The sequence below is a fragment of the Sphingobacterium sp. UT-1RO-CII-1 genome (assembly GCF_026711005.1).
In the GTDB taxonomy this organism is placed as follows: domain Bacteria; phylum Bacteroidota; class Bacteroidia; order Sphingobacteriales; family Sphingobacteriaceae; genus Sphingobacterium.
The window spans coordinates 230,685-346,027 of sequence record NZ_JAPPVJ010000001.1 but is presented as its reverse complement, the minus strand read 5'-3'; the positions used below and the strand labels follow the sequence as shown (position 1 = coordinate 346,027).

Annotated in this window: 93 protein-coding genes and 1 other RNA gene (2 of these 94 cut by a window edge); 57 read left to right on the top strand and 37 right to left on the bottom strand. The window is 37.4% G+C overall.

All coding sequences use genetic code 11. From position 1 onward, the window contains the following. The 7 genes from hisC to ORI89_RS01350 form a co-directional block, all read left to right on the top strand. Positions 1-565, top strand: partial view of a histidinol-phosphate transaminase gene (gene hisC / locus ORI89_RS01380; protein WP_268228629.1) — the 3' portion only. It extends 497 nt beyond the left edge of the window; the window shows 565 of its 1,062 coding nt (coding positions 498-1,062); the start codon falls outside the window, past its left edge; its stop codon occupies positions 563-565. 6 nt (positions 566-571) lie between these two features. Next, positions 572-1,711 (top strand): bifunctional histidinol-phosphatase/imidazoleglycerol-phosphate dehydratase HisB, encoded by a 1,140-nt coding sequence (gene hisB, locus ORI89_RS01375; protein WP_268228628.1) that lies wholly within the window; start codon positions 572-574, stop codon positions 1,709-1,711. A 61-nt stretch (positions 1,712-1,772) separates the two neighbouring features. After that, entirely contained in the window at positions 1,773-2,384 is a 612-nt protein-coding gene (hisH, locus tag ORI89_RS01370; RefSeq protein ID WP_268228627.1) for an imidazole glycerol phosphate synthase subunit HisH, read from the top strand. 57 nt (positions 2,385-2,441) lie between these two features. Continuing rightward, positions 2,442-3,194, top strand: coding sequence for a 1-(5-phosphoribosyl)-5-[(5-phosphoribosylamino)methylideneamino]imidazole-4-carboxamide isomerase (locus ORI89_RS01365; RefSeq protein ID WP_268228626.1), 753 nt, complete (start codon positions 2,442-2,444; stop codon positions 3,192-3,194). Position 3,195: 1 nt separating this feature from the next. Next, complete coding sequence (gene hisF / locus ORI89_RS01360) at positions 3,196-3,951, top strand: imidazole glycerol phosphate synthase subunit HisF (protein ID WP_268228625.1); 756 nt, start codon at positions 3,196-3,198, stop codon at positions 3,949-3,951. A 35-nt stretch (positions 3,952-3,986) separates the two neighbouring features. Then, positions 3,987-4,571, top strand: coding sequence for a bifunctional phosphoribosyl-AMP cyclohydrolase/phosphoribosyl-ATP diphosphatase HisIE (hisIE, locus tag ORI89_RS01355; RefSeq protein WP_268228624.1), 585 nt, complete (start codon positions 3,987-3,989; stop codon positions 4,569-4,571). 66 nt (positions 4,572-4,637) lie between these two features. Then, entirely contained in the window at positions 4,638-5,549 is a 912-nt protein-coding gene (locus tag ORI89_RS01350; protein WP_268228623.1) for a WD40 repeat domain-containing protein, read from the top strand. A gap of 2 nt (positions 5,550-5,551) precedes the next feature. Here the strand turns inward: ORI89_RS01350 and ORI89_RS01345 are convergent, their stop codons facing one another. Then, positions 5,552-6,043, bottom strand: a complete 492-nt coding sequence (locus ORI89_RS01345; RefSeq protein ID WP_268228622.1) for a GAF domain-containing protein — start codon at positions 6,041-6,043, stop codon at positions 5,552-5,554. 331 nt (positions 6,044-6,374) lie between these two features. Here ORI89_RS01345 and ORI89_RS01340 point away from each other — a divergent pair, with 331 nt between their 5' ends. After that, complete coding sequence (locus ORI89_RS01340; protein WP_268228621.1) at positions 6,375-7,550, top strand: aldose epimerase family protein; 1,176 nt, start codon at positions 6,375-6,377, stop codon at positions 7,548-7,550. A gap of 16 nt (positions 7,551-7,566) precedes the next feature. After that, positions 7,567-9,414 carry a glycoside hydrolase family 2 protein gene (locus ORI89_RS01335; protein WP_268228620.1) on the top strand — a complete coding sequence of 616 codons (1,848 nt, stop codon included), beginning with the start codon at positions 7,567-7,569 and terminating at the stop codon, positions 9,412-9,414. 99 nt (positions 9,415-9,513) lie between these two features. Here the strand turns inward: ORI89_RS01335 and ORI89_RS01330 are convergent, their stop codons facing one another. Next, entirely contained in the window at positions 9,514-11,292 is a 1,779-nt protein-coding gene (locus tag ORI89_RS01330; RefSeq protein WP_268228619.1) for an aminopeptidase P family protein, read from the bottom strand. A 190-nt stretch (positions 11,293-11,482) separates the two neighbouring features. Between ORI89_RS01330 and dacB the strand changes: the two genes are divergently transcribed. From dacB to ORI89_RS01305, 5 genes are all read left to right on the top strand, one after another. Beyond that, on the top strand, positions 11,483-12,868 hold the full coding sequence (gene dacB, locus ORI89_RS01325; protein ID WP_268228618.1) for a D-alanyl-D-alanine carboxypeptidase/D-alanyl-D-alanine endopeptidase: 1,386 nt from the start codon (positions 11,483-11,485) through the stop codon (positions 12,866-12,868). A 76-nt stretch (positions 12,869-12,944) separates the two neighbouring features. Then, a complete protein-coding gene (locus ORI89_RS01320; RefSeq protein WP_268228617.1) occupies positions 12,945-15,218 on the top strand; it encodes an NADP-dependent malic enzyme in 2,274 nt (757 codons plus the stop codon). Between the two features lie 75 nt (positions 15,219-15,293). Next, positions 15,294-15,878 (top strand): Holliday junction branch migration protein RuvA, encoded by a 585-nt coding sequence (gene ruvA, locus ORI89_RS01315; RefSeq protein WP_268228616.1) that lies wholly within the window; start codon positions 15,294-15,296, stop codon positions 15,876-15,878. Positions 15,879-16,058: 180 nt separating this feature from the next. Continuing rightward, positions 16,059-23,051 (top strand): T9SS outer membrane translocon Sov/SprA, encoded by a 6,993-nt coding sequence (sov, locus tag ORI89_RS01310; protein WP_268228615.1) that lies wholly within the window; start codon positions 16,059-16,061, stop codon positions 23,049-23,051. Between the two features lie 254 nt (positions 23,052-23,305). Next, positions 23,306-24,187 carry a sugar phosphate isomerase/epimerase family protein gene (locus tag ORI89_RS01305; protein ID WP_268228614.1) on the top strand — a complete coding sequence of 294 codons (882 nt, stop codon included), beginning with the start codon at positions 23,306-23,308 and terminating at the stop codon, positions 24,185-24,187. Between the two features lie 84 nt (positions 24,188-24,271). On the opposite strand, the gene ORI89_RS01300 is transcribed toward ORI89_RS01305, so the two are convergent. The 4 genes from ORI89_RS01300 to ORI89_RS01285 form a co-directional block, all read right to left on the bottom strand. Beyond that, positions 24,272-25,711, bottom strand: a complete 1,440-nt coding sequence (locus tag ORI89_RS01300; protein ID WP_268228613.1) for an alpha-L-fucosidase — start codon at positions 25,709-25,711, stop codon at positions 24,272-24,274. 91 nt (positions 25,712-25,802) lie between these two features. Continuing rightward, entirely contained in the window at positions 25,803-27,242 is a 1,440-nt protein-coding gene (locus ORI89_RS01295) for a SusD/RagB family nutrient-binding outer membrane lipoprotein (protein WP_268229118.1), read from the bottom strand. 155 nt (positions 27,243-27,397) lie between these two features. Then, entirely contained in the window at positions 27,398-30,721 is a 3,324-nt protein-coding gene (locus tag ORI89_RS01290) for a SusC/RagA family TonB-linked outer membrane protein (RefSeq protein ID WP_268228612.1), read from the bottom strand. A gap of 24 nt (positions 30,722-30,745) precedes the next feature. After that, on the bottom strand, positions 30,746-31,906 hold the full coding sequence (locus ORI89_RS01285) for an ROK family protein (RefSeq protein ID WP_268228611.1): 1,161 nt from the start codon (positions 31,904-31,906) through the stop codon (positions 30,746-30,748). Between the two features lie 297 nt (positions 31,907-32,203). Between ORI89_RS01285 and ORI89_RS01280 the strand changes: the two genes are divergently transcribed. The 3 genes from ORI89_RS01280 to pnp all read left to right on the top strand — a co-directional run bounded on the left by ORI89_RS01280 (position 32,204) and on the right by pnp (position 36,141). Further along, the gene (locus tag ORI89_RS01280; protein WP_268228610.1) at positions 32,204-33,415 is read left to right on the top strand and encodes an acyltransferase family protein; all 1,212 of its coding nucleotides are present in this window, start codon (positions 32,204-32,206) and stop codon (positions 33,413-33,415) included. A 107-nt stretch (positions 33,416-33,522) separates the two neighbouring features. Further along, on the top strand, positions 33,523-33,801 hold the full coding sequence (gene rpsO, locus ORI89_RS01275) for a 30S ribosomal protein S15 (protein WP_268228609.1): 279 nt from the start codon (positions 33,523-33,525) through the stop codon (positions 33,799-33,801). 165 nt (positions 33,802-33,966) lie between these two features. Next, positions 33,967-36,141 carry a polyribonucleotide nucleotidyltransferase gene (gene pnp / locus ORI89_RS01270; RefSeq protein WP_268228608.1) on the top strand — a complete coding sequence of 725 codons (2,175 nt, stop codon included), beginning with the start codon at positions 33,967-33,969 and terminating at the stop codon, positions 36,139-36,141. 161 nt (positions 36,142-36,302) lie between these two features. Here pnp and ORI89_RS01265 read toward each other — a convergent pair whose 3' ends face one another. Further along, the gene (locus ORI89_RS01265; RefSeq protein WP_268228607.1) at positions 36,303-36,632 is read right to left on the bottom strand and encodes a DUF493 family protein; all 330 of its coding nucleotides are present in this window, start codon (positions 36,630-36,632) and stop codon (positions 36,303-36,305) included. Positions 36,633-36,799: 167 nt separating this feature from the next. After that, positions 36,800-37,177, bottom strand: a complete 378-nt coding sequence (locus tag ORI89_RS01260; RefSeq protein WP_326494297.1) for a methionine-R-sulfoxide reductase — start codon at positions 37,175-37,177, stop codon at positions 36,800-36,802. Between the two features lie 620 nt (positions 37,178-37,797). Between ORI89_RS01260 and ORI89_RS01255 the strand changes: the two genes are divergently transcribed. From ORI89_RS01255 to ORI89_RS01180, 16 genes are all read left to right on the top strand, one after another. Continuing rightward, positions 37,798-39,084 carry a cytochrome c3 family protein gene (locus ORI89_RS01255; protein ID WP_268228606.1) on the top strand — a complete coding sequence of 429 codons (1,287 nt, stop codon included), beginning with the start codon at positions 37,798-37,800 and terminating at the stop codon, positions 39,082-39,084. A gap of 39 nt (positions 39,085-39,123) precedes the next feature. Beyond that, entirely contained in the window at positions 39,124-42,135 is a 3,012-nt protein-coding gene (locus ORI89_RS01250) for a TAT-variant-translocated molybdopterin oxidoreductase (protein WP_268228605.1), read from the top strand. Positions 42,136-42,164: 29 nt separating this feature from the next. After that, positions 42,165-43,646 carry an NrfD/PsrC family molybdoenzyme membrane anchor subunit gene (gene nrfD / locus ORI89_RS01245; protein WP_268228604.1) on the top strand — a complete coding sequence of 494 codons (1,482 nt, stop codon included), beginning with the start codon at positions 42,165-42,167 and terminating at the stop codon, positions 43,644-43,646. Between the two features lie 5 nt (positions 43,647-43,651). After that, on the top strand, positions 43,652-44,188 hold the full coding sequence (locus ORI89_RS01240; RefSeq protein ID WP_268228603.1) for a DUF3341 domain-containing protein: 537 nt from the start codon (positions 43,652-43,654) through the stop codon (positions 44,186-44,188). Next, positions 44,181-44,810, top strand: coding sequence for a c-type cytochrome (locus ORI89_RS01235; RefSeq protein ID WP_268228602.1), 630 nt, complete (start codon positions 44,181-44,183; stop codon positions 44,808-44,810). The genes ORI89_RS01240 and ORI89_RS01235 overlap by 8 nt, the downstream gene beginning before the upstream one ends. 19 nt (positions 44,811-44,829) lie before the next feature. Then, positions 44,830-46,065 (top strand): quinol:cytochrome C oxidoreductase, encoded by a 1,236-nt coding sequence (locus ORI89_RS01230; RefSeq protein WP_268228601.1) that lies wholly within the window; start codon positions 44,830-44,832, stop codon positions 46,063-46,065. A 44-nt stretch (positions 46,066-46,109) separates the two neighbouring features. Continuing rightward, entirely contained in the window at positions 46,110-47,438 is a 1,329-nt protein-coding gene (locus tag ORI89_RS01225) for a cytochrome c oxidase subunit II (RefSeq protein ID WP_268228600.1), read from the top strand. A gap of 26 nt (positions 47,439-47,464) precedes the next feature. Beyond that, complete coding sequence (locus ORI89_RS01220) at positions 47,465-49,342, top strand: cytochrome c oxidase subunit I (protein WP_268228599.1); 1,878 nt, start codon at positions 47,465-47,467, stop codon at positions 49,340-49,342. Positions 49,343-49,380: 38 nt separating this feature from the next. After that, a complete protein-coding gene (locus ORI89_RS01215) occupies positions 49,381-50,424 on the top strand; it encodes a COX15/CtaA family protein (protein ID WP_268228598.1) in 1,044 nt (347 codons plus the stop codon). A 63-nt stretch (positions 50,425-50,487) separates the two neighbouring features. Further along, positions 50,488-51,396, top strand: a complete 909-nt coding sequence (gene cyoE / locus ORI89_RS01210; protein WP_268228597.1) for a heme o synthase — start codon at positions 50,488-50,490, stop codon at positions 51,394-51,396. Next, complete coding sequence (locus ORI89_RS01205; RefSeq protein ID WP_268228596.1) at positions 51,397-51,981, top strand: cytochrome c oxidase subunit 3; 585 nt, start codon at positions 51,397-51,399, stop codon at positions 51,979-51,981. A gap of 9 nt (positions 51,982-51,990) precedes the next feature. Continuing rightward, entirely contained in the window at positions 51,991-52,728 is a 738-nt protein-coding gene (locus ORI89_RS01200; protein WP_268228595.1) for a cytochrome c oxidase subunit 3, read from the top strand. A 32-nt stretch (positions 52,729-52,760) separates the two neighbouring features. Further along, positions 52,761-53,129, top strand: coding sequence for a cytochrome C oxidase subunit IV family protein (locus ORI89_RS01195; protein ID WP_268228594.1), 369 nt, complete (start codon positions 52,761-52,763; stop codon positions 53,127-53,129). A 16-nt stretch (positions 53,130-53,145) separates the two neighbouring features. Next, on the top strand, positions 53,146-53,877 hold the full coding sequence (locus ORI89_RS01190; protein ID WP_268228593.1) for an SCO family protein: 732 nt from the start codon (positions 53,146-53,148) through the stop codon (positions 53,875-53,877). A 4-nt stretch (positions 53,878-53,881) separates the two neighbouring features. Next, positions 53,882-54,415: a DUF420 domain-containing protein gene (locus ORI89_RS01185; RefSeq protein WP_268228592.1), complete on the top strand. Its 534-nt coding sequence runs from the start codon at positions 53,882-53,884 to the stop codon at positions 54,413-54,415. 19 nt (positions 54,416-54,434) lie between these two features. After that, entirely contained in the window at positions 54,435-54,899 is a 465-nt protein-coding gene (locus ORI89_RS01180) for an ABC transporter ATPase (RefSeq protein ID WP_268228591.1), read from the top strand. A gap of 74 nt (positions 54,900-54,973) precedes the next feature. Here the strand turns inward: ORI89_RS01180 and pckA are convergent, their stop codons facing one another. Next, complete coding sequence (gene pckA / locus ORI89_RS01175) at positions 54,974-56,587, bottom strand: phosphoenolpyruvate carboxykinase (ATP) (RefSeq protein ID WP_268228590.1); 1,614 nt, start codon at positions 56,585-56,587, stop codon at positions 54,974-54,976. A gap of 402 nt (positions 56,588-56,989) precedes the next feature. Further along, complete coding sequence (locus tag ORI89_RS01170; RefSeq protein ID WP_268228589.1) at positions 56,990-57,889, bottom strand: S66 peptidase family protein; 900 nt, start codon at positions 57,887-57,889, stop codon at positions 56,990-56,992. A gap of 279 nt (positions 57,890-58,168) precedes the next feature. Between ORI89_RS01170 and metG the strand changes: the two genes are divergently transcribed. Further along, the gene (metG, locus tag ORI89_RS01165; RefSeq protein WP_268228588.1) at positions 58,169-60,238 is read left to right on the top strand and encodes a methionine--tRNA ligase; all 2,070 of its coding nucleotides are present in this window, start codon (positions 58,169-58,171) and stop codon (positions 60,236-60,238) included. A gap of 80 nt (positions 60,239-60,318) precedes the next feature. Here the strand turns inward: metG and brnQ are convergent, their stop codons facing one another. From brnQ to ORI89_RS01145, 4 genes are all read right to left on the bottom strand, one after another. Next, entirely contained in the window at positions 60,319-61,602 is a 1,284-nt protein-coding gene (gene brnQ / locus ORI89_RS01160; protein WP_268228587.1) for a branched-chain amino acid transport system II carrier protein, read from the bottom strand. A gap of 106 nt (positions 61,603-61,708) precedes the next feature. Next, positions 61,709-62,548, bottom strand: a complete 840-nt coding sequence (folP, locus tag ORI89_RS01155) for a dihydropteroate synthase (protein ID WP_268228586.1) — start codon at positions 62,546-62,548, stop codon at positions 61,709-61,711. 126 nt (positions 62,549-62,674) lie between these two features. Then, positions 62,675-63,253 carry an L-threonylcarbamoyladenylate synthase gene (locus ORI89_RS01150; protein WP_268228585.1) on the bottom strand — a complete coding sequence of 193 codons (579 nt, stop codon included), beginning with the start codon at positions 63,251-63,253 and terminating at the stop codon, positions 62,675-62,677. 8 nt (positions 63,254-63,261) lie between these two features. Continuing rightward, complete coding sequence (locus tag ORI89_RS01145) at positions 63,262-64,083, bottom strand: 2,3,4,5-tetrahydropyridine-2,6-dicarboxylate N-succinyltransferase (protein WP_268228584.1); 822 nt, start codon at positions 64,081-64,083, stop codon at positions 63,262-63,264. A 280-nt stretch (positions 64,084-64,363) separates the two neighbouring features. Between ORI89_RS01145 and ORI89_RS01140 the strand changes: the two genes are divergently transcribed. Beyond that, positions 64,364-64,762 carry an RNA-binding S4 domain-containing protein gene (locus ORI89_RS01140; protein ID WP_268228583.1) on the top strand — a complete coding sequence of 133 codons (399 nt, stop codon included), beginning with the start codon at positions 64,364-64,366 and terminating at the stop codon, positions 64,760-64,762. 83 nt (positions 64,763-64,845) lie between these two features. Next, positions 64,846-65,832 carry an isoaspartyl peptidase/L-asparaginase family protein gene (locus tag ORI89_RS01135; protein WP_268228582.1) on the top strand — a complete coding sequence of 329 codons (987 nt, stop codon included), beginning with the start codon at positions 64,846-64,848 and terminating at the stop codon, positions 65,830-65,832. A 413-nt stretch (positions 65,833-66,245) separates the two neighbouring features. Here the strand turns inward: ORI89_RS01135 and mtgA are convergent, their stop codons facing one another. Further along, positions 66,246-66,968, bottom strand: a complete 723-nt coding sequence (gene mtgA, locus ORI89_RS01130) for a monofunctional biosynthetic peptidoglycan transglycosylase (RefSeq protein WP_442800864.1) — start codon at positions 66,966-66,968, stop codon at positions 66,246-66,248. Between the two features lie 177 nt (positions 66,969-67,145). On the opposite strand from mtgA, the gene mutS reads away from it, so the two are divergent. After that, positions 67,146-69,752: a DNA mismatch repair protein MutS gene (gene mutS, locus ORI89_RS01125; RefSeq protein WP_268228580.1), complete on the top strand. Its 2,607-nt coding sequence runs from the start codon at positions 67,146-67,148 to the stop codon at positions 69,750-69,752. A gap of 17 nt (positions 69,753-69,769) precedes the next feature. On the opposite strand, the gene ORI89_RS01120 is transcribed toward mutS, so the two are convergent. After that, positions 69,770-70,810 carry a hypothetical protein gene (locus ORI89_RS01120; RefSeq protein ID WP_268228579.1) on the bottom strand — a complete coding sequence of 347 codons (1,041 nt, stop codon included), beginning with the start codon at positions 70,808-70,810 and terminating at the stop codon, positions 69,770-69,772. Positions 70,811-71,000: 190 nt separating this feature from the next. On the opposite strand from ORI89_RS01120, the gene ORI89_RS01115 reads away from it, so the two are divergent. Further along, a complete protein-coding gene (locus ORI89_RS01115) occupies positions 71,001-71,708 on the top strand; it encodes a tRNA1(Val) (adenine(37)-N6)-methyltransferase (RefSeq protein WP_268228578.1) in 708 nt (235 codons plus the stop codon). A gap of 15 nt (positions 71,709-71,723) precedes the next feature. Beyond that, on the top strand, positions 71,724-72,212 hold the full coding sequence (locus ORI89_RS01110; protein WP_268228577.1) for a metallophosphoesterase family protein: 489 nt from the start codon (positions 71,724-71,726) through the stop codon (positions 72,210-72,212). Between the two features lies 1 nt (position 72,213). Here ORI89_RS01110 and ORI89_RS01105 read toward each other — a convergent pair whose 3' ends face one another. From ORI89_RS01105 to dprA, 5 genes are all read right to left on the bottom strand, one after another. Continuing rightward, positions 72,214-72,549 (bottom strand): MerR family transcriptional regulator, encoded by a 336-nt coding sequence (locus ORI89_RS01105; RefSeq protein ID WP_268228576.1) that lies wholly within the window; start codon positions 72,547-72,549, stop codon positions 72,214-72,216. Between the two features lie 405 nt (positions 72,550-72,954). Next, the gene (locus tag ORI89_RS01100; RefSeq protein WP_268228575.1) at positions 72,955-74,373 is read right to left on the bottom strand and encodes a sialate O-acetylesterase; all 1,419 of its coding nucleotides are present in this window, start codon (positions 74,371-74,373) and stop codon (positions 72,955-72,957) included. A gap of 161 nt (positions 74,374-74,534) precedes the next feature. Further along, positions 74,535-75,377 (bottom strand): acetyl-CoA carboxylase, carboxyltransferase subunit beta, encoded by an 843-nt coding sequence (gene accD / locus ORI89_RS01095; protein ID WP_268228574.1) that lies wholly within the window; start codon positions 75,375-75,377, stop codon positions 74,535-74,537. Between the two features lie 190 nt (positions 75,378-75,567). Further along, positions 75,568-75,665, bottom strand: an RNA gene (gene ffs, locus ORI89_RS01090) — signal recognition particle sRNA small type. 342 nt (positions 75,666-76,007) lie between these two features. Then, complete coding sequence (gene dprA / locus ORI89_RS01085) at positions 76,008-77,105, bottom strand: DNA-processing protein DprA (protein ID WP_268228573.1); 1,098 nt, start codon at positions 77,103-77,105, stop codon at positions 76,008-76,010. Positions 77,106-77,173: 68 nt separating this feature from the next. On the opposite strand from dprA, the gene ORI89_RS01080 reads away from it, so the two are divergent. Together ORI89_RS01080 and ORI89_RS01075 are read left to right on the top strand one after the other, a co-directional pair. Continuing rightward, positions 77,174-77,413 (top strand): hypothetical protein, encoded by a 240-nt coding sequence (locus ORI89_RS01080; protein WP_268228572.1) that lies wholly within the window; start codon positions 77,174-77,176, stop codon positions 77,411-77,413. A gap of 141 nt (positions 77,414-77,554) precedes the next feature. Then, the gene (locus tag ORI89_RS01075) at positions 77,555-78,073 is read left to right on the top strand and encodes a hypothetical protein (RefSeq protein WP_268228571.1); all 519 of its coding nucleotides are present in this window, start codon (positions 77,555-77,557) and stop codon (positions 78,071-78,073) included. A gap of 42 nt (positions 78,074-78,115) precedes the next feature. On the opposite strand, the gene rsmG is transcribed toward ORI89_RS01075, so the two are convergent. Both rsmG and ORI89_RS01065 read right to left on the bottom strand, forming a co-directional pair. Further along, positions 78,116-78,751: a 16S rRNA (guanine(527)-N(7))-methyltransferase RsmG gene (gene rsmG, locus ORI89_RS01070; protein WP_268229116.1), complete on the bottom strand. Its 636-nt coding sequence runs from the start codon at positions 78,749-78,751 to the stop codon at positions 78,116-78,118. A gap of 26 nt (positions 78,752-78,777) precedes the next feature. Further along, positions 78,778-79,920 carry a glycosyltransferase gene (locus ORI89_RS01065; RefSeq protein WP_268228570.1) on the bottom strand — a complete coding sequence of 381 codons (1,143 nt, stop codon included), beginning with the start codon at positions 79,918-79,920 and terminating at the stop codon, positions 78,778-78,780. Between the two features lie 290 nt (positions 79,921-80,210). Between ORI89_RS01065 and tgt the strand changes: the two genes are divergently transcribed. The 5 genes from tgt (at position 80,211) to ORI89_RS01040 (ending at position 86,869) form a co-directional block, all read left to right on the top strand. Continuing rightward, positions 80,211-81,341, top strand: coding sequence for a tRNA guanosine(34) transglycosylase Tgt (tgt, locus tag ORI89_RS01060; protein WP_268228569.1), 1,131 nt, complete (start codon positions 80,211-80,213; stop codon positions 81,339-81,341). Positions 81,342-81,396: 55 nt separating this feature from the next. Beyond that, on the top strand, positions 81,397-82,479 hold the full coding sequence (locus ORI89_RS01055; RefSeq protein ID WP_268229115.1) for an LptF/LptG family permease: 1,083 nt from the start codon (positions 81,397-81,399) through the stop codon (positions 82,477-82,479). A 5-nt stretch (positions 82,480-82,484) separates the two neighbouring features. Next, positions 82,485-83,396, top strand: coding sequence for a DMT family transporter (locus tag ORI89_RS01050; RefSeq protein ID WP_268228568.1), 912 nt, complete (start codon positions 82,485-82,487; stop codon positions 83,394-83,396). 132 nt (positions 83,397-83,528) lie between these two features. Further along, positions 83,529-85,811 carry a DUF7133 domain-containing protein gene (locus ORI89_RS01045; protein WP_268228567.1) on the top strand — a complete coding sequence of 761 codons (2,283 nt, stop codon included), beginning with the start codon at positions 83,529-83,531 and terminating at the stop codon, positions 85,809-85,811. Beyond that, positions 85,808-86,869, top strand: a complete 1,062-nt coding sequence (locus ORI89_RS01040) for a Gfo/Idh/MocA family protein (protein ID WP_268228566.1) — start codon at positions 85,808-85,810, stop codon at positions 86,867-86,869. Before ORI89_RS01045 ends, ORI89_RS01040 begins: the two co-directional genes overlap by 4 nt. Positions 86,870-86,888: 19 nt before the next feature. Here ORI89_RS01040 and ORI89_RS01035 read toward each other — a convergent pair whose 3' ends face one another. The 9 genes from ORI89_RS01035 to ORI89_RS00995 form a co-directional block, all read right to left on the bottom strand. Continuing rightward, positions 86,889-88,682, bottom strand: coding sequence for a carbamoyltransferase family protein (locus ORI89_RS01035; protein ID WP_268228565.1), 1,794 nt, complete (start codon positions 88,680-88,682; stop codon positions 86,889-86,891). 12 nt (positions 88,683-88,694) lie between these two features. After that, positions 88,695-88,844 carry a DUF5989 family protein gene (locus ORI89_RS01030; protein ID WP_268228564.1) on the bottom strand — a complete coding sequence of 50 codons (150 nt, stop codon included), beginning with the start codon at positions 88,842-88,844 and terminating at the stop codon, positions 88,695-88,697. Between the two features lie 5 nt (positions 88,845-88,849). Next, positions 88,850-89,224 (bottom strand): hypothetical protein, encoded by a 375-nt coding sequence (locus ORI89_RS01025; RefSeq protein ID WP_268228563.1) that lies wholly within the window; start codon positions 89,222-89,224, stop codon positions 88,850-88,852. Between the two features lie 17 nt (positions 89,225-89,241). Further along, positions 89,242-91,059 carry a tetratricopeptide repeat protein gene (locus ORI89_RS01020; protein ID WP_268228562.1) on the bottom strand — a complete coding sequence of 606 codons (1,818 nt, stop codon included), beginning with the start codon at positions 91,057-91,059 and terminating at the stop codon, positions 89,242-89,244. A gap of 249 nt (positions 91,060-91,308) precedes the next feature. Continuing rightward, entirely contained in the window at positions 91,309-92,010 is a 702-nt protein-coding gene (locus tag ORI89_RS01015; RefSeq protein ID WP_268228561.1) for a DUF3823 domain-containing protein, read from the bottom strand. A gap of 10 nt (positions 92,011-92,020) precedes the next feature. Continuing rightward, positions 92,021-93,775 (bottom strand): RagB/SusD family nutrient uptake outer membrane protein, encoded by a 1,755-nt coding sequence (locus ORI89_RS01010; RefSeq protein ID WP_268228560.1) that lies wholly within the window; start codon positions 93,773-93,775, stop codon positions 92,021-92,023. 14 nt (positions 93,776-93,789) lie between these two features. Continuing rightward, positions 93,790-97,230, bottom strand: coding sequence for a TonB-dependent receptor (locus ORI89_RS01005; protein WP_268228559.1), 3,441 nt, complete (start codon positions 97,228-97,230; stop codon positions 93,790-93,792). 62 nt (positions 97,231-97,292) lie between these two features. Further along, entirely contained in the window at positions 97,293-98,471 is a 1,179-nt protein-coding gene (locus ORI89_RS01000; RefSeq protein ID WP_268228558.1) for a FecR family protein, read from the bottom strand. 371 nt (positions 98,472-98,842) lie between these two features. Then, positions 98,843-99,415 carry an RNA polymerase sigma factor gene (locus ORI89_RS00995; protein WP_268228557.1) on the bottom strand — a complete coding sequence of 191 codons (573 nt, stop codon included), beginning with the start codon at positions 99,413-99,415 and terminating at the stop codon, positions 98,843-98,845. Positions 99,416-100,235: 820 nt separating this feature from the next. Here ORI89_RS00995 and ORI89_RS00990 point away from each other — a divergent pair. From ORI89_RS00990 to ORI89_RS00980, 3 genes are all read left to right on the top strand, one after another. Continuing rightward, positions 100,236-101,216 (top strand): deoxyhypusine synthase family protein, encoded by a 981-nt coding sequence (locus tag ORI89_RS00990; protein WP_268228556.1) that lies wholly within the window; start codon positions 100,236-100,238, stop codon positions 101,214-101,216. Between the two features lie 125 nt (positions 101,217-101,341). Next, on the top strand, positions 101,342-101,893 hold the full coding sequence (locus tag ORI89_RS00985) for a hypothetical protein (protein WP_268228555.1): 552 nt from the start codon (positions 101,342-101,344) through the stop codon (positions 101,891-101,893). Between the two features lie 14 nt (positions 101,894-101,907). Then, positions 101,908-102,483, top strand: a complete 576-nt coding sequence (locus ORI89_RS00980) for a non-canonical purine NTP diphosphatase (RefSeq protein ID WP_268229114.1) — start codon at positions 101,908-101,910, stop codon at positions 102,481-102,483. A gap of 49 nt (positions 102,484-102,532) precedes the next feature. Here ORI89_RS00980 and ORI89_RS00975 read toward each other — a convergent pair whose 3' ends face one another. Further along, complete coding sequence (locus ORI89_RS00975; protein ID WP_268228554.1) at positions 102,533-104,719, bottom strand: OstA-like protein; 2,187 nt, start codon at positions 104,717-104,719, stop codon at positions 102,533-102,535. Between the two features lie 147 nt (positions 104,720-104,866). Here ORI89_RS00975 and tilS point away from each other — a divergent pair, with 147 nt between their 5' ends. From tilS to ORI89_RS00960, 3 genes are all read left to right on the top strand, one after another. Beyond that, complete coding sequence (gene tilS / locus ORI89_RS00970; RefSeq protein ID WP_268228553.1) at positions 104,867-106,195, top strand: tRNA lysidine(34) synthetase TilS; 1,329 nt, start codon at positions 104,867-104,869, stop codon at positions 106,193-106,195. A gap of 5 nt (positions 106,196-106,200) precedes the next feature. Then, positions 106,201-106,692, top strand: coding sequence for a hypothetical protein (locus ORI89_RS00965; RefSeq protein WP_268228552.1), 492 nt, complete (start codon positions 106,201-106,203; stop codon positions 106,690-106,692). 83 nt (positions 106,693-106,775) lie between these two features. Then, positions 106,776-107,081: a DUF4834 family protein gene (locus tag ORI89_RS00960; protein WP_268228551.1), complete on the top strand. Its 306-nt coding sequence runs from the start codon at positions 106,776-106,778 to the stop codon at positions 107,079-107,081. Between the two features lie 79 nt (positions 107,082-107,160). Here the strand turns inward: ORI89_RS00960 and ORI89_RS00955 are convergent, their stop codons facing one another. Continuing rightward, positions 107,161-107,946 carry a glycerophosphodiester phosphodiesterase gene (locus tag ORI89_RS00955; protein WP_268228550.1) on the bottom strand — a complete coding sequence of 262 codons (786 nt, stop codon included), beginning with the start codon at positions 107,944-107,946 and terminating at the stop codon, positions 107,161-107,163. A 268-nt stretch (positions 107,947-108,214) separates the two neighbouring features. Here ORI89_RS00955 and recF point away from each other — a divergent pair, with 268 nt between their 5' ends. Continuing rightward, positions 108,215-109,318: a DNA replication/repair protein RecF gene (gene recF / locus ORI89_RS00950; protein WP_268228549.1), complete on the top strand. Its 1,104-nt coding sequence runs from the start codon at positions 108,215-108,217 to the stop codon at positions 109,316-109,318. After that, the gene (locus ORI89_RS00945) at positions 109,311-109,625 is read left to right on the top strand and encodes a DUF721 domain-containing protein (protein WP_268228548.1); all 315 of its coding nucleotides are present in this window, start codon (positions 109,311-109,313) and stop codon (positions 109,623-109,625) included. Before recF ends, ORI89_RS00945 begins: the two co-directional genes overlap by 8 nt. Before the next feature lie 425 nt (positions 109,626-110,050). On the opposite strand, the gene ORI89_RS00940 is transcribed toward ORI89_RS00945, so the two are convergent. From ORI89_RS00940 to sucC, 3 genes are all read right to left on the bottom strand, one after another. After that, positions 110,051-110,671 carry an L-threonylcarbamoyladenylate synthase gene (locus ORI89_RS00940; protein ID WP_268228547.1) on the bottom strand — a complete coding sequence of 207 codons (621 nt, stop codon included), beginning with the start codon at positions 110,669-110,671 and terminating at the stop codon, positions 110,051-110,053. Between the two features lie 89 nt (positions 110,672-110,760). Next, entirely contained in the window at positions 110,761-112,206 is a 1,446-nt protein-coding gene (gene asnS, locus ORI89_RS00935) for an asparagine--tRNA ligase (RefSeq protein WP_268228546.1), read from the bottom strand. Between the two features lie 217 nt (positions 112,207-112,423). Further along, complete coding sequence (gene sucC / locus ORI89_RS00930) at positions 112,424-113,617, bottom strand: ADP-forming succinate--CoA ligase subunit beta (RefSeq protein ID WP_268228545.1); 1,194 nt, start codon at positions 113,615-113,617, stop codon at positions 112,424-112,426. A gap of 151 nt (positions 113,618-113,768) precedes the next feature. On the opposite strand from sucC, the gene ORI89_RS00925 reads away from it, so the two are divergent. The 3 genes in view from ORI89_RS00925 to ORI89_RS00915 are tightly spaced (at most 11 nt apart) and all read left to right on the top strand, a layout consistent with a single transcriptional unit that may run on beyond the window. After that, positions 113,769-114,422 (top strand): ABC transporter ATP-binding protein, encoded by a 654-nt coding sequence (locus ORI89_RS00925; protein ID WP_268228544.1) that lies wholly within the window; start codon positions 113,769-113,771, stop codon positions 114,420-114,422. A 2-nt stretch (positions 114,423-114,424) separates the two neighbouring features. Beyond that, complete coding sequence (locus ORI89_RS00920; protein WP_268228543.1) at positions 114,425-114,892, top strand: hypothetical protein; 468 nt, start codon at positions 114,425-114,427, stop codon at positions 114,890-114,892. Between the two features lie 11 nt (positions 114,893-114,903). Then, a protein-coding gene (locus tag ORI89_RS00915; RefSeq protein WP_268228542.1) for an HAD hydrolase-like protein crosses the window boundary here: on the top strand, positions 114,904-115,343 show its 5' portion. The gene runs 103 nt beyond the window's last position; only the first 440 of its 543 coding nucleotides appear in the window; its start codon is at positions 114,904-114,906; the stop codon falls past the right edge of the window.

Here is a 115,343-nt window from a genome sequence, read left to right as displayed (position 1 = left end):
AGATATAGAAACTCTATTGGTAAACTTTAAAGGCCTTGTGGTTGTTGATGAAGCTTATATTAATTATGCCAAGCAACCTTCTTTTACAAAAGAACTTGCCGAATTTCCTAACCTAGTGGTTTTGCAGACCCTGTCAAAAGCTTGGGGTTTAGCTGCTCTAAGGATGGGAATGGCTTTCGCAAGTCAAGATATTATTGCTGTTTTTAATAAAATAAAACCACCCTATAATATTAACCAAGCCACACAAAATATTGTGTTGGAAGCATTGGAAAATGTGGAGCAGGTGAATGAGTGGATTAAATTGATCGTCGCAGAACGGGAGAAGTTATCACAGGCTTTAATGCAAATAGAGCAGGTGTATCATGTGACACCTTCGGATGCGAATTTTATTTTGGTTAAACTCGAAGAGCCTCGATTATTATATAATTTTTTAGTGAGTAAAGGGATTATTGTCCGTGACCGCTCGAAGGTGGAACTCTGTGAAGGCTGTTTACGCCTTACAGTGGGAACACCAGAAGAAAATATAACCCTTCTCGAAACTATTTATTCATATTATAACGCTTAAAAATAAATGCCTAAAGCTATAAAGAAACTGTTGTTTATAGATCGTGACGGAACATTGATATTGGAGCCGGAAGACGAACAGATTGACTCGTTTGAAAAGTTGAAATTTTATCCAGGAGCATTACAGTATTTGCCAAGGATTGCTAAAGAGTTGGATTTTGAACTGGTTTTAGTGTCTAATCAAGATGGGTTAGGTACGGATTCGCATCCGGAAGAAAATTTTTGGCCGGTTCATAATTTGATGTTGGATGTTTTTGCAGGAGAGGGTGTGCATTTTGTAAAGCAACACATTGACCCTACTTTTCCGCATGAAAATGCAGAAACCCGCAAGCCGGGGACAGGTATGCTAACAGAATATTTTGACGCTAGTGTATATGATCTTGCTAATTCCTTTGTAATAGGGGATCGTCCGAATGACGTTAAACTGGCAGAAAATTTGGGTGCAAAAGCGATATGGCTCCGTAGTAATGATGAATTGGGAAAGACAGAAAGCATAGCTATTAATGATGATGTTGTTGCGCTTGAGACTACTGATTGGAAGGCGGTATATGAATTTTTGAAACTAGGCAGCCGAACAGGTGAGTATAAGCGTAAAACAAATGAAACCGATATTTATATCAAGCTTAACTTAGATGGATCGGGTAAGGCAGATATTAGTACAGGATTACCGTTTTTTGACCATATGCTGGATCAGATTGCGAGACACGGCGCCTTGGATTTAACGGTGCATACGAAGGGCGATTTACATATCGACGAACACCACACTATTGAGGATACAGGTATTGCGCTAGGTGAGATATTTGCAAAAGTGTTAGGGGATAAAAGAGGGATAGAACGTTATGCTTTTACTTTGCCTATGGACGACTGTCTGGCGCAGGTAGCTTTGGATTTTGGTGGACGCAATTGGATTGTGTGGGATGCCGAGTTTAAAAGAGAAAAGATAGGTGATATGCCAACAGAAATGTTTTATCACTTTTTTAAATCGTTTTCAGACGGTTCTCGCTCTAATCTGAATATCAAGGCTGAAGGTGAAAATGAACATCATAAGATTGAAGCAATTTTTAAAGCTTTCGCCAAATCGATTAAAAAAGCAGTAAGGCGCGATGCCGATAATATGCAATTGCCGAGCACAAAAGGTTTGTTATAGTGGTGCGGTAAATTCGCAAAGAGACGCAAAAACTCTTTCTTATAAAGAATATACTTAGGGTATGATAGGAATAATAAATTATGGAGCGGGGAATATTTTTTCTTTAACAGCTGCATTAAAACGTGTGGGTGTAGCATATGGCTTAGTGAATGAGCTTTCAGACTTTGAGCTTTACGACCGTTTTATTATTCCGGGGGTAGGGCATGCAGGAACTGCTATTCAACGATTGCACAATTCGGGTTTTGTAGATAAGATAAAACAAACGAAGAAGCCTGTGCTAGGGATTTGTGTAGGCATGCAGTTGCTTAGTATATATTCGGAAGAAGGAGATGTGGATTTATTGGGGCTGATGCCTTTAAAAACGTTACACTTTGAAAAACGGATAAAAGAAAAAGTGCCTCATATGGGGTGGAATACAGTGTGTATAAAAAATAGCCATCCAATTTTTAAAGATGTCCCAGATAAGAGTTATTTTTATTTTGTGCATTCTTACTTTTTAGAACAGAGCGACTTGTATACCGTAGCGAGTTGCCAGTATGGTTTAGAGTTTTCAGCCGCAATAGGGAAGGATAATTTTGTCGCGGTACAGTTTCACCCAGAAAAATCTGGTGTGTTGGGTGAGTCGCTATTACATAATTTTGCCCATTGGCAATACGGTGAAGAGTTGGTGTAGAACTGCTTTTTTAGTAGTTAGACACAGTTAGTTTAATGATTATTAAGTTTTTTTATTATGTATATAATTCCAGCAATAGATGTTTTAGATAAGAAGGTTGTCCGTTTGAGAGAAGGCAACTACGATGATGTGACGACTTACGATATAAGTTTGGAGGAGCAGATCGAAAAATATCATGCTAATGGTACGGAAATCGTTCATATTATTGATCTAAATGGTGCAAAAGGTGACTTTGTAAACCAAGAGTATCTTTTTGAAATCATCCGTAAGACAGAAATGAAGGTTCAGTATGGTGGCGGGGTGCGTAGTATTGATAAAGTAAAAGAATTGGTTGATGCAGGAGTTGAACGTGTAATTGTAGGTACGCAGGCGATTACTAACCCTGACTTTTTGGAGGAGCTTAGCTCGTTAAATGAGGGGCGAGTTAAATATGCCGATCATATTGTGATAGCGATTGATGTGCTGGATGAAGTGATTAAGTATTCAGGGTGGTTGGAAAGCTCCCCGATTAAATTGATTGAATATATTGACAAATGTTTGGCTTTAGGTTTTTTCCGCTTCTTATGTACAGATATCAGTAAAGATGGTAAGTTGGGAGGAGCAGGCGTAGAGTTATACAAAAAATTGTTAGATCATTCGCCAATCATTAAACTGATAGGCTCGGGCGGAATAAGCTCTATGGCAGATATTGAAGAGCTTCATAAGTTGGGAAGAATGGAATCTTGCGTAGTGGGGAAAGCTATCTATGAAAATAGAATAAGTATAGAAGAGATAAAAGACTGGAATTTAAAATCCCTGATTAAATTCTAAGATGCTGGCAAAACGTATTATTCCTTGCCTAGATGTAAAAGATGGCAGAACGGTAAAAGGTGTGAATTTTGTAGATTTACGCGATGCAGGAGATCCAGTTGAGCTTGCTTGGCAATATTCAAGACAGGGGGCTGATGAATTGGTTTTTTTGGATATTGCAGCAACACAGGAAAACAGGAAAACAACACTAGATCTAGTGAAAGCTGTAGCCCAGCAAATTAATATTCCTTTTACAATAGGAGGTGGTATTAATGCGGTAAAAGATGCCGAATTGTTGCTGAATGCGGGCGCTGATAAAGTATCTATCAATTCGGCTGCGGTGCGCAACCCGGAGTTGATAGATGAGCTAGCGAAAGCGTTTGGAAAACAATTTGTTGTAGTCGCAGTGGACACAAGAGCTAGCGATGGACAGAATTTCGTGTATTTAAGCGGTGGTAATATTAAAACAACGATAGAAACAGAAAATTGGGTGTTAGAAGCGCAAGAGCGCGGAGCGGGAGAAATATTGTTGACGTCGATGGATTACGATGGTACGAAAGCAGGGTTTGACAATGTGCTTTTGAAGAAGATTAACGATAGTTTACAGATCCCATTGATTGCATCAGGCGGAGCAGGAAAACAGCAGGATTTTGTTGATGTGTTTCAACAAGCTAATGTTGATGCCGCACTGGCAGCTTCAGTTTTTCATTATGGAGAAATACTGATCCCAGAACTTAAAGAAACGTTGCAACGTGAAGGAATTGCGATTCGTTCATAAAGTAGCTAAACATATCATAATAGAAAAATTAGCACATGTTAGATTTTAAAAAAGGCGACGGTTTGATCCCGGCTGTTATACAGGATGAACAGACATTAGAAGTGCTTATGCTTGGCTACATGAATGAAGAAGCATGGCAAAAAACTGTAGAGGAAGGTAGGGTTACTTTTTATTCGCGAACGAAAGGAAGGTTATGGACAAAGGGGGAAGAAAGTGGTAATTTTCTTGCCGTTTGCTCAACACACATAGATTGTGACAAGGATACTGTATTGATTAGAGTAAAACCAGCAGGCCCCACCTGCCATACAGGGAATAGAAGTTGCTTTAATACAGACTTTAATCAGAATTTTTTGCTACAGCTTGAACGTATTGTACAGCAACGCTATGACGAACGTAGCGAAGCTTCTTATGTGAATAAGTTGCGTGAAAGAGGGCTTAATAAGATTGCGCAAAAAGTAGGAGAAGAGGCTGTAGAAACTGTGATTGCAGCACTGGCGGAAACAGAAAGAGAGTTTATTGACGAATCTTCTGATTTACTTTTTCACCTCATTGTACTTTTGCGTGAGAAAGGTTTGAACCTGCAAACTATTGCAAAAAATTTAGAAAGTAGACATCAGTAAGTTTAAGAAAGCATGTTTTTTATGCTGTATTAATTAATGTATGTTTGTGATTAGCGTAGTATAATCATGTATACAGTAGATATTTCACTTCATCAAACATTAAAAGGACACCAAAACCCTATATATATAGTAGAGGAGGGCTTAGAGCCGCATACTGTATTTACAGCAGGCAATGATAAGGGGGTGGTGGAATGGGATCTGTTGAATGGGCAGTTTAAACGGATTTTGTGTGCTGTGCCTGCATCTGTATATGCATTGCATTTATTGAGAGAAACAGGGCTTTTAATGATCGGTATGCGGAACGGAGAGCTGTGGGCTGTGGATGTTGATAAACAAGAGCTTGTTAAGAAAGTTAAAACGGATATAGGGGCAATTTTTGCGATTAAATCAGTTATAGCAAAAAATGAATTGATTACAATCGGTGAGGAAGGGGTCGCTTACGTGTGGTCTCTTGATAAATTTGAGCTACTGTACCGTTTTAAGGTGTCAGATACCGTGGTAAGAGTAATCGAACCAAATGTAAAAATGAATCAAGTGGCATTTGGTGATAAGAACGGTTATATTCATTTGTACGACTTGAGCGATTATAAAGAAATTGCGAAAAAAAAGGTGCATACTTTACCGGTAACAGCCCTGATGGCTACAGATACTTATTTGTATTCGGGAGGCCGAGATGCTAAGCTTTTTCAGCTTGCACATAAAGATCTGCAAGAGCTGAATGAAATAACACCACATATGTTTACGGTGTATGGTATTATACCACACCCTATTGCTCCTGTTTTTGTGACAGTAAGTCGTGATAAGTCGATTAAAATATGGGACCGTCGTAGCTTGTCCCTACTTAAAAATGTCAGTATTGAGCGTGGGTACGACAGTCATTATCTGTCTATAAATTCAGCAGTTTGGGTAGCTGATAAACTTGTTACTGCAGGTGATGATAAATTGGTTAAAGTGTGGAATGTGAGTATCCGCACATAAACCTAGGAGGCTAAAAAGTTTGTTTCTAATAGCAGCATACAAATTTTCTGAAGATATTTAGCATCCGTTTCATCGAAATGATTTAAATGTTCGCTATCTACGTCAAGTATGCCAATGCAGGAGCCTTCCTGTAGGAGCGGGACGACAATTTCTGACTTGGATAGTGAACTGCACGCAATGTGCCCAGGGAATAGTTCTACATCGGGGACAATTATTGTTTTTTGCTGTTGCCAACTTGTGCCACATACGCCTTTGCCATACCCAATGCGGGTGCATGCAACCGGACCTTGAAATGGCCCCAGGACAAGCTCTTTATTTTCTACTAAATAGAAACCTACCCACCAAAAGTTGAATTGCTCTTTAAGTGCTGCCGCAATATTTGCCATGTTGGCGATTTTGTTGGTTTCGCCCGATATTAAAGCTTTGATCTGTTCGTATAGAAGCTGATATTGCTCTTCTTTGCTACCTTGAGCTATGATTAAATCTTCTGCCATGTCAACTTAATTTTGACCGTGAAGTTAGCGGTCATCTTTCACATATCAAAATTTGTGTAAGTATACTTTTTATCATCTTTCTGGAAGGGTGCTTTGATAAGTTTTTCTTATAATCTGGTTGTTTTGTGTTTGAAAAGTGTTGTCTATTAACTAAATTTATTGTGATAAACAACGTAAACCTACTGTGCTTCACGTAAAACAGGTTATAACTTTATAGAATAACGATTAGCTACAAGCGAGCTATGAAGCTGTTATGTAGCTAGCGATATTTATAATAGCTATGCATGGATTGCTATTTGAAATAGAGGGATATGTTATAAATGCTAAAAATATGATAAACAAACTTTATGTGGGGTTGTGGATAGTGCTATTGTGTACTTCGTCATGTCAAGCACCTCGTGAAGGTGAAAAGAAAATGCAGGTTGAGGAGTCGAGGAAACAATACGTGCAGTTGGATAGTGCACGTTTTGGAACCGAAATAGATGGGCAGGCTGTAAAACTTTATACGTTGACGAATAAACAGGGATCCGTAGCATACCTTACTAATTTCGGGGCTAGGTTGGTGGGGCTTGTTGTGCCCGACAAGCATAATACTTTAACAGATGTAGTGCTGGGTTTTGATAATGCATCGGCATATAATAATTCTGAAGAGCCGTTTTTTGGGACTATTGTCGGACCATTTGGAAACAGGATTGCAAATGGACGCTTTACTTTGGAAGATAAGGAGTATCGTACGGTCGTTAATAATGGACCAAATACTTTACATGGAGGATTTAAGGGAGTGCATTTTGCGATATGGGATGTTCATCAGGATGAACAGGGGGTGTTGTTCAGCTATCTGCTGCCCCATTTGCAAGAGGGGTTCCCTGGAAATATTGAAATGAAGGTAAGGTATACGCTGGATGAGGATAATACATTGACGATAAGTTATGAAGCTACTACAGACAAAAAAACAGTAATAAACTTGACTAACCATGCCTATTTCAATTTAAATGGAGAGGGAAAGGGAACAATTTTAGATCATGAGCTGCAATTGTATGCAGAAGGTTTCACCCCAGTTGACAGCACTTTGATCCCTACCGGTGAAATAATGCCGGTGAAAAATACAGCGTTTGATTTTACGAAGATGAAAACGATAGGACGTGATATTGCTGCTGATGATGAACAGTTGCGTTATGGTAGGGGCTATGATCATAATTTCGTTTTGAAGGAGGCTAAGGATGGAGGGCTGAGGCATGCTGCTACTTTAAAAGGCGATGTGTCGGGAATTATTATGGATCTGTATACGGAAGAGCCAGGGCTACAATTTTATAGCGGTAATTTTATGGCTGATAAGGTTACATTGAAGGGTGGTGAAACCGATTCTTTTAGAACAGGGCTATGTCTTGAACCACAGCATTTCCCAGATTCTCCAAATCAAAAGAGTTTTCCTTCCGTGATATTAAATCCCGGAGATAAATATACAACAAAGTCAGTGTATAGATTTTCAGTAGATAACAATAAGTAAAACTTATAAATGTAAAATGATGAAAAAAGGACTAACCTTATTATCGATTGGTTTGTTGCTGTGGGGGCACGTTGGGGCCCAGGAGTGGAGACCAGTTGGTGATAAACTTTTAACCGAATGGGGGGAAAAAGTTGATGTTAAGAATGTGCATGCAGAGTATCCCCGGCCGCAACTGGAAAGATCGGGTAACTGGCAGAATTTGAACGGGCTGTGGAAATATACTATCACTGCACAGGAGCAGACTGCAATACCGGCTAACTGGGAAGGGGAGATATTAGTACCTTTTGCTATAGAGTCGGCTTTGTCTGGTGTGGGGAAAAGATTGACGGAGAAGCAAGCTTTATGGTATAACCGAGAGTTGACTGTTGATAAGAAGTTAAGAAAAGGAAAGGTTTTGCTACATTTTGGAGCAGTAGACTGGCAATGTGATGTATATGTCAATGAACAATTGATAGGTAGGCATGAGGGTGGTTTTAATGCGTTTTCGTTCGATATTACGAAGGCCCTTAAAAAAGGAGACAAGCAGGATATTGCCGTTCGGGTGTGGGACCCAACGAGTGAAGGGCCGCAGCCACGTGGCAAACAGATAAATAATCCGCATGGAATTTGGTATACGCCTGTTTCAGGTATATGGCAGACAGTTTGGTTGGAAGGGGTGGCTGATACGTATATAGTGAGTACAAAGCAAACGCCGGATGTGGATAATAAAAGGTTGAGCTTTCAAGCCGAGGTTGCGGGGGCTAAATCTGGAGATATGTTAGTGGTGGAAGCTTACGATGGGGATACTAAAATTGCCGAAGCGAACGGAATTGTGGGAACACAGATGGCGTTACAGGTGTCAGATGCTCTGCTGTGGTCGCCAGATTCACCTAAATTATATGATCTAAGGGTGAAACTACAACGTGGAGGTAAAACGATCGATGAGGTAAAGAGTTACTTCGCTATGAGAAAGATAGCTGTTAAAGCTGATGAGCATGGCGTAAAGAGAATGATGCTGAATGATAAATTTGTTTTTCATTATGGCCCCTTAGATCAAGGGTGGTGGCCGGATGGATTGCATACGGCACCGTCAGATGACGCTTTGAAGTATGACGTGGAGAAAACGAAAGAGATGGGGTTTAATATGATACGTAAGCATATTAAGGTGGAACCAGCCCGTTGGTATAGGCACTGTGATAGCATTGGAGTATTGGTTTGGCAGGATATGCCAAGCGGAGACTTAGGTGGAAATGTTTGGGATATGATGCCAGGTAAGATATCTGGAGGGAAACATGATAAGGATAGAAGTGAGGAATCTGAGCGTATTTTTCGTCAAGAATGGAATACAATTATGGAACAGTTGCATAACTTTCCAAGTATTGTTGTGTGGGTGCCGTTTAATGAAGCTTGGGGGCAATTTAAAACCAAAGAAATTACGGAATGGACTATTGCTAAAGACCCATCAAGATTAGTGAATAGCGCAAGTGGAGGAAACTTTGCTTATGTAGGGGATATTTTAGATATTCATAATTATCCTGATGCTGCTATGCCTGATCCTGATATTTTTGGAAAGGATTATGTCTTAGCTCTTGGCGAATACGGAGGTTTAGGTCTGCCGATTGAGGGGCATACTTGGCAACAGAAAGATAATTGGGGCTATCAATCTTTTAAGAATAAGGAAGAGTTGCGTAAAAGATATAGTGAACTGATTGATAATCTTCAAAGGCTTATACCCAAAGGATTGTCTGCTGCTGTATATACACAGACAACGGATGTAGAAATAGAGACAAACGGATTAATGACTTACGACCGAAAAGTAATGAAGATACCCGAAAGCACTCTTTCCGACTTGCATAGTAAGCTTTATAATACAGTGGTTAAGTAGAGTAGCCTTTGGCTATAAAGTGAATTTGCTTAGGAGAGTTAAAGCTGTCGGGACAAATAGATATTGGACCGACAGCTTTTTTATGAATGTATTAATTTTTTAGATTGCTTTAGTTTTTTCCTGTAACCAAGCAGACTCCTCACTTGTAAGATGTGGAGCCAATTGCCAATGTACCCAGCCATTATAACTGTTGAGCCAGTTGATATGCTTTTGATCCAAAAGACTTCTGTCTACTAAATCAGTGGCAATATAACAGATTGTTAAGGTGTCGAAATTCATAAAACTACCAAATTGGTTGGACTCCAGAGCTTGAGCCAATACAAGGTTTTCGATACGTATGCCATATTGACCCTCGCGGTATAAACCAGGTTCTATAGAGCTTATCATGCCTTCCTGTACGGGCACATCTACATTTGAGGGATTGAACGTATGCGGACCTTCGTGAACATTTAAGAAAAAGCCAACACCATGACCAGTGCCGTGACCGTAGTTGCGTAATGTTTCCCAAATAGGACGTCTCGTTATGGCATCAATTTGGTAACCACGTGTTCCAACAGGATATATAGCCAACGAGCCTTCAATCATTCCTTTTAAGACAATGGTGTAATCCTGCCGTTCCTGATCTGTTATTTTACCTAAAGAAACAACGCGCGTAATGTCTGTTGTTCCATCGCGATACTGTCCGCCAGAGTCTACTAATAATAGGCCTTCAGGTTTTAATGTGGCGTTACTTTCTTCAGTAGCTTTATAGTGAGGCAGAGCACCGTGTTCTAAATAACCTGCAATTGTATCAAAAGAGATATCTACAAAACCTTCGTTGGCAGACCGAAATTCATAGAGCTTTTCAGCAATACTAATTTCGCTTAGGTTTCCATATGAAACGTTTTCTTCTATCCATTTAAAAAAACGCGTCATAGCAACACCATCTTTGACCATTACATTTCGTGTATGATTGATCTCGGTTTCGTTCTTAACCGCTTTGAGATTTGTGGATGGATTAGTCGCTTCGACGATTTTTGTTGATGCAGGTATAGCATCATACATAGCGAAACATGTTCTTTTAGGGTCTAGTAAAATACTGGAGCTTTTAAGGTCTTCTATAGTAGATAATGCATCAGAATAAGGTTTGATACGGACTCCAGAGTCTAATAAAGAGGCTTTGTCTTTTTCGTTTAGTTTTGACTGATCAATGAAAAGGGTGTTTTCCTGTTGGTTTATCAGTAAAAAGCCGAGAACTACAGGATTGCACTTTACGTCGCTACCTCGGATGTTGAGTAGCCACGCTAAATCGTCTAAAGAGGAGACTAAATGTGCCTCTGCTCTATTTTCTGCTAAATGTTTTCTAACTGATTTTAGTTTTTCAACAGTTGATTGCCCTGTAGTATCTTCATTTAAAAGGTAAGCCTTCGCCTGGGGAAGTGCTGGACGATCTGGCCATATCTCATGAAGGAGATCTTGGTGGCCATCGACTTTTATACCTAATGGTACTAAGTTGTCCTGGATTGCCTTGGCAACAGCAATGGATGCTAAATTACCGTCAAAAGCTACTTTATCGCCCGGTTGTAGTTTGCCGGCTAGCCATTGTGCATATTCGGGGGCTCCTTGCACTTTTAATTTTACTAAATCAAATCCGCTGCCCGCTAATTGCTCTTCTCCTTGTACGAAGTAGCGAGAATCTGCCCATAAGCCTGCAAAGTCTTGTGTGATGGCTAAAGTACCTGCTGAACCCGTAAAGCCGGAAAGCCAGGATATACATTTGAATCGTTCAGGAAGGTATTCGCTAATATGCGGGTCAGATGATGGAATGATATAAGCATCAATACCCTTAGATTTCATTTCTGATCGTAAAGCACTTAATCGATCTGCATGTTTTGTCATAAGATTTGTATTAGAATGATGCAAGTTAAAAAATTATAGAATGACTTCCCTATTATTTAATGTTAAGTGGGAGTTTAGATTATTTTAAAGTGCATAGTTTTGGGAACGTATAAAAGTGAATTTATGTAAGTTTGTAAATTAAGTAACTGTTATGATGTTTAAGAGCTTTTATAAATTCTATTTAATTTGTTTGATTTTTAGTGTTCAGGTGGTTTATGGGCAGAGTGTGAAAGAATCAGTGCCTACCGCTTTTCAACAGTTTGTATCGAGCGGTAAATTGCCAAACGGAATTGCTTCACTGACTGTATTGGATGGGAAGACAGGACAGGTCCTTTTTGAAAAAAATAGTACTATCGGTTTGTCTACAGCTTCGACCTTGAAGGTTATTACGAGTATTACGGCTTTGGATATATTGGGAGCTAACTATACGTATAAAACAACATTAAGTTATACTGGAGATATTGATAGTTTAGGCGTGTTGAACGGTGATATAATATTAACAGGAACAGGAGACCCGACCTTAGGTTCTGATCGTTATACCAGCACAAAGGAAGAAGTGCTGTTAAATAAATGGGTGTATAAGATTAAGAATGCAGGTATTAAACAGGTTAATGGACGTATCATTGCAGATGATTTGCACTGGGGAGGAAATACGGCTCCTGCTGGTTGGGCGTGGGAAGATCTAGGAAATTATTATGGAGCAGGTGTGTCGGGCTTAAATTGGCGAGAGAATAAAATGGGAGTTGTCTTTAGGCATTGGAGTATAGGGCAACCGGCTACGATTGAAAAGTTAGTGCCAAACGTAGCCAATGCACATATCGTGAATGAAGTAACAACAGCATCTCAGGGAGCTGGTGACAATGTTTATGCTTTTTCTGCCCCATATACGGAGCTTATTTATCTACGAGGAAGTTTGGGTAGAGATTTGAAAAAAACGATTGAAATAGCTGTTCCTGATCCTGCCTTAGATGCAGCACACCAATTGCATCAAGCGCTGATAAGTAATGAAGTGTGGGTAGATAGTTTGCCTACAACAGGAAAAAGGTTAATGAACACGGGAGAGAAAATTGTGCATGCCCGTCAAGATTTAGATGTGCATAATTCGCCACCTTTGCACGAGATTGTTTACTGGTTCAACCAAAAAAGTGTGAATTTATATGGCGAGGCTCTACTTAAAACTATTGGCTTATTAAGCCATAACAAATCAGATACGAGAGAGTCAGGAGAGTTGGTTGCAAAGTATTGGGAGCAAAAATTGAAAATACCCACTAGTGAACTGCGTATTTTGGATGGGTCGGGATTGACAGCACAAAATAGAATAACTACATTGGCTATGTCACGTATTATGCATTATGCTCAAAGTAGACCCTGGTTTGAGATATTTCATAAAAGTTTACCTACTATAAACGGTATGTCAATGAAAAGCGGTACAATAGGAGGAGTGTTGGGTTATACTGGATATCATACGACAAGTAAGGGTGAGGCAGTGACTTTTACGCTATTAGTTAATAATTATGTCGGCACAGCGTCAAACATGCGGCAAGAGATGTTTAAGTTGTTGAATACGATGAAATAACGGTTTGAAATTCGTATGTTTCCCGTCGAAATTATAAATTTGTGAATATTTTTCAAGAAAATTAATAAACTACTAAATGAGCATTAATAGAAAAAAGGATGCACTGGACTACCATGCAATGGGAAGACCGGGGAAAATTGAAGTTGTTCCTACAAAACCCCATAATTCACAGCGAGATTTGTCATTAGCTTATTCGCCAGGCGTTGCAGAGCCTTGCTTGGCAATAGCGGAAAATGCTGAAGATGCTTTTAAATATACGTCTAAAGGAAATCTTGTGGCTGTAATCAGTAATGGTACTGCAGTATTGGGATTGGGAGATATTGGAGCACAGGCTAGTAAGCCTGTAATGGAGGGGAAAGGATTGCTGTTTAAAATTTTTGCAGATATCGATGTTTTTGATATTGAGTTGGATACCAAAAACGTAGACGAGTTTGTTAATATAGTAAAGGCTTTGGAGCCGACTTTCGGAGGAGTAAATCTAGAGGATATTAAGGCTCCGGAATGTTTTGAGATCGAACGTCGATTGAAGGAAGAAATGAATATTCCTGTGATGCATGATGACCAGCATGGTACGGCTATTATTTCGGGAGCGGCTTTGATTAATGCTTGTGAACTTACCGGTAAAGATATCGGCGAGTTAAAGGTGGTCGTTAATGGGGCAGGAGCAGCTGCAATTTCTTGTACTTCTATGTATATGTCGGTAGGGGTCAGGAAAGAAAATATTGTGATGTTGGATAGTAAAGGGGTTATCAGAAAGGATCGTGATAATTTAGATCGTACGAAAGCGGAGTTTGCTACAGATCTTGATTTGCACACGCTACAGGATGCAGTAAAGGGTGCGGATGTGTTTATTGGTCTGTCTGCAGCGAATGTGTTGACGCCGGATATGTTATTGTCTATGAATGAAAAGCCTATTGTTTTAGCAATGGCTAACCCTAATCCGGAGATTGATTATGACCTGGCCATAGCTACTCGAGATGATGTTATTATGGGAACAGGACGTTCAGATTTCCCTAATCAGGTGAATAATGTTTTGGGATTCCCTTATATATTTAGAGGCGCGCTTGATGTAAGAGCTACGCGTATTAATGAGGAAATGAAAATAGCGGCAGTGAAAGCTATTGCTGCGTTAGCGAAACAACCTGTTCCGGAAGAGGTTAATCAGGCTTATGATACCAATAATCTGAAGTTTGGTGCTGAGTATATTATTCCTAAGCCTACAGACCCTCGTTTAATTACTGAAGTGTCCGTTGCGGTTGCAAAGGCAGCAATAGAGTCGGGTGTGGCACGTAAGGAAATTGGAGATTGGGAAGTGTATAAAGACGAACTGAGAAAACGATTAGGTAAGGATGATCGTATTGTAAGGAACTTAACAACTAAAGCTAAGAAAAATCCGAAACGTGTAGTTTTTGCAGAGGCAGATAGTTATAAAACGCTACGTGCAGCACAAATAGTTAAGGAGGAAAAAATTGCCTTCCCGATTTTATTAGGTAATAGAAAGAAGATAGAGGAGTTGATCGCAGAGTATGAGTTTGATCTTAAAGATGTAGAGATTATAGACCCGTTTGAAGAAGTTGATACGCCAAGGTTTAATAACTTTGTACAGCATCTTTATGCAAAAAGACAGAGAAGGGGAATTTCGGAGAATGACGCCCGAAAATTGATGACAAACAGAAATTATTTTGCGGCCAGTATGGTTCAATTTGGTGAAGCTGATACTTTGATTTCGGGTTTAACAAAAAACTATGGAAGCACGATAAAACCAGCTCTACAGGTGATAGGTGCTAAAAAAGGTAGTCGTGTTGCTGGTATGTATATGATGTTGACGTCAAATGGACCTGTGTTTTTTGGAGATACTACGGTGAATGAAAACCCAACAGCTAGCGAATTGGCAGAAATTACTGTGCTTTTAGATACTGCGGTTAGACGGTTTAATATAAAACCGCGTATTGCTTTATTGTCGTATTCTAATTTTGGCTCTAGTGATGGTGAAGTGGCTACAAAAGTGAGAGAAGCTGTCGGTATTTTACACGAGAAGTCGCCGGATATAGTTGTAGATGGTGAAATACAAGCGAATTTTGCATTAAATAGTGAGCTGTTAAAAGCGAATTTTCCATTTAGTAGATTAAATGGACAGCCTGCTAATACTTTGGTTTTTCCGAACTTAGAGTCAGGTAATATAGCTTATAAAATGTTGCAGGAGATTGGGGATGCAGAGGCGATCGGCCCGATTCTTTTAGGTATGAATAAGCCAGTACATGTTTTACAGCTGGATAGTTCGGTGCGTGAAATCGTAAACATGGTTACTATCGCTGTAGTTGATGTGCAAGAACACGAAAAGGTTGTTTAATTTTTAAATATAGCTGTTTCAGAAGTTGACTTATAGTATAAGTCAACTTCTGAAACAGCTTTTAAGTTGATTGAGGTGTACGAGTATTTTAATGGTAAATTGGTGTTTAAAGCACCAACACATGTTATTTTAGAAGTTGGAGGAATAGGGTATCATATTCATATATCACTTACAACTTTCGCCCAAATAAAAGATAAAGAGGAATGTAAGCTTTATGTGTCTTTTCAGGTACGGGAAGATTCGCAGACTCTTTATGGATTTGCGACCGAAACAGAGCGTCAGATGTTTAATCATTTGATATCTGTACCAGGTATAGGGCCAAGCACCGGAAGAATGATGCTTTCTTCAATCACACCTGAAGAAATACAGTCTGCCATCATTAACGGAGAGTTGAAAATAATACAACAAATTAAAGGTATAGGGCCGAAGTCTGCACAGCGTTTGGTACTGGAGTTGCAGGATAAATTGCGTAAGCAGGGGCCGGATGCGTTGATCCCTTTGGCGCTTGCTAAAAAGTCTGTTCCTGAGGAAGCTTTGTCTGCTTTACTAATGTTGGGCTTCTCAAAAGCGCAGGCAGATAAGGTGTTAAATACTTTGATAGCTGAGAATTTGGACAGGACAGTTGAGCAACTTATAAAAGATGCCTTAAAGAGGTTGTAGGTTTAAATCTACAAGAGTTAAGTTTTGCTCATATTTAGGACGTTATAGGGTGTAACACAGAAATAAATAGATTGTTTTCTAAAAAAAAAGGGTGATATTTGTGATCTAATCTTTGATTGATCAAAATATATTGGAATTTACTCCTTGAAGAAAATAGTTCATATAGTATTTTTGTGCATAATGCTCTGGCTTGTTGGTTCTGTCACTGTTGCACAACAGGTAACTCCAGCAAATGAGCTTAAGGCTGACTCTTTAAAGCTGCCCTATCGGTTTAAGGACTTTCCGTTTTTAAACTTGCCTAAAAGTTATAACCCTGTGACACTGGGAAATCCTAGTAGTGTACAGCGGGAAGTCGTGTATGACACCGAGAGTAAGCAATATATAATAAGAGAAAATTTAGGTACTAAAATGTACCGTCCGCCATTATACTTGTCGCTCGATGAGTATAAAGATTACGAATTTAAAAGGTTACAAAAGAACTACTGGGAAGAACTGGCCGAAAAGTCTTTGATGGCAGAAAGGCAAAGACGTTTAATACCGGTGATAGAAGTGACGAGCCCGACCTTTCAGAAAATTTTTGGAGGTAATACTATTGAGTTTACACCACGAGGAAGTGCAGAAGTTCTGTTGAGAGGGCAGCGAAACACAAATGAGAACCCCATGTTTAATGATATACAAAGAAAGCAATGGGGTATTGACTTTGATCAGAATATTAATTTAAACCTGACAGGGAAAATAGGGGAGCGTGTGAATGTTAACGCTAACTTTAATTCGAGAGCACAGTTTGATTTTGAAAATCAATTGCGGTTTGATTATGTTGCCAAGGATGATGCTATTTTAAGGCGGTTAGAGATCGGTAATGTGAATATGTCGCTTAATAGTTCGCTGATACAAGGGTCCGAGTCTTTATTTGGAGTAAAAGCACAATTGCAGTTTGGGAAACTGATGTTTACAGGATTGGTATCTCAACAGCGGTCTAGACAAAAAGAGTTTACAATAACGAATGGATCTAAAGATAGTGAAATAGCATTGAACCTAGATGATTATGAGGCTAATCAGCACTATTTTTTAGGGCAGTATTTTCGAGATAATTATAATAAGTCTTTAGCTCTAGCTCCGTTGATTACAACGAGTGTAAATATTACTCAAATTGAAGTATGGGTAAGCAATAGGTCGAATAATTATGAAGAGGCTCGCGATATACTTGCCTTAATGGATTTAGGAGAGTATAATCCGCATAATGGGATGTTGGCTAAAGGTTCTGCTATTAATCCATCGACAGGAGTGCCAGGAGATGCTTCGCCTAGGGTTTCGAATAACTTATTAACCCTATTAGGGGAGAATGGGAGAGGGTCAAACAGCTCGTTTGTGCAGAGTTTTTTTAGTGGAACTGGTGGTACAGATAATTATGAAAAGCTGACTTATGCGCGGAAGCTTGTTGCTGGTAAAGATTACTTCTTGAATGATAAATTGGGGTATATTTCTTTGTTGTATCCTTTAAATCAAGACCAGGTGCTTTCTGTAGCTTATCGCTATCTATTGAATGGTGTAGAATATCAAGTAGGAGAATTTAGTACAGATATCCCAGTGACTCCATCCAACCCAATGATGCTGTATACGAAGTTGCTTAAAGCATCGACATTAAAAACGAATTTACCGACTTGGGATTTAATGATGAAAAATATATATTCATTGAATTCTTATAATGTTTCTAATAATAACTTTTACTTACAGGTTTATCGTACAGAAGATGAGACAGGAACAGATAGACCATCAATGTACGAAGGCCAAAACACACAGGGGAAAACTTGGTTGCAGTTGTTAGGTTTAGATCGACTGGATCAGGCGCAAGCTAGTAATCCGGACGGAATGTTTGATTATTTGGAAGGTATTACAATTGACTCAAAGCGTGGCAAAGTTATATTTCCAGTCGTGGAACCTTTTGGAAAGGATTTAGCCAATAAGTTTGACCCATCAGAAAATACATTGGTCGATAAATATACCTTTCCGGAGTTATATACCCATACGAAAGTTGATGCCCAGCAAAAGTTTCCCAATAAAAATCGTTATCAGATCCGAGGTCGATACAGTTCAACATCGGGTACCGAGTTTCAGTTAGAAGGGTTTCATATACGCCCGGGGTCGGTTAGAGTGATGGTGGGGGGCATGCGCTTAGAAGAAGGAAAAGACTTTTATATCAATTATGAGCTTGGGACACTACGTGTGATTAATGAGGCGATGGTGATGGGTGGAACGCCTATTACGGTCAGTATGGAGGATGACGCAATGTTTGGCCTTCAACAGAAGACCCTTATGGGAGGGCGGTTTGATTATGCTGCCAGTGATAAACTTCATGTCGGTGCTACCATTATGAACTTGACGGAAAAACCCTTGACCGAGAAGGTAAATATAGGTCAGGAACCGATGTCAAACACGATGGTGGGCTTCGATTTAAGCTATAATACTCCTTCACGATGGCTGACACGCATGGTGGATAAGCTTCCCTTTTTAAGCACAAAAGAAGAATCACAGATATCTTTTTATGGTGAGTTTGCTAAGTTAATGCCTGGGCATCCAAAAGGTTTGAATACGGCAAACAGTAAAAGAGGAACAACTTATATAGATGATTTTGAAAATAGTGTTTCTTATATCGATATTCTAGGAAGAAACTCGTGGCAGATTTCGGGGACACCTCGAATGTTTCCGGAGTCGGATTATACAGACGACTTAAGATATGGTTTCAATAGGTCTTTGTTAGCTTTCTATAATATTGACCCTGTTTTTTATAATAGAAGTTCATTGACGCCAAAATCAATAACTAAGCAAGAGCTTTCCGACCATAGGGTAAGAGAGGTGCAAGAAAAAGAGATTTTTCCTTATAAGGATAGTAAGACAGGAGGCGCAATATTCGTAAATACGTTAAACTTATCTTTTTATCCAACACATCGTGGAGCATATAATTACAACCCGGCAGGGGTAAATAGCGATGGTTTTTTTACGAACCCGAAGTCTAAATGGGGAGGGATTTTCCGAAAGATAGATCAAACTGATTTTGAATCAGAGAATATCGAGTTTATTGAAATGTGGATGATGGATCCTACGTTGACCAACCCGAACAAAGACGGAGGAGATATCTATTTTAACTTAGGCAATATTTCAGAAGATATATTGAAAGATGGACGTAAGTCTTTGGAAAATGGTATTCCTTTAAATGGTGACCTTTCGCAGGTTGACCAAACAAAGTGGGGAAAAGTAGTGAAAAATCAGCCGGTGGTGCAGGCTTTTGATAGTAATAATGCGAATAGAGTAAAGCAGGATGTTGGACTGGATGGTTTGAGTAATGCGGAGGAAGCTTCTTTTTTCGGGAATTTCCTTTCTCAACTCCAGGGTGTTTTGTCGCCAACTGCATTTAATAAGCTGAGAAATGACCCTTCGTCGGATGATTATATATACTTTAGAGCGAGTCAGTTTGATAGCGAAGAAGTTGGTATTTTAGATAGGTATAAGCGCTATAATGGATTAGAAGGGAATTCGAAAACTAATGAACAGTCGATGGCTGATTTTGGTGTAGAAACATCGGCTAATACACTCCTTCCTGATGGAGAAGATGTGAATAGAGATAATACGATGAATGAGATTGACGAGTATTATCAATATAAATTATCTACACGTCCGCAGGATATGGTTGTTGGTAAAAATCATATAGTAGATGAGGTGATATCAGACGTGACCTTGGCTAATGGAAATGTAGAGCCTGTTAAATGGTATAAGATAAGGATCCCAATTGCGGATTATGAAAGTAAGTACGGAAATGTAAATGATTTTAAGTCCATTAGGTTTGTACGAATGTTCATGACGAACTATGCCGACACTACTGTTATTCGTTTTGGTAAATTACAATTTGTAAGAGGGGAATGGCGGAAATATAACAGTGAGAATTCGGCTAATAAGGTTATTAGTGACCCATCGATGGGTTTAGTGGCTTCGGACAATTCGGAAGTGAATGTGGCTAATGTAAATATTGAAGAAAATGGTACAAGAAGTCCTATTCCTTATGTTGTACCGCCAGGAATTAATAGACAGGTAGATTGGGCTAACAATAATTATAACGTTCAGTTAAATGAACAGTCATTAAGTTTGGAGGTTAAAAATCTGAAGGATGGTTATGGGCGTGGAGCATATCGTACAGCTAGTCATGATTTTCGTCCGTATGGCAATCTGGAAATGTTTATACATGCGGAAGGAGAATATCTGCAAGACGGTGATTTTAGTGCCTTTATTCGTGTAGGGACAGATGATAAGTACAATTATTACGAATATGAAATTCCACTAAAAATTACGCCTTATGGAACGGTTTCTGAGGATTTAATCTGGCCGGTAGAGAACCGTTTATTAATAAAAATCAAAAAGCTACAAGAGGCAAAGGTAAAACGTGATGAAGCCTTGCTTAATGGATCATCATGGCCTTTAGATATACCTTTTGAATATTATGACGGTGTGTCGAAGATTACCATAGTAGGTACACCTGACATCGGTAAGGTACGATACTATATGGTAGGTGTTAAAAACCCGCTTAAAGGCAGTAATGGGAGTAACACTATGGATGACGGGCGCGAGCTTTCGGGCGAATTTTGGTTTAATGAATTGCGTTTGACAGATTTTGACGATCGCGGTGGTTGGGCTGCTACCGCACGTGTAGATGTGAAGTTGGCTGATTTTGCGAATGTTTCTTTTGCGGGGACAAAAAGCACTATTGGCTTCGGTGCTATTTCGCAAACACTAAATGAGCGTAGTCGTTCAGAAGACTTTTTTATGGATTTAACAACCAATGCAGAGTTTGGTAAATTTTTCCATCCTAAGCATGGTATTAGTATCCCGTTTTATTTTAATTATTCGAGACAAACTGGCCGACCTGAGTATGATCCATACAACCCGGATATAGAATTGAATACTGCATTATCTACTTTATCTAGAAATAGACGGGATTCGCTTTTAAGAATGGTGCAGGATTTGACAACACGTAAGGCATTCAGCTTTATGAATGTTCGTAAGATAAGGACAAATAATGATAAGCCTATACGTGTGTGGGATATAGAAAACTGGAGTGCTTCTTATGCGTATAGTTCTTATTATCATTACGATTATAATGTTGCAAATTCTGTTCAAAAAACATATAGGGGGTCTTTAGATTATAATTATAGTAATTCGAATGTGAAGTTTTATGAGCCGTTTAAGGGAATGAAAGCGAAGGGTAGAGGATGGGATATTATACGGGACTTTAACTTTAACCTAATGCCTTCTTTGCTGAATTTTAGAATAGATGTTAATCGTATATATAATGAGAATACGATGCGCGATAATACAACGGATAACTTATTGCCTACATATTATAACAAGAACTTTAATATGAACCGTATATACGGAATAAGTTGGGACTTGACCAAATCCTTACGTTTAGATTTTAACGCGACAAATTATTCTATTATAGATGAGCCAGCTGGTAGATTAGATGGAATAAAGCAAGATACAGTGTGGTCTAACTTCTGGAAGATGGGAAGAACGACAGATTATAATCATATGATGAATCTGACCTATACTTTCCCTATTCATAAAATTCCTTACTTAGAATGGGTTAATGTGGTGGGGCGATATGGAACACAATTCAATTGGCATAGCGAACCATTATTAGCGATGCAGAATGTAGATCTTAGTATAGGTAATAGTATTCAAAATAACCGTACAATTCAGGTTAATCCTAATTTGAATTTGACAAGTTTGTATGGTAAGTTTCGGTTTTTTAGAGATAACACCCGCAGAGATGCGAAGGGGGCTAAAGCGATACTAGCACAATTTCTTTCACAAGTGAAGACTATTAATGGAGCGTATACAAAGAATGAAGGACAGTTTCTGCCGGGATATTTGCCTAAAACAAATATGTTAGGCTATGACTTTGATATGAATGCACCTGGGTGGGGCTTTTTATTCGGTAGTCAGTCAAGTATTTTAGATAAGGCAATATCGAATGATTGGTTATCAAAGGATAGTCTGCAGACACAGATGTATACGAAAACATATGCAGAGAATATTTCTGTAATGGCCAATTTAGAGCCATTTAAAGGGTTGCGTGTCGATTTGATATTTAACCGGGTAGACAATTATAATTATGCGGCTTCGACACAGTTCAATGCAGTAACAGGGGAGATGGAAAGTGTGACGCCTTATAGGACAGGTAATTATAGTATTACACAAATTGCTATTAGCTCGGCATTTAAGAACCATCAGGAGTTGTTTAAACGGTTTGAAGAAAATCGCGTGATTATTTCTGGGCGTTTGGCAGAAAATAACCTGAATTCTGTAGGCTTTGATAATGAAATGTATGCTGATGGTTATGGGAAAGCGCAGCAAGATGTTGTGGTTAACTCGTTTTTGCAGACATATTTAGGTAAAGATGTTGACAACGCGCAATTAAATATGAAACCTAAGTTTCCTTTACCGAATTGGAGAGTGTCCTATAATCAGTTAGCTAATGTGCTGGGGATTACTGATTTTATCTCTTCAATAGGTTTGACGCACGCTTATAGTTCGTTGTATGCTATTAATGGTTATAATTCGGTATTACGCTACAGGGCTGATGATGGAATGCCGTCGGAGAGAGATATTAATAATAACTTCTTATCAGAATTTCAATATGACCAAGTGTCTATTATTGATCAATTTATTCCACTGATCGGGGTTGATTTACGTTTTGCTAATGCAATGTCCGGTACGTCAGAATATAGACGAACACGAAATATGAACTTTAGTTTAGCAAATGGACAAATGTCTATGATGAGTGAGAATTCGTTTGTATTGGGTGTTGGTTATCGGAAAATGGGGGTTAGAATGCCTTTTGGTTGGTTTAGTGATAGGAAGTGGAATAATGATATTAATTTCAAACTAGATGTAGCTATTAATGACCGTAAGACAATTGTGTATCGTTCAGATCTAGATATGGCAGAGGTTTCGGCAGGAAATAAAAGTATAAGTTTTAACCCTACTTTTGACTATGTGATTAATCAACAATATAATATACAGGTGTTTTACCATTCTAATGTTGTTAAACCATATACTTCACAGAACTACGCTACTTCATACACTAATTTTGGTGTGAATTTTAGAATATTTTTTCAATAATCAATCCACTCTCGGGTTTTATAAGAAAGGCGGTTCTTTCGTGGTCGGACGATGAACTGCTTTTCTTATATTTAATTTAAGTTGTAAAATATTAGTTAACTTGATTTTTTAAGAGCTTGTCATAAAATAACTTATATTTTCTTTGTTATAAATTGCATTGTGCAAATGCTGTAGAGCCTTCTGTTGTGCTATAGAGTGTGCTGTAAAAAAGCTATATTTAAAAAAAATATATTAATAATATAATCTAGACCTTAATGAATAATAAAAAAACAGTCTTTGTACTTTTCTTATCCTTATTTTTTGCTTTTTCTTCAATTGCACAAAAGAAAGATGTAGCAGTTCAGCTTTATTCCGTTCGTAGTATTTTGGGCGGTGATGCAAGTTCTTCGCAATTTACAGATGTTTTACAAAAACTATCTAAAATGGGCTATACGCAAGTTGAGGCGGCAGGTTACGATAATGGTAAATTTTATGGAGTAACACCAGCGGAGTTTAAAAGTATAGTCGAAAGTAAAGGTTTGAAAGTGTTGTCTTCCCATGTCGGGAGACCCTTATCTGCAAAAGAGATAGAATCAGGAGATTTTTCAGAATCGCTAGCTTGGTGGGATACAGCTATCGCAGCGCACAAGGCTGCAGGTATGTCTTATATTGTTACTCCTTGGATTAGCTTATCAAAGACAGTTACTGAATTGGATGCTTACTGTCGTTATATGGATGAAATCGGTAAACGTGCTAAAGCCCAGGGCTTATCTTACGGTTATCATAACCATGCCCATGAGTTTGAAAAAGTAGAGGGGAAGGAAGTTATGTTAGATTATATTCTTAAGCATACAAACCCGGAATATGTATTTATAGAGTTGGATGTGTATTGGACTGTGATTGGTAAAGCAAGCCCTGTTGATTATTTTCATAAATACCCAGGACGTTTTCCGTTGTTGCATATAAAAGACGAACGGGAGATAGGGCAAAGCGGTATGGTAGGTTTTGATGCAATTTTTAATAATGCAAAGGCGGCAGGCTTAAAGCATTTTATTATCGAGGTTGAACGTTATTCGGATAATGTGGAACAAAGCATGAAAGAAAGTATAGACTATATTAAAAGAGCCAAATTTGTGAAATCAAATTATAGTAAGTAGGTTCTACGTATAGTGTCAAGCAGAAGGGGCGTTTAAAATTAAATTTTAAACGCCCCTTTATGTATGAATAAAAATGGGTGCTTGTTAATTTAAATATTGTCCATTCAATTGAAAGACTGCTGCATATTTTTGATCGCCTTTAAGATTGTTTATAATAATCTCGTTGCCTATTTGGTTGTATTTTAACTTCCTTTTATGACCAAGAAGGTTGATGTTTTCAACCTTGAAATTGGCAGGTATTTCGAAACGATGCTCCTGTTTGTTTAGGTAGTTTTCTTGCTCTTCTGTTATATGAAAAACGTTGATCGTTTTGCTGTCTTTTGAGCGTGTGTAATAATACTCGTCGATATGGTAAGGCGGAACAGAGCGCGTGGCGAAAACGGCCGATTGGTTGATGTCCATCCATGTGGAAAGCTCGTGCAGGCGGTCGTACGCTTCTTTATCGAAGTCTCCCGTCGGGCCAGGTGCAATGTTGAGTAGATAGTTCCCGCCGCGTGAAATGATCTTCACTAAAGTTTCCACCAGCTTTTTTGTAGGCTTATAGCGGTCGTTTGGTAAATAGGAGAATGAATCGCCCATAGTGATACAACTTTCCCATGGAATATCCAGTGGCTGATCTGGGATTGCCTGTTCTGGCGTTACGTAGTTTTCCCATTCGCCAGGAACTGTGCGGTCAACCACGATAATACCCGGCTGATTCTTGCGCGCCATATTCCCGATTTTATCCATATCGATATCTTGCTCTACTTTTATTGTACGTTGCCATTCTACAGTGGGATCGATAGTTTTAAATGGACGTACCCATCCACCATCTAACCAAAGAATGTCTACTTTTCCATAATTAGAAGTCAATTCATTGATTTGGTTAAAGGTGAAATCTTTGTATTGCTGCCAGCGCTCCGGATATTTGATTGGGTTGTAGTTCACGTTTCTATCCTTGGGCGGGAAATAAGACCACCAGTAGGTTTCGGTATTCCAATCGGGCTTAGAAAAGTAAGCGCCGATCTTAAAGCCATCCTTGCGGAAGGAGTTAAATATCTCTTTAGTCACGTCCGCACGTGGATTTGTTGAGTATGGTGTTTTAGCAGAGGTGATTTTATAGTCGGACTGCTTAGTATCAAACATCGAGAAACCGTCGTGGTGCTTAGTCGTGAAAACTACGTATTTCATGCCCGCAGACTTCGCCGCAGTCGCCCATTTCTCGGGAGCGAAGGAAGTAGGATTGAAGGTGGTCTGTAGGTTCTCGTAGTTTTTTACGTATTCGTAGTAGCTCGTGCCGTGCTCGGGTTTGCGCTGTGTCCAGCCTTCGTCCTCTGGACATAAACTCCAGCTCTCTACAATGCCCCATTGGCTGTAAATTCCCCAGTGCATGAAGAGACCGAACTTCATGTCTTGCCATTGCTCTAGGTTCTCTATCACAAGGGGATCCTTAGGCGCTTGATAACCCGCAGACACGTTATGCTCCTGGGCATTGGTGAAATGCGTTGCTGTGAGTAACAGCAGGGCTGCTATTTTTTTTTTCATTGTATGTTGATTGATTTTTTTAAGCCTATTAATATAGCAGAGAAAGCCACATTGTGTGGCTTTCCTTTGTAATTTAAAGATTAAAATCTGCTTAATTTACGTCCCAAAATATTTTGTTATTTTGATTGTTTTGCTCGTGTACAGCTGCATAATGCTCTTTGTTATGCGTGGATTCGCTGGATGGTAGTGTGAATCTTACAGGTATCGTTTTGTTCAAATCCGAGTTTTGTGTCGTAACGGTGAACTTCGGATAATCCAAACGTCTTACCTCTGACCATGCTTCTACAGCTTGAACAAGGTTAAAGTGCGTCCATTTCTGGTAAGCAATTAATTCAATCTTGTTAGTCGCTGCATCCCATTTTAAATTGCTGATGTAGGTGTCGATCTGCTCGCTTGTAGGTTTTGGAGCGGCAGCAGTTACGTCGTCATCACTTCTGCTACGAATGTCTTCGTAGAGATGCACGGACTCTTTAATCCCATTTTCGAAAGCTGCTTTTGCTTCCGCAGCTTTACCATTTTTGTTGTAGTATTCTGCAAGTAAAAAATTCACTTCTGAGGAAGTCATAAGTATGCCTGGGAAGAATTTACTGCGGGAGAATGTCGATCTATTGTAGATAGCAATCGTGCCGCTTCTTGCTAAATCCGATTGCGGGGTGCTCCCGATGGATTGATCCAGCCCTATGAATTTACCTTTAGCCTCGACTCCTGGCTCGAAAATGAATGGCAATCTTGGGTCAGCATTTTGAACCATGGGATCGATCATGCGTTTGCTAGACAGGTTAGCGTACCAAGTGCCGCCCGCTTCGAATGCATCTCTGATACCATCTGACGTAATCTTAGAACCCGAGTCGAAGATGTCGATTTGCGCATTCTCTGCGTTGACAAGAGGTAGTGGGTAAGCGGTTCTATCATTAATGATTGTTGCAAGCTCAGCTGATGCTCTTGTGGCAAATTTGCTACTTTCAGAAACGCGAGTAAGCATGCGAAGACGTAACCCATTTGCGTATTTACGCCACAAGGATAAATCACCGTTATGTACCAAATCCTGCGTAGCAAATACTGTGGATATCGACGCAGGTGTAGTTAAGGTCTGTAATTGCTCACTGATGCTTTTAAGGTCATCCAACATAGTTTCGTAGATTTCCTCAGCAGTGTCATATTTCGCGTAAGAAGCTTTGAAGTTTCCCGGATTTGCGTTCAACGTGCCTGCTGTAGACCAGGGGATAGGGCCAAATAGATCGACCATTTGTTGAGTCTGATCGTAGAACAGGATCTTGGCAGTTAAATAGAGCACGAGCTTTTCCTCTTTTTCCACGTCAATTAGCTCATCGTATAGACGCTCTAAATCTTTAAACTGCGCAAGGCCTTTGTAGTATTGCGTCCAGCGTGCCTCTGTAGCGGCAGCTCCCACGGTTAAGTGGTTCGCTTCATCCACCCATCCAAGTGTTTGAATATAGCGGTTAATTGTCGGGCGCTGCGTAACGAAGATATTCGTATAAGTAGGGATGATCAATTCTTTGAAACCAAACATCACTCCAGTGTATTGCTTATCTACACTAGCCTTCTCGATTTTCGAAGGGTTCCTGTAGTAATCAGCGAAAGAGTCTTTTGAACAAGACGTTATAAAAGCTAGTGACGATAATCCTAGCGCCATGATGATTATATTTTTTTTCATGTTGTTTCTAATTAAAAGCTAGCACGTAGCATTAAACCAAATGTTCTAGTCGCAGGGCTTGTACCTACGTTTGAAACGTTGTTTACCCAGTTTGATCCACCTGTCATCTGCTCAGGATCTAAATCCTTCAAGCTTCTGTAGATGAAGAAAAGGTTACGACCGAAGGCAGAAAGTTGTACGTTTTTCGCCTTTAATTTAGACGCAACGGATGTTGGCAATCTGTAGCCGATTGATAATTCGCGCATCTTTACATAGTTGTTCTTCTGTACGTATAGCTCGTATCTGGAGTTTGAATACTGTGGTCCCCCCCAGTTGTATGTTGAGTTATAGTAAGTACCTTGTGAGATGATATTGTTGTTTTCAGTTCCATCCGCTAATACACCGTCCATAAGCATACCGTCGTGGTAAACCGTCTCGCCATTCGGACCAGTAGTTCCGTTTGTTGCGACACCTCTATCACCATCTTTATAGTAGCTTAATCCGCCATGTTCTGTATCCATAGCTGTTAGTGTCTCTTTAAGAAGTCCTCTACTTAACATCCAGTTAGTGCCTGTTGGCATAACGTGTCCACCTAATCTGAAGTCGATCAAAGCATCAAGGGTGAAGTTTTTATAGCTGAATGTGTTCACAAAACCACCTATTGCTTTAGGCATAGCATTACCAGCTTTTACCCAGGTGTCAGCATCAAGTTGATATAGCCCATTGTCTTGAACGATGTAGTTACCTTTGCCATCTGTTTTCAATGGGTGAACCATGATATCACCCATGGCATGGCCAACTCTTGAAACTAACTGAGCAGCCGCACCGTCATAATCTCTGTGTAATAGTTCATCAACACCACCTGGTAATTCTTTGATCACGTTTTTGTTCATAGAAAAGTTAATCGTAGTATTCCACTGGAAATTTTCGTTTTGCACTGGTGTACCGTTGATGGCAAATTCCCATCCGGAGTTACGTAGTGACCCTACGTTTGCTAAGATAGATGATGCTCCAGTAGTAATAGGAAGCGTATAGTTTAAGATTTGGTCTTTAACTAGTCCGTTGTAGTAAGTAACATCAAAGCCAAAACGACCATTGAACATACGCGTTTCTAGTCCGAATTCAATTTCGTTCTTCGTTTCTGGTTTAATCTTCTCGTTTCCGAAGCTTTCTGTTGGAAGTAACGTGTAAATTACTGCAGCACCTCTATCTGCTTGAATTCCCAAAGTCTCTTGGCTGTAGAACAAAGCGCTTTTGTAGACATCAGGATAGTTACCAACAATACCCCATGAACCTCTTAACTTCGCGTAGTTAAAAAAGCTTGGTAGGTTGAAAGCTTCGCTAAGGATTAGGCTTGAGTTTACTGATGGATAGTATAATACGTTATCATCTGGATGCATCGTTGAAATGCGTTCTCTGCGTAGTGTACCTTCAACGAACCAATAGTCTTTAACGCTCATATTTAATGTTCCAAAAACAGCATCACGTAACATGTTATTTCTGTAGTTGTATAGTCCGTTACGTTCAGGCAAGTTGATAGAAGCGTTGACATCATACCAGTCGCGCATACTCAATCCACCTTTCGTTTGGTTTTGTACATAGGTGTCCTGAGATTTTGTCGCAGTGTAACCCCCTATAATGCCCAGCTTTAAATCTTCTGTCAGTTGTTTTGAGTAAGATGCTAATAAATCTGTGTAATAGATGTTTGCATTTTGGTTACCCAAAGAGTAGAAACCTGTATTTTCATAAGCCAGTGGACGCTCATTTGGGTGTTTTTCTTCTGTTTTCAAAGAAGTGACGTCAGCAGAGAAACGTGTACGTACATATAAGTCATCAGTGATGTTATACGTACCTGTGTATGATCCGATCAAACGGTTAGAGTGTTCATCATATTGTCTAGCATTGGTATTCCAAAAGTAGTCTAATACGTCAGGTCTGTACCCAAAGTATCTCAAGTTTTCTTCAGGAGTAACGCTTTGATCATTGCCAGTTACATATTTATAACCTTGGCTGGTTCTGAATTTCGCACGGTACCAATCTGGATTGTCAAAAGTAGTGATCATACCTGCTGTATTGTTCATCAACCTATCTGTCATAAGGGGACGGTTATGCGTATTTTGGTTGATGTAATTCACTACGATATCGCTCTTAAACTTATCCCACATTGTAAAGCTGTTGTTTATGTTTACGATGTTTTTCTTGTTATAAGAATCTATTGCCGTCATTTCATTATCCTGACGCGTAAAAGATACACGCGTATTAGAATGTTCGGTGGTGTTCGACAAAGCTAAGTTGAACGTTGTATTCATTGGGTTGTTGAACAATTTGTGGTAAGAGTTTTGTGCCTCGTATGGTCTTACTTTTCCATCCCAAGAGATGATGTCTTTGCCATCAAACTTTGGACCGAAGTTCACTGTAGCATCCATAACACCACGATTTACGCCATTGATGGCATCGCCATCTCCATAATAGAAGAACATGTCTTCCGACTGTTTAGTGTCGTTATAAGATCTGTTGAAGCCTGGTCCTCTTACATTTTGGAAGCGTGGTAAGTAAGCAATTTTGTCGTAAGTGTACGTTGCGTTGAAATCAATAGCGAAGCCTTTACCAGTTTTACCAGACTTAGTAGTTACGAGTACAACTCCATTCATCGCTTCAGAACCATAGAGAGCAGCAGCGGAAGCTCCTTTTAACACAGAGATCGATTCGATGTCTTCTGGGTTGAGATCTTCCAGTCCGTTTCCTCTTGCGCGTTGATCCGTCCAGTAATCAGAGTTGTTGAAAGTTGTCTGGCGCATTGGCACTCCATCGATTATCACCAGAGGTTGTGAGTTGCCTGTCACTGAGTTTGTACCACGTATATTGATGTTGATACCTGAAGTTGCACCACCTGGAGCCGCTGAGATACGTACTCCTGGAGCTTTTCCGTAAAGAGCACCAGCAAAGTTTGGTGAGCCTGTTTTTGTGATTTCTTCGGCTTCTACAGTACTCATAGCATATCCTAACTCTTTAGGAGCACGCTTGATGCCCATAGCCGTAACGACAACCTCATCTAGTGAGCCAGCATCCTCTGCTAAGGTTACATTAGTTGATGTTCCCGACACTACGACGTCTTTTGATATGTAACCAATGATGCTGAAACGTAATGTTTGGCCATTGTTTGCCGTGATAGAATAATTACCATCTGCACTTGTTTGTGTGGCCAGTGTTGTTCCAATAACTGTGACCGAAACTCCATGTAATGGCCCGTTGGAGTCCGCTACCTTCCCTGTAACGATTTGTTGTGCAAACAACGTGGAAATGCTGAGAAGCATGAGCACAGTTGTACTACACATTTTTTTGTAGAGTTTGTTCATGATATGTTAGTTTTAAAATTAGTGTTAAATCTTTTTAATTTGCTTTATGGTGATTGCAGCAGACGCAAGTATTTGTACGTTCTTTAAGTTAGAAATAGAAATGGCAGTATGTTGTGCAAGTCTAGGAATACAAAACTCCTGTACCGCAGATTGGATTTCAGGTAATAAGATGGTCCCAAAATCTGATCCGTTACCACTGATAATCACTTTTTCAGGATTCATAATATGAATTAAAGTTGCAATACCTTTTCCTAACATTTTGGCTATTCTTTTGAAAGCTTTGATAGTAACTTGATCTCCATTTTGAGTAGCTAATAGCATTTCGTTGATTGATAATGTTTTTTTATTTTTTACGGTAGTTTCTAAAGAAGAACGTTCGCCACTCAAAACAGCCTCTTTGATATAGTCCATCGCACATAGTAAAGATGCCTCAACCTCTAAACAACCTTTTTTTCCGCAAGAGCATAATTTTGATTCGTCAGCTAATGGAATGTGACTAAATTCGCCAGCTACACCGCTATGACCTCTAAACAATTGGTTCTCGATAATCATGCCTAGGCCAACTCCCCAGTTCAGGTTGATGACAAGTGCATTTTGACAGTTTTTGGCGGAGCCGTAATGATGTTCTGCAATGGCTATGGCCGTAGAGTCGTTCTCTATATAAGTGTTTATTTGGTAATCTTTTTCTATTCGTTCCCGTAAGGCATATATCAAACTATCTTTATTGTATGAGTGGTTATACCCTGTATTTGAATCAACAAAACCTGGTATGGTAATTCCGATACCTAAAATACTTTGAGTACTAATTGAACTTATTACTTCTTGCAGTTTAGAAGATATTTTTTCATAAGCATCTGGGGCATCAGTTAAGTTTAAATCAAACTTTTCTATTGGCTTAACCAAATTGTCTAACAAATTTAAAACAGCTATACTAACTAAATGTTGGTCAATTGCAAGGGCAATAATGCAACCGAACTTTTCGGGGTTTAAGCTATAGACCATTGCTCGCCTTCCTCCTGTAGAGGCGTTTAGACCATTTTCAAGAATTAGTTTCTGAGCGACAAGATCTTGAATGACTTTTGTGACGGAAGGTACACTTTTGGCGATAGATCTACTTAATGCTCCTATGGATTGCTGTTTATCAAAGTATAAACTTTTTATAATTGATGTTCTTAATGAAACCACGGCTAATTGATTATTATAAACTTAACACAAAGTTAATGTCAAAAAACTGTAATTATGCAAATCTTTTTAAAATATTTAATAAGAGAGTTGTTTTTGGGGCTTTAGCAAGGTAAGGAGGGCTTTTTTATTGTAACATTCTTTATGTAAAGGGTAAGCTTGTAGAGTATATTTGATGTTGTAGGTATTAAAAGATTATGTGGAGATTTATGTTTGTTATTCCTGACACTAAAGTTTATTAGTGCATTTGATTGATTTTTTAAGATGTAATTTTCTTATATTTAATGAAAATCTAATATTATGAATCAACGCTATCATTCGCTGGATGTTTTTAGAGGCGCGACAGTGGCTTTAATGATTATGGTAAATAATCCAGGTACCTGGAGTGCTGTTTTTTCACCATTAAAGCATGCCGATTGGCACGGTTGCACACCTACGGATCTTGTTTTTCCTTTTTTTCTTTTTGCAGTTGGTAATGCTAAGGCATTTGTGATGGAAAGGTTAAGAGTAGGAGGACAAAGAATCTTTTGGAAAAAAGTAATTACACGTACTGTGCTTATTTTTTTTATAGGTCTATTTCTTAATTGGTTTCCATTTGTTGAATGGCAAGGTGATTCGTTGCAATTAAAAGAGTGGGTAAGCTCAACAAATCCAGAAAAGGGTATTCGCATTTTAGGCGTTTTACAGCGTATAGCTTTGGCGTATTTCTTTGCCTCTATTTTAGCCTATTATTTCAAACCAAGATCTTTAATCTATATTTCGACGTTAATACTTTTGGTTTATTGGGCATTTGTTGCTTTCCTTGGTACGGGTGACCCTTATTCTCTTGAAGGTTGGTTTGGAACGGCGCTTGATAAACAGGTTTTAGGAATCCCTCATATGTATAAAGGAGAAGGAGTGCCTTTCGATCCTGAAGGGTTGATGAGTACTTTACCTTCGATTATTCAAGTCGTTTTTGGTTATTTGACAGGTCTTTTTATTCGAAATCAGGGACAGACGGACTGGCTATGGAAGAATGTACCTCTTTCTAAAGAACCACATTTTAAATTAGTAGCAGGTCTATTCGTGACAGGGTTTATACTTTTGGTATTAGGGTGGTTGTGGTCTTTGGGCTTCCCTATTAATAAAAAGATATGGACGAGCTCTTATGTTCTTTATACAACAGGGTTGGGTATTATGACTATTGGTGTGATGATTTGGTATGTTGAGGTCCAAAGTGTGAAGAATAGGGTTACTGATTTTTTCGAAGTTTTTGGTAAAAACCCCCTGTTTATTTATGTTCTTAGTGGCTTATTTCCAAGATTGATGCGGTTGATTCGCATTCCTGACGGAGTAGATGCGGATGGGGAACATATTTATTTAAATGGTTTATCTTGGTTTTATAAGTATGTTTGCGCCCCAATACCAGGACCTGCGGAAATTGGATCTCTTTTCTATGCTTTATGTCTTGTATCCCTGATGTGGTTGGTTGGGTATTTGTTGGATAGAAAGAAGATCTATATTAAAGTATAATGTATTGACTATATTATTGGAGCTTAAAAAAAGTGAAGAAGTATGAAATATAATTTCTATCTTTGCAGGCAATAAATTATTTTATATAACTTTAATATTATTCAAGAATGTATTTAAGTAAAGAGTACAAGGCTGATATTTTTGCAGAATTTGCAGGAGCAGCTACAAACACAGGTTCTGCGGAAGGACAAGTAGCTTTATTCACTAAAAGAATTGCTCATTTAACAGAGCATTTGAAAAAAAACAGAAAAGATTTTAATACACAACGTTCTCTACAAATGCTTGTAGGTAAACGTCGTTCTTTATTAGCTTATCTGCATAAAAAAGATATTAATCGTTACCGTGCTATTATTAAAGCGTTAGGACTACGTGATATTATCAAATAAGCTTTTAGAAGATAATGTTAAAAGCCATTTACGAAAGTAAGTGGCTTTTTTATTTCGCTACCATTTAAAGTGTAAATTTTCTTTACCTTTGTATGAATTTTAAAGGTCTATAAAAAAGTGATATACGCAGTTTAAAGATGAAACGTATATCGAAATGATTTACAAATGAATTATAACGAAAAGAAAGTATCGATCGATATGGGGAGCGGAGTTGCTCCGATCGAATTGTCTACAGGGAAATTAGCTAAGCAGGCTGATGGTTCTATAGTTTTAAAGCAGGGTAATACTATGCTTTTGGCTACTGTTGTTTCTTCAAAAGAGGCGAAAGAAGGAGTTGATTTTCTTCCATTATCTGTAGATTATCAAGAGAAGTATGCAGCAACGGGACGTATACCAGGTGGATTTTTACGTCGAGAAGCAAGGTTGTCTGATTACGAGGTGTTAATTTCGCGCTTAGTGGATAGAGCTCTGCGTCCATTATTCCCAGATACATATCATGCAGATACGCAAGTTATGATTTCTTTGATTTCGGCAGATAAAGATATTATGCCGGATGCGTTAGCTGGTTTAGCAGCATCAGCTGCAATAGCAGTTTCAGATATACCTTTTAATGGGCCTATTTCTGAAGTTCGTGTTGCAAAGATTGACGGAGAGTTGGTTTTAAACCCAACTTTAACTGCTTTAGAAAATGCTAGTTTAGAATATATTGTTGCAGGTTCTGCACAAGATATTGTGATGGTAGAGGGGGAGTCTAAAGAAATATCGGAAGAAGAATTGGTAGAAGCTATTGCTTTTGCGCATGAAGCGATCAAAAGACAAGTGGCAGCACAGGTTGAATTAGCTAATTTAGTTGGCGCTACAGTGAAACGGGAATTTAACCATGAACCGTCAAATTTAGAGCTTAGGGATGCTATTTTTGCTGCGACATATGATCAGGTTTACGCTGTTGCGAAGTCAGGATCTGCTAAACATGAGCGTACAGAGAAGTTTAAAGAGATTGGTAGTGCGTTTTTTGAAACTTTAGGTGAAGATTTAGACGATGAGACTAATTTTTTGGCCAAGAAGTATTTTCATGACGTACAGTATGATGCAGTTCGTAATCTTATATTGGATGAAGGAATTCGTTTAGATGGTCGTGATTTTAGAACAGTAAGGCCCATTTGGTCAGAGGTAGATTATTTACCAGCGGCTCACGGTTCTGCGGTTTTTACTCGTGGTGAAACACAAGCTTTGACGTCAGTTACTTTGGGAGCAAAAGATGACGAGCAGATGATTGATGGAGCATTTATCAACGGTTATAATAAGTTTATTTTGCATTATAATTTCCCTGGTTTTTCTACAGGAGAAGTTAGGCCGAATAGGGGGGCGGGTAGAAGAGAGATAGGACACGGAAACTTAGCATTGAGATCATTAAAGCAGGTTTTACCAACAGATGCTGAAAATCCATATACTATTCGTGTAGTATCAGACATTTTGGAGTCAAATGGTTCTTCTTCTATGGCTACTGTTTGTGCAGGGACATTGGCGCTTTTAGATGCAGGAATTAAGCTGACCGCTCCTGTTTCAGGTATTGCTATGGGCTTGATTACGGATAGTAAATCTGGTAAGTTTGCTATATTGTCCGATATACTAGGTGATGAAGATCATTTAGGTGATATGGATTTTAAAGTTACAGGTACAGAAAAAGGTATCGTCGCTTGTCAGATGGATTTGAAAATTGATGGACTTAAGTGGGAAGTTTTAACTCAAGCATTAGATCAAGCAAAAGAGGCTAGATTGCATATCTTGAACGAGATGAAAAAGACCATCGCTGAGCCGAGAGAAGATTATAAGCCACATGCACCTCGTGTTATTTCCATGATCATTGATAAGGAGTTTATAGGTGCAGTGATTGGACCTGGCGGGAAGATTATTCAAGAGATGCAACGGGAAACTGGAGCGACTATTTCTATTGAAGAGGTAGATGGAAAAGGTATTGTACAAGTTTTTGCCGACAATAAAGCAGCTATTGATGCAGCTACGGGGCGTATTAAAGCAATTGTTGCTAAACCTGAGGTTGGAGAAATTTATGAAGGTAAAGTGAAGTCGATTATGCCTTTTGGTGCTTTTGTTGAAATAATGCCAGGTAAAGATGGGTTATTACATATATCAGAAATCGATTGGACGCGTTTGGAGACAATGGATGGTGTGTTTAAAGAAGGAGATTTAGTGACTGTTAAGTTGTTAGATGTAGATAAGCAAGGAAAGATGAAGCTCTCTCGTAAAGTTTTGTTGCCAAGACCTGCACGTGAGGAGAAGCCAAAAGTTGATGCCCCTGCAGGAGATCAGCCAAAAGCTTAAAAATTGTTTACTTAAATATATAAGCCGCCAAAAAATGGCGGCTTTTTAATTTTTATTTGTTTCTGATAGCTAAAGAAAAGGTAAAAGTGATTTCCTTTGTTTGGCTATTAGTGTTTTTTTAATAAAGTTAATATTAAGCTGTCAGTATGACAGCTTTTTTGTTAAAGCATAATAACAGAATCTATTTTTGAAACTTCTTTGTAATAGTTAATTACTTCTTCGGCATTATTAACATAAGTTACCACAGTAATTGATTTGTATTTTTCGCCGGAAGAATCTTTTTCAGTAAATTTTGAGCTAGTGTGTTTAAATACCTCTCTAATTAGTTGTAGCTTGTCAAAGTCGGTTTTTACAATGAATTTAAAAGTGTATAAATCAGGAAATTTCTCTACTGAGTTTAGTTTTTCGCGAAAAGTATCATAAAAATCTGTGTTTTCATTTTTATTATCTTCTGGCCAATCTTGAATACTGATATTGCTATAGTCTGTCATGTTATTTTTTTACAGCTATAAATATCAATAAGTATACCTAAAGTTTATAGTGTTCACTCTATTGTTTTGCGAAAAGTCAGACAGGTAGAGGATGAGTGAATCTATTAAAAAAAGAGGTAATCCTGAGCGGTTATCAATCCGTTATAAACTTGTAAAACATGATCCTTCTAGTCTTTTTTTGGTAGAAAACTCATAGAAAGGGAATTTACACAGTGTCGAGTGTTTTTATTGGTAAAGCCTTCCCCTTCGAAAACATGTCCTAAATGACCTTGACAATTACTACATATAATTTCTGTTCGTCTACCATCTGCGTCACGGACGCGTGTAATTGCATTTGGTATTTCATCGTCGAAACTAGGCCATCCACAATTAGCGTCAAACTTGTCTTCTGATAGGTATAATGGAGCATTGCAACGTTTGCAAACATATGTCCCTTTTGCCGTGTTGTCTAGCAGTTTTCCGGTATAGGGTCTTTCTGTGCCTTTGTGTAAAAGAATATACTCCTCTTCTGCTGTCAATTTGTTGTATTTTGTTGAATCGCTCATGGTTGTATAGTGTAATAGGTGAGTGGACTTTGTGCTCACTACGTTACATTGTGAGGTAAGTAGTATGATCGTGAATTTTGTAGCCCTTAAAAGAAACATGATGTAAGATACGTGTTTTTTATTTTTCTAAAAATTACCTCTTAATATTATGACCTAAATTTGTTTTTTAATATTTCACATTTTCTAAGATTGTTGAGATTAAAAATGTGTGATATTCATGTTTTTTTTGAAATTTAGCTTTTTTCTAAAAAAATATCTATGAATATTGTTGGTGTATGATTTACTTGCTTAGTTAACCATATGTATAAGTTTAGATTATCTTTTTATTTTTTAGCGATGTGAATTTGAAGTGTTGGGACAAAACTCTTCATTCCCTGATAAATAGCGTTTGTTTGTGTTTTACGCATATTTTTGTTAAATTCATGCCGTTTGAAAACGGCTGTAAAATGACTTACAATGCAGCTATTTAGAATGGTTTTAAATTGACAATTTGAGTCATTAAATTGTCAGGGATTGCTTAAATAGTTATACTTTTGTGCATTGTTAAAAGGGCTTAGTTCGTTTTGGCTAGTAAAATTAAAAAGTTTTATATCATAAATAAATAGTATAAAGTGCTAAATATGAGAAATATCTCATCCGTTTTGGGAAAGCTTGCAAAGGTGGTATCAGTTGGTTTGATGTTGCTTTTTGCCGTTACAATGTCGCATGCGCAAGATGCAGCTAATGGTGCTGCTCTTTTTAAAGCGAATGCGTGTCAATCATGTCACGCTGTTGGGAAAGAGTTAACAGGGCCGGATTTGGCCGGGTTGGCTGAACGTCGTGATGAAGGGTGGATCATCAAGTGGATACATAATCCGCAAGGGATGGTGGATTCTGGAGATCCAATAGCTGTCGAGTTGAAGTCTAAGTATCCAACAATGATGGCTGCTTATGCTAATCTTTCAGATGATGATATTCGTGATATCATTGCTTATGTGAAGGCTGAAGAGGTTAAGAATGCTGAGAAGCAGACTGCCGCTGCTGCTGGAGGAGCTGAGGGAGGCGGTGGTTCCAGTGATGCAACTACGCTTATGATTTTAGGGATGGTGATTATTGCTGTTTTGGCAGTTATAATTATCGTGGTTCTGAATCGCGTAATTAAGTCTTTGGAAAAGGTTATGGAAAGTAACCGTGCTGCTATTGAGGCTGCTCAAGCTAAGAACGAGGAGTATGCGGAGAATAGACTTGCTAAGTTTGCTAAGGCTTTCTTAAGGAATAAGAAGCTGGTTGGTTTTGCAGTTCTTGGCTTAGTTGCGCTTTTAGCAGTGGCTGGATGGAATCAGATGTGGAATGTTGGGGTGCATACAGGGTATCAGCCTGTGCAGCCTATTAAGTTCTCTCATCAGGTACATGCTGGGGTGAATCAGATTGAATGTCAATATTGTCATGGGGGCGCATTTAAGTCTAAAAATGCATCCATTCCTTCTGCTAATGTTTGTATGAACTGTCATAATACGGTGACTGCTTCTGATCATTATGAAGGTGAGATTTCTCCTGAGATAGCTAAGATCTACAAGGCGGTGGATTATAACCCTGAAACTAAAGAGTATGGAAAGAATACTAGGCCGATTGAGTGGGTGAGAATTCATAATTTGCCAGATTTTGCTTATTTCAATCACTCGCAACATGTAACAGTTGCTGGTATTGAGTGTCAGACTTGTCATGGACCTATAGAGACTATGGAAGAGGTTTATCAATATTCTCCGTTAACAATGAAGTGGTGTGTTGATTGTCACCGGGATACGGAAGTAAATGCAGATAATGCATACTATGATCAGTTGATTGAAGCGCACGAGAAGTTGAAAAAAGGAGAGAAGATGACTGCTGCTATGATCGGTGGTTTGGAGTGTGGTAAATGTCACTATTAATAATTAATTTAGGAATTCGCAATCTTATATACAGCTTAAATGAGTAGCAATAAAAAATATTGGAAAGGTTTGGAAGAATTGCAACAGACGCCTGCTTTTGTAAAAGGAAGTAAGAGCGAGTTTGCCGAACCGATTCCTGTAGAAGATGTATTAAACGAAGCAGGCTTAAGCACGAAGACACCTCGACGTGACTTTTTGAAAGCTTTAGGATTCGGTTTAGGGGCTGTTACTTTGGCAGCGTGTGAACGCACGCCTGTTCATAAAGCAGTGCCATATGTAATAAAGCCAGAAGAAATTACTCCTGGTATACCTAACTTCTACGCGTCTACATTTAATGGACAAAGTGTTTTGGTTAGAACTCGGGAGGGACGTCCGACTTCGATTTCTGCAAATCCTAATTCGATTGGGTTAAATCAAGGAACAGATGCTACTACTGCAGCGGCAGTTCTTGATTTATATGATATGTCGAAGCTTGAAAATCCAAAATTGGACGGACAGGATGTTGATTGGAAAAAATTGGATGCCACAGTTATAGCTGCTTTAGAAAAAGCGGCTGCGGCTGGAAAGAAGATTACTGTTGTGTCAAACACAGTAAATAGTCCATCAACTTTAGCTGCATTAGCTAAGCTTGGAGCTAAGTATCCTACGACTTCACATGTTCAGGTTGATCCGGTTTCTTACAGTGGTATTATTGAGGCTAATAGAGTTAGTTTTGGTAAAGCTGTAGTGCCTACGTATCATCTTAAAAATGCAAATGTTGTTGTTTCGGTAGCAGCAGATTTTTTAGGTACTTGGGTAGCGGGTGAAGAACATACGCAAGATTATATTAAAAATCGTGATTACAAATCGTTGAAAAACGGTAAGATGTCACGTCATATACAGTTTGAGTCTGGTCTTAGTATGACAGGGTCAAATGCGGATGTGAGAATTGCAATTAAGCCTTCTGAAGAAGGTGCTGTTCTTATTTCTTTGTATAATGCAATCACTGGACAGTCTTTAGCTGGCGGTGTGAGTAATAAAAAGGCACAAACAGCAATAGCTTTAGCTGCTAAAGAATTAACAAACTTGAAAGGTGCAGCATTGGTTGTTGCGGGGTCAAATGATGTTAATGTTCAGTTATTAGTTAATGCCATAAATAGCAACTTGGGAGCTTATGGAGATATTATCGATTTAGATAATTACTCTAAGCAGCATCAAGGTTCTGATGCCGCATTTCAAGAGTTTTTAAAGAGTGCAGCCGCTGGACAAGTTGGTGTTGCTATGTTCTTGAATAGTAACCCAGTTTATGATTATTTTAAATCGGAAGATGTTAAAGCTGCCTTAGCTAAGGTTGACTTTACTTTATCATTTTCTGATCGCTCAGATGAGACGGCTTCTGAATTGAAAGCTATTGCTCCGACTTGTAGCTTCTTAGAAGCGTGGGGTGATTCATCATCAAGAGAAGGGTATTATAGTGTTGTACAGCCAACTATTAATCTAATATTTAATACGCGTCAAGCAGAGCAAAGCTTGCTTGTATGGTCTGGTGACACAATAAGTATCCATGATTTTGTTAAGCAAAATTGGGAGCAAAATATCCTAGCAGGTACAGGAAAGGCATGGAAGGATGTATTACAGGCTGGATTTATCTATAAAGGTACAGAGAAGGGTGGGGCATATACTGCTCAAGTAGATATTAATAGTGTTACCACAGCTGTTGTAGCAAATGGAAAGGCTATAACAGGTGAGGTAGAACTTAAGCTATACGAGTCAACTGGTATGCGTGACGGACGCTATGCAAATAATGCTTATTTGCAAGAGTTACCAGATCCAGTTTCGAAAGTAACTTGGGACAATTATGCTGCGATTAACCCTAAATTTGCTGAGGAGATAGGTGTGTCTGAAAATGGTACAGTTAAGATTGAAGCTAATGGCTATGAGGTTGAACTTCCAGTGTTAATGCAACCAGGACAGGCTTTGGGAACTATTTCTGTTGCTGTTGGTTACGGACGTACAAAAGTTGGTAAGGCTGGGAATAATGTTGGTAAGAATGCTTATCCTTTTGCTCGTTTGGCTAATGGTACTGTTCAGTTCGAGTCGAAAGCTACGGTTGCTAAAGCAGGTAAAACTTATGAACTAGCACAAACTCAAACGCACCATACTATTGAGGGACGTAATATTATTAGAGAAACTAGTTTTGCAAAATATTTAAAAGATCCTAACTCCGAGTCTGGAAGGTTCGCTGATTCTCATAAAACATACGATCTATGGAATAAGTATGAATCACCAGGTCATAAATGGGTTATGGCGATCGATTTAAATGCTTGTACTGGATGTGGATCATGTATTGTTGCTTGTAACGTAGAGAACAATATTCCAGTAGTAGGTAGAGACGAGGTTCGTCGTCGTCGTGAGATGCATTGGTTGCGTATTGACCGTTATTACACATTAGAGTCTACTAACGGTAAGTTAACGGAAGAGAAGCTAATCGCGAAAGATGCTGATCTAGATTATGAAGATGTAACTGTTGTACATCAGCCTATGCTTTGTCAGCACTGTGACCATGCTCCATGTGAGACTGTTTGTCCGGTATTGGCAACAGTTCACTCGTCGGAAGGTCTTAACCACATGGCTTATAACCGCTGTTTCGGTACACGTTACTGTGCTAATAACTGCCCATATAAAGTACGTCGATTTAACTGGTTTAACTATTGGAATGATTCACGTTTCGATAATTACCTGAACAATGAATTTACGCAGTTAGTTTTAAACCCTGATGTTACAACGCGTTCGCGTGGGGTGATGGAAAAATGTTCTATGTGTATACAGCGTATTCAATCTGGTAAGTTACAAGCTAAGATGGAAAATCGCAAGCTGAAAGATGGTGACGTTAAAGTTGCTTGTCAGGAAGCTTGTTCAGCAAACGCTATTATATTTGGAGATCTTAATGATCCTGAATCAGAAGTATCTAAAGCGTTACGTAACGAACGAGTATACTATGTGTTAGAAGAGATCAATGTTCAGCCGAACATAGGATATATGACGAAAGTTAGAAACACATTTGAAGCGTAATTTTATTCTAATTTGAAATAAAAAAAACTATGTCATCGCATAACGAATCAATATTAAGAGAACCATTAATCACCGGCAAGGATATCACGTACGCAAAAATTACGGATGATATTTTAGTGCCGGTTGAAAATAAACCTAATAAGGCGTGGTGGATTGGTTTTACCATCGCTTCCTTAGGCGCCTTGTTATGGGTAGTAAGTGTCGGCTATACCTTTTGGACTGGTATAGGTGCTTGGGGATTAAATAAAACAATTGGCTGGGCTTGGGATATTACCGACTTTGTATGGTGGGTAGGGATAGGTCACGCCGGTACATTAATTTCTGCTGTACTTTTATTGTTCCGTCAAAATTGGCGAAACTCTATTAACAGATCAGCAGAAGCTATGACAATTTTTGCTGTTATTTGTGCTGCAACTTATGTAGTAGCGCACATGGGACGTCCCTGGTTAGCATATTGGATCTTTCCTTTACCTAATCAATTCGGTTCACTGTGGGTTAACTTTAACTCGCCACTAGTATGGGATGCTTTCGCAATATCCACTTATTTTACAGTGTCTTTAGTGTTCTGGTATTGTGGGTTGTTGCCGGATATTGCAACAGTAAGAGACCGTGCAACAGGACTTAGACAGAAGATTTATGGAGTTCTCTCCTTTGGATGGAATGGGTCCGTTAAGTCTTGGCAGCGCTTTGAGATTGTATCTTTAATTCTTGCGGGTATTTCAACGCCACTTGTACTTTCCGTACATACAATTGTATCGATGGACTTCGCTACGTCTGTTATTCCAGGATGGCACACAACTATTTTTCCGCCGTACTTCGTTGCAGGAGCGATTTTCTCAGGTTTTGCAATGGTACAGACATTACTTTTGATTTTACGTAAAGTAATGAATTTTGAAAATTACATTACGATGTTCCATATTGAATCTATGAATATCATTATCATGGTAACAGGTTCTATCGTAGGTGTTGCTTATTTAACTGAATTATTTATCGCTTGGTATTCGGGATCGGAATATGAAATGTACGCTTTTGCTAACCGTATCGCAGGACCGTATTGGTGGGCATACTGGGCAATGATGACATGTAACGTTATTTCTCCACAGCTTTTCTGGTTTAAGAAAATACGTACAAGTATTCCTATTTCTTGGGTATTGTCTATAGTTGTAAATATCGGTATGTGGTTTGAGCGTTTCGTAATTATTGCGACGTCTCTACACCGTGACTATTTACCTTCATCATGGGCAATGTTCTATCCGACATGGGTGGACGTAGGTATATTTGTAGGATCTATAGGCTTATTTTTTACTTTGTTCTTGCTGTTCTTGCGCTTCTTACCTGCAATTGCAATTGCAGAAGTGAAAATGTTATTAAAATCATCAAGTTTACAACATAAGACAAAGCTTGTACAAGAAGGAGCATTTCCAGAAGAACAGGTACAGTATTTTGCTGATTCTTTAGGAAAGTATGACTCAGTAATAGAAGAAGATATTAAAGCATTAAAAATAAAATAACAGCAATGAGCAACACAAAATATATATTAGGTAGTTTTGCTGATCCTGATGAACTAATGTCAGGTATCGATAAATTGCAAGCAAACAATATCAGCATATATGATTGTTTTACGCCAATGCCAATTCATGGAATTGAAGCAAAATTAGGTGTCAAACCTTCACGTTTACCAATTGCTGCATTTTGTTTTGGGGCTTTAGGAACAATCTTAGGCTTTAGCTTGTTATATTACACAATGGCGCACGATTGGCCAATTAATATCGGAGGTAAACCTTCGCTAGCTCTACCAAACTTTGTACCTGTTACATTTGAGATTACAATACTTTTATGTGCATTGGGTATGGTAGCGACATTTTTCTTCCGCAACCATTTGTTTCCTGGACGTGCACCTCGTGTAATGGATATAAGAGCAACTGATGATCGTTTTATTTTAGCAGTTGATGCACGAGAAAACACTAATCATGAGTTGGTGGAATCTTTGTTAAAGGAAGCTGGAGCAGTAGAGGTTAAATACAATGAAAGAAAATATATTAGCTATGAATAAGAAGGGTTTTCTTGTATCTGTATGTGCTGCTTTTGCATTAGCAGCAGTAGTATCTAGCTGTGGTGATGGAAAAACACGTAGTACAGGTTTAGAGTTTTCCAGAAATATGTATGATCCGATCGCTTATAATCCGGATCAGCCAAATAATAATTTTAGTAATAAAATGACTGCGCAGTTACCTCCTGAAGGGACTACGCCAATAGGATTTGAGCGTTTTGAATTTGCTAATAGTGTAGAAGAGTATGAGCGTGCAGGTAGAGAGCTTGCTAACCCATTAGCTGCTACTAAGGTGAATTTAGCTCATGGAGAAGCTTTGTTTCAAACATATTGTGCAGTATGCCACGGTAAAGATGGTAAAGGCGATGGACCTATTACTTTAGATCGATCGATTGAGGATTCGAGAGGTAAACGTAATTTAGAAAACTTCCCTCCTCCACCTTCTTATCAGAAGTCTGATGGTAACCCATCTTCAAGAGGAGGACAAATGAGTGATCTGTCTGCAGGTAAGATTTACCACACAATTTTCTATGGCTATAATGCAATGGGAGCACATGCTTCATTATTGACGCCAGAAGAGCGTTGGCAGGTAGTAATGTACGTTCAAGAATTACAAAAAAAATAATCTAACATCAATATAGTAAATGGGAACTCACAATCATCATCACGATTATAATTTCACCGAGAAATTTCAATTTACTGGTATCGCAAAGATACTTAGTATAGTTGGAGTAGCTGTAGGTGTTATCGCCATTGTTATAGGCCTAATGTCCAGTGACCATATTATGGTTGAACGTACATATGCTAACCTATTATTGATGGGATATTATTTCACATGTGTGTGTGCTGCAGGAACTTTCTTTGTCGCACTACAATTAGTTACACAGTCTGGCTGGTCTGCTGGTCTGTTACGTATACCACAGGCTATGTCTAGCATGTTGCCGGTAGCGTCGCTTATATTATTAGTTATTGTTGGTCTAGGGTTAGTGACTAATAATTTATATGGACATTGGAACAGTGAAGGTCTTATGGATCCAAATAGTCCTAACTATGACAGTTTAGTGGCCGGGAAAGAAGCGTTCTTAAACGTTCCAGGATTTTTAATCCGTCAGATATTATTTATGGGAACGTATAGTATTTTTGCTTTTGTTTTAGCAAAACTATCTTATAAAGAGGATTTAGAAGGAGGGTTAAATTCGTATAAGAAGAGTTTCAAATTAGCTGCGATTTTTCTAGTTATTTTCGGCTTTACTCAACCAATATGGTCATTTGATACTGTTATGTCTTTAGAAGCACATTGGTTCTCTACCATGTTTGGTTGGTACAATTTCGCAGCAATGTGGGTTTGTGGATTAGCGACAATAATCATTATTCTTATTTTGGTTAAGAAAGCTGGCTATATGGCTTGGGTTAATGAAAATCATCTCCATGATTTAGGTAAACTTTTATTTGGTTTCTCTATATTTTGGACCTACGTATGGTTCTCACAATTTATTCTTATCTACTATGCGAATATTCCTGAAGAAACAGTCTATTTTTATAAAAGATGGGAGCCCGAATATAAACCATGGTTTTGGTTAAATATCTTAATTAACTTTTTAGCACCTCTATTGTTATTAGTAGATCGCGATGCGAAACGTAAACAAAGTTTAATGCTTTTCGTGGCAATTTTACTACTGTGTGGCCACTGGTTAGATTATTATATTATGATTATGCCAGGTACAGTAGAAACTGAAAGAGGTTTTGGTTTCGTGGAAATAGGAACAGCTATAGGTTTTGTCGGGTTATTCACTTTCTTAGTAATGTCGAAATTTAGTAAGCATGCTATCGCTCCAAAACATCAACCGTTTATGGAGGAAAGTTTACATCACGAAATATAGTTTCTAATCATTGCATATAATACGTTTAAACGTTTTAAGAAGAAATGAAGTTTAAAATAAATAACAGATTTAAAGTTTTGTTCGCCAGTTTACTGATGCTGGGTGCTGTATTCGCAGCCCCACAAGTTTCGGCGCAGCAAGATTCCGTAGCGACTGAGGAGGTAACACAGTCGGAAGCGGTAGAGACGACTGATGAATTAACAACTGAAGTAGTAGATACTGCACAAGCAGCTGTAGAAGGTTCTGATGATGTTGCCGCAGCAAGTGTATTCAAATCATCTGCAAAACCTAAAGATGAAGGAAAGCAGATTGACCCGCAGGCGTATAAAAATTTGACTTACTATGTACTTTTATTTTTGGTAGTATGTACTATAGTAGCTATCATATTGAAAGTACAGTCTATTTATGAATTAACGCGTAAAACAGAAGGTAAATACAACCCATTAGCTAATAATAATTTACAAGCTATTCTTTTGTTTGTATTTTTAATATTGTTTTTAGCTGGCGTTTATTATTCCTATGCAGTTTGGGGAAGTTGGGCATACAGACCAGCAGCAACTGAACATGGAGCTGAGGTCGATGTAATGTTTATAATAACGACGATCATTACAACGATCGTTCTAGTGGTAGTACATATTTTACTATTTACGTTTACTTACAAGTATAGAATGCGTAAGGGAGCAGTAGCTTATTATTATCCACATAATGATACTATTGAGCGGATTTGGACCATCGTACCTGCTATTGTTTTAACAGTATTGGTACTATTTGGATTCTTTACTTGGAGAAAGATTACTAATATTCCAGAAGAATTACAGAAATCAGCGATTCAAATTGAAGTACTGGGAGAGCAGTTTATGTGGAGAGTACGTTACCCTGGTGCGGATGGTGAGATTGGTAAACGTAATTATAAGTTGACGACAGGTACTAATCCTTACGGTATTGATTTTAATGATAAAGCCGCATGGGATGATATTGATGGTGCAGACATAGTTATACCTGTAAATCAATCTGTTCGTTTTCATATTATTTCTAAAGATATTATTCACTCCTTTTATATTCCTGATTTCCGTGTACAGATTAATGCGGTACCAGGAATGACGAACTATTTCCAATTTACACCAACTGTAACAACAGAGGAAATGCGCGAACGCATGAATGACCCGAAATATGATTTTGTTATGTTGTGTGCTAAGATATGTGGATCTGCACATTATAATATGCAGAAAAAGGTTGTAGTGGTTACAGAGCAAGAGTATAAAGAGTGGTTGAGTAAGCAAAACAAATATTTTAACGAAGCTGTGCAGAAGGAATTCCAAGTAACACAAGTAAAGAATGAGTCTAACGAACTCTCGGTCGCTTCATTAAATTAATTGATATCAGATTATATTAAACGAATATGTCAAGTACAGTTATATCGCACAACGCAGGAGATCATGGCGGACATGATCATCATCAGGAAACGTTTCTAACTAAATATATATTTAGTCAGGATCACAAGATGATTGCGAAGCAATTTTTAATAACAGGGATTATTATGGCTGTTTTCGCCATGGTGCTTTCGATCTTGTTCCGTATCCAATTAGCATGGCCGGATACAGATTTCCCAATATTAGAGATTTTCTTAGGTAAATGGGCTGAAGGAGGACGTATAAAACCGGACTTTTTCTTATCCTTAGTAACCATTCACGGTACCATGATGGTGTTCTTTGTTCTAACAGCGGGACTTTCAGGTACTTTTAGTAACTTGTTAATACCTTATCAGTTAGGAGCAAGAGATATGGCTTCGCCATTTATGAACATGCTTTCCTACTGGTTTTTCTTTACAGCTTGTGTATTGATGACTGCTTCTTTCTTCGTAGAGAGTGGACCTGCCGCTGCAGGATGGACGGTTTATCCTCCTTTATCAGCTGTACCTAAAGCTATCGCTGGATCTGGTTTAGGTATGACTTTGTGGTTGGTAAGTATGTTTTTGTTCATTATTTCACAGGTTATTGGTGGTGTAAACTATATCAGTACGGTGTTGAACTTAAGAACAAAAGGTATGGATTTATGGAAGATGCCTCTTACTATTTGGTCATTTTTCTTAACCGCTATTGTTGGATTATTATCTTTCCCGGTCTTGGTATCAGCTGTAGTGCTTTTATTCTTTGACCGTTCAGTGGGTACATCTTTCTATTTATCAGATCTAGTGGTAGGTGGTGAAATTTTACCTAACGAAGGTGGTTCGCCAATTTTATTCCAGCACTTATTCTGGTTCTTAGGACACCCTGAGGTATACATCGTTGTAATGCCTGCATTAGGACTTACTTCTGAAGTAATTTCAACAAATTCACGTAAACCAATTTTTGGTTACCATGCGATGGTTTACTCTTTAGTTGGTATTACTGTTCTATCTTTTATCGTTTGGGGTCACCACATGTTTGTAACAGGTATGAACCCGTTCTTGGGTGGCGTGTTTATGATTACTACGTTAATCATTGCAGTACCTTCGGCAGTAAAAGCATTTAACTATATAGCTACTTTATGGAGAGGTAATATTCGTTTTACTCCAGCAATGATGTTTGCTGTAGGAATGGTTTCTTTCTTCGTTTCAGGAGGTTTGACTGGTATTTACTTGGGTAATGCTACATTAGATATTAATATTCACGATACTTATTTTGTTGTTGCTCACTTCCACTTAGTAATGGGGTCTGCATCAATTTTTGGTATGTTATGTGGTGTTTATCACTGGTATCCAAAAATGTTCGGTCGTATGATGGATGAACGTTTAGGTTATTTCCATTTCTGGTTGACATTTGTTGGAGCATATTTAGTTTTCTTCCCGATGCATTTTATGGGAATAGATGGTGTTCCACGTCGTTATTACGCATTTACAGAGTTTCCATTCATGGAGAAATGGGTATCTGCTAACTTGTTAGTAACATGGGCGGCTATTATAGCAGGTTTAGGTCAGGTTGCTTTCTTGTGGAATTTCTTTGCATCAATTTGGACAGGCAAAAAAGCTACGCAGAACCCTTGGGGCTCTAACACATTAGAGTGGACAACACCTGTAGAACATTTTCACGGAAACTGGCCAGGAGAGATTCCAACGGTATATCGTTGGCCGTATGACTATAGTAAACCTGGTCATCATGAAGATTTTATTCCGCAGACAGTTCCGTTTTCTGAAACGATGAGTTCTAACTTAGCACATGATTTTGATGGTGATGAGGAAGCACTTCGTATACAGAATGAGTGGAATAAACAAAATAATAGAGAGATACTAGAAGGGTAGGTTTTCCTACCTTTCTATAACATTGTACTACGGTTTATATGTATCCTGCTGCTGAAAAACGATTTATTAACACAAACAGAATTACGATAATAGTATTGTTTCTTGTAATTGCTGCTGGTGGTATCGTTAGAAGTACAGGGTCTGGAATGGGATGTCCTGATTGGCCGAAATGTTTCAATCAATATATTCCACCAACAGATGTGAGTCAGTTACCGTTAGGGTACGAGGAACAGTATGTAGAGGGGCGAGCTCAAAAGAATGAACGTTTTGCTCGGATAGTTGATGCTTTTGGATACAAAGAAAAGGCTGATCAGATAAGAAATGATGAGTCTATTTTAAAGCATGAGGAGTTTAATGTCGCCAAGACTTGGACTGAATATATAAATCGTTTAACAGGAGCTGTTGCTGGTTTTTGTTTGTTGTTTGCAGCTTTTTTTGCTTTCACCTATGTAAAATCAAAGCCAGCTATATTTGTTTGGAGTGTAGTAAATGTATTTGTAGTTGTGTTACAAGCATGGCTAGGTTCAATAGTAGTTTCAACTAACCTTATGCCATGGATTATAACTGTTCATATGCTGTTGGCATTGGTAATAGTTTGTATTAGTATTTACACTTTTTATTTAGCTACAACATTTAGAAATAGAACCATACTTATTAATCAGCGCTCTGCTATTTTAAAAGGATTAGCAATTCTTTCTTTAATAGTTATGTTGATACAGGTGGTTTATGGAACAGCAGTCCGTGAAGCAATTGATCATTTGAATGATGCTGGTGTTCTACGTGTAAATTGGATAGACAGCTTAGGAAGTGATTATCTTTTACATAGAATATTAGCATATACTTCGCTAGGACTATCGATTATTCTTTTTGTTCTAGTAAATAATAAGTTTAGTTCATTGACATTACAAAGTAGATACGCTTGGATGCTACTGATTTTGGTAGGCATACAGATGTTGTCGGGAATTGTTTTAGCCAGGTTTAATGTTCCTGCATTTGCTCAAACTATACATTTAGTTTTTGCAAGTTTGCTTTTTGGTACGCAGTACTATTTAATGCTATTAATGACAAAATTAAAACGTTAGTTCGTTCTATTATGTTGAGTTTTGTAATTGTAGTATAATAACATTGTAGGGTAATAATTATTCATGAAGCAGTTTATATCTGATTTCAATAAGCTAGTTAAATTACGTTTGACATTAACGGTCGTTTTTTCCGCATCGGTAGCATTTCTGATAGGAGCTAAGCAACAGGGAGATATCATCTGGATTAACTGGTTAATTTTAACAGTAGGTGGTTTTTTCGTTACGGGGTCGGCAAATGGATTTAACGAAATAATTGAACGAGACTTAGATCGCTTAATGAAGCGAACGGAAGATCGTCCACTACCTGCTGGTCGAATGACCACAGGACAAGCTTTAGTGCTCAGTGTATTCATGGGCATTTTTGGGACCTTGTTGTTGGTTAGGTTAAATTTTATAGCAGGGTTATTATCAGTTTTCTCTATTATATTATATGCCTTTGTTTATACTCCCATCAAGCAAAAGTCGCCTATAGCTGTCCTAGTAGGAGCTTTTCCAGGTGCATTGCCTCCATTAATAGGGTATTATGCAGCATTCAAGGCGGCTGGTTTTGGGTTCGAATATACAGCGATAAGTGAGAAGGCAATGGTTATAACACCTATAGTCATTTTTTTAATACAGTTTCTTTGGCAGTTTCCTCATTTTTGGGCAATTGCTTGGGTTGCAGATGACGATTATAAAAATGCTGGCTTTCGTTTGTTGCCGACGACTAAGAAAGATAAAGTATCTGCTTGGATGATATTTTTCTCTGCTTTCTTGATGATACCTGCAGGTTTTTTACCTATGTATTATGGATTTGGAGGAATAGTATTTACCATAGTATCTTTGCTAGGAGCTTTGTTATTTACTTACTATGGTTATAGACACTGGCGTGAAATGACGGATATAACTGCTAAAAAAGTGATGTTTACATCTTTTTTTTATTTGCCAGTGACGCAATTAATTTTATTATTTGATTTTATTCCCTTTGTATAAATGGAGTTAATAGGAATGACAACAGAAGAAGTATTGCAGCGACGCAAAGCCAAGAAGTTTAACTTATGGTTAGGTATGATCGGTATGTTCATGATGTTTGCTGCTCTATCTAGTGGTTTCATTGTATATACCGCAAGTGGGGTGGATAAAGGAATTAAAACTTTATTGCCTGTAGCTTTTGCTTATAGTACTGCAGTTATTATTGTAAGTAGTTTAAGCTTTCATTTTGCATATAGAGCGGCGAAGTTTGAGCAAATCGGAAAACAAAGATTGTTGCTTTTTATAACTTTAGTATTGGGTATAGCCTTTTTTGTTATTCAGGTCGAAGCATGGGGTGTTCTTGCGGAAAGAGGGATATATTTTGTTAATAATAATGCTTCTCAGTCATTCGTCTATGTATTTACTGGTATGCATTTGGCACATATTATTGCGGGTTTGATCGTACTTGTTAGATGTATTATTGGGACTTTTCGAGCCCCTAAATTTGCAGATAACTTGTTCCGTATGGAATTGGCTGGTATTTTCTGGCATTTTCTCGATCTTTTATGGATTTATATTTATGTTTTCTTACTTTTGAATCAATAATAGTAAAAAATGAGTACAACAACTGTATCGCAATTGGATAAGGTTAAAGACGGCCCGTGGAATGGTGGTAAGTCTCCTTGGAATTTAGAGTATGGAAAAATCATGATTTGGTTTTTCTTAGTATCGGATGCTTTCACATTCTCGGCATTTTTGATTTACTACGGTGCACAAAAGTTTGCGCAACCTACGTGGATTGATGCCGATAAGGTATTTCAATCTATACCTTTTGTGACGGACTCTGGACAACCTTTAGTTTTTGTCGGGATCATGACATTTATTTTGATTATGTCATCTGTTACTACAGTGTTAGCTGTTGATGCAGGTCATCGAAATCAAAAACAAGAAGTAGTGAAATGGATGATGTGGACTATCTTAGGAGGTCTAATGTTCTTAGGGTGTCAGGCTTTGGAATGGCAGCATTTACATCATCAAGGATTTTGGTTTGGACGTAATCCTGCAACTGGAGCAGAAGAAAGCGCTATAGCTGAAATATTAGCGCCTTACTTTACAAAAGATATATCGTATACAGCTGCTTTACAGTTTTCAAATCTTTTCTTTACCATTACTGGATTCCACGGTGTACACGTGTCTATAGGCATACTTTTAAATATTATTGTATTGTCTATGACTTTGAATAATACTTTTGAAAGACGTGGTACCTATTTAATGGTTGAGAAAGTAGGTCTTTATTGGCATTTTGTCGATTTAGTATGGGTATTTGTATTTACCTTTTTCTATTTGGTATAATTATAACTGTTGTTATTTAAAAAATATTAGAGATGTCACATCATAACGATAATGTAGCCGTAGGGCACGAGCAAGAAGGTATGGATAAAAAAGGAATTTGGAGAATATTCTTCATCCTTTTAGCACTTACTGCCTTAGAGTTTTTGATTGCTTTAGGATTTGTTCACCATTGGGGAATCATTCAGAAAGGTATGTTTGTAAATGTTGTTTACATCATTCTCACCTTGATGAAAGCTTATTATATTGTAGCTTACTTTATGCACTTAAAATTTGAAAAGTCTGGCTTTATAGTGACTTGTAGTGTAGCTTTTATATTTATTATTTATTTTATTATTCTGCTTTTGATAGAAGGTGGTTTTTTAGCAGGAGCTTTACAGTCGCATCCTGTTTATCCACACTAAGTAGGAAAGTATAATTATGTCTAAGAGTAAAAATACTCGTAAAAATAATTCTAGAATATTTATCCTGGCATTGATCTTATTGGTGCCGGGATTTTTATATATAGCTTTAAATAGGTTTGGAGCTAATGAATATGTATCTCTTCCGGTTTTTGGTGATAAAGTTTTAAGCGGTAAGATAAATAGAAAGATGGGAAGAGAGTTTCCTGATACTATTTTTCATACTATTGATACCATTGGATTGTCGAATTATAAAGGAGAACATATAACCTTTTTAGACGACGATACGGCCATGAGCGTTGTACATTTATTTTATACGCAAGACCAGTCTTTTTCGCGATTAATGTTGAATAGCTTTGAGAAGTTATCTAATCGTTTTCAACATACTCCAACTGTTCGTTTTTATTCTATTTCTGTCGATGCTTCTGATTCTGCTGAAGTTTTAACTGATTTCATTAAACCTTACAGTGGATTAGAAAATCTAAAATGGCAGATAGCCTCTAAGCCAGATACTTTATCATTTAAGTATTTTACAGATAATTTGTTGATTGATGCTATGATTGATCCGCTAGATTCAACAAAATTTATTGTGGGTAATCAGATCGTGTTAATTGATTCTAAAAGAAGGATACGAGGTTATTATGATATAGGCTTGAAAGGTGAGATGGATAGGTTAGAAGATGAAATTCGGTTACAATTGATCGAAGAGATTAGAAATAATAAAATACATAAAGTAGAGAAGCAATTATAATATAATGACAGAGGTAGAGAAAAAATATCGAAAGTGGATTATTGCTATGTCAATAGTGATACCGTTAGCTGTGGCAGCTCTTTTTGGTGTGAATTTGAGGAAATTGGGATATGATGTAAAGCCTTTATCTTTTTTGCCTCCAATTTACGCTACAATAAATGGTCTGACGGGAGTAATTTTAATTATTGCGGTGTATGCGATTAAGAAGGGGAATATTAAGTTGCACGAACGTCTTATAAAACTTTGCATAGCGTTTTCTATTAGTTTTTTAGTAATGTATGTCGCGTATCACATGACTTCCGACTCGACTTCATATGGAGGTGAAGGTTTGGTTAGATATTTTTATTTTTTTATATTAATCACACACATACTGCTATCGATTATTATTATTCCTTTTGTATTAATTACATTTGTTAGAGGTATTGCTGGGGCATATGAGCGACATAAGAAGCTTGCTCGTATAACTTACCCTATGTGGTTGTACGTTGCTTTTACTGGAGTTATAGTTTATTTAATGATATCACCGTATTATTCATAGTAATTAATTAGTTTTTAGGATGGAGAAGGTCTGGATTTATCAAGCTAATAGATTTTTTACAGCGAATGAGTTAGAGTTGTTAAGGGGGGATTTAAGTGAGTTTGTAAAACAGTGGACGGCACATGGAGATCGGCTTTTGGGATCATTTGAGATAAAGTACAATCTCTTTATTATTTTAAAAGTTGATGAAAGTCAGGCAATGGTTACAGGGTGTTCTATTGATAAATCTGTTCATTTGCTGAAAGATATAGCTAGTAGGTTAAATATCGATTTATTTGATCGTACCTTGATAGCTTATCGACTAAACAGTAACACGCCTATTGAGTTAGTTTCTAGAGATCAATTTGAACGGTTGATAAGAGAAGGAATTGTAAACGAAAAAACAACTGTTTTTAATAATTTACTTACTAACGGGGAAGAATTTACCACTAAGTGGGAAGTCTCATTAAAGGACAGTTGGCATGGTCAGGTTTTCTTAGGATAGTATAATGATTTAAGGACTATACCTGTAAGAATTAATAAAAGCAGCCCAAGATGTAAAATCTTGGGCTGCTTTTATTATACGTTGCTGCTTCTTGGAGAAGCACTTTTTATTTCAAGATTGGCTCTGTTTTCATACTGTCTAAAGTTTTCTATAAACTGTTTAGCTAACTTTGACGCTTCTCTATCATACGCTTTACTGCTATTCCAAGTTTTTTGGGGGTTGAGCAATTCTGCTGGCACATTTGGACACGTTTGAGGCACTAAAATACCAAAAATGTGATGAGGGATATAGTCTACATTATTTAATGCTCCAGATATTGCTGCCTGAACTAGGCAGCGTGTGTGTTTTAAGCTGATTCGTTTACCGGTTCCATAAGCTCCACCGGTCCAACCTGTATTGACTAACCATACATTGACCTCAGTATGTTTGGCTAATTTCTCACCTAATAGTTCTGCATATCTTATTGGATTATCGGGCAAAAACACACGTCCAAAACAAGCTGAAAAAGTGGTTTGTGGCTCTGTAACTCCTACTTCTGTGCCTGCAACTTTAGCTGTATATCCAGAAATAAAATGATACATGGCTTGTGCTTTTGTTAATTTGGAAATAGGTGGTAGTATGCCGTATGCGTCACATGTTAGAAAAAATATGTTTTTTGGAGTATCTCCAATGGATTGTGGTTTTGAATTTAGAATGTAGTGTATGGGATATGCTGCTCTTGTATTTTCTGTGATTGAAGAATTATTGAAATCGACGATATTACTGTCTTTGTGAAAAAGTGTGTTCTCTAGTAATGTGTGTGATTTTATTGCAGCATAGATTTCAGGTTCTTTTTCTTCGCTTAAATCTATACATTTTGCATAGCAACCTCCTTCAAAATTAAATACTGTATTATCAGCCCAGCCATGTTCATCATCTCCAATAAGTTTTCTGTTGGCATCTGCAGAAAGTGTTGTTTTTCCTGTTCCACTAAGACCAAAAAAGAGAGCAACATCACCTTCATCACCTTCGTTTGCCGAACAATGCATAGGTAAGACATTTTTCTCATAAGGTAAGATAAAGTTTAAAACCGAGAATATGCCTTTTTTCATTTCTCCAGTATAGGCTGTGCCACCGATGAGAATTATCTTTTTTGTGAAATTTATGATAGAAAAATTCTCTTGTCGTGTTCCATCGACTTCCGGGTTGGCTAAGAATTCTGGTATTTGAAGAATAGTCCAATCTTCTTTGTAGTCTCGTAATTCAGTCTGATTTGGCCTAATAAATAAATGGTGACAAAATAAATTGGCCCAAGGGGTTGTGTTGATCGCCGTTACTCCAATTCTATACGCTGGGTCTGCTCCGGCAAAACACTGTCTAATCCACACATCTTTACCGCTTAGAAACGTTAACATTTTTTCATAAAGGTTGTCAAAGATGTTAGGAGATATAGGGATATTTATTTCGCCCCAATCAATGATTTTACTGGTAGAGTCATCTTTTACGATGAAACGGTCTTTAGGCGATCGTCCTGTAAACTTTCCAGTTTCAATGCAAAGTGCTCCACGATCACTTATAGTACCTTGTTTTAGTTGAACGGTCTGTTCAACGAGAGTCTTAGCATCCAGATTGAAATATACTTTTTTTGCCAATCCATCCAAATTCTTTTGGATACTCACTGGATTTGGATATTCCATTTCCATAGTCATATCATAATTTGTTTTTACAGTGCTAATTTAGGTAGAATATGTAAGTTAAAGTTGTTATGTTTTCTTTTCACTAAGAATTGAATAAATACCTTGATTTGTTGATGATTTGTCTTTTTTTTAGAAGAAATACTAATAATAGACTACCCTAAATGTTGAGTTTGTTAAAAAACTTTTAACACGAAAACACTGTGTTTTGTTTGTTGTATTGTTGTTTTGCGGAATTTTCTTCGTTTTAAGTGCTTGTTATTCGCTTTTTTTATTTCAATTTGTTATTAAAGCGATTTTAATCTTCGGATTTAACCCTGGTGGCTTTGGGGTAAATATATATGTTTGGTTAATTAGAGTAGAGTAGCTTTTAAAATATTGAATGAGAATTATTAATGCCTTATGTTGTTGCGGCAACTATATGTATAGGATTTTTATTTCGTGTTTGTCAACATGCATTTTTACTTGTTTGCCCAATATTAGACTATGATTGTTTTCTATATGTCCTGCTGGATAATGAAAAGCCACTGGGAAACTATATTCTTGTACTTTTTCTAAAATTATTTCTTCTATTGACTGACCAAAAGATGGGGTACTGTCTTTCATCGAGCTAAAAGATCCTATTATTAAACCGGCCAAACCTTCTAGTTTATTTGCTCTTTTTAATGTCCACAACATCCTGTCTATATTATACATCTTTTCTCCAACGTCTTCAATAAATAGAATTTTCCCTTCGTAATTCATGTCGGATTGAGACCCTATTAGGCTATGAAGAATAGCAAGGTTGCCACCAATTATTTGCCCCTCCGCAATACCAGGACGATTAAGAAAAACAGTTTGTTTGTGTTGAAAAATTTGAATATTGCCAAATAAAGTGTCTCTTAATGAATCAAGGGCTTCGAGTGTACTGTTATCAAAAGACTTTGGCATTTGTCCATGAACTGTAGGGATATTGAAATTATGATGTATGTGGCTGTGCAAAACAGTAATATCGCTAAAACCTATAATCCATTTTGGTTTTTTTACAAAGTTGGTGAAGTTTATGTCATCTATAATCCGGACGGTTCCGTAGCCACCTCTAGCTGCAAAGATTGCTTTAATATTGGGCATATCTAAAGCATTTTGTAGGTCAGACGCTCTTAATCTATCTGTCCCGGCAAACTGATGATGCTGGGCATTTACTGTTTCTCCAATTTTTACATCTAGCCCCCAACTGTTTAAGATGGATAAACTATTTTTTATATGATCTTTAATATAGCTGGCAGGACATACGATAGCAACAGTGTCTCCTTTTTTGAGAAAGTCGGGTGTTTTCATTTTTATATAATCTGTGGAGAGCTAATTTATTTAAAATAATCTTACTATGGGTATAGGATATTGTTATTTATGTTTTTTGTGATATTGTTGGTGTTAGTTCAAGAAATGGGTTATAATGATTTTATATTTTTCCTGTAAAAATAGCTATTTAGCTTGTTCTCTAAAACTTGTTTTTTTCATTAGTAAGCTGCATTTTAATTGCAAATTGCGTTATCTTTGTGAAATAAACTGTTCAAAGACAGGTTTATTTATTCTTATTAATTTAAAAAGCACCATAAGTTGAGTATTTTATCCAAAAATCGTTTTACAATAACATCTGCATTGCCTTATTCTAATGGTCCATTGCATATAGGTCATCTTGCGGGTGCATACATTCCAGGAGATATTTTTGTCCGTTTCTTGCGTTTGAAGAATAAGGATGTTGTTTATGTATGTGGCTCAGATGAACATGGTGCTGCTATTACAATAAAGGCAAAAAAAGAAGGGGTTACTCCAAAAGAGATTATAGATAAGTATAATGCGTTGATAAAAGAAAGCTTTGAAGAATTTGGAATTCAATTTGATATTTATCACCGGACTTCAGAACAGATACATCATGAATTGTCGCAGGAGTTCTTTACCAATCTGTATGAAAAAGGAGAATTTGTTGAAAAATTTTCGGAGCAATATTATGACGAAGAATTTAATCAATTTTTAGCAGATCGTTATATTGTGGGAACTTGTCCACACTGTCATAGTGAAGGGGCGTATGGCGATCAATGTGAGAAATGTGGTACATCGTTAAACCCTACAGATCTTATTAACCCTAAGTCTACATTGAGTGGAAAGACACCAGTTTTAAAAGAAACTAAGCATTGGTATCTTCCTTTAGATAAATACCAACCGTGGTTGGAAAATTGGTTAATAGAAGGTAAGAAGGATGTTTTAAAGTCGAATGTTTTTGGTCAGTGTCAATCTTGGCTGAAGTTTGGGTTGCAACCTCGCTCAATGACACGTGATTTAGATTGGGGGGTGGATGTGCCATTAGAAGAAGCTATAGGTAAAAAACTATATGTATGGCTTGATGCTCCTATTGGTTATATTTCTGCGACTAAGCAATGGGCGTTAGATAATCGTAAAAACTGGGAGGATTACTGGAAAACACAACAAAATCCTGAGGAAGACTCTACACTGATACACTTTATAGGTAAAGATAATATTGTATTCCATTGTATTATATTTCCTGCCATTTTACATGCGCATGGTGATTATATATTACCTCAAAATGTACCTGCTAATGAGTTCTTAAATTTAGAAGGTGATAAATTATCTACTTCGAGAAACCATGCTGTATGGTTGCATGAGTATTTACAAGAATTTCCAGGTAAACAAGACGAACTACGTTATGTATTAACTTCAATTCTTCCCGAGACATCTGATAGTGAGTTTACTTGGAAAGATTTTCAGGCACGTGTTAACAATGAGTTAGTTGCTATTTTGGGTAATTTTGTTAACAGGGTAATGGTGTTGTCGCATAAATACTTTAATGGTCTAGTAAGTATTGGGTCGGTACTGACAGATCACGATCAGACTATATTAGCCGAGTTGGAAAAATTTCCTAAAGAAATTGAAAAATCTTTAACGCAATATCGTTTTCGTGAAGCTTTAAGTCATTTTATGAATATTGGCCGTTTAGGTAATAAATATCTTGCGGATGAGGAACCATGGAAAATCTATAAAGAGGATGAAGAGCGTGTGAAAACTGTGCTTTATGTTGCAGCTCAAATTGTTGCTAATTTGAGTTTAATAGCACAAGCTTTTTTACCAAAAACTGCAGATAAACTTTTAAGTATGTTAAATTTGCAAGCGCAGGATTGGAACAAAGTAGGTAGTGACTCACTACTGGAAAATGGACATAAATTGGGGGAATCCCAATTGCTATTTGAGAAAATAACGGATGAACAGGTTGCTTTTCAGTTGCAGAAACTGGCGGATGCTAAAGCGCTAAATGTTTTAGAAGCAACAACTGTTGAACCGGCCAAACCTAATATTAGTTATGACGATTTTTTGAAGATGGATATCCGAATCGGCACAATTATAGAAGCAGAGAAAGTAGCTAAGACGAAAAAGCTTTTAAAATTAAAAGTTGATACGGGGATAGATCAGCGTACGATAGTGTCAGGCATAGCCGAGTTTTTCAGTCCAGAAGATATCGTGGGTAAACAAGTTTCCATTTTAGTAAACCTAGAGCCTAGAAATATTAAAGGTATAACCTCTCAAGGGATGATACTTATGGCAGAGGATACGGATGGTCGATTGGATTTTGTCAATCCTAAGACTTCAATAAAAGAAGGAAGTTCGGTACGATAGTTCTGTATTATTACCGCATAAAAAAGGCACTATATAAGTAGAATAGAGTGCCTTTTTTTATGGGACTTAATGTTATAGCTTTATGTTTTTATTTTATCTACTATGTAGAAAATGAGAAAAAGAAGAGCAGAAGGTATAACCCAGCCTAGATCATATTCAAAAAAAGGGATATAATTTAACAGTTGTAATGTTTTTTCACTTAACAGGTTTAATGCTTTTAAGAGACCCAATAAGGCTACTATTGTAGAGCCGATTAAGGCGCCTATGTAAGGTGCTTTAGACTTTATAATTTGACCGAATATGACAAAGTATAAAACTAAAGTAATAACAATAGGGTAGACAAAAGCTAATGGCGGATAAGCAAACTGTATGATTGTGTCAACGCCACCTATGGAAAGCCCACATGAAAATATACAACATATAGTAACTAATACTTTATAGCTAACCTTGTTCTGTGTGAGTTGATTAAAGAAGGTCCCAAACGCTGAAGTGAGAGCTATTGCAGTTGTTAGGCAAGCTAAGGCTATACTTATTGCGATGGCAAGTGTGCCATATTTGCCTAATAAAGATTTAGATATATGTATTAAAAGCTCTGAACGTTTGATTTCAATATCATTTATGCCCGAGGTTGCACCTAAATAGATTAGACCTCCATAAATGATTAATAGAGATAGTGCAGCTAAGGCTCCTGCGGCGATCACTATTTTGTTTTTTTCACTCGTCGACGTGTAGCCTTTTGACTTGGTTGCGGTTATTATTATTCCAGCAAATATAACTGAGGCTAAGACGTCTAATGTTTGATATCCTTCTGTGAATCCTAAAGAAAATGAATCCATTGTTGATAAAGAAGAGATATCCGGATTATCGATAGGCTGAGTGATTCCAATCGAGATAAGTATAATAAGAAGGAGTAATAAAAGAGGAGTTAAGATATTTCCGACAAGATCTACTACTTTAGATGGGACTATGGAAAACAACCACGTAACGGCAAAAAAAGATATAGAGGTCCATATCGGTTGGCTAGTAGGAAAGGATGGTAGTATACCGACTTCGTAGGTGGTTGCTGCGGTTCTAGGAATAGCAATTAAGGGGCCGATACAGATCATAATGATAGTACCCAAAATAGCAGCAACATTTTTGTTTATGCGATTGCCTAAGTCATTAAAAGAATCTCCAGCGTTGGTAACTGATAACACACCAAAAAAGGGTAAGAGTATACCTGTGAGGCCAAAAGCTAGGATTGTAATCCATATATGTTGGCCAACTTGCATGCCGATAAATGGGGGCAATAATAGGTTTCCTGCTCCAAAAAACATAGCAAATAATGCGAAACCTATCGTTAGAATGTCTCTTGTTTTTTTCAAAATATAAGTTAGATTAATAAACCATGTAGGTTTATATTTATTAGAAACAAAATATGTTTATTTTGTTTCTTTATCGATTCACTGAATCGATAAAAGTACAATTTTATTAATACAAAAGCTTGATTAATTGCTTAGCTTCTTTCACATCATGTACTCGAAGGACATGCACTCCTCTTTCTAATAATAGTGTATTCATTGCAATGGTTCCAGTTAGTGATTGGGAAGGAGTGATGTCTAGTTTTTTGTAAATCATAGATTTACGGGATATACCTCCTAAAATTGGCAGTCCTAAGTAGTGTAATTCATCTATTCTATACAATAGCTCATGACTTTGTTCTACTGTTTTTGCGAAGCCAAAACCAGGATCTATCATTATATCTTTTACCCCCAATTCACGTAGTGCCGCTATTTTTTTTGCTAGTGCTTCTCCCACATCTTCTACTATATCCTCGTATTGTGTTAGTTGCTGCATAGTCTCTGGCTTGCCTCGCATGTGCATTAAAATATAGGGCACTTGGAGTTCGGCTACGGCTGGGAACATTTGTTTATCTAATGTTCCTCCAGATATATCATTAATGATGTGCACTCCCGCCTCTACGCATCTTTGTGCTACTTCTGCTCGGAAAGTGTCTATAGATAATAAAGTGTCAGGGTGAAGTTCTCTTAGCTTCTTAATAATAGGTAAGGCTCTGTTTAATTCTTCTGTAGCACTAATGAGTGGGGCGCCGGGCCTTGAAGAATATGCACCTATATCAATAATATCTACTCCTTCTTCAATAAGTTTGGTTGTATGCGACAGTGCTTGGTTGATTCCTTCATGTTTGCCACCATCAAAAAAAGAATCTGGCGTAACGTTAAGAATGCCCATGACGAGAGGCCTTTCAAATGTTAGTATTCTGTCTGAGGCTTTAATGGATTGTGTAGGGTATGTTTTTAATTTGATCATGTTTGACGAAGATAATAAAAGTCAGAGTAACCCTATGTCATCTTAGCTTGGGTTGTTGAAACATTGAGCACTAAATAGTCATTTGTCAATTAGAGAGCTTAAGTAAGCGTAGATGTCAGCAATAAATTATTTACGTATAAACTCAAACATACCACTAGGGTCTATTTTCATTACAATAGATGATTTACCATCACCTTCTTTATTTTGATCGTACTCTACAATATAATCTACAGCTTGTTTTATATTATTGTCAATCTCGTCGAAGTTTTTAGGAGATGTTTGTCCGCTTAGATTAGCTGAGGTTGAAATTATAGGTTTTTTGAAGCGTTGAAGTAATTGTTGACAAAACGGATGATTGACAATACGAATACCTACGCTGCCGTTTTGCGCTATAGCATTTGGGGCAATGTTTTTAGCCTTGGAATAGATGATAGTAATGGGGCGTTCGCTATATTCAATGAGGTCGTATACTACTTCTGGAATATCATTAACATAGCCGGCTAACTGATTATCATTGTGCAGTAACACAATCATGCTTTTTGTTTTATCTCTTTCTTTTAGAGCATATATTTTTTCGACTGCTTCTTCATTTGTAGCATCGCAGCCTATTCCCCAAATAGTATCTGTGGGATATAAAATAAGTCCTCCATTTCTCAATGTCTCTAGGGCTTTATTGACATCGTCTCTATTAACAGTATTCTGCATTTTTCTAATTATATGGCTACGTTATTTTCACGTAGCGCATTATTTAATGATGTTTTTTTATCGGTTGATTCTTTTCGCTTACCGATAATTAGTGCGCAAGGTACTTGATATTCTCCAGCTGAAAAAGTTTTCGTGTAAGAACCAGGTATGACAACTGAGCGTGCTGGGACATAACCTGTATATTCTTTGGGTTTATTCTCAGAAACATCAATTATTTTTGTGGAAGCTGTTAAGACGACATTTGCTCCTAAAACAGCTTCTGCTCCTATATGAACACCTTCTACCACAATACAACGGGAGCCAATAAACGCATGGTCTTCTATTATTACGGGAGCAGCTTGAATGGGCTCTAATACGCCTCCTACCCCCACACCTCCGCTCAGATGTACATGTTTGCCGATTTGTGCACAAGAACCAACAGTAGCCCATGTGTCAATCATGCTCTCCTCATCTATAAAAGCTCCTATATTTACATAGGACGGCATCATAATCACGCCTTTGGCAAGATAGGAACCATAACGAGCGGATGCTCCAGGGACTACGCGAACACCTGTTTCTTCGAAGTTGTTTTTTAATTTTATTTTGTCATGATAGGTAAAAGGCGTGTTGTTTATTACCTTCATTTCGTTTATAGGGAAATATAATATAACGGCTTTTTTAATCCACTCATTTACATGCCAATCTGCACCTATAGGTTCGGCTACACGAATCTCTCCTGTGTCCAGTTTTTGGATAATGAGTTCAATAGCTTCTTGATACTCTCTGTAAGCTAGTAATTGTCGATTATCCCAGGCAGCTTCGATGAGTATTTGGAGTTTTTGTAGTGCCATTTTTTTATGTTTAAAATTTAACTATAGTATTCATTGTGTAATTACACGAAGGGTAAAGGGGAGTATGCATATTCTTTTAATTTGTTTGTTTGTAAGAATATGGTTACTACTATGCAAAGGTTAAAAAAAACAGTGAAATAGTTGTAGGCAATTGATAGATAATATGTGTTTTTTATAAAAAAGTCGAGTTTTATGCAAACATCGATGATGTGATTTGCTGATCTTGTTGTTGTATTGTGCAGAGTTTCTTTTAAGATAGTTGGAATTGTTATTTTTGTGTATGAGTGTAGAACCTGAAAAACTAAGAATCGATAAATACTTATGGGCTATTCGTATTTTTAAGACACGAAGTTTAGCTACGGAGGCCTGTAAAGCAGGTCGAGTGAAGGTGAATGGGCAAAATATAAAAGCATCTTATGTGGTGAAGGTGGGTGATACTTATGTTGTGCAGAAAGGTGTTGAAAAGAAAGTTGTTTTTGTAACCGGATTATTGGAACGACGTGTTGATGCGAAAACTGCTGTACAGTTTTATGAGGACCGCACTCCTGTGGAGGAAACGTACGCTTATAAGTCTGTTTTTCATGCGCCTGTTTTAAAACGAGATCGTGGTGCAGGACGACCGACTAAAAAGGACCGAAGAGAAATTGACGATCTGAAGTCTGATTGGTGGGATGAATAGTGCTGTGAACTGAATTTGTAAAACGAAACTACATCATGATTTTAAGGTTAATTTTTATTTTTTCTCTTTTTTTGCTGTATAATATGCACAATAAAGTCTTTTCTCAAAATAATTCGGATAAAATTGTTTTAGCCATTCATGGCGGAGCAGGTACTATTTTGAAAAAAAATATGTCCGACTCATTAGAGCAAGCTTATGTTGCTGTCTTAACGAGATCTTTAGAGGTCGGTTATAAGCAGTTAAAAGATGGCAGAACAAGTATTGAAGCCGTGGAAGCATCTATTAGGGTTATGGAAGATTCTCCTCTTTTTAATGCGGGAAAAGGAGCGGTTTTTAATAATGAAGGAAAGAACGAACTGGATGCTTCTATTATGGATGGAAAAACTTTGAAAGCGGGAGCCATTGCAGGGGTATCTACAATTAGAAATCCTATAGTTGCTGCTCGAACAGTTATGGAGCGATCTGAACATGTGATGATGGTTGGTGACGGCGCTGAGAAATTCGCAGAAGCACAAGGTGTTGAAATCGTTGCCCCCTCTTATTTTTGGACGAAACCTCGATGGGAAGCATTACAAAGAATATTAGAACGTGATGCAGATAAGACTGAATTAGATCATCAGGCTAATGCTATAGAGTTTGCAAAGATTGTTGATGAGAAATTCGGGACTGTGGGGTGTGTTGCTTTGGATAATTACGGTAATCTTGCCGCTGGAACTTCTACTGGAGGAATGACAAATAAAAAGTATGGAAGGATAGGAGATTCACCGGTGATAGGTGCAGGTAATTATGCTGATAGTCAGGTGGCTGTTTCATGTACAGGTTGGGGTGAGTTTTATATACGTACTGTTGCGGCATATGATGTTGCGGCACAAATTAATTATTTATCCGTAGGAGTTGAACAAGCTGCGAAAAATGTAATTAATAAAATTGAAGAACTTGGTGGTAACGGAGGGATGATTGCGTTAGATAAAGATGGTAATGTAGCGATGCCTTTTAACACAGAAGGTATGTATCGAGGAATAGTAACAGCGGAAGGAAAGATAGTAGTAGAGATTTATGCTGCTGATTAAATGATGAGATTAACTGACTGATGAGATTGGGAAAGGTTTTTCATTTGATTTTCTTCAACAAGTCGCTACTAAATAGAGTAGTAGGTTTTAATATGATAGCTATAGTATAGATAGGGTGATGGAAGTGTAATAGAAGTAACTATGTGGGTAATGCCTTGGAGGTTTTCATGATGTGACGTTAATGATGACTTGGTCTGAACACGGACAGGACTTGGAGTCAACACGGACGCAATGGTGTTTGAGCCTAGTACGTAGGTGTTAAAGATGAGTTGACATCAGACCGGATAACAGTGACAAAGTGGAAGCACTTAACATATGACATAACGTTAAGGTTATCAAAATAAAGTTAGTGATTTTTTTCTAATATGTAGTTGATAATTAACATTTAATACCTTAATTAGGTATGACCGTAGTTACTCGGGGATTTTGTAGTGATTTATGTATCGGGCTATGTTATTAGCTCTGCGATTTATATATGCTGAAGGCTTACGTGCATCCCATTTTTGAGGGCTTGGCAATATAGCTACTAGAAGGGAAGCTTCTCGTTTGGTTAGGCTTTGTGCAGATTTGTGAAAGTAGTATTGACTGGCCGCTTCGGCTCCGTATACACCTTGCCCCATTTCAATGACGTTTAAATAAACCTCTAATATTCTTTTTTTAGACCAAAATGTTTCAATTAATAATGTGAAATATGTTTCTAAGCCTTTACGTAACCACGAGCGTTGCGGCCAAAGAAAAACATTTTTTGCAACTTGTTGACTTATTGTGCTTCCTCCTCTAATCCTTTTTCCCTCTTGGTTTTCGATGATCGCTGCTTTTATTGCTTTAGTATCAAAACCATTGTGGGATAAAAAACGAGCATCTTCTCCAGCGATGGCAGCTTTTTTTAGATTACTAGAGATATTTTCGTAATTAAGCCATTTTTTTTCGATTTTCCACTCTTTATCGGCTTTCCTTCTTTCAAAGCCGCGAAGTAGTTGTAAGTAAGTTACCGGTGGGTTTATGACAATTAACAATAATACCCAAAAGATAGTGAACAAAAAAAATAAAATAAGAGAGCGAACTAGCCAGATCCAAACGAATTGCTTTTTCTTCGGTTTTTTATTTGTTTTTTTGGATGATCTGATAATAGCCATTATTTCTGCTTTATCTCGCAAATCTACTTGATTTTTTTGAAATAGTAGAAAAACATGCTTTCGTGAAACTGTTGAAAAATAGGGTGGAATATCTTATCAATTAACAGATAAGAATACGCCTTGTCAATGCGGAGCATTTCCCTTATTTTTACAACTTACTTAAAAAGGTACATAAGATTGGCAAAAGCGAAGAAACAGACCCCATTAATGCAACAATATAGCTCTATAAAGGCTAAATATCCAGGCGCTTTATTGTTATTTCGAGTGGGGGATTTTTATGAGACATTTGGGGAAGATGCTGTTAAAGCAGCTGGTATTTTGGGAATAGTTCTTACAAAGCGTGGTAATGGTTCGGAGTCGGAAACTGAATTGGCTGGATTTCCACATCACTCTTTGGAAACATATTTGCCGAAATTAGTGCGTGCGGGTCAGCGCGTTGCGATATGTGATCAGTTGGAAGATCCTAAACAAACGAAAACTATTGTTAAGAGGGGAGTTACAGAACTTGTTACGCCAGGAGTATCTTACAACGACAATATTGTTCAGCAAAAATCTAATAATTATCTAGCATCGCTGGTAGGGGAAAAAGGACAATATGGTTTATCTTTTTTGGATATTTCCACAGGAGAGTTTTTAGTGGCAGAAGGCAATGTAACTTATATAGATAAATTATTACAAAGTTTTAAGCCTACTGAGATTATTTTACCTAAAAAGCAATATAAGAGCTTTGTAGAGAATTTTGGAAGTCAGTATTATACCTATACACTTGATGACTGGCCTTATACAGGTGATTATGCGATTGAAATTTTACTGAAACATTTTGAAGTTACTTCAATGAAAGGTTTCGGTATCGATCGTATGCTTTTAGGTGTCGTGGCGGCAGGCGTTGCCTTGCATTACCTTAATGAAGCGCAGCACCGGAACTTACCGCATATTTCTAATATCGCACGCATTGAGGAAGATAGGTATATGTGGTTAGATAGATTTACTATTCGTAATCTAGAGCTTATTGGGTCTACAAATGAAAACGCAATAACTTTAGCAAATGTTTTAGACCACACATCTTCACCAATGGGCGCTCGGTTGTTGAAGCGTTGGATTGTTATGCCTTTAAAAAATCTATCATCTATACAAGAACGGCTAAACGTTGTCGATAGGTTATATAAGGATAAAACATTGCGAGAGGATCTTACTGAAGAAATAAAGAAGGTGGGTGATTTAGAACGTCTAATATCAAAAATCGGTCTTCAAAAGGCAAATCCCCGGGAAGTTGTACAATTAAAAAACTCTCTTTATGCAGTAGAAAGGCTTAAAGCCTTAACAGATATAGAAGATGCACAATCTTTACGTGCAATATCGGAGCAATTAAATGTTTGCGAGTCAATCCGAAGCAAAATTGAAAAAACTGTTCAAGTTGAGCCGCCCGTAGCTCTTAACAAGGGGAATGTTATTGCTGATGGTGTGGACGAGGAATTGGATAAATTGCGTAAAATTTCTTTTGGCGGCAAAGGGTTTTTATTAGAAATACAGAAGCGTGAAGCTGAAGCTACAGGAATCCCCTCTTTAAAGATAGCTTTCAATAATGTGTTTGGCTATTACTTAGAAGTTACAAACACACATAAGGATAAAGTTCCTTCTTCATGGATTCGGAAGCAGACGCTAGTCAATGCAGAGCGTTATATTACAGAGGAGCTTAAAGAGTATGAAGAACAAATTTTAGGTGCAGAGGAAAAAATACAGTTAATTGAAAATAGGATTTATGCAGAGCTCTTACTTGATATAGCTGCATATATTAAACCGATCCAACTGAATGCTCAACTTATAGCGAAGTTGGATGTTTTTGTGAATTTTGCATTCATTGCTGAGAAAAACTATTATGTTAGACCTCTTATCAGTGAAGGAAAAGTGCTGGATATCAAAGGAGGTAGGCATCCGGTGATCGAGCAGAATTTACCTATTGGAGAGGATTATATTACCAACGATACGTATCTTGACCCAGAAAGTCAGCAAATAATCATCATTACAGGGCCTAATATGGCTGGTAAATCGGCTTTATTGAGACAAACTGGACTTATTGTGTTAATGGCTCAAATCGGTTGTTTTGTTCCTGCTAAAGAAGCAAATATTGGATTAGTTGATAAAATTTTTACTCGGGTAGGTGCATCTGATAATTTATCATCGGGCGAGTCTACATTTATGGTAGAGATGAATGAGACAGCTAGTATTATGAACAATCTGTCTGATCGGTCGTTGATTTTGTTAGATGAAATCGGAAGAGGAACGAGTACTTATGATGGTATTTCAATAGCATGGGCAATAGCTGAGTTTTTACACAATCACCCTTCTGCTAGAGCTAAAACTTTATTTGCAACGCATTATCATGAGCTTAATGAGTTGACTACATCTATGTCGCGCATTAAGAACTATAATGTTACGGTCAAAGAGGTGAGTGGGAAGGTTATCTTTTTGCGTAAGCTTATACCGGGAGGGTCTGAACATAGTTTTGGTATTCATGTGGCGAAGTTGGCTGGTATGCCCCCTAGGCTTATAGGTAGAGCGAGTGAGATCCTGAAACGATTGGAACAAGAGCGGACTGGCGGGGAGCAGATAAAAGATAGTATGCGTAAGATTCAAAAGCAGGCTTATCAGCTTCAAATGTTTGCTATTGATGACCCTATTTTAGAAAAGATTCGTGATATGTTGAACAACTTAGATGTAAATAGTTTAACACCTGTAGAAGCTTTGATGAAGTTGGACGAAATACAACGTGTGTTGAAACATTAAGTGCCAACTGTACTTTATTAAAAGCGATAAAATAATTGTGCACTACTGTAGTGTGGCTGAATACTTGTGATGAGATTTTTTTCCCAATTATAGGGAACAAAGTGGTAAGCTAATTCTATACCTATGTATTGTTTTTTCATGAGATAGCGCATTAGGCTTAAAGCTATAGACGTTCTCATTGTGTTTACATTGTTGAAACGGATATTTGGGACACTATTGCCATAATCATCATAATAATCTTCTATGATTTCAGATAAGCCGGTACTTGTTGACTCCCAGTATAATCCTATTTTTGGAGATAGTATAAAAGTATCATTGTCTAAAAGCTTATATCCGATATTACCACCAAAACTATAGCTTGCTGAGGAATTTATGGTTTCAATGTCATCATATAATTGGTAATCAAATGTTTTGGCATTATTGTTAATTCGTACCTTAGCTCCGATTTCATAGAGAAGGTCCGATGAAAGTTTAGATGCGAATGTGACGCCAAATGTGGGGCTTGTCTTAAATACGGGGTTTGTACCTGTTAATGGATACTCTACGCCAGCATAAATTTGCAAACCATACTTATCTTTATAAAATTGATTGTTTTTTTCGTTGTTTTGGCTCTGTGAATTTTCTTGACTTGGTGTATATGTTTGTTGAAATTCTTCGATTTGGTCGGAAAATAAGAGTATTATTTCTTGTTCTTGTTCTGTTAAATTATAAGAGGTAGAGTAAAGTAATGCATTTGCTTTTAGTTTAATAAGGGAGTCAACAGGGTGCCTCAAGGGGACGTAATTAAAATAACTTTTATTATCTTGGTAAATACTTTTATATTCTTCTTCAATAGAATAATCCCAACGCATAATTAAAACTTCCACATATTTTTTAGAAAAATAGTCGGCGATTAAGTCGCCCGTAGTTTTCTTTTCAATCAAGGCTCTTAATATACGTAGTCGTTGCGTAAATTCGGTGTCTCCACATGTGCTTTGTATCGTCATCAGAACAGATTCTAGATCATTAAAGTCGTTCTTATCAATAAGTGGAGTTATTTTATCCAAAGCTATTCTCATTATCTGTTCACAGTTTTGTATTTCCTTCTTTTCTTGAGCAAAGACTATTAAAGAAAAAAGAGTAAAACAGACTGTTTTTATTAAAAAGCTGATAATCTTGGACATAGGTGTTTTTTATAGTGCTAAGGTATTCAAATTAAATTTCTTATAAAAGAAATTACTATGTTTAACCACAAAATTATTTAAGTGTATGGGGGCAGTATTTCGTTTTAAACAGTTTGAGGTAGATCAGGGCGAGTGCGCAATGAAAATTAATACGGATGGCGTTTTATTAGGAGCACATTTATATGGTGATGGTTTTAAATATATTTTAGATATTGGAACTGGCACAGGGGTTATAGCCTTGATGGCTGCTCAATGGCATCCTGAAGCTTTGGTTGATGCTATAGAGATAGATGAGCTGGCTTATTTGCAGGCAGTTAATAACTTTAGAAAATCTCCCTTTGGAGATCGTATGGAAGCATATCATTCGGATTTCATAGCTTTTAAGACTGACCATAAGTATGACTTGATTTTTTCAAACCCTCCGTTCTATACAGACTCTTTGCGTAATCCTGATGAACGAAAAAGCTTGGCAAAGCATAGTGATTTTTCTTTTTTTGAACATATGATTGACTTTGTAGACTTTTATCTTTCGTCTAAAGGAAAATTTAAATGTGTTTTACCTGTGGAACTGGCTGACTGGATTGTTTGTGAACTGCTAAGCAGTAGAGAACTGTTTTTATTGGAAGAGCTAGCCATTTCTTCTTTTGAAAATTCGAATATTATTCGAAAAATAATAACTATATCGCGAGAGAACTTAGGGGTAAAAAAGAGTAGATTGGTTATATATAAGGAAAAGGGGATGCATTCGTCTTCTTATAAGGAATGTTTAAGTCCTTTTTTTCTTGCTTTTTAGTAGTATTGTAATAAAATGAAGAAAATAGGACTTATTTCAGATACACATGGTTTTATCGATGACCGTGTCTTTATGCATTTTGACGCTTGTGATGAAGTTTGGCACGCAGGCGATTTTGGTGATGTAGCTATTATAGAGCAACTCCAGAGTTTTAAACCTTTCCGAGGCGTTTGGGGAAATATAGACGGGAAAGAAGTACGTGCGGTTTGTTTAGAACATGACCGTTTTATGTGTGAAGAATTGGATGTTTGGATGACACATATTGGCGGGTATCCGGGGAAGTATGCTCCACAGGTAAAGCCGGGGATTTTTATTAACTCTCCGAAGTTATTTATTTGTGGGCATTCTCATATTCTTAAAGTACAATTTGACCCTAAGTTGCAATTATTACATTTAAATCCAGGTGCAGCTGGTAAACAGGGCTGGCATCAAGTCAGAACGTTAATGCGTTTTGATATCAATGAGGATAAAATTGAAAATTTGGAAGTGATTGAGTTACGTTAATTTATAAGTTGTCTCTAACTTCGATGAGAAAAGATTTAAGTCGTTCTAGAGAGTCGATAACCCGCTGGTTTTCCTTGGCTTCGTTTTTATTACTACGTAAATAGTCACGGGCTCCCTGTAAGGTGTACCCCTTATCTTTTACGAGATTGAAGATGATTCTTAAGTTCGCAATATCTTCTTGTGTAAAAAGACGATTTCCTTTTTTATTCTTTTTAGGTTTTAAAATGTCAAACTCACGCTCATAAAACCGTATTTGGGATGCGTTTACATCAAACATTGCTGTAACTTCTCCCATCGTGTAATATAATTTGTTTATTTCGCGTTCTTTGTAAGGCATAACTTAATTTCTCTCAAACAAATATACGATCTATGTTTGAGTTTTCGTAAACTTGTTCTGTTTTATGAGAGGAGTAGTTGTTATTAGTAAATTTTTTACGAATTTGTTTTCAGCTCGGAGGGCGGTTGCGGTTACTATTTTTCCCTTTATCTTTTTAGCTGAAAAGTCCTACAAAAATAATCTAATTTTACTTAATCACGAACGTATACATTTATCCCAGGCATTGGAGTTGGGTGTTCTGTTTTTCTATTTGTTGTATATTCTTGAGTTTGTATTACATTATATAAAATACCGAGACTTTCAGCAGGCTTATTTAAGGATAAGCTTCGAAAGAGAAGCTTATCACAATGAGTCTAATAAACATTATTTAAAACAAAGGAAATATTATTCCTTTTTCCATTATTTTTAGTTTGTCCAATTGTCCGTTCTAAAGGGGGAAACAGGTAATCCTCGAGCGTTAAATAAGTTTGGCATTGCTGTTTCTGAAAAACCAAAACGTACTGCCACAGGGTTTTCTACTACTGTTGAACTCACGCTGATGGTGCTCCCTGCTATTGTGGCTTTGGCGGGATGGAAAACCTGATCCTCCCCTGCGATATAAATATCTGAGATAATTTGGTCAGGACATATTAAGTTGCCTTTGGTGTAATAGAAATCGATATCAATTTTGTTGTTTTGTATTTTATGGCTTTTATAAATCGGAGATTTATAGTCGTCTATTGATACATTATAGAGTTCAACTAGGGCAAGGTCGCTAAGTCTATTTGCTACGGCTTGTTTCTGTATAGGATGAATGTCTTTAATATCATCAACTAAGTCGGTTACGACTGTCATTCCAACTTTAGGAAGAGCTAGGGCCGTTTTATTTTGTTGCTCCCTTAATAGGGCCGCTTTAGGGGAATCTGTATTGTTATATGCAAAAGGAGCTATCTGGACAAAGTAGAAAGGAAAATCTTGATCCCAGGCTTTGCGCCAACTTTTGATCATCTGTTGCATTAACTTATCATAGCCTTTCCATGTTCCTACGTTACTTTCTCCTTGATACCAGAAAGCTGCTTTAATATTAAATGGGGTTAGTGGAGCTAGCATACTGTTCCACAAAGCTCCAGTTTTTGTAGGCCAATAGGGGCTGATTTCTATCTGATCCGCAAAACTCTTTAATTCTTCGTCCTGATCAAAAACATCTTTGGATGTCCAGACTTCTGCCGATGTGCCTCCCCAACTAGCGTTAATAATACCTATTGGTATACCTGTTTCTTTATTTAATTTTTTGGCAATAAAATAGCCTATAGCTGAGAAAGGTTTAAGTGTTTTTTCATTGAGTTCTGTCCATTGGTTTTTTATGTCCTCTTGTGGCGTATTGGCTGCATATCTACTAATCTGTAATAGTCGAATATTTGGGTTCGATGCGTAAGGAAGTTCATCGATGATCTCTTTTAGGTTTTGATTACCTCCCCATTCCATGTTCGATTGTCCTGAACAAAGAAAGACATCGCCTAATAAAATATTATTCAGTTGGATGGATTCGTTTCTGCTCTTTATTAATAAGTTGTGTGGACCGCCGGCAATCGTTGTTGATATTTTTGTAGTCCACTTGCCTTCACCATTAGTTGTTACTTTAATGGTGTCGGGATGCCAAGATGCTTTAATTTTTAATTCGGTTGTAGCATTGGCCCATCCCCATACCGATACATCAGATTCGCGCTGGAGAACCATATCATTGGAAAAATGATTCGGAAGTCTAAGTTGTGCGTGCGTAGGTAGGGTGATAATCAGTAGCAGTGCGTAAACTATTGCTTTGATGGTTTTAATTTTGGTTGACATAATAGAGATTTAATTTGTTAGATCTAAAAATAGAAAATATATTTAAGAATAATCTCTTTTAAATGTGGGAGCTTAGGTGTTTTCTTGTGGGAAGATTTTTATAAAATAATAAAAGGTGTTTTATAAAACACCTTTTATTATTTTTCTCATTAATATTTATATTATTTGACTAGTCGTAAAAAGCTAGCTACTTTATTTTTTAAGTTACGTCTGTCGACGATAAAGTCTAGAAATCCATGTTCTAATACAAACTCAGATGTTTGGAAGCCTTTCGGTAAATCCTTTTTTATAGTTTCTTTAATCACGCGTGGACCTGCAAATCCAATTAATGCTCCAGGTTCGGCAATGTTAATATCGCCTAGCATCGCATAGGAAGCGGTAACTCCACCTGTTGTAGGATCTGTTAGTAAACAAACATAAGGTAATTTAGCTTTTGCCAATAAAGCAAGTTTAGCCGATGTTTTAGCCATCTGCATTAAGGAGAATGCAGCTTCCATCATTCGCGCACCTCCTGACTTTGATATTAACATGAATGGGAGCTTGTGTTCTAAACAGTAATCGATAGAGCGAGCAATCTTTTCACCCACAACCGATCCCATAGAGCCTCCAATAAATGTAAAGTCCATACAGGCTATTACGACATCCTGATCATTTATTTTTCCATGACCACAACGAATAGCATCTTTTAGACCTGTTTTTGCCTGACTATCCGCTAAGCGGACAGGATAAGGCTTTGTGTCTGCAAATTCTAGTGGGTCACCTGACGTTAAGTTTGCGAACAATTCTGTGTAATTATTGTCGTCAAAAAGTATAGAGAAGTAAGCAGCTGATCCAATGCGAATGTGATAGTCACAATATTGGCAAACGTATTTGTTTTCAATCTGCTCACTATTTAATAGGGGCTTTTTACAATTAGGACATTTTTCCCACATTCCGTCCGGCGCTTCCTTTTTATGTTCTGTAGCCGTATTAATTCCTGCTGTGCTTCTTTTAAACCAACTCATAAGTTTTCGTTAATTCGAAATGCAAATTAACGAAAAATATTGTTGTTAACTGAAAAGTTGAAATGAAAATATCAAAATATGCGAATTTTTAACGGTATTGCTATGAGAAAAATGTTTTGTTTGGAAAAATAAGAAGAGTTGTTCTTGTAAAACTCAGTCCTACGGCTTTATCGTAGATGGGGTGGTTAAAAAAGGGCAAGCTTATCCTATCGCACCGCTCAACCAAATACCCTTGCTTTGTTCCCAACCTGGGGGAGTCAATGGGAGCTGGTCGTAGGAGACTTGCCCATCACAAAAGTAGCAAAAAAAACTGCTTTCCGAAAATTATTTGCAAAGCTTAGTTTATTAGATTGATTATGAGTCGATAAAAATGTAAAATAAGGATGGGTTTCTACTCTGCTAAGCAGTTGAGCTATATTTTATGTAAACTACACCGGAGAGTTAGGAGGGGGACGGGGGGGATTTTCTGCATTTTACTTCTTTTAGAAAAAATTTTATTAGCATCCCTTTTTTGTATAAGAAGGCCTTGATTTATTAAAAAAATAATTGTTATGCATTTTAAATAGATTGGAAAAGTGAATTTTAATCAAGCGTTGCAAACTTTCTGGTTAATTTCGTCTAGGTCTTTGCTTACTTTACTATTTGATATCTTTTTCCGGGCAGTGATATAATATGTCCATTCATTTCCATTTGTAGCAGTATTAATGAGAGTTTACTGATAGGATAGTTTACAGCATGGGCTATATCATCAAAGGAAATATGTCCTTTCGTTGCCATGAATGTGTATATTTTCTGTTCATCAGCCGATAAAGAAATTGTAGGTAAGCTTAATTGTATATTTTTTGTTTTTGAGGTTTGCTCCCAGCCCATGATATAAATTAGGTCATCAGCATGACGAATGAGGTGTGCACGATTTGTCTTAATGAGGTAGTTACACCCTTCTGAGTAAGTTTGTCCTACCGCGCCGGGAAAAGCACAGACGTCACGATGGTAGCTGTTTGCAATTTCAGCAGTAATAAGAGCCCCTCCTTTTATAGCGGCCTCAATGACGATGGTTACATGGGACATACCTGCTATAATACGATTTCTTGCAGGGAAGTGCATGCGTTCGGGCTTTGTGGTTGAAGAAAATTCTGTTATAACACCTCCATTATATGTCATCTGTGCAGCTAGATCTCTATTTGCAGCAGGGTAAACCATTTGCAGACCATGACCTAAGACTCCAATGGTAGGTATATTATGGCGCAATGCAGCTCGATGTGCGTAACTGTCGATACCGTGAGCAAGCCCGCTGACGATTTGTATATCCATACCCTGTAGAGAACTGATTAAATCTTCACAGAGCCGCTTACCATAGGGCGTGGCATTTCTTGTACCCACGATGCTAATACTTTTTTGAAGCTTTTGACTAATCTGTCCTTTGAAATAAAGTATGAGGGGAGCATCATCACATTGTTTTAATAAAGTGGGATATTCTGTGTCGTTTATCCATAACAGTTGGATTTGATTTTTCTCTAAGAAATTCATTTCTTCTTCTGCTTTATGTAAGCAGTCTTTGGATAGTATAGCGTCGATCGTTGTTTTGGGTAACCCAGGAATATTGTGTAGTTCGGCTCTAGTAGCATAGAAAATATTACTTGGAGAGCCAAAACATTCTAGTAGCATACGTCCTGTTTTAGGACCTACACCTTTTATCTGGGTGAGTGCTATTTGTTGTAGTTTGTTCATAATTGGAAACTTAAAAATAGTTAATTTATATAAATAAACTAACTTTGAGTGAATAAAATAGATATGTTATGAGACTAGAAGGAGGAGAAGAACCTTTTGATGTAGAAATTGGCGATATTGTTTATGCTATTTTCCCTGAAGAAACAGATGTTTACTTGGTTTTTAAAGATGGGGTCGAGTATGTTAAAATTATTAGAGATACGGATACGAATTGGCTTAAATTAAACCCAGAAACAGACTTGCCTATGTTTGGAATGGATGAAGAGGTGAATGCTATAGGTGATGCCATTGCAAGAGTTGTGCAGTAAAATAGCGCCGATTAAGAATAGTGGGCTTTTTGTGCCGTTAAAGAAAGTTAAAGCATTTAGTGGTAAAGTGAGTTTTTTCTACATTAGTCACTAAATCACTAGTGCATGTGTAAACTATTTGTTTTTTTTATTATATTCTTGATGTATTGTACTATTGCCTTAACAAAGCCCAGTAATTTAATGCAAAAAGGTGATCAGGATACTTTAAAACAAGATACACTCGTTATTGATACTGTTGTAGTCACGAGAGGTAAGTTATCCCCTTTGGAGGAGTACGAATTGAAAAAGGAAAATCATAAGGAAATCTACTTTTTGGGAGATAATAAAAATATGGTGACTTTACCAACCTCAGGAGGCTTGGCTGTGAATATACAGAAGTTATATAATCACTTAAGTCGAAGAGGAAAGGGGAGTCGGCACTTACAAAAGTTATTTGATAAAGAGTATGAGCAGGACCTAGTGAACGAAATGTGGGAACCTTTAATTAAAGAGTATTCTCATTTAAGTGGAGACACACTGCGTTTGTTTGTCATTCATGCAAAACCTAGTTATGCTTGGATATCAAAAGCTACACATTATGAGCAGGTCGCCTATGTATTAAAGCGAGAGAAGAGTTTCTTAGATTCTATTTCTGTATTAATGGATAAGATCAGGTTATAATTTCGTTAACTTGAACTTTTGATTATAACCCGAACTTTTGTCTTACATGGGGGCGTATAGTACGTACTTTGTGAGAAAGAAGTCTTCCTCAAAATAGTCTGCTAAAGCATGTAGTTCTACTTTTAGCTTAGACTCTTTGATTTCATCCTGCAAGTCACCGCCTTTTAAATATAAAATCCCGTTTGGGATAGCATTTTTATCTTGCTTTTCAAATTTGTTTCTGATCCAAGTTGTAAAATCGCCTAAACGGGTAACTGCTCGAGAAACAACAAAATCATAGGTATAGTCTAGTTGTTCTGCTCGTATGTGGTCCGCCTCTATGTTTTTTAAGCCAAGGGCATTCGAAATTTCCCGTACTACTTTTATTTTTTTACCTATAGAGTCTACCAGATGAAAATGAACATCAGGGAACATAATTGCTAATGGGATACCCGGGAATCCTCCTCCTGTTCCTACATCGAGAATGCGGCTACCTGTTTGAAATTTCCCGATAAATTTTGCGATACCTAACGAATGTAGAACATGATGTAAATAAAGGCTATCCATATCCTTTCGGGATACGACATTAATTTGGTTGTTCCAATAAGAATATAATTCCGCAAGTTGTGCAAATTGTTCTTTTTGGATGACAGTAAGATCAGGAAAATATTTATAAATGATGTCTACCGAAGGGGTCATAGTTGTTTTGTTTTGAGAGAAGGGGTTTAACTCCATGTTGTCTTTTTGCTGTTGCGATTAAATAAACCGTTAAAGCAAATATAGAAGTAATAGAAAATATCTAAAAAAGGTAACCAGATTAACAAATCAATGACTTGCAGTTTTTTATATATTTTTGCAAAAATTATAAGTTGGCCTAAATATCTTATTAAATAAATACATAGTGGAATAAACCAGAGGTTAGGAAAAAGTGTTAAACATAAAACAATCATCAGGTAAAATAACATGGCTGATATTAATTGTGTCGCTAACATCTTTTTATGCCTTTTTTTGTATAAGACTGAAGCGCCAGAGTGTCGTGCCTTTTGTTTATAATAACTTTTCCAGGTGTCTTTGGGTACAGAGTAGACTTGTGATTCAAGGTTTATAACGACAGCCACATTGTCTTTTGTAGCATTGTGATTAACAAATAGATCATCGTCACCTGATTTAATATGCATATGTTTATTGAACCCTTTTCCTTTGAAGAATAAACTTTTTGTATAGGCGAGATTTCTACCTACTCCCATATAAGCGTCCCCTTTCAATGCATAGCTTAAGTAGCTAATAGCCGTGTGTGTAGTCTCAAAGCGTATTAAACTATTTAGAAAGCCGCCTTTGCGCAAATAAGGTGAATAGCCTAATATAATCTGTTTTCCTTTATTAAAAGCGAAAGCTCCAGCCATTTCACTGAGCCAGTTTTCTGAATTTGGTTGACAATCAGCATCTGTGAAGACAAGATGTTCGTGCTGAGCAGCTTTTATGCCGAGTGTAAGAGCGAATTTTTTAGTATGTTTAAGTTGTATATGTTCTTTAATCTCTACGATTTTTAATTTGTCGGGGTACTGTTCTGTAAATTCTTTTAATACCCAGGGAGTTTCGTCTGTAGAGCAATCATTTACTACTACTACTTGGTAGTTTGGATAGTTCTGATTTAAGATTGAGGGTAAAAATGCACTGAGATTAGCTTCTTCATTGTAGGCGCAAATAACTACACTTACCGGAGGTTGAAAATTTTTTGAGCTGAAGGCTTTTACCCGATGAAAAGCAAGACGTCCGTAAATATAAATTATATAGTAAAGCTGAATTACTAGGAATACACCTAGTAGAGCAAAAGGTATGTAGCGGGTAATGAATTCAATATCTGTCATAAGAAAAGTCAAATATAAGCTCTTCTTTTAAGATATATAGGAGAAATAGTTAAGATTTTGTTAGGAGCTCGTTTACTCCTGTTTTTTTATTCTATTTTTGCAGTGGTTTTTTGTTGTGGGAGATGTTTTTGTTTCCTTAGATAGCAATGACCCAATGAGAAATAGATAGTGATATATGAAATATTCATGTTACACTTCTTGCATAAATACGAATGAAAGTAATTGATGCATGAACTTGTAACAGTCTGTTTGAATATTTCATATGATAGATACAGACAGGTTATACACATATGAAATTTACACTTCAAGCACAAGATAAAGGATCTAGAGCACGTGCGGGTTTATTGGAAACGGCTCACGGAAATATTCAAACGCCTATTTTTATGCCTGTCGGAACCGCAGGTACTGTTAAAGGTGTGCATCAACACGAATTGATTAATGACTTACAAGCTCAAATCATATTGGGGAATACTTATCATCTTTATTTACGTCCGGGGCTGGATGTTATTAGTAAGGCGGGAGGTTTGCATAAATTTAATGGATGGGATCGTCCTTTATTAACAGATTCAGGAGGTTATCAAGTTTATTCACTTACTGAAGTTCGTAAAATAAGGGAAGAAGGTGTGACTTTTCGCTCACATATTGATGGGTCTAAGCATCTTTTTACACCGGAGAATGTGATGGATACACAGCGCATTATAGGGGCTGATATTATTATGGCTTTTGATGAATGTACTCCGTATCCTTGTAATTATAATTACGCACGTAGATCTTTGGATATGACGCATCGTTGGTTAAAGCGTTGTATTGAAAGGTTTGACAGTACTGAACCTCATTATGGGTATGAGCAAACTTTATTTCCTATTGTGCAAGGATCTGTTTATAAAGATTTACGTGCAAAATCAGCGGAGGTGATCGCTTCTTTTGATCGTCCAGGAAATGCAATCGGCGGATTATCGGTCGGAGAGCCTGCGGAGGAAATGTATGCAATGACGGATGTTGTTACGAATATATTACCGAAGGATAAGCCTCGTTATTTGATGGGGGTGGGAACTCCTATTAATATTTTGGAAAATATAGCTTTAGGTATTGATATGTTTGATTGTGTGATGCCTACCCGTAATGCCCGTAACGGAATGCTATTTACGAGACACGGTATTATCAATATAAAGAATGAAAAGTGGAAAGATGATTTCTCAGCTATTGATCCGGATAGTGATTTACTTGTTGATCGAGTTCATACAAAAGCATACTTACGACATTTGATCCGTTCACAGGAAATATTGGGAGCGCAGATCGCTTCTTTACATAATTTAAATTTTTACCTCTGGTTGGTAAAAGAGGCTCGTGAGAAAATTATAGATGGTACGTTCTATAGTTGGAAAGACAAGATGGTGAAAGTTTTGGGGCAACGTTTGTAATATTCTTGTTTAGAGTTGGCTTGTTTTTATAATCATATCTCACTATTTTAGGATGATGAACATCATTGATCGGTATATTATTAAAAAATATCTCAGCACTTTTGTGTTTACCGTAGGTGTTTTTATAATTGTAATAGTTGTCTTTGATGTATCGGAAAAGCTGGACGACTTTCTGAAGAATAAAGCACCTATGTCTAAGGTGTTTTTAGAGTATTATGCATTAGGGAGCATTCCTTTCTTTTTAAATATGCTTACTCCGTTAATTAACTTTATAGCCGTTATATTCTTCACATCAAAAATGGCAGATCAAACGGAAGTTGTGCCGATACTGAGTGGGGGGATGAGCTTTAACAGATTTTTGAGGCCCTATATGATAGGGGCTACTATTATTTTTTTATTTACACTTATTTCTAATATTTGGATTATACCTTACACGAATAAGATAAAGGTGAATTTTGAAAATGTATATGTAAAGCCCCATAAGGTCAATACAACGACGCTATCTACCCACATGCAGATAGATTCTAATACGTATGTTTATATAGACAATTTTGATACAAAGCGAAATATAGGCTATAATTTTTCTATAGAAAAATTTGATGGAGACCTGATGATAGAAAAGCTCGTTGCGCAACGTATCACATGGGATTCGGTAGCTACCAAATGGAAGATAGAGGATTATAGTGTACGTACGATTGATGGCTTGCGAGAGGAGATGGTTGCAGGTACTGTCCGAGACACCACCTTGGATATGCTGCCAAGGGATTTTGAGATTTACGATAATGTATTCACAGCTATGGATACGAGAGAGTTGAATCAGCGTATAGCAAAAGAAGAAACACGAGGGACAGGTATGATGACTGACCTGCTTTTGGAAAAGTATAAACGCTACATAGGTCCGTTTTCTGCCTATATTCTTACGCTGATGGGCGTGTCTTTATCCTCTAAGAAGGTGCGAGGGGGGATAGGTTTAAGTTTGGGGATAGGAATCGGTTTAAGTTTTGGCTTTATCGTGTTAGTGCAGTTCTCTACAATGTTTTCTCTCAAGGGCGGTTTGCCACCTCTGATTGCGATATTGATACCTAATGTTTTATTTCTTGTTTTAGCCTTTTGGTTAAAGTATAAAGCTCCTAAATAAGAGAAATGCAGCGTTTAAAATTGAATAAAAATGTTCTTATTCTTCACTTGACTGTGTTAATTTGGGGCTTTACAGGAGTGCTCGGCGAATTGATTTCCCTGTCGGCAGCACATTTGGTTTGGTACCGTGTACTTATTGCAGTGCTTTCACTGTTTGTGTATTTTATTATAAAAGGAGACTCTATCCATGTTACACGTGAAAAACTAATTCAATTTGTATTTGTAGGTGGGGTAGTGGGGTTACATTGGGTGCTGTTTTTTTATTCGATTAAAGTGTCTACTGTTTCAGTTACGTTAGTAACTCTTTCTTCTATTACCTTATTTACATCGATATTAGAGCCTCTTATAAACAAAAAGAGAATTTCATTAGCGGATGTTTTAGTAGGGGTAGTGATCATATTCGGGATATATTTGATTTTCAAGTTCGAAATCCAATATATTTTGGGCATCATTTTTGGCCTGTCAGCAGCTCTTTGTGCTAGTTTATTCTCTATTCTTAACGCAAGAATGGTAAAGCATACGCGTGCGACTATTATAACTTTTTATGAGATGTTTGGTGCTTTTTTCTGGATATCTTTATTTATGGCGATAACGGGAGAGTTTAATGAAGGGCTGTGGTTGCAAGGCGTGGATTGGGCTTATCTTTTATTGTTAGGGATTGGCTGTACTGCTGTAGCTTATGTGTTGGCTGTAGCTGTTATGAAAGAGTTGAGTGCTTTTACGGTTGCACTGACTACTAACATGGAGCCTGTTTATGGTATTGTTTTGGCTTTATTGATTTTTGGGCGAAAAGAAACAATGAGTTTGGGCTTTTACGGTGGTGCTGTTATAGTTCTTGCTGCGGTATTTCTATATCCTTACGTAAAGACTCGTTTAGAGGGAGGAAAATCTGAATTGCCACAGCGCAAGTTGCATTGATATTAATGTGTTTTAAATATGAAAAATTGCGTTATTTAGAATAGTTTGTAACATCATTTTGGCTTTTTTGACATTTATTTTATTGCTACCTTGACCTTTTAAATTTAAACCTGGCATATTGCTATCTAACAAATGAAGGTCATTAAATCAGTTTTTTTATTAAGTACGTTATTTATAGTCTTTTTTTGCATCTCTTGTGATAGAGTACCGACTATAGATAGAGAAGTTTTATTGGCTGAAGCTCCTGTCTTAAGTCCACAAGAATTTATGAGGTATACACATGTTGAGGATGGGTTTGAGTTGCAGCTCGTGGCAGCAGAGCCACAGATTATAGCTCCTATAGCTATGGTTTTTGATGATGAGAATCGAATATGGGCTGTAGAAATGACATCTTATATGCCCGATACGGAGGGGAAAGGAGAGGATGAACCAACAGGTAAAGTGGTTATATTAAGTGATGAGGATGGAGATGGATTTTATGAAACAAGAAAAGTGTTTTTAGACTCTTTGCGTTTACCTCGCTCGCTGGCGCTCATAGGTAATGGAGTTTTAGTAGTTGAATCTCCAAACTTATGGTACTTTGATATCGTTGGTGATAAACCATCCAACAAGACTTTGGTTGATCCTGATTTTGCACGTGGCGGTAACCCCGAACATCAGGCAAACGGTCTGTTGCGTGGTATGGATAATTGGATATATAATGCCAATTCTGATAAACGCTATAAAAAGTTAGGTGATCGTTGGCTTACAGAGAAAAATCATTATCGCGGACAGTGGGGTATAACGCAAGATGATGTCGGCAGACTTTTTTATAATAATAACTCTCAAAATTTATTAGGGGATTATTTTTTGCCAAGTTTGGGAAGTAATAATCCGGATTTGTTAAAGATTAAAGGTTTTAATGAGCGTATAGTAGATGATAATCGTACGTATCCGAGCCGTCCGACTACAGGTGTTAACCGGGGTTATATGGAGTCTGTTCTGGATGATAGTCTGAGACTTGCTAGTTTTACAGCTGCCTGTGGTCCATTGATTTATAGAGGGGGACTTTTTGATGCGGTATATCACCAGAATGCTTTTGTTGCCGAGCCTGCTGCTAATCTTGTTAAAAGGAATATATTGGAGCATAATGACGAGTTGGTGTCTGGAAGGCAAGCTTATGAAGGGCAAGAATTTATTCGTAGTGATGACGAACGCTTTAGACCTGTTAATTTGATGAATGGCCCAGATGGAGCTTTATATGTAGTAGATATGTACCGAGGTGTTATTCAGCATAAAGCTTATTTAACCGATTATCTTAAGGAGGAAATCAAAGAAAGAAACCTAGAGCTACCTCTTAATTGCGGACGTATATACCGTGTAGTGCCGAAAGGGAAGAAGTGGCAAAAAGCTATTCTTCCACAAAATGTAAAAGAATTGGTTGGTCTTTTAAGACACTCTAATGCTTGGATGCGAGAAGGAGCTCAACATAAAATAGTTGATAATCGGATGCTTGCAGCGATTCCTTTATTGAAGGAGCGACTAGCTCAGCCTGCAAATTTACAGGAGTATATACATTCTTTATGGACATTACAGGGGATGGGTGGTATCTCAAATGAAGAACTGATGAATTTGATCATTGAGGAAAGTGAATCTGAAAAACTCAAACAGTTATTTACAGCACTTGAACGTATAGAGAAAACTAAAAATCTAGATGCCTTTTTAAATAAAGTAATGACGTTGACAAAAGAAAGGTCAACAGCTACTTACATTTCTTTTAAAGTGAATGTTTTCGAAAATTTTGATGTGAAACTAGCATTACAAATAAAAGTAGAGTTATTGAAACATTTTCCAGAATCTGTAACCATAGCGCAGGGACTTCTATCTAATGCTCATCAGAAAGAGGGAGTTTTGATAGAACAGGTTCGACAGGCAGGAGTACAGGATGATGCGGTTATTTTTACTGAATGGATAAATTTGCAAGAAAGTATTAAATCGGCACAGTATGTTGTGAAGAGTAAAGAACTAGAAAAGAAATACAAAAATGGTATTGCTATATTCAAGTCTACATGTCAGGCTTGCCACGGTGAAGATGGTAATGGTATAGAGTTTTTGGCACCACCTTTAAATGGCTCTGAATGGGTAACGGGGGATAAAGAAACTTTGATTTCCATTGTGTTGTATGGGATGAAAGGTCCGGTGACTGTAAATAGTAAGCTTTATGAATCGCCGGAGATCAGTGGAGAAATGCCCGGAATTATTAGTAATGAGAAATTAAAAGATGAAGATCTAGCTTTGTTATTTAGTTATTTGCGTAAAAATTGGAGTAATGAAGCTAGCGAGGTGAAGATAGAGGATATAATAAAAGTGAAAAATAGATATAAAGATCGGGTTAACTCTTTTACTGAAGCTGAATTGCGGGAGGAAATAAAATGAGCGAAAAGGTCGGTGAAGTTTATGGTATTGCTATTATAGGTACAGGTGCTATAGCTGAAATACATGCTAAAGCAATTGCTGAAATAGGGCAGGCACAACTTATAGGTGTGTATAATCGTACAGTTGATAAGGCAGTTGCTTTTGCCACCAGATATGATTGTGACGTATTTCGATCGATGGATGACATAAGTCAAGATTCACGGGTTTCAATTGTTTGTATTTGTACGGCATCCGGATTTCATTTAGAACCAGCATTAAAGTGTTTACAGTCTGGTAAGCATTGTTTAATTGAGAAACCGTTAGAAATATCATCTGAACGATGTGACCAGTTAATTGAAGCAGCTTCACTTTATGACCGTAAGTTAGGTGTTGTTTTTCATTCTCGTTTTTACCCTGTATCTAAAGTTGTTAAAAATGCGGTTGATACAGGTAGATTATCTGAGCTTGTTTTAGGCAGTGCTTATGTTAAATGGCATCGTTCACCTGCTTATTATACCTCGGCAGATTGGAGAGGAACTTGGGCGCTGGATGGTGGAGGTGTCTTGATGAATCAAGCCATACATTCTATTGATCTTTTGCAATGGTTTGCAGGCGAGGTTACCTCAGTGCATTCTATAGTCCGCAATATATTGCATAAGAACATTGAGGTGGAGGATACGGTGGTAGCTATGCTCAATTTTCAAAACGGAGCGGTAGGGACGATAGAGGCTACGACTGCTGCTTTCCCTGGGGCTTATAAGCGGATCGAGTTAATTGGTACAAAAGGAAGTATTATTTTAGAGGAAGATTACCTTCATACTTGGGATTTTGATGCGGTATGTGTAGAGGATGAAGGTATAAAAAAACAGTATTCTTCTTTGCCAACTGCTGGAGGTGTAGCAGATCCTATGAATATTAGCTACTTGGGACATAAGATGCAGATAATAGATTTTATTGAAGCTATTGAAGAGGATAAAAAACCTTTAGTGGACGGTGCTGAAGGCAGGAAGTCAGTTCAGATTATTGAAGCTATTTATAAAAGTGCTAAGACGGGGAAAGAAGTGTTTTTAAATGGGTAGTGTTTTATAAATTAAGTATTTACAGCTTTTTTGATAGAATATAATTGCCTATTACTAAATAATCCATATCAGTTTCAATAAAACAGCTATAAGCATCGTTTGGGTTGCATACGATTGGTTTGCCTTGTGTATTAAAGCTGGTATTGATCAAAATCCCCTGCCCAGTCAGGGCTTTGAAAGCACAAAGAAGTTTATAAAATAGTGGGTTCGAGTTTGCTGTTACAGTTTGTACCCGTGCCGAAAAATCAACATGCGTGATTGCCGGGTAGGGTGAGCGTACAGTATAAAGCTTTTCTTCCCAAGGCAAGCGGTGGTAATCTAGCGGAAGAGGATATCTTAATTCTTTTCTCAACATACTTGTTGTCAACATATAGGGCGAAGCTTGGCTGTGCTCAAACAGTTCAACGACATCCTCTGCCAGTACGGCGGGAGCAAAGGGGCGAAAACTTTCCCTATGCTTTATCTTGAGGTTGAGTGTTCGTTGCACTTGTTTGTTTCGTGGATCGGCTAATATCGAGCGGTTGCCTAATGCTCGAGGACCAAACTCCATTCTTCCCTGAAACCAACCTATTACTGCGCCTTGGCTTAATAGTTGGGCGACTTCGGTTAGTAGTGTTGTTTCGTCTTTTCGCTCAGCTTTCAAACCCAAACGACGGAGAATCAACATAATATCTTTATCTGTATAAACAGGACCTAAATAGCAGCCTGACATGCTGTCTGTGGTTTGAGTTTGTCGCTCCTTGTTGAGCTCGATATGCCAAAGCGCTAAAGCGGCACCAACAGCACCTCCTGCATCGCCTGCGGCAGGTTGTATCCATATTTTATCAAACACGTGAGCCCGTTCCAGCTTGCCGTTTGCCACGCAGTTGAGCGCCACGCCTCCAGCTAGTACAAGATTTGATAAGCCCGTAAGCTTCTTTGCCGTATTGGCCAGCTTCAAAACAATCTCTTCTGTCACCGATTGTATAGCATGGGCCAAGTCCATATAAGCTTGTTCCAGCGGTGCTCCAGGCTCGCGCTTGGCTATTTTAAATAGCTTGAGCCAAGCTTTATCGTTCGCCATACGTAAACCTGTCGCATAGTTGAAATAGGCCATGTTGAGCAAAAACGAACCATCTTCTCGAATATCCACCATGTGGGTTTTAATGAGAACTATATAGTTTTGCGCTGTTGCGGAGTGCTGTCCGTAGGGCGCTAGTCCCATAAGCTTATATTCGCCTTCGTTTACCTTAAAGCCACAGTAATACGTAAACGAGGAGTACAGCAGTCCTAACGAGTGCGGAAAGTGGAGTTCTTTCAATACTTTAATCTCTTTTCCTGTGCCTACAGCTATGGATAAGCTGCTCCATTCGCCTACACCATCAATCGTCAAAATAGCGGCGTTCGGAAAGGGCGAGGGGTAGAAGGCGCTTGAAGCATGCGATAGGTGATGTTCGGCGAACCGTATAGGCGCAGCTATGCCCAATTTTTTGAGAGATTTGCTTAAAGATCTCTTTGTGAAAAGCTTATCTTTCATCCATAAAGGCATAGCTTTCAGAAAGCTCTTTTGTCCTTTGGGCGCAAAAGCATGATAGGTTTCTAAGAGGCGTTCAAACTTTATGAAAGGTTTTTCGTAGAAAACTACCCAATTGACATCTGACCCCAATAAGCGGTTTTCTGTTAGAAGGTAGGCTATAGCTTGATGAGGGAAAGCCTCGTCGTTCTTTTGTCGGCTGAAGCGTTCTTCTTGCACGGCGGCTACTAGTTCTCCATCGATTAGTAAGGCGGCAGCGCTATCGTGAAAAAAGGCAGATATACCTAAGACAATCTCCATTCTAAAAGTGGGTTAAAAGATAGAATAAATAAAAGGAGCGAGTGCACTGCCTTGGGTCGATATAATTAATAGGCTTAGTAACAGTAGTATGATAATGGCAGGTATTAACCAATATTTTTTACGGAGACGCAGAAACTGTAGAAATTCTTTAATAAATGCCATATGCTTTAAAATTGCTTATGTAAGTCTTGGGGTTCATAGCAGTGTTCTCTATTGTAGAATACACTGCTTTTAGCTTTCTTAAACTCTTTTAGTTTTAAGGGATCTTGTTTGGTTAAGAGTGAGCGCAAAAAGGCTACTGGAGTCATAACACCGTAGAATATTAGGAGTAGAATAAAGGTCGAGATTATCTTTTCTAAGACAAAAGCGAGCTTAAACCATAACCATGTGAATGGACGAAGAAGTATTGGAACGAGCAGGCTTACAACTAGCGATAACAGCGCTGTATATATATAAAAGGGCTGTTTGTAACATAAGCCGAGTGTAATGCCCACTATGCCTACTAAAACACCAAACTCTGTATATTGTTTTCTTCCTATCATAAGAGGTCTTTCTAAGATTACTGCTTGCGATAAAGATCGGCTACAGCTTTATTGCCGATCATATCGTAATTCTCTGCAATCGCCAGTTGGATTGTTGTTTTCTCTTGCCCCTCGTTAAGATTTTTCATTAGTTCCTTTAAGTGGATCACCTTTGCAATATAAGTTTTTAATTCAACAAAATCCGTCTGTCCTGTGTTGTGTTCAATCATATAAGGAATATATTCAAGAGCTTTTTTCGGTTGGTCAATACGTAGCGCCGAAACCACGAGTGACTGTCCTAATTCAAAAGAAGGTTTCAACTTGAAGCTTTTTTCAAAGTAGGCTAAGGCGCTTTCATAGTCTGCCATAGCGGCTAATGCTTCGCCTGCCAGTAGCTGAAATTTTGCATCGTAAGTATTGTCCACTATCCGCACTTTTAATGTTTGAAGTATTAATGGATATTCTTTCTTTTCCAAGGCGTAAGAGTAGAGCTGATCCATGCTTTTATACCAGTTTTTATTCACATTATAATCCCACGCTATCTGCTCCATCTTATTGTTTACACGAGCGTTTTCAACTTCTTGATAGAATGGAAATGTTTGCAACAACTTGTTCAGCGCATAATGGGCGGCGAGTGAGTCAAAAGCTAAAATGGGATAGTCTTCTAGTGATGGGTTTATGACTTGCGCTCCCTTAGGTAGCAGATTGTTAATCGCTAAAGATTGATAAAATGTTTGTGCAAGGGTTTTATGCCCTAAAATATTGGGGTGTACGTGTTCTAAGAGTAGTTCATTACCCACTATTCCATGAGCGCTACCTGCCTTAAAAGCCGCTTCTCCCTCCACCAAATGGACATTTTTATACTGTTTGGCAAAAGTACGTACAAGCTGATTAATTTCTTTTGGTGCTCTAAAGCGAATGCAGTCGTAGTCCAGCGCTTTCGCAAAAGCTTCTTCTGCCTGCTTGTAATTGGCTTTCTTATAATAGGCTTCTCCTTTTTTAAAGTACAAATTCGCGGAGTTACTTTCGCTCTCGCCACAGCTTTTGAATGGGGCTAAATCTTTGAGGTTAACGGCCACGGTCGATAGAAAGACAGGGATCGATTTTTTTTCAAACAAAGCCAGTAAATCTTGCATGTTTTGTTTAAACTGTATTACTCCCCTTTGATAGACGGTTCCTTCATAGTCGATAGACTGGTCGTTAACCATGTTTTGCATTAGCGTGTTGTTCTTTTTATCGCTTTTGCGACGTAGGTTTAAAAAAGCTGTCGCTAGTATCTGATATAGGCGTGTACTTTTTAGCTCAATCATTATACGTACAAAATGCTTTGAATGTCCCCAGCTCGAGCTCGAAGCCACACCTAATGCTCCGTAATATTCGTTGTGTCCCCCGTAAATCAGCACCCCATCGGGTGTATAGTCAGGCAGCTGCTTTGAAAAGTCTAAAAATGTGTGCGAGTTAATCGCTGAAAATGATAGGTTGATTACTTCGATATCTTTGTGTGGATAGTTCTCTTGTAAGATATATTTTAACATCCGTGAAAAAGCAATGTTATTGGGGTAAGGGAAGCCTAAGGCTGCCGACTCGCCCAATACAAATAGCCGAAATGTGTTGCTGTCTTTTTGAGTTTTAAAAAACTCGGCGTTGCCGTGGCTCGCCTGTTCTCCATTAAAGTAACGTTTCGAAATGTTTTTGTTTAAGTAGTGGTAGTTGTTGTCGGGTGTGGTCAAAAACAAATCGTCCAGATTGTCACCATAATCGGCATAGCGTAAGCCCAGTTCTGCCAAGGCTAATAGGAGAAAAGGTAACGATAATGCAAGAGTTTTAAAAATGCTGGTTTTGACCTTTGTGTTCATATCAAAATAATAAGGTGTCTGCTATCGTAAGTGTGACTCAATACGTCGGAGCTGATCTTTCTCGGTGATGAAACAATTAAAACAAGTCTTTGTGATGACGGCTTTTGTGCGTTTATTGTAAAGATAGGCTTTAAGCTTCAATTGGATAAATTTTATAAAGATTACACATGTAACCACAGCTTTTTCTAATCGACTAAGAAGATGGGAAAAATGACTGTAGCTACATGTGCTTCTTCATGTTCATATGCCTTACGGTATGACTACCTCTAGCACCTCACTGTAATTGTAATGGTTGGCAGCGTTAGTGGCCAAAGCACCTGCACGTACATAGTATGTTTTACCTTTTTCAAGCTTGCCCGTTAAAGTTTCCGAAAAGCTCTTATTAGCAAAATCGTTATCTTGTAAATCCTTTACATTTTGTTCCGCTCGTTCCACAAATGTACTTTTATCTACGTAAGGTGTTTTGCCCACCAAAAATACTAAGTTTGTAACCTTTGGTGAAGAAGGTGTAGGAGTTACTTTCGTGCTCAAGGTGACACCACCTGCTATAGGTGTCGCCTCGATTGTCAATCGTATGTATGGCTTAACTTTGATATCCAAGTTTTTCGTACCTGATATTTCAGTTTCTATCGACTCGATTTGATGGAATGCACCCTCTGCCAGTACCTTATACTTGCCTGCAAAGACCGCTTTGTTCTCAAAGCTACCATCTTGCTTGGCCCAAAAGTCGTTGGGCTGAACACTCCATCCATCTTTGTAAAACTCATATAAGCGCATCCGTGTGCCGTTTTGGGCTTGAGTAGGCATAGGTTCGTTAGTTTCCTCGTCTATGATTTTGCCTGTAAGCGTTGCATTCGGTCGGTCGTAGTTGTCGAGCTTACAGGCTTGAAAACTCAAAATTGTGCAAATACTGATTAAGGTAAGGCTTTTCTTTTTTATATTTTTGATCATTGCTATAGTATTATAAACCTGGGTTTTGGACTAATAGTTCGTTTTGGTTAACGCCAGGGATCGGTTGGTAATAGTTTTTCTCCAAAAATGTTTTCGCTTGGTTCAATGTGTTTTGACCTTTCTCAAAGATGTATTTCTTCGATCTGTAATCCAACCACGGAATCAAAGCCGAAAACTGCGTGTTGTTCATCACCGTAGTGGCTGTTCTCCATCTGACCAAATCCCAGTAGCGTGTGTTTTCAAAAGCAAATTCTACTCTTCTTTCTTTACGAACATCGGCAAGTGTTACCGATGATTTCTCGCTGATACCTGCACGCTTACGAACCTCATTCACTTTAGGAAGTGCTTTGCTTGCTTGTCCCAATTCTACGGCTGCTTCTGCATAGTTAAGTAAAGTTTCGGCATAGCGGAATACTAAAAAGTTCTGTCCTGACCGGTTCATATCCAAACGATTTACGGGATCCATATATTTCTTCAAGTAGAAGCCTGTGCGACTACAGTCGCCCTGCACAACAAGTCCGTCTTTCCCGCTTACTGTATATGAAGGATCGTGTACAAATTTCTCGGAAAATGACGAAGCTTCATGTTTCACATTATTAGCATCGATGATACCTCTACGCATCTCCAATACTCCATTTTGCCAAGGGCTGTTCGGATAAAGTACGGTAGCAAAGAAGCGTGGGTCTTTATCTTTAAAGATATCGTCAGCTTGGTTATACTGAATGGGGGTACCAGAATCATCTTTTACTTTCAGTGTGCCTGCACGTCCATCGGTATACTCAAATTCTTCTACAAGTTCTAGAGTAGGACCTGTTGATGTTCCCCAGTCAACTTTAAAGGATGGAGCTGCGTTGTAATAGTCAAAACTATGTGCTTTGTCAGGAACCGAGAATGCTTTTACATAAAGTGCTTCTTCGTGCATACTCTCGTCGATAAAAAGCTTTTGAAAATTCTCAGCTTTGTCCGTCTCACGCTCGTATAATGCATAGCGACCTGATTTGATGATCTCTTCCGAAGCGTTCATGGCAAGCTGGAAATAATGGTTAGCCTTGTTCTCCTGTATTCCGACTAAGCCGTTTAGCTGAACTTTTCCGTAACGGCTGATTGAGCCTGCATAAAGCATCGCACGGCTTTTTAATGCATAAGCCGAATATTTTGTTGCTCTAAACTGGTTGGCTGCGTCTTGGCTTTCCGGTAGGTCAGTTATGGCACGATCTAGGTCTTCACTTATAAAAGACCATGTCTCATCCTCGGTGCTACGCGCAATTTTCAGATCATTGATATTATCGCCGTCATATTGTTGAACTTCTTTAACCAAAGGTAATCCGCCGTAGCGCTTCGCCATCACGAAATAGTTGAAAGCACGCAAGAAATAAGCTTCTGCTGTATATTGTTTAATCAAAGAATGGTCGATTTTTGCCGAGGGGATTTTCTCCAAAAACTCGTTTATTTTACGAATTTTATTATACTCCCATTTTTCTAAGTAATTGTCGCCAAAGGTAGGGTTGTGTGCCGATCCCCAGGAATAACCGCGCATAGCTTCGTCCGTGTAGTGCGACAAGTAGCCGCCGTTCATTTGCCAGTCGTGATGTTCTACAAATACATCGTCATACATTGCCGCCATATAGGCTTGTATAGCGTTGGGATTGCCCCATACTTTATCATCAGAAATAACATCTAAGGGTTCGCGATCTAGAAAGTCGTTGCAAGACCAGTTTAAAACCGAGGCACTTGCTATAAGTAAATATAAAAATCTTCTTTTCATTTCGTATACTCTATTTAAAAGGTAAGGTTTACACCAAAGTTATATACTCGCATTTGTGGGTATAAAATGCGGTCGTTGCTAGGTGCCTCTGGGTCTCCAAATGAAAGGTTGTCAAAGGTTAAAAGGTTATTAGCAGACAAGTAAACTCTTAAACTGTGTATACCTATTTTTTCTTTTGTGATATGCGTAGGGATGGTGTAACCCAACTCGATATTTTTCACACGTAGGTAGATAGCATCCTGCAGGTAGAAGCTTGAACGTCTGTTGTTTGACTCTTTTCCTGAAGCATAGGTTGATGGGTATTTACCTGGTATCCATTCTGAATTCGGATCGTATAGGTCAGCTCTACGCCAACGATCGGTAAATATTTCCAATGCACTTGATCCGTTTGACAAAGCATGCGCCATTGTACCGTGCATGTATCTCGAGTAGTTGGCTGCTCCTTGCATCAATACTGAAAAATCGAAGTTTTTCCAGGTTGCTGATAGATCTAAACCAAAATACATTTCTGGTTTGTTGCTACGGCCCATAGGCTGTATGTCATTCTCGTCAATTACACCATCTCCGTTTAAGTCTTGGAACATCAAGTCACCAGGTGTAAGTGTCGTGTTACCTGCACCATCCTGTATAGCCCAATTGTTGATCTGCTCTTGATCTTGGAATTGCCCTACATACTTGTAGCCATAGTCTATGTTCTGCCATCTGTCAGAACGGTTGTTTTTCCAATTCGTAAGTGAGTTGATAGGGGCGGCTTGTTCAATATACACATCTTTAATACGTGTGAACGACACGTTACCTTTTATCGCATATTGGAACTCGTTGATCTGGTTGCGGTGGCCTAAGCTCAATTCAAAGCCGCGATAATCGTCGCTGTTTAAGTTTTCCTGTGGTAATGAGACACCAAATGTGTTAGGCAACGAAAGGGTACGGTAAGCTAATAAGCCTTTACGCTTGCGGTAGAATGCATCGAAAGTAACTTCTAATTTTCTGTTCCAGAACGAAGCGTCAAGTCCTAAGTTGAAAATCTCTGATGTAAACCAAGTGTACGCAACGTTCGGTAAGCCTTTTGGGTTTAAACTCTGTATCACGTCAGATCCGAAGATATACGATGATCCTCCAGGATAATTATAACCTGTCAAATATTGGAATGCTTTTACCTCATTGTTGTTTCCACGGTCGTCGCCCATTTTACCATAGGATAAGCGAAGCTTCAAGTCGTCGAAGATCGTCATGTTATCTTTGATGAATGATTCTTCTGACAAGCGCCAGCCTAAGGATGCACTTGGGAAGAAGCCCCAACGGTTGTCTTTGTGGAATTTGGCAGAACCGTCTTCACGGAAAGCCAATTCTACCAGATATTTCTGCATATAGTCGTAGTTCACACGCCCCACAAACGATACGTTAGCTATTTCGCTCTCATTACCACTGTTATTTTTATTGATATCACTACCTGCGTTAATCTGTTCTAAAGCGTCAATGTCAAACTGTCTGTATGCTTGTACAAAGTCGTCTTTGTCTTCACGTCGCTCGAAAAGCGCTAAGGCTGACACGTTGTGCTTGTCGTCAAAACTGCGATTGTAGTTCAACGAGAATTGCAGTAGGTTCTGCTCGCTGGTGTAAGTACGTCGGTCTAAGCTTGAAGGCGAGTTGCCCGTAAATACCCTGTTATAAATGTTGTTTTGGCTATCATGTTCGTATAGGAAAAACTCTTTCGCAAAGTTTTTATCTTCTTCTACTCTCGTTAAGTACGAAAATAAAGCTTTAGCCGACAAACCTTTTACAGCAGGTATATCATATTTTAAAGAAAACTGTGTATTTAACAATTTCTTCTTTCCTCTTCTATAGCCCGAGTATTCGGCGTCCGATCTAGCTAGCGGGTTTTGGAAGTTTGTCAAACCATAGTATGAAGGATCATTGTCGTTTGCATAAGGTGACATCGTCGGTAACATACGCGTCACACCGTGAATAATAAAGGTATCGTCGTCGTAAGGAGCTTGTCTGTTTTCCACACGTCCGCTTACCTGCACATCAGCAGTCAAGTTCTTTGCAATCGTAGAGCTCAAGTTTGAGCGGAAGTTGTAACGACCAAAATCCATATCTTTGGTTGTGTACATACCTTCTTGTTTGGTGTAGCCTACCGAAGTGAAGTAACGGCTGGTTTCTGTACCACCTGAAATGTTTACGTTATGTTGTGTTTGAGGAGCAAAATCACGTGTCAAAATATCAAACCAGTCGTAACTCTTGTAGCCGTCGGCTCCCTCTTTGAAAAGCTGAAGCTTCTCCGGTCCGTAAATAGGTGCATTCCCACGGTTCATTGCGTCCTCGTCAATCAGCTCCGCATATTGAGCAGCGTTCACCATTTTAGGGTAAGAAGTGAAATTTTGCAAAGCAACCGATCCGTTATAGGCAATTCTAGCAGCGCCTGCATTACCTTTTTTTGTAGTGATAAGCAAAACTCCATTTCCGGCTTTCACCCCATAAATCGAAGCAGCGGCATCTTTCAATACCGATATACTCTCTACCTCGTTTGGGTCAATCTGGAAACCTGGTTGTTCAATGCCGTCAACCAAGATCAAAGGCTGGCCAAAGCCACGAATATCTACAGTGGACTCCGAGCCAGGAATACCACCTGTATTTTGCACACGGATACCCGGCATACGACCAACCAAAGCATTACTTAGGTTAGAAACCGGAGCTTTCGCCAACTCTTCTGTTCCGATTGTAGCAACCGACCCTGTAACAGTGGCTTTCTTTTGCGTACCGTAGCCGACAACGACGACCTCGTCTAAATCTGATATAAACGACTGTAAGATGATGTTAATGGTGTTTTGTGAGTCGATAGCAACTTCTGCCAAAGCATAGCCAACTGCCGATACAGTGATCGCTGTATGATTACTGTTTATATTGAGAGAATAATCCCCGTTTTCGTCTGATGAGGTAGATGCCGAACTACTTTTTACTGCTACTGTAGCGCCCTGAACAGGCTCGCCAGTTTCATTAGTAACCGTACCTTTGATAGTTCTTTGCTGAAGGACCTCTATGCTTAGGTTTTCTTTAACAATAGGGTTAGATACACTACTCGCTTTAGCACTGCCTTTTTTCTTTTTAATGACAACTATCTTTTGATCAATTTCAAAATCCAGTTGGTATGGTGTTAACAACGTGGTTAAAGCTTCTTTAAGCTCTATATTGTTGACGTCAATGTTTTTTTTCGGAAGGTCTTTTCCTAAGCTACTGTTGTAAAGAAAGTCATATCCTGTTTGTTTCTGAATAGCAGCTAAAATTTCAGTCAACGATGCATTGCGTAATTTTACTGTGATTTTTTGCCCGTAAGTAGTTGCCTGAGCCTTGAAAAAAAAGGCTAGGAAAACTAATGAGATAATTTTAATACGTAAACTATCTTTACTAAAAAGCTTTATCGATCGATTCCGATAATGAAGATGGTTTTTATACATTAGGTTAAGTTTATTCTATATAATTATGATTTATTAATTTTAAGGTTGTTTTGTTATAAGTATTATTCACGGCCCATAGCCTGTACCCTCCCTTCTTTAATTTTAAATTTGTAATTAGATGTTTTTTCGAGTTGTGCAAGTAAGTGTGATAATTTATGCGTTCTTAAGATCGAACCAGTAAATTGGTCGGATGTCTCATCTTTTATTTCAAACCCCTGTATGTCATACCATGATTTGATTTTTGTTAATACTGTTCGAATATCATCGTTGTCAAAGTTGAAATATCCTTCTTTCCAGGCTGTTACCATTTTGGTATTGACTTTCTTAGTTTGTATTTTTGACGAGTTTTTACTGGTTATCGATTGTAAACCAGGGCTTAAATTAGTCTTATTACGATTATTGTTGATTTCTACCTTTCCAGATACTAAAGTGGTGAAGGTTTTATCGGCTTCGAGATAGTTCGACACATTAAACTCGGTGCCCAATACTTTGATATGCGTTTCGGCACTCTTCACGACAAAAGGAGAAGCTTTGTTGTGGGCAATCTCAAAGTAGGCTTCCCCCTCTAATTCCACTTGACGTATGTTTTTTGAAAACTCGCTGGGATACCGAAGTTTAGAACCTGAATTCAACCATACTTTGCTGCCATCAGGCATCATAAGTACCGATGAGGTGCCTTTAGGAACGTGAAAAGTACGTTGTTCTGATACTCCATTGGTACTAGGCAAAACCTGAAAAGTTTCCGACCCGTCGGCATTGTTTGTCAGGCTGATACCTAAATTAAGTAACGCATTAGCGTCCATCTCTGAAAGGCAGTAGTTTGTGCCGTCGGCTAGTGTGACGGTTGGCGAACTGGCTTCGGGAAGTTCGATGTCGTCAAATATTACATAGGCTGTAGATTGGCTATCTATGTTTGTGTAGACCCAAAAAAGAGCAATTGATAACAATATTGCCACTGAAGCAGCTACCCAACGTATAGGGAAAGTATAGTGCTTTGTTTCTTCTGAGACAGGTTTTTGCTTGATATGACTTTGTATAGCCGCAAAGGTCGAGTCTTTCTCAAATTTGTGTTTTGCCGCTAGATTATCTTTAAGATGTTTATTCAATTGTTGGTCGACAAGCTGATCCAAGTCTTTCAAGTCATTCGTTTTTAGCAAATCTAAAAACTCGATTAACTCTGATTCTGTGAAGCAGTTGTTCAAATACTGGAATAAAAGATATTCAAACCTTTCTTTATTCATATATAATAATAGCTTTATAATAAGCGTTTTTTCTTGACTTTATTATAATAGGAACAAACAACTAGCGAAATAGGACTAGTCAAAAATGACTTTTTATTAAATAAGCGTTAACATTCTATTTGAGGCCTGGGCGTTAACAACTTATTGAGTGAAAATACATGTGTTTTATTTATCAATTTGCTTGTGAGTTTTTCGTGAATTATTAATCCCATTTCTTGTATTGGAATTAGATTATTTTTTTATTACTCTAATTTTGTTAAATATATGCTGCTAGCACATTTCATACTTTTCAATCCTTATAGTAACGTAATTAGAAAAATGATGTAGCCCCTAGTTCGATATTTCAATGAGGTAATAATAGCACTCATTTTTTATAAAATATCAATAATAGAAAGAAGTACTAAGCAGTTAACATGTAAAACATATTTTCTAACAAGTTTAAGTGCACTAACCATGTGATTTTTAACTGTATTGGGGGAAATTTCCAACCGTTGTGCAATCTCTTGATGAGATAGACCTTCAAATCTGCTTAGTTCAAATATCTCTCGCTGTCTATCAGAAAGTTGATCTAGGGCTTTTTGTAAATGAAATGCGAGGTCTTTTGCCACTAAAATATCATGTGAACTGTCTGTTACTAAGGTGGAACTTTTTAGTATACGATCAAAGGAGCTATGATCTCGTTGAATTTCTTTGAGTCGGTTAAAGCAGAGCCTTTTTGTGAGTACATATAAGAAAGACCATAAATTACTATCAGGACTGAGGTTGGTTCTGTAGTTCCAGAGTTTGATAAAAACCTCTTGTACAATATCTGCACTCCAATCTTTATCTTTGAGAAGAAAGAAAGAGCAATCGAAAATTTTATTGGAATATTTGTCGTAAATGGTTTTGAAAGCAAATTCGTCGCCCGATTTTAAAGCAATGATCAATCTGTTTTCTACGTCCATTATAAATTAGGGTTATATTAGAGATGTCAAACTTAAGAAAAAAAAACACTAATTTTTTCCATATTTCTCATTCCATTTTGACGAAATATTTTATTAAAGTTTTATATATATGATGATTTCCATGTCACTTAAACTGATTTTCGTTTAAAAACGGAGCGGTAGGGACGATAGAGGCTACGATTGCTGTTTTCCCTGGAGCTTATCAGCGGATCGGATTAATTGGTACAAAAGGTAGTATCATTTTGGAGGAAGATTACCTTCATACTGGGAAGTTCGATGCGGTAAGTGTAGAGGATGAAAGTATAAAAAATAGTATTCTTCTTTGTCAACTGTTGGAGGTGTAGCAGATCCTATGAATATTAGTTATTTGGGACATAAGATGCAGAAAATAGATTTTATTGAAGCTATTTATAAAAGTGCTAAGACGGGGAAAGAAGTATCTTTAAATACATTATAATAGATATCTTTACAACCTGTTGTAATAAATAAACTACTAATCTGGATGGTTTGTTCTAAATGAATACTTGATACTATGCATACATTATTATGGACTATAGGAACGGAAGAAATTATTGTTTTGGTTGTCCTGGTCGTTATTATACTTTTTTTCTGGTTGATTTTTAGTCGGTTGCTAAGAAGAAAGCCAAAGTATAAGCGCAAAAGGACCATACATTAATCGTGTTGTACGACGTTACTTTTAGCCGAGTACATAGACTTTTTATAGGTGATGTGGGAAAGCCTTTACTTTTTAATTCGTCTGTATTTTACCAAAATAAAGGTATCTTTGTCTTAATATTATTTGCGAATAAATTATATAAAAATGAGCACACAGAAAGGTCCTATTTCTCAGTTTATAGAGAAGAATTTCCTGCATTTTAATGCGGCATCTTTAGTTGATGCAGCTAAAGGGTATGAGGCTCACCTGCTTGAAGGTGGGAAAATGTTAATTTCAATGGGAGGTGCTATGAGCACCGCTGAATTGGGCATTTCATTGGCTGAAATGATTCGCCAAGATAAAGTACATATTATTTCATGTACTGGAGCAAACCTTGAAGAAGATGTGATGAACCTAGTCGCACATTCTCATTATAAACGTGTGCCAAACTATCGTGATTTAACTAAAGAACAAGAACGTGAATTACTAGATCAACACTATAATAGAGTAACAGACACATGTATTCCTGAAGAAGAAGCTTTTCGTCGCTTGCAAAAGCACTTAGAGGATGTATGGCATGCTGCTGAGGCTAAAGGTGAGCGTTATTTGCCACATGAATATTTGTATCAAGTGGTAAATTCAGGCGTGCTTGAGCAATATTACGAGATTGATCCAAAGAATTCATGGATTGTAGCAGCCGCGGAGAAAAACTTGCCTATTGTTTGTCCGGGATGGGAAGACTCTACCACGGGTAATATATTTGCTTCCAATGTAATTAAAGGGAAGCTGAAAGCTAGCACTGTGAAATCAGGAATTGAGTATATGGTTTACTTAACGGAGTGGTATCGCGCAAACTCTGGAGGTAAAGGTGTTGGTTTCTTTCAAATAGCAGGAGGTATTTCTGGAGACTTTCCTATTTGTGTAGTTCCAATGATGTATCAGGATTTAGAATGGACGGATGTTCCTTTTTGGGCATATTTCTGTCAGATATCGGATTCAACAACATCATATGGTTCGTATTCAGGAGCAATTCCTAATGAGAAAATTACTTGGGGTAAGTTAGATGTTGATACGCCAACTTTTGTTATCGAGTCTGATGCTACAATTGTAGCTCCACTTGTTTTCTCTTATATTTTAGGACACTAGGTATTTTATAATACAATATTTTGGAGCAACTTGTAGATACGTTTTTCACATACAGTTGCTCCTTTTTTTGTATATGGAATGCTCATGCTCTTCCATATGATAGATAAGAAAGGGGGTGTATACATATGAATAATTTGATAACAAATAATCCTATTGCTTTACAGACGCTTATGTCAGAAACTATCTTTACTAGTAATTTTGATGTTGAAACGATCAATGATGCAGCTGCTCCTGTAGAGATAGATGAGTTTTCGGTTAGACGTGAAGGGGGAGGCGGGATGTTAGAAGGATTTGTATATAAAGGGGATAAAAGTACTGGTATTCTTTTTATTTTACGCTATCCTGAGCATCCGTATTTTTCACCAGCAGCGGAGACGGCCTTTGTTAAGACTATAGGCGCATTACAATTGACGCCTGATAATGTTGCAGTAGTTAACTTGTCGAATGAGAGTAACCCGAATGATTTTAAGAAAATCATGGATTTTTTTAAACCGACAAAAATAACACTATTGGGAGTTGAGCCAGCTTCTTTAAAATTGCCGGCTATTCAGCATAACTCGTATATGAAAGGACGAGTTGCAACAGTCTTTAATACATTCTCTTTTGAGGAAATGTTTGTAGATGTGGATAAAAAGAAAGCGTTTTGGAACGAGTTTCGGACGTTTATCGGATCTTAATTTTTGTATTTGCTATGATAGAATTGGTTTTTGCTACAAATAATAAGAATAAATTGGATGAGGTAAGAGCGATTGTAGATGGTCGTTTTTTTATCAAATCTTTAGAAGATATAGGATGTTATGATGATATTCCTGAAACAGGGGATACTTTTGAAGAAAATGCAAAACAGAAGTCAGACTATTTGTTTCGTCATTTTCAATTAGACTCTTTTGCTGATGACTCTGGCTTGGAAGTTGAGAGCTTGAAAAATGAACCAGGAGTTTATTCTGCACGTTATTCCGGAACAAGAAATATGGAAGATAATATTGACTTGCTACTTGAGAAACTAGGTGATAATGCGAATCGGAAAGCATGTTTTAGAACAGTTATATCTTTATATTTAAATAAAGAACAACATTTTTTTGAAGGAGTTATTTATGGGGAAATTACGCATGAAAGGAAAGGTGCTGAAGGTTTTGGGTATGATCCTGTTTTTGTTCCAAATGGTTACGATAAGACTTTTGCAGAAATGAGTGCTACAGAAAAAAATGACATTAGCCATCGAGCTATCGCTACTCGAAAATTAGGAAAGTATCTGTTATCATTGTAGAGAGATTTAATATATTATATTACGGCGAGTTGTTGAAAGTTCTTTTATATTATAAGTCGCTTTTAGTGTCACTTTCTTGTGATTTTGAAAAATCCTCTTCTTTTACAGTGTCATTATCATCCTCTCTTTTGATTTTTTTGCCGGTTTCTTTTTCGGTTGTAGGATCTGGACTTTCGTTATGTATTGTACGTTTACGGTTAATCATATCTTCTTTGGATTTTGGACGATCTTGAGGAAGCCAAATAAAACCTGGTAGTTTTTCATTTTCCTGATTAACTAATTTGAAAGGGTATACCTTCTGGTCAACTTTACGGATTGTAATATAATCGATAATTTTTTTATTATCCATTTTTATCTTTATCCTTGCTCCACGGTCATGAAACATTTCGGTAATTATTTTTGTTTTTTCATCAACAGAAAAAACAAGGTTTTCAGCGTTTCCATCAACAAAGAGTTTCTCAATGTTGTTGTTGGCAAAGAAAGCAGTAATTTTTCGACCTTTTAGTTGATTATATTGTATGGAATCTAACACAACATTAACCATGAATGCATTGCCTATCAATAAAGCATTGTCTAGTTTTTGTTGTTGTATTTGCATGTATATTGTGTCAGAGGAAATTTGAGAGTTTTCAGCCCATATCATTGGTTTTCCCATAAAACGAAACATAGAATCGGCCATGCCGTAATATAATGAGTCTGCTACAGCCTGTAAATCGGACTTATACATTCTAACGTTATAATATGCTTTGACTACTCGGGTCCTTGCAGTATCTAAATAGGCAATGTCTTTGTTGTTTTTATCTATTATAGTGGTGTCTATTGAAGGGTTCTGAGCTGCTATTAAAGCACTTTTAATTAAGCTATCAGCTTGATTTTCCACAGGAATAATGGCTGTTTTTCTTAAAATAGAGTCTTGTTTCAAGCCCTTTTCTATTGGGTTTTCTTCTTTTGATAAATTTGTTTGTGTAGCTTTCTTAACTTGTTTTTTTATTTTGTCATAGCTTTCATTTGCGATTATGCTGTCCTGAGTAGTCTCTTTGACCTTAAGATTAAAATCTATATCAATGCGTGTAGAGTCAGTAGAGTTTAAATTTTCGATAAATTGGTCATCGTCAAAATCTTCTCCATCACCATAGTCTACGTCATCTTGATCATTTTCTATTTCCCCTCCATCTCTATTTAGCTCGAAGTTTTTGGCTTCATAATCTCTTAGCATAATCATTTTTGAAAAAATGGTGTCAGCTGTCATGTAAACAGAGTCAATAGAGGGAGAGGCTGTTGCAATAGTATGAACGGAAGTATCCTGTTGAATTAAATTTTTATTAAGCAACGTTGAGTCGTTATAGCTCCCTTTGTCATATGATACCGAATCATTTTTGTTTGTCGGCATATTAGACTTGTTTTCGGTAGAATCGTTTTTTACAACCATTGTAATTAATGGTTTGTCAGTCATGGTGATAGATTCGTCGTTCTGATTGTACAGTCCATATCCCCCATAAGCATAAAATTTATCCAATGTGTCGACAAAAACAACATTTTTATAAGCTTTTCCGATTGCAGTAGCACGGTCGTAATGTAAACTGTCTCCTTTTAAAAAGCGAGTACCTTCCGTGTATAGATTGTTTTTTGAAAAATTTGCAATGCCAGATTGTGTGTTGTACGTTCCTTTTTCTGTATATAAATTTTCGTTTTTATTTCCTTTTATATTTGTAGGGCCATAAAAATATGTTAAACGTTGTAACGAATTATAACGCATCGTATCTGTATATATTTTAACATCAGGGGTTCGTACTATGACTTTGTTCCGAAAGTAAGCATCTTCCGTATTTTCGAAATAATAACCATTAAGTGATGTAATGGTATCGGTTTCGCTTATAATACGTCCGCCACCTGTATAAGTACCTATTTTATCACGCATTTTGTAAACTAAATGGTTGGTTGTTAAAACTGACTTTTCATCTACCATACGCACATTATTTGTTAGGGTTGCTACTTGTGGTGAAGCATCATAAAACAGTTTATCAGCGTAAATAATAGTTCCTGACGGTTGGGTAATAACTATATTTCCAAAAGCTTCAAAAAACTGTCGACCAATAGTGTCTTGATAGATAATACCGCTATCAGCTGACAAAGTATTCCCTTTGTGAAGGTAAACGGGTTGTATACTGCTCAATCCTTTTTGATCAATGATTGTGCTGTAACGCGAAGAAAGTAGTCTAAGTTCTTCTTGCGCCATTAGTTGACCAAGAAGAAGAAAGTTAAACAGGATTATGAGGTAAGCTTTCACATGGGCAAAAATAGATAATTAAATGCCAAATTTTTGTTAAATGATAAATTTTAGATTCAGATCTTTTTGATCTTAAGAATGTTTTAACTTTGATATATGAGTTTAGTTTCCCGATTTGAATCGTATATAAGTAAAGACTTAGGTGTGGCAAAAGATGACACCTTTTTGTTAGCTATTAGTGGTGGGCGAGACTCCATGTTAATGGCTCATCTTTTCATGCATTTGGGCTATCAATGTGTCATAGCACATTGTAATTTTTTGTTAAGAGAAGACGAGTCCGATAGAGATGAAAAACTTGTCCGTAATTATGCGGAAGAACATGGAGTACCTTGTTATGTAAATAGATTTGAAACAGAATCTTATGCTCTACAAGAAGGAATATCTATACAGATGGCAGCTAGGGATTTACGTTATAGTTGGTTTAAGGAATTGAAAGAAGAGTTGGATTTGTCTTGGATCTGTGTTGCACAACATCTTAACGATCATATTGAAACTTTTTTTGTGAATTTAACTCGAGGTACGGGACTGACCGGTCTGCGTGGTATTTTACGTAAACGTAATGATTTGCTCAGACCTCTGCTGTTTTTGACAGCAGAGGAAGTGACGTATTATGTGAAAAAAAATAATATTCCATTCAGGGATGATCAATCTAATTTTTCGACAAAGTATGTGCGAAATAAAGTGCGTTTAGAAATTGTTCCGAGATTTAAAGAAGTAGTGAATGATTTTGAATATGTAATGGAAGGTAATATCGCACATATTCAGGAGTCGTATGAACTATTGCAGTCTTTTATTGTACCGATTCGAGAGTCTATCTTTGTTGAAAAAACATTTGGTTATGAGATTAAGAGAGAAAGGTTACAACAGTATAAGGATAATCTGCCCTTGATATATGAGTTGTTTAAACCTTTCGGCTTTTCAAAAGAAGTTTTGAGTGATATGCAGAAAAATTGGGAGGGAGATGTCGGTAAAATTTACCAATCAGCAGAATATAGTTTGCTTAGGGATAGACAGTTTTTCTTTTTACAGCGTCTTATGATAGATAAGGATGAAAAGTTTTTAATATTAAATGAGAAAAATACGTCTTGGAGTTTTGGAAGCTTTTTATTTAGTTTGTCGTGTTCAGACAACTTACAGATAGAAAGAGAAAATGGAGTTGTGCAAATTGATGGAGATAGATTGGTTTTTCCTTTGGAATTGAGATATTGGAGGGAAGGTGATTATTTTTATCCGCTCGGTATGCGAGGAAGGCAAAAATTAAGTGATTTTTTTATTCATCAAAAAGTTGATCGCTTTACGAAAGAACGTATCCCTATATTGGTAAATTCAAATGGTGAAATTATATGGGTCGTTAATTACCGTTTGGATAATCGATACAAGATTACGGAAAGTACAAAAAAAGTCATTAAATTAGTCTGTAAATAAAGATTATGGGTGAAACATATCTTTTTCAGGAGAAGCAATATTTGGGACGAGATAAAACGTGGATCAGTGTTCGTTTTATTCTCGCTATGTTTTGTTTTTTAGCTTATACTCTTAATTTAGAAGATTTGCCGTCCCAGCAATTGTTTTTAATTGTTGGTTTTGGTATAATTATAGTGTCTGTTTTCATGGTTTATATGGTGCATTATAAAACGGTGGTTACAGAGAAGTATTTAACATTAAGTGGGTTGTGGTCCTCTCGGTTAGTGAAGATTGATTTGTTTAATGTTGTGAAAGTGGAATTGAAGCCATACAGTGCATTTATATTTAATAATCCTGTTTATAATTTGCATAAAAATGGTAGAATTCGTTTTTATTCAGGTAGTAAGTATGCTGTTTGGCTTACCGATAATGATGGATTAATTTACATCATCGGTTCGCATAAAGCGGAAGACCTTGCAAAGGCAATTGTAAAAGCACAAAATAAGTTAAAGTCTTAAATAATGTTAAGCCAGCATTTGCTGACATTTTATTGACGGAGTGCATGCCGCAATATTTGTATTTTTGAATAAAAGAAATTTATATGGGACTACTGAAGTTTATCGCTATATTTTTTATTGTTTTTTATGCAGTTAAGTATCTTTTTCGGCTACTAATGCCATTTGCATTGCGTAAAATGACAGAAAAACTAATGCATAAAGCGCAACAATCTCAAGGAGGAAACGGTTCTTATCAATATACAACAGGAAATCCTTTTGATCAGTTTAAACAACATAGAGGACAAAAAGAGGGAGAACTTCGAGTAGATTATATGCCCAAAGAAGATGCGAAAACGAGAAAGGGACCACAAACAGCTGGTGAATTTGTGGAATTTGAGGAGGTGAAATAATATTTATTCCTGTTTTTTAATGTAGTTTAGATCTTTGGATAAATAACAATTCTTGCTGTTATTTATGTGAGTTGTTTTTTTATTGAGCTTTGAAGACTTTGAGTGCATGTAGGGCTTTATTAGCTCTATCGGTCTGAATAACATTAACATTCATTGCTTTTGCTTGTTTATATGTTGTGTGGTTGTCAAAATTAAAAAGTAAGTCGCTGAATACCTCAATTCTATGACCGTGGATTTTATCAACAAGTTCTTTTGTTAATATCGGAAAAGGGACATCAAATGCAAAGGGGCGGAGCTCGGTTATTTTATTATCTAGATCGTCTGTTTTTTTAAGAGCAGCTATAATTTTTATGGTTGGATGAAGTTTTCGTAGTTCCAATAAATAACTGTCTTTTGCATAAAAAACTGCATTATCTAATAAACCGTAATGCAGTAGTGTTTCGATGAGTTGTTTAGGATGAGCATCTTTGCAATCCACATAGAGATTCACTTGTCGTTTGGTATTAATGTCGTTCCAGTTTTTTAATATGTTACATACCTCCGATAGGGAAGGAATACGGTCTTTTTTTTTACCGCCGACCATTGTAAGTTGTTTGAGCTCTTTGAAAGTTAGTTCATTAGTTTGAGAAGGGCATTTTGTTGTCCGTTTTAAACTTGCGTCGTGCATGATGACTAAGATGGAGTCTTTGCTGGTTCGAATATCAATTTCTATGTATTTAATACCAGTAGGTAATAGATTTTTTATGCCTCTCATGCTGTTTTCAGGGGCTGATGACGCCTGTCCACGATGCGCAGCTACAAAAGTGACTTGTGCTTGAAGATTAAAGAGGATTAGAAGATGAAAAGATAATATCAAATATTTCATTTTATTTAAGGTTTATTTTTTGTTTGAATAGTTTGATAATGTATTTCTGAGTAGGTGTTTAATATATGTTAATTTTGTGTGTCCTCCAATAAAATGTGTTATTAAATCTTTCACCAAGAGTTTTTTGGTAAGTCATTCTATGATAAGTTTATAATGAGAGATGTTTAATTAGTAACGAAATCTCTTTTGATTAGAAAGGACTTGCAACTATGTTTTGGTTAGATTCTATATTATAATCATTATTTTTGGTAATTATAAAGATGTTAACATGTGGCTTAAGCGTTTATCCCTTTTGAATTTTAAGAATTATACAGAAACTTCTATTGAATTTTTGTCTCAGGTTAACGCTTTTGTCGGTGATAATGGTGCAGGCAAGACAAACTTACTCGATGCAATTCATTACTTGGCATTATGCAAATCGTACTTTAACCCCATAGACTCTCAACATATTAAAAAGGGAGAAGATTGGTTTATGTTGCAGGGAGAGTTCAGTAAAGATAGAGTATCTGATACTGTATCATGTAGTCTGAAAAGAAATCAAAAAAAGCAATTTAAGCGTAATAAAAAGGATTATCAACGTTTAGCGGATCATATCGGTCAGTTCCCTCTCGTTATGATTTCTCCTAATGACTCCATTATTATTACTGATGGAAGTGAAGAGCGGCGTAAATTTGTGGATAATGTGATCTCACAAACAGATAATCACTATTTAGATATCTTAATTCAGTACAATAAAATTCTTTTACAACGTAATACATTGCTGAAACAGATAAGGGAAAAGGGAGTTTTTGACTTAGGATTACTTGAAATATTAGATATGCAACTTTCAGACGTTGGAGGAAAAATTTTCGATAGACGGAAACAGTTTATGTCGGATTTTTTACCTGAATTTATGCGCTATTTTAACTTTTTAACAGATGAAGTTGAAGAAGTGTCCTTGACCTATGAATCACCTTTGTTGTATCAAGACTTTAGATCATTGTTGGAAAGTAATATTGAAAAAGACAGGAGTCTTGAGCGTACATCTCAAGGGATACATAGAGATGATTTGTTATTCAATATTCACGAAGGTATGTCTTTAAAAAGATTTGGGTCGCAAGGTCAACAAAAGTCTTTTTTAATTGCTTTGAAATTAGCTCAATATAGTTTTTTACGCAAAAATAAATCACATAAACCTTTACTTCTTTTAGATGATATTTTTGATAAATTAGATGCAGGAAGGACAAAAAAACTTATGGAATTGGTTTCAAATGAAGAGTTTGGACAAATTTTTATAACAGATACCGATGCAGAAAGAATTAAAAGCATTTTTGATGAAATCGGTCAACCAATTCGTATTTTTGAAGTAATAGGAGGAGCTGTTAATGTATAAGAAGAAATTTGATGAAATTCCAGCGAGAGATGATGTTGGTATAAAGGAGGTTGTAGAAAAATGGATAGAAGTTTATAAACTCCGCTCTAAATTTGATGAATCTTCTATTGTAAATGCATGGCCCGATATCATTGGTAAAGCTATTGCTAACCGCACACAGAAAATTTATATACATGATAAAAAACTTTTTGTGAAAGTGGAGTCAGCTGTAATCAAGAACGAGCTAGCGATGATGCGTCGACAGATTATAGGACGAGTAAATGAATATGTTGGGCATGTAGTTGTAGAGGAATTTGTGATATTATAATAAAATATGCAACGAACCAATCTTCTTGTTGTATCTCCTGATATTTTTTTACGGAGATAGAATATATACAATCGAAATTTAAATCGTTGATTCTTTGAAAGACTGCTGTTAGTTAAATAAACAGAAGCATTGCTACTATTTGTTTTTTATTATTACAAATTACAATTAGGCAAAAAAGTCATACAGTTATAAATTCTTTCGGATAAACAAACTGTTATGTGTTTTTTAGTTATTGGTCTGGGAGACTAAAAGGTAGAGTGAGGTGGAGGAAAATTCTGTTTTACTGGAAGACCCTTAAGTAAATAGACTAAATCAGTAAATAATTAATTTTTCACAGCTTTACTGTTGCCTTTTTTATGTGATTAATATTCTATAAGGATTTAAAGTATTCAATACATCTTTAAAGAAAAGGGTGAAGGAGTGAACTATAAATACTCCTCTAATTGTCCTTTGCCTTCTCGTATCACTTCAAAGTCGCCTGAGGTAATATCTACTACTGTAGAAGCTATATTATCGCCATAACCTCCGTCAATAACCAAATCTACAAGCTCTTGGTATTTCTCATAGATCAGCTCGGGATCAGTAGAATACTCAATAATCTCATCTTCATCATGAATAGAAGTTGTTACAATAGGGTTGCCCAGTTCCCGAACAATGTCGCGGATAATATTATTATCAGGTACACGTATACCTACTGTTTTCTTTTTAGAGCTTAATAGTTTAGGTACCTGTCCGCTTGCGTTAAATATAAATGTGAAAGGTCCGGGTAAAGCTTTTTTTAGTACACGGAATACCGGTGTATCGAAAGGCTTCGTATAAGTTGAAATATCTGTTAGATCGTGACAAATAAAAGAGAGATTCGATTTTTCAGGTTTTATTCCTCGTATTTTGCAAACACGTTCGATGGCTTTCTGGTTCGTGATATCACAGCCTATGCCATAAACAGTGTCTGTAGGATAAATAATGACTCCTCCTTTTTTGAGTATATCAACCGCTTGCTCTATAGCTTTGGGGTTGGGGTTATCTTCATATATTTTGATAAGCATATACGAAAATACATATAATTGGCTGAAATTTAAAAAGTAAAGGGCTTCTTCCACTTTGTTGTTGTGTAGAAAGCCCTTGACTGTGTATGTTAAAATTCTGCGTTATTCGGTGTCCGCGGAAAAGGAATAACATCACGGATATTAGTCATCCCTGTAACAAATAGTACTAATCTTTCAAAGCCTACTCCAAAGCCTGAGTGAGGGGCAGAGCCGAAGCGGCGTGTGTCTAAAAACCAGTCCATTTCGCTTTGTTCTATTCCTACCTCATTCATTCTGTTGATTAGCTTGTCTAAGTTCTCTTCACGCTGTGAACCGCCAACCATTTCGCCGATTCCTGGGAAAAGGATATCCATGGCTCGAACAGTTTTATGGCCGTTAGCATCTACTTCATTTTGCTTCATGTAGAAAGCCTTTATTTCAGCAGGATAATCTACTAAAATAACTGGTTTTTTGAAATGTTTCTCTACTAAGTAGCGTTCGTGTTCAGATTGTAAATCAGCACCCCACTCGTCAATTAGGTATTTAAACTGTTTCTTTTGATTAGGTTTGGATCGCTTTAATATTTTTATTGCATCTGTATAGGAAACTCGTTCGAACTTGTTGTCAACTACAAATCTAAGTTTATCAACTAGATCAAGTTCAGAACGTTCACTTTGAGGCTTGTTTTTTTCTTCTTCTAAGAGCCTGTTTTTTAAGAGTTCAATCTCGTCAGGACAGTGGTCTAAAGCATACTGAATAACATATTTTAATAGCTCTTCAGCCAAGTCCATGTTATCTTCTAGTTCATAAAACGCCATTTCGGGCTCAATCATCCAGAATTCAGCTAAATGTCTGGTTGTATTTGAGTTTTCCGCTCGGAAAGTTGGACCAAAGGTGTAGATATTACCAAGTGCCATGGCAGCAAGTTCGCCTTCTAATTGCCCAGAGACGGTTAAGTTAGTGGCTTTACCAAAAAAGTCCTCTTTGTAATCAACTTTTCCATCTTCCGTGCGTGGGATATTATCGAAATCAAATGTTGTCACTTTAAACATCTCTCCCGCGCCTTCCGCATCTGCACCTGTAATTATGGGTGTATGCATGTATACAAAGTCTCGTTCGTTAAAGAATTTATGTACAGCGAATGATAACGCATTTCTAACTTTAAATACAGCATTGAATGTGCCGGTACGAAAGCGTAGGTGAGCAATTTCACGCAAAAACTCTAAACTGTGCTTTTTGGGCTGTAGCGGATATTTGTCAGGGTCAGAGTCGCCCAATATATTTAATTCGGTAACTGTTATTTCAACATTCTGTCCTTTGCCCTGTGATTCAATTAGTATTCCTTTAATACGAATAGCTGCACCGGTATTTACACGTTTAAGAAGTGCAGAGTCTAAGTTTGCAAAGTCAACAACGGCTTGAATATTCTTAGTAGAAGAACCATCATTTATAGCAATAAATTGATTGTTGCGAAATGTTCTTACCCAACCTTTGACGACAACTTCTCTTCCGAAGTCTTCTGACTTTAGTAATTCTTTAATACGTGTATGTTCCATAGTTAATATAAAATTAGCTGATTTAGCTTTTGATATATCTAAGCTTACAAAAATAGCTTATTATTTCATAAAAATGCTGTTTTATCCTTAAATTATGCACTTTTATATTGCTTGTAAGCTCTTAAAATAATGGGGGAATAATAAGTTTTGATTATAGAAAAGAAAAAGCCTTTGAGAAAAATCAAAGGCTTTTACTTGTTCCTTAGTGTAAAAAGGTTTAGCCTTTTAATACTTTTGTTACTAACTCTGCAGCTTCTTTTAATAAAATAGCTGAGTATACTTTTAAGCCTGAGTCGTCAATCAATTTCTTAGCTTCTTCAGCATTTGTACCTTGTAAACGCACAATGATTGGAACTGGAATATCCCCAATTTCATTGTAAGCATCAATAACACCTTGGGCTACACGGTCACAGCGGACAATGCCACCAAAAATATTAATAAGTATAGCTTTTACGTTAGGATCTTTTAATATGATGTTAAAACCAGCTTTAACGGTTTCCGCATTAGCTGTACCACCTACATCTAAAAAGTTTGCGGGCTCACCACCGGCTATTTTAATAATATCCATTGTAGCCATTGCTAAACCAGCGCCGTTAACCATACAACCAACGTTACCGTCTAGTTTTACGTAGTTTAAGTTCGATTCTCCAGCTTCTACTTCAGTAGGATCTTCTTCTGTAACATCACGTAATGCAGCGTAGTCTTTATGGCGATATAATGCATTTTCGTCAAAATTTACTTTAGCATCTACAGCTAAAATTTTGTCATCAGAAGTTTTTAAAACTGGGTTGATTTCGAATAATGCAGCATCAATACTGTCATATGCTTTATAAAGCGCGGCAACGAATTTGACCATATCTTTATAAGCATCACCGCTTAAGCCTAAGTTGAATGCTATTTTGCGTGCTTGGAATCCCTGAAGGCCAACTTTAGGGTCAATCTCTTCTTTAAAGATTAGGTGTGGTGTTTTCTCTGCAACTTCTTCGATATCCATACCACCCTCTGTTGAATACATGATGATGTTACGTCCAGTAGCACGATCCAAAAGAACAGATACATAAAACTCACTGATTTCGCTGTTTCCTGGGTAGTAAACATCTTGTGCAACTAACACCTTATTTACCTTTTTCCCCTCAGGACCAGTCTGAGGTGTTACTAACTGCATGCCGATGATGTCAGTTGCTCTTTGTACTACCTCATCATGGTTTTTAGCTAATTTTACACCGCCACCTTTACCGCGTCCTCCAGCGTGAATTTGAGCTTTGATAACAACCCAATCCGAATTATAATCTTCTTTTAGTTTCTTCGCAGCTTCAACAGCTTGCTCTGGTGTTTCAGCTACAATTCCTTCTTGAACTCTTACGCCAAAACTTTTAAGTATTTCCTTTGCTTGATATTCGTGAATGTTCATCTTAAAAAATTTGTCGTAAAAATATGGTTTTTTAATGTAAAGGTCAAGTAAATGCTCGCTAATTTGTGGTTTGTTAGGATGCGCATGTTTTATTTATACAGCTGACATTCTTTCTTAATTGATTTTATGGCTTTTTCCTTACCTTCGTATTATGATATTGAAGGCAAGGAATATACATAAAACTTATGGGCAGTTGCCTATTTTGAAAGGCGTGGATTTGTCAGTTACTGAAGGGGAAATAGTTTCTATTGTTGGTGCTTCAGGTGCAGGTAAGAGCACTCTTTTGCATATTGTTGGTACACTGGATAGACCTGATGTAGGAAGTTTGATGATCAATGGAATAGATGTCGGAAAGTTAGGAGAGAAAAAGATAAGTTTATTCCGCAATCAGAATATAGGTTTTGTATTTCAATTTCATCATTTATTACCTGAATTTACAGCACTAGAGAATGTCTGTATTCCGGCATTTATTGCTGGTGTGAATAAACGGGAGGCAGAACAAAGAGGCATGGAGCTTTTGGAACGATTAGGTGTCGGAAATAGAGCTCAACATAAGCCAACAGCTATGTCGGGTGGAGAGCAACAACGAGTTTCAGTAGCCCGATCATTGATTAATAAGCCGGCTTTGATTTTAGCCGATGAACCTTCAGGTAATCTGGATTCTGAGAATGCAGCGGCGTTGCACCAATTGTTTTTTGAGCTTAGGGATACAATGGGACAAACATTTATTATTGTTACCCATAATGAGGATCTTGCGGGTATCTCCGACAGGACAGTTCATATGAGAGATGGACAGATAGTTTGAATATGAGTAAAATATTAATAACGTACGGAACGAGGCCTTTTGCACAACGAGTGGGACATTTGTTAGGTGAAAAATACGAAGTTGTTTATGGTTCTTCGGAGGATTTTCCTGAAGTTTTGAAGCAAACTAATTATAAAGCAATACCGGTTGCTAACACAACGACATTTGCACATGAATTATTGAAATTGTGTTTAGATGAGGGTATTGATAAGCTATTACCTTTAGGAAGGTCGGAGTTGCAGCCATTGTGGGAAGTACGTGTTTTGCTAGCTGAATATGGTGTAAAGTTGTTAGTGCCACATGACTTGACAGGATGCTTAATTGTAGAGAATCCTGACAAAAGTTTGAATCTACAAGTTTTTAGTTCCGGAGAAAATATGATTTCTAAAGAACAATTGGATGATCATTATTTTTCTGGAGTAGGTATTCGTTCGGATTCAGGGGACGAGTTGGTATTATGTTTAGTTTAATTTAATTTTTCATGCATCATATTTCCCTTGATAAGAGTGTTTATGTTTTTGAGTTGGACGATGTACTGTATCCCAAGCGAGATTATTTACTACAGGTATATTATTTGTTTTCCAATTTTGTAGAGTTTACTGAAGCGAATGTAGTTGGTGAAAATATTGTTGCTTATATGAAAACGACATATGAGCAGTTCGGTGAAGACGTAGTATTGGAAAAAACACTTGATAACTTTGATTTACCGAATAGTTATATAGAGAACTTTGAAAGACTGCGTGCAAATGCGCATTTGCCACTAAAACTTTTTTTAAAACCTGAAGCTAAGTTTCAATTGAAAAGACTGTTTGATTCGGGCAAACAGTTAGCAATTCTGACAGAGGGTAATCCTGTGGAACAGTTAAATAAGATCAAACATATTGATTGGCAGGAGTTGCATGTAATTGTGGCCACATTACG

What these genes read in the sequence shown, in the direction of transcription:
- hisB (WP_268228628.1), top strand. Translation starts at nt 572, where the DNA reads ATGCCTAAAGCTATAAAGAAACTGTTGTTTATAGATCGTGACGGAACA.
- hisH (WP_268228627.1), top strand. Translation starts at nt 1,773, where the DNA reads ATGATAGGAATAATAAATTATGGAGCGGGGAATATTTTTTCTTTAACA.
- ORI89_RS01365 (WP_268228626.1), top strand. Translation starts at nt 2,442, where the DNA reads ATGTATATAATTCCAGCAATAGATGTTTTAGATAAGAAGGTTGTCCGT.
- hisF (WP_268228625.1), top strand. Translation starts at nt 3,196, where the DNA reads ATGCTGGCAAAACGTATTATTCCTTGCCTAGATGTAAAAGATGGCAGA.
- hisIE (WP_268228624.1), top strand. Translation starts at nt 3,987, where the DNA reads ATGTTAGATTTTAAAAAAGGCGACGGTTTGATCCCGGCTGTTATACAG.
- ORI89_RS01350 (WP_268228623.1), top strand. Translation starts at nt 4,638, where the DNA reads ATGTATACAGTAGATATTTCACTTCATCAAACATTAAAAGGACACCAA.
- ORI89_RS01345 (WP_268228622.1), bottom strand. Translation starts at nt 6,043, where the DNA reads ATGGCAGAAGATTTAATCATAGCTCAAGGTAGCAAAGAAGAGCAATAT.
- ORI89_RS01340 (WP_268228621.1), top strand. Translation starts at nt 6,375, where the DNA reads ATGATAAACAAACTTTATGTGGGGTTGTGGATAGTGCTATTGTGTACT.
- ORI89_RS01335 (WP_268228620.1), top strand. Translation starts at nt 7,567, where the DNA reads ATGATGAAAAAAGGACTAACCTTATTATCGATTGGTTTGTTGCTGTGG.
- ORI89_RS01330 (WP_268228619.1), bottom strand. Translation starts at nt 11,292, where the DNA reads ATGACAAAACATGCAGATCGATTAAGTGCTTTACGATCAGAAATGAAA.
- ORI89_RS01320 (WP_268228617.1), top strand. Translation starts at nt 12,945, where the DNA reads ATGAGCATTAATAGAAAAAAGGATGCACTGGACTACCATGCAATGGGA.
- sov (WP_268228615.1), top strand. Translation starts at nt 16,059, where the DNA reads ATGCTCTGGCTTGTTGGTTCTGTCACTGTTGCACAACAGGTAACTCCA.
- ORI89_RS01305 (WP_268228614.1), top strand. Translation starts at nt 23,306, where the DNA reads ATGAATAATAAAAAAACAGTCTTTGTACTTTTCTTATCCTTATTTTTT.
- ORI89_RS01300 (WP_268228613.1), bottom strand. Translation starts at nt 25,711, where the DNA reads ATGAAAAAAAAAATAGCAGCCCTGCTGTTACTCACAGCAACGCATTTC.
- ORI89_RS01295 (WP_268229118.1), bottom strand. Translation starts at nt 27,242, where the DNA reads ATGTTTGGTTTCAAAGAATTGATCATCCCTACTTATACGAATATCTTC.
- ORI89_RS01290 (WP_268228612.1), bottom strand. Translation starts at nt 30,721, where the DNA reads ATGAACAAACTCTACAAAAAAATGTGTAGTACAACTGTGCTCATGCTT.
- ORI89_RS01280 (WP_268228610.1), top strand. Translation starts at nt 32,204, where the DNA reads ATGAATCAACGCTATCATTCGCTGGATGTTTTTAGAGGCGCGACAGTG.
- rpsO (WP_268228609.1), top strand. Translation starts at nt 33,523, where the DNA reads ATGTATTTAAGTAAAGAGTACAAGGCTGATATTTTTGCAGAATTTGCA.
- pnp (WP_268228608.1), top strand. Translation starts at nt 33,967, where the DNA reads ATGAATTATAACGAAAAGAAAGTATCGATCGATATGGGGAGCGGAGTT.
- ORI89_RS01265 (WP_268228607.1), bottom strand. Translation starts at nt 36,632, where the DNA reads ATGACAGACTATAGCAATATCAGTATTCAAGATTGGCCAGAAGATAAT.
- ORI89_RS01260 (WP_326494297.1), bottom strand. Translation starts at nt 37,177, where the DNA reads ATGAGCGATTCAACAAAATACAACAAATTGACAGCAGAAGAGGAGTAT.
- ORI89_RS01255 (WP_268228606.1), top strand. Translation starts at nt 37,798, where the DNA reads ATGAGAAATATCTCATCCGTTTTGGGAAAGCTTGCAAAGGTGGTATCA.
- ORI89_RS01250 (WP_268228605.1), top strand. Translation starts at nt 39,124, where the DNA reads ATGAGTAGCAATAAAAAATATTGGAAAGGTTTGGAAGAATTGCAACAG.
- nrfD (WP_268228604.1), top strand. Translation starts at nt 42,165, where the DNA reads ATGTCATCGCATAACGAATCAATATTAAGAGAACCATTAATCACCGGC.
- ORI89_RS01240 (WP_268228603.1), top strand. Translation starts at nt 43,652, where the DNA reads ATGAGCAACACAAAATATATATTAGGTAGTTTTGCTGATCCTGATGAA.
- ORI89_RS01235 (WP_268228602.1), top strand. Translation starts at nt 44,181, where the DNA reads ATGAATAAGAAGGGTTTTCTTGTATCTGTATGTGCTGCTTTTGCATTA.
- ORI89_RS01230 (WP_268228601.1), top strand. Translation starts at nt 44,830, where the DNA reads ATGGGAACTCACAATCATCATCACGATTATAATTTCACCGAGAAATTT.
- ORI89_RS01225 (WP_268228600.1), top strand. Translation starts at nt 46,110, where the DNA reads ATGAAGTTTAAAATAAATAACAGATTTAAAGTTTTGTTCGCCAGTTTA.
- ORI89_RS01220 (WP_268228599.1), top strand. Translation starts at nt 47,465, where the DNA reads ATGTCAAGTACAGTTATATCGCACAACGCAGGAGATCATGGCGGACAT.
- ORI89_RS01215 (WP_268228598.1), top strand. Translation starts at nt 49,381, where the DNA reads ATGTATCCTGCTGCTGAAAAACGATTTATTAACACAAACAGAATTACG.
- cyoE (WP_268228597.1), top strand. Translation starts at nt 50,488, where the DNA reads ATGAAGCAGTTTATATCTGATTTCAATAAGCTAGTTAAATTACGTTTG.
- ORI89_RS01205 (WP_268228596.1), top strand. Translation starts at nt 51,397, where the DNA reads ATGGAGTTAATAGGAATGACAACAGAAGAAGTATTGCAGCGACGCAAA.
- ORI89_RS01200 (WP_268228595.1), top strand. Translation starts at nt 51,991, where the DNA reads ATGAGTACAACAACTGTATCGCAATTGGATAAGGTTAAAGACGGCCCG.
- ORI89_RS01195 (WP_268228594.1), top strand. Translation starts at nt 52,761, where the DNA reads ATGTCACATCATAACGATAATGTAGCCGTAGGGCACGAGCAAGAAGGT.
- ORI89_RS01190 (WP_268228593.1), top strand. Translation starts at nt 53,146, where the DNA reads ATGTCTAAGAGTAAAAATACTCGTAAAAATAATTCTAGAATATTTATC.
- ORI89_RS01185 (WP_268228592.1), top strand. Translation starts at nt 53,882, where the DNA reads ATGACAGAGGTAGAGAAAAAATATCGAAAGTGGATTATTGCTATGTCA.
- ORI89_RS01180 (WP_268228591.1), top strand. Translation starts at nt 54,435, where the DNA reads ATGGAGAAGGTCTGGATTTATCAAGCTAATAGATTTTTTACAGCGAAT.
- pckA (WP_268228590.1), bottom strand. Translation starts at nt 56,587, where the DNA reads ATGACTATGGAAATGGAATATCCAAATCCAGTGAGTATCCAAAAGAAT.
- ORI89_RS01170 (WP_268228589.1), bottom strand. Translation starts at nt 57,889, where the DNA reads ATGAAAACACCCGACTTTCTCAAAAAAGGAGACACTGTTGCTATCGTA.
- folP (WP_268228586.1), bottom strand. Translation starts at nt 62,548, where the DNA reads ATGATCAAATTAAAAACATACCCTACACAATCCATTAAAGCCTCAGAC.
- ORI89_RS01150 (WP_268228585.1), bottom strand. Translation starts at nt 63,253, where the DNA reads ATGCAGAATACTGTTAATAGAGACGATGTCAATAAAGCCCTAGAGACA.
- ORI89_RS01145 (WP_268228584.1), bottom strand. Translation starts at nt 64,083, where the DNA reads ATGGCACTACAAAAACTCCAAATACTCATCGAAGCTGCCTGGGATAAT.
- ORI89_RS01140 (WP_268228583.1), top strand. Translation starts at nt 64,364, where the DNA reads ATGAGTGTAGAACCTGAAAAACTAAGAATCGATAAATACTTATGGGCT.
- ORI89_RS01135 (WP_268228582.1), top strand. Translation starts at nt 64,846, where the DNA reads ATGCACAATAAAGTCTTTTCTCAAAATAATTCGGATAAAATTGTTTTA.
- mtgA (WP_442800864.1), bottom strand. Translation starts at nt 66,968, where the DNA reads ATGGCTATTATCAGATCATCCAAAAAAACAAATAAAAAACCGAAGAAA.
- ORI89_RS01120 (WP_268228579.1), bottom strand. Translation starts at nt 70,810, where the DNA reads ATGAGAATAGCTTTGGATAAAATAACTCCACTTATTGATAAGAACGAC.
- ORI89_RS01115 (WP_268228578.1), top strand. Translation starts at nt 71,001, where the DNA reads ATGGGGGCAGTATTTCGTTTTAAACAGTTTGAGGTAGATCAGGGCGAG.
- ORI89_RS01110 (WP_268228577.1), top strand. Translation starts at nt 71,724, where the DNA reads ATGAAGAAAATAGGACTTATTTCAGATACACATGGTTTTATCGATGAC.
- ORI89_RS01105 (WP_268228576.1), bottom strand. Translation starts at nt 72,549, where the DNA reads ATGCCTTACAAAGAACGCGAAATAAACAAATTATATTACACGATGGGA.
- ORI89_RS01100 (WP_268228575.1), bottom strand. Translation starts at nt 74,373, where the DNA reads ATGTCAACCAAAATTAAAACCATCAAAGCAATAGTTTACGCACTGCTA.
- accD (WP_268228574.1), bottom strand. Translation starts at nt 75,377, where the DNA reads ATGAGTTGGTTTAAAAGAAGCACAGCAGGAATTAATACGGCTACAGAA.
- dprA (WP_268228573.1), bottom strand. Translation starts at nt 77,105, where the DNA reads ATGAACAAACTACAACAAATAGCACTCACCCAGATAAAAGGTGTAGGT.
- ORI89_RS01080 (WP_268228572.1), top strand. Translation starts at nt 77,174, where the DNA reads ATGAGACTAGAAGGAGGAGAAGAACCTTTTGATGTAGAAATTGGCGAT.
- ORI89_RS01075 (WP_268228571.1), top strand. Translation starts at nt 77,555, where the DNA reads ATGTATTGTACTATTGCCTTAACAAAGCCCAGTAATTTAATGCAAAAA.
- rsmG (WP_268229116.1), bottom strand. Translation starts at nt 78,751, where the DNA reads ATGACCCCTTCGGTAGACATCATTTATAAATATTTTCCTGATCTTACT.
- ORI89_RS01065 (WP_268228570.1), bottom strand. Translation starts at nt 79,920, where the DNA reads ATGACAGATATTGAATTCATTACCCGCTACATACCTTTTGCTCTACTA.
- tgt (WP_268228569.1), top strand. Translation starts at nt 80,211, where the DNA reads ATGAAATTTACACTTCAAGCACAAGATAAAGGATCTAGAGCACGTGCG.
- ORI89_RS01055 (WP_268229115.1), top strand. Translation starts at nt 81,397, where the DNA reads ATGAACATCATTGATCGGTATATTATTAAAAAATATCTCAGCACTTTT.
- ORI89_RS01050 (WP_268228568.1), top strand. Translation starts at nt 82,485, where the DNA reads ATGCAGCGTTTAAAATTGAATAAAAATGTTCTTATTCTTCACTTGACT.
- ORI89_RS01045 (WP_268228567.1), top strand. Translation starts at nt 83,529, where the DNA reads ATGAAGGTCATTAAATCAGTTTTTTTATTAAGTACGTTATTTATAGTC.
- ORI89_RS01040 (WP_268228566.1), top strand. Translation starts at nt 85,808, where the DNA reads ATGAGCGAAAAGGTCGGTGAAGTTTATGGTATTGCTATTATAGGTACA.
- ORI89_RS01035 (WP_268228565.1), bottom strand. Translation starts at nt 88,682, where the DNA reads ATGGAGATTGTCTTAGGTATATCTGCCTTTTTTCACGATAGCGCTGCC.
- ORI89_RS01030 (WP_268228564.1), bottom strand. Translation starts at nt 88,844, where the DNA reads ATGGCATTTATTAAAGAATTTCTACAGTTTCTGCGTCTCCGTAAAAAA.
- ORI89_RS01025 (WP_268228563.1), bottom strand. Translation starts at nt 89,224, where the DNA reads ATGATAGGAAGAAAACAATATACAGAGTTTGGTGTTTTAGTAGGCATA.
- ORI89_RS01020 (WP_268228562.1), bottom strand. Translation starts at nt 91,059, where the DNA reads ATGAACACAAAGGTCAAAACCAGCATTTTTAAAACTCTTGCATTATCG.
- ORI89_RS01015 (WP_268228561.1), bottom strand. Translation starts at nt 92,010, where the DNA reads ATGATCAAAAATATAAAAAAGAAAAGCCTTACCTTAATCAGTATTTGC.
- ORI89_RS01010 (WP_268228560.1), bottom strand. Translation starts at nt 93,775, where the DNA reads ATGAAAAGAAGATTTTTATATTTACTTATAGCAAGTGCCTCGGTTTTA.
- ORI89_RS01005 (WP_268228559.1), bottom strand. Translation starts at nt 97,230, where the DNA reads ATGTATAAAAACCATCTTCATTATCGGAATCGATCGATAAAGCTTTTT.
- ORI89_RS01000 (WP_268228558.1), bottom strand. Translation starts at nt 98,471, where the DNA reads ATGAATAAAGAAAGGTTTGAATATCTTTTATTCCAGTATTTGAACAAC.
- ORI89_RS00995 (WP_268228557.1), bottom strand. Translation starts at nt 99,415, where the DNA reads ATGGACGTAGAAAACAGATTGATCATTGCTTTAAAATCGGGCGACGAA.
- ORI89_RS00990 (WP_268228556.1), top strand. Translation starts at nt 100,236, where the DNA reads ATGAGCACACAGAAAGGTCCTATTTCTCAGTTTATAGAGAAGAATTTC.
- ORI89_RS00985 (WP_268228555.1), top strand. Translation starts at nt 101,342, where the DNA reads ATGAATAATTTGATAACAAATAATCCTATTGCTTTACAGACGCTTATG.
- ORI89_RS00980 (WP_268229114.1), top strand. Translation starts at nt 101,908, where the DNA reads ATGATAGAATTGGTTTTTGCTACAAATAATAAGAATAAATTGGATGAG.
- ORI89_RS00975 (WP_268228554.1), bottom strand. Translation starts at nt 104,719, where the DNA reads ATGGCGCAAGAAGAACTTAGACTACTTTCTTCGCGTTACAGCACAATC.
- tilS (WP_268228553.1), top strand. Translation starts at nt 104,867, where the DNA reads ATGAGTTTAGTTTCCCGATTTGAATCGTATATAAGTAAAGACTTAGGT.
- ORI89_RS00965 (WP_268228552.1), top strand. Translation starts at nt 106,201, where the DNA reads ATGGGTGAAACATATCTTTTTCAGGAGAAGCAATATTTGGGACGAGAT.
- ORI89_RS00960 (WP_268228551.1), top strand. Translation starts at nt 106,776, where the DNA reads ATGGGACTACTGAAGTTTATCGCTATATTTTTTATTGTTTTTTATGCA.
- ORI89_RS00955 (WP_268228550.1), bottom strand. Translation starts at nt 107,946, where the DNA reads ATGAAATATTTGATATTATCTTTTCATCTTCTAATCCTCTTTAATCTT.
- recF (WP_268228549.1), top strand. Translation starts at nt 108,215, where the DNA reads ATGTGGCTTAAGCGTTTATCCCTTTTGAATTTTAAGAATTATACAGAA.
- ORI89_RS00945 (WP_268228548.1), top strand. Translation starts at nt 109,311, where the DNA reads ATGTATAAGAAGAAATTTGATGAAATTCCAGCGAGAGATGATGTTGGT.
- ORI89_RS00940 (WP_268228547.1), bottom strand. Translation starts at nt 110,671, where the DNA reads ATGCTTATCAAAATATATGAAGATAACCCCAACCCCAAAGCTATAGAG.
- asnS (WP_268228546.1), bottom strand. Translation starts at nt 112,206, where the DNA reads ATGGAACATACACGTATTAAAGAATTACTAAAGTCAGAAGACTTCGGA.
- sucC (WP_268228545.1), bottom strand. Translation starts at nt 113,617, where the DNA reads ATGAACATTCACGAATATCAAGCAAAGGAAATACTTAAAAGTTTTGGC.
- ORI89_RS00925 (WP_268228544.1), top strand. Translation starts at nt 113,769, where the DNA reads ATGATATTGAAGGCAAGGAATATACATAAAACTTATGGGCAGTTGCCT.
- ORI89_RS00920 (WP_268228543.1), top strand. Translation starts at nt 114,425, where the DNA reads ATGAGTAAAATATTAATAACGTACGGAACGAGGCCTTTTGCACAACGA.